Annotated in this window: 102 protein-coding genes and 2 tRNA genes (2 of these 104 running past the window's edge); 39 read left to right on the top strand and 65 right to left on the bottom strand. The window is 67.5% G+C overall.

All coding sequences use genetic code 11. The features are described from left to right. The 9 genes from HNO51_RS20240 to HNO51_RS20280 all read right to left on the bottom strand — a co-directional run. On the bottom strand, positions 1–70 hold the beginning of the coding sequence (locus HNO51_RS20240; RefSeq protein WP_197448922.1) for an amino acid ABC transporter permease. Its footprint begins 1,031 nt before the window's first position; 70 of the gene's 1,101 nt are visible here — the first part of the coding sequence; its start codon is at positions 68–70; the stop codon falls past the left edge of the window. Positions 71–79: 9 nt separating this feature from the next. After that, complete coding sequence (locus HNO51_RS20245) at positions 80–1,270, bottom strand: amino acid ABC transporter permease (protein WP_197448923.1); 1,191 nt, start codon at positions 1,268–1,270, stop codon at positions 80–82. 116 nt (positions 1,271–1,386) lie between these two features. Then, the gene (locus HNO51_RS20250) at positions 1,387–2,415 is read right to left on the bottom strand and encodes an amino acid ABC transporter substrate-binding protein (RefSeq protein WP_197448924.1); all 1,029 of its coding nucleotides are present in this window, start codon (positions 2,413–2,415) and stop codon (positions 1,387–1,389) included. Between the two features lie 310 nt (positions 2,416–2,725). Continuing rightward, on the bottom strand, positions 2,726–4,282 hold the full coding sequence (ahpF, locus tag HNO51_RS20255; protein ID WP_209538165.1) for an alkyl hydroperoxide reductase subunit F: 1,557 nt from the start codon (positions 4,280–4,282) through the stop codon (positions 2,726–2,728). A gap of 175 nt (positions 4,283–4,457) precedes the next feature. After that, entirely contained in the window at positions 4,458–5,021 is a 564-nt protein-coding gene (gene ahpC, locus HNO51_RS20260) for an alkyl hydroperoxide reductase subunit C (RefSeq protein ID WP_197448926.1), read from the bottom strand. Between the two features lie 129 nt (positions 5,022–5,150). Further along, positions 5,151–5,555, bottom strand: a complete 405-nt coding sequence (locus HNO51_RS20265; RefSeq protein WP_197448927.1) for a ribonucleotide reductase subunit alpha — start codon at positions 5,553–5,555, stop codon at positions 5,151–5,153. 111 nt (positions 5,556–5,666) lie between these two features. Further along, positions 5,667–6,827: a ChaN family lipoprotein gene (locus tag HNO51_RS20270; RefSeq protein ID WP_209538166.1), complete on the bottom strand. Its 1,161-nt coding sequence runs from the start codon at positions 6,825–6,827 to the stop codon at positions 5,667–5,669. Between the two features lie 56 nt (positions 6,828–6,883). Next, the gene (locus tag HNO51_RS20275) at positions 6,884–8,188 is read right to left on the bottom strand and encodes an MFS transporter (RefSeq protein ID WP_197448929.1); all 1,305 of its coding nucleotides are present in this window, start codon (positions 8,186–8,188) and stop codon (positions 6,884–6,886) included. 130 nt (positions 8,189–8,318) lie between these two features. After that, positions 8,319–10,523, bottom strand: a complete 2,205-nt coding sequence (locus HNO51_RS20280; protein ID WP_242597163.1) for a S8 family serine peptidase — start codon at positions 10,521–10,523, stop codon at positions 8,319–8,321. A 246-nt stretch (positions 10,524–10,769) separates the two neighbouring features. On the opposite strand from HNO51_RS20280, the gene HNO51_RS20285 reads away from it, so the two are divergent. The 9 genes from HNO51_RS20285 (at position 10,770) to HNO51_RS20325 (ending at position 20,658) form a co-directional block, all read left to right on the top strand. Continuing rightward, on the top strand, positions 10,770–11,195 hold the full coding sequence (locus HNO51_RS20285) for a hypothetical protein (RefSeq protein ID WP_209538168.1): 426 nt from the start codon (positions 10,770–10,772) through the stop codon (positions 11,193–11,195). A 211-nt stretch (positions 11,196–11,406) separates the two neighbouring features. Beyond that, positions 11,407–12,000 carry a molybdopterin-dependent oxidoreductase gene (locus HNO51_RS21330; RefSeq protein ID WP_209538169.1) on the top strand — a complete coding sequence of 198 codons (594 nt, stop codon included), beginning with the start codon at positions 11,407–11,409 and terminating at the stop codon, positions 11,998–12,000. Between the two features lie 12 nt (positions 12,001–12,012). Beyond that, positions 12,013–14,475, top strand: coding sequence for a formate dehydrogenase-N subunit alpha (gene fdnG, locus HNO51_RS20295; protein WP_209538170.1), 2,463 nt, complete (start codon positions 12,013–12,015; stop codon positions 14,473–14,475). 28 nt (positions 14,476–14,503) lie between these two features. Next, the gene (fdxH, locus tag HNO51_RS20300; RefSeq protein ID WP_197448933.1) at positions 14,504–15,433 is read left to right on the top strand and encodes a formate dehydrogenase subunit beta; all 930 of its coding nucleotides are present in this window, start codon (positions 14,504–14,506) and stop codon (positions 15,431–15,433) included. Then, positions 15,430–16,125, top strand: coding sequence for a formate dehydrogenase subunit gamma (locus tag HNO51_RS20305; RefSeq protein ID WP_197448934.1), 696 nt, complete (start codon positions 15,430–15,432; stop codon positions 16,123–16,125). The genes fdxH and HNO51_RS20305 overlap by 4 nt, the downstream gene beginning before the upstream one ends. Further along, positions 16,122–17,048: a formate dehydrogenase accessory protein FdhE gene (gene fdhE, locus HNO51_RS20310; protein WP_209538171.1), complete on the top strand. Its 927-nt coding sequence runs from the start codon at positions 16,122–16,124 to the stop codon at positions 17,046–17,048. Before HNO51_RS20305 ends, fdhE begins: the two co-directional genes overlap by 4 nt. A 100-nt stretch (positions 17,049–17,148) precedes the next feature. Next, the gene (gene selA, locus HNO51_RS20315; protein ID WP_209538172.1) at positions 17,149–18,594 is read left to right on the top strand and encodes an L-seryl-tRNA(Sec) selenium transferase; all 1,446 of its coding nucleotides are present in this window, start codon (positions 17,149–17,151) and stop codon (positions 18,592–18,594) included. Next, entirely contained in the window at positions 18,591–20,531 is a 1,941-nt protein-coding gene (gene selB / locus HNO51_RS20320; RefSeq protein WP_209538173.1) for a selenocysteine-specific translation elongation factor, read from the top strand. Before selA ends, selB begins: the two co-directional genes overlap by 4 nt. A gap of 31 nt (positions 20,532–20,562) precedes the next feature. Further along, positions 20,563–20,658, top strand: a tRNA-Sec gene (locus tag HNO51_RS20325). A gap of 13 nt (positions 20,659–20,671) precedes the next feature. Here HNO51_RS20325 and HNO51_RS20330 read toward each other — a convergent pair. From HNO51_RS20330 to HNO51_RS20355, 6 genes are all read right to left on the bottom strand, one after another. After that, positions 20,672–21,331 carry a L,D-transpeptidase gene (locus tag HNO51_RS20330; RefSeq protein WP_197448938.1) on the bottom strand — a complete coding sequence of 220 codons (660 nt, stop codon included), beginning with the start codon at positions 21,329–21,331 and terminating at the stop codon, positions 20,672–20,674. A gap of 303 nt (positions 21,332–21,634) precedes the next feature. Further along, positions 21,635–21,880, bottom strand: a complete 246-nt coding sequence (locus HNO51_RS20335) for a formate dehydrogenase subunit delta (protein WP_197448939.1) — start codon at positions 21,878–21,880, stop codon at positions 21,635–21,637. A 7-nt stretch (positions 21,881–21,887) separates the two neighbouring features. Beyond that, entirely contained in the window at positions 21,888–22,712 is an 825-nt protein-coding gene (gene fdhD / locus HNO51_RS20340) for a formate dehydrogenase accessory sulfurtransferase FdhD (RefSeq protein WP_197448940.1), read from the bottom strand. Continuing rightward, positions 22,705–25,629 carry a formate dehydrogenase subunit alpha gene (fdhF, locus tag HNO51_RS20345; RefSeq protein ID WP_209538174.1) on the bottom strand — a complete coding sequence of 975 codons (2,925 nt, stop codon included), beginning with the start codon at positions 25,627–25,629 and terminating at the stop codon, positions 22,705–22,707. Before fdhF ends, fdhD begins: the two co-directional genes overlap by 8 nt. Positions 25,630–25,646: 17 nt before the next feature. Next, positions 25,647–27,197 carry a formate dehydrogenase beta subunit gene (locus HNO51_RS20350; protein ID WP_209538175.1) on the bottom strand — a complete coding sequence of 517 codons (1,551 nt, stop codon included), beginning with the start codon at positions 27,195–27,197 and terminating at the stop codon, positions 25,647–25,649. Continuing rightward, positions 27,197–27,694, bottom strand: a complete 498-nt coding sequence (locus HNO51_RS20355; protein WP_197448943.1) for a formate dehydrogenase subunit gamma — start codon at positions 27,692–27,694, stop codon at positions 27,197–27,199. The genes HNO51_RS20350 and HNO51_RS20355 overlap by 1 nt, the downstream gene beginning before the upstream one ends. 192 nt (positions 27,695–27,886) lie before the next feature. On the opposite strand from HNO51_RS20355, the gene HNO51_RS20360 reads away from it, so the two are divergent. Continuing rightward, the gene (locus tag HNO51_RS20360) at positions 27,887–28,960 is read left to right on the top strand and encodes a substrate-binding domain-containing protein (RefSeq protein ID WP_209538176.1); all 1,074 of its coding nucleotides are present in this window, start codon (positions 27,887–27,889) and stop codon (positions 28,958–28,960) included. An 18-nt stretch (positions 28,961–28,978) separates the two neighbouring features. Here HNO51_RS20360 and HNO51_RS20365 read toward each other — a convergent pair whose 3' ends face one another. Continuing rightward, entirely contained in the window at positions 28,979–30,085 is a 1,107-nt protein-coding gene (locus HNO51_RS20365) for an FAD-binding oxidoreductase (protein WP_197448945.1), read from the bottom strand. A 327-nt stretch (positions 30,086–30,412) separates the two neighbouring features. Between HNO51_RS20365 and HNO51_RS20370 the strand changes: the two genes are divergently transcribed. Beyond that, positions 30,413–31,699, top strand: a complete 1,287-nt coding sequence (locus HNO51_RS20370; protein ID WP_197448946.1) for an aromatic ring-hydroxylating oxygenase subunit alpha — start codon at positions 30,413–30,415, stop codon at positions 31,697–31,699. Between the two features lie 108 nt (positions 31,700–31,807). Here the strand turns inward: HNO51_RS20370 and HNO51_RS20375 are convergent, their stop codons facing one another. Continuing rightward, positions 31,808–32,047 (bottom strand): hypothetical protein, encoded by a 240-nt coding sequence (locus HNO51_RS20375; protein ID WP_197448947.1) that lies wholly within the window; start codon positions 32,045–32,047, stop codon positions 31,808–31,810. Positions 32,048–32,197: 150 nt separating this feature from the next. Beyond that, positions 32,198–33,391, bottom strand: a complete 1,194-nt coding sequence (fdhA, locus tag HNO51_RS20380) for a formaldehyde dehydrogenase, glutathione-independent (RefSeq protein WP_197448948.1) — start codon at positions 33,389–33,391, stop codon at positions 32,198–32,200. 279 nt (positions 33,392–33,670) lie between these two features. On the opposite strand from fdhA, the gene HNO51_RS20385 reads away from it, so the two are divergent. After that, positions 33,671–35,245: a BCCT family transporter gene (locus HNO51_RS20385; RefSeq protein ID WP_197448949.1), complete on the top strand. Its 1,575-nt coding sequence runs from the start codon at positions 33,671–33,673 to the stop codon at positions 35,243–35,245. A gap of 269 nt (positions 35,246–35,514) precedes the next feature. Here HNO51_RS20385 and etfB read toward each other — a convergent pair whose 3' ends face one another. The 8 genes from etfB to gbdR all read right to left on the bottom strand — a co-directional run bounded on the left by etfB (position 35,515) and on the right by gbdR (position 45,002). Next, on the bottom strand, positions 35,515–36,333 hold the full coding sequence (etfB, locus tag HNO51_RS20390; RefSeq protein ID WP_197448950.1) for an electron transfer flavoprotein subunit beta: 819 nt from the start codon (positions 36,331–36,333) through the stop codon (positions 35,515–35,517). Further along, the gene (etfA, locus tag HNO51_RS20395; RefSeq protein WP_209538177.1) at positions 36,323–37,606 is read right to left on the bottom strand and encodes an electron transfer flavoprotein subunit alpha; all 1,284 of its coding nucleotides are present in this window, start codon (positions 37,604–37,606) and stop codon (positions 36,323–36,325) included. Before etfA ends, etfB begins: the two co-directional genes overlap by 11 nt. Continuing rightward, entirely contained in the window at positions 37,603–39,594 is a 1,992-nt protein-coding gene (locus HNO51_RS20400; protein WP_209538178.1) for a (Fe-S)-binding protein, read from the bottom strand. The genes etfA and HNO51_RS20400 overlap by 4 nt, the downstream gene beginning before the upstream one ends. A gap of 211 nt (positions 39,595–39,805) precedes the next feature. Then, a complete protein-coding gene (dgcA, locus tag HNO51_RS20405) occupies positions 39,806–41,878 on the bottom strand; it encodes a dimethylglycine demethylation protein DgcA (RefSeq protein WP_197448953.1) in 2,073 nt (690 codons plus the stop codon). Positions 41,879–41,888: 10 nt separating this feature from the next. Continuing rightward, the gene (locus HNO51_RS20410) at positions 41,889–42,434 is read right to left on the bottom strand and encodes a 4-vinyl reductase (RefSeq protein WP_197448954.1); all 546 of its coding nucleotides are present in this window, start codon (positions 42,432–42,434) and stop codon (positions 41,889–41,891) included. A 187-nt stretch (positions 42,435–42,621) separates the two neighbouring features. Next, positions 42,622–43,599, bottom strand: coding sequence for a dipeptidase (locus tag HNO51_RS20415; RefSeq protein ID WP_197448955.1), 978 nt, complete (start codon positions 43,597–43,599; stop codon positions 42,622–42,624). Then, a complete protein-coding gene (locus tag HNO51_RS20420) occupies positions 43,596–43,832 on the bottom strand; it encodes a hypothetical protein (RefSeq protein WP_209538179.1) in 237 nt (78 codons plus the stop codon). Before HNO51_RS20420 ends, HNO51_RS20415 begins: the two co-directional genes overlap by 4 nt. Before the next feature lie 18 nt (positions 43,833–43,850). Beyond that, positions 43,851–45,002: a choline metabolism transcriptional regulator GbdR gene (gene gbdR, locus HNO51_RS20425; protein WP_209539275.1), complete on the bottom strand. Its 1,152-nt coding sequence runs from the start codon at positions 45,000–45,002 to the stop codon at positions 43,851–43,853. Positions 45,003–45,350: 348 nt separating this feature from the next. On the opposite strand from gbdR, the gene HNO51_RS20430 reads away from it, so the two are divergent. The 5 genes from HNO51_RS20430 to HNO51_RS20450 all read left to right on the top strand — a co-directional run bounded on the left by HNO51_RS20430 (position 45,351) and on the right by HNO51_RS20450 (position 50,040). Further along, positions 45,351–46,280, top strand: a complete 930-nt coding sequence (locus HNO51_RS20430) for a LysR family transcriptional regulator (protein WP_209538180.1) — start codon at positions 45,351–45,353, stop codon at positions 46,278–46,280. Between the two features lie 133 nt (positions 46,281–46,413). Further along, complete coding sequence (dctP, locus tag HNO51_RS20435; protein ID WP_209538181.1) at positions 46,414–47,451, top strand: TRAP transporter substrate-binding protein DctP; 1,038 nt, start codon at positions 46,414–46,416, stop codon at positions 47,449–47,451. A gap of 60 nt (positions 47,452–47,511) precedes the next feature. After that, entirely contained in the window at positions 47,512–48,003 is a 492-nt protein-coding gene (locus HNO51_RS20440) for a TRAP transporter small permease (RefSeq protein ID WP_197448959.1), read from the top strand. Further along, positions 48,000–49,277: a TRAP transporter large permease gene (locus tag HNO51_RS20445; protein WP_197448960.1), complete on the top strand. Its 1,278-nt coding sequence runs from the start codon at positions 48,000–48,002 to the stop codon at positions 49,275–49,277. Before HNO51_RS20440 ends, HNO51_RS20445 begins: the two co-directional genes overlap by 4 nt. 4 nt (positions 49,278–49,281) lie before the next feature. Beyond that, positions 49,282–50,040, top strand: a complete 759-nt coding sequence (locus HNO51_RS20450; protein WP_209538182.1) for a M15 family metallopeptidase — start codon at positions 49,282–49,284, stop codon at positions 50,038–50,040. A gap of 48 nt (positions 50,041–50,088) precedes the next feature. On the opposite strand, the gene HNO51_RS20455 is transcribed toward HNO51_RS20450, so the two are convergent. The 4 genes from HNO51_RS20455 to lhgO all read right to left on the bottom strand — a co-directional run bounded on the left by HNO51_RS20455 (position 50,089) and on the right by lhgO (position 53,662). Beyond that, positions 50,089–50,165, bottom strand: a tRNA-Arg gene (locus tag HNO51_RS20455). Positions 50,166–50,470: 305 nt separating this feature from the next. Then, positions 50,471–51,592 (bottom strand): hypothetical protein, encoded by a 1,122-nt coding sequence (locus tag HNO51_RS20460; protein ID WP_197448962.1) that lies wholly within the window; start codon positions 51,590–51,592, stop codon positions 50,471–50,473. Beyond that, positions 51,589–52,416, bottom strand: coding sequence for a hypothetical protein (locus HNO51_RS20465; RefSeq protein WP_209538183.1), 828 nt, complete (start codon positions 52,414–52,416; stop codon positions 51,589–51,591). Before HNO51_RS20465 ends, HNO51_RS20460 begins: the two co-directional genes overlap by 4 nt. A 46-nt stretch (positions 52,417–52,462) precedes the next feature. Then, positions 52,463–53,662 (bottom strand): L-2-hydroxyglutarate oxidase, encoded by a 1,200-nt coding sequence (lhgO, locus tag HNO51_RS20470; RefSeq protein ID WP_197448964.1) that lies wholly within the window; start codon positions 53,660–53,662, stop codon positions 52,463–52,465. Between the two features lie 244 nt (positions 53,663–53,906). Between lhgO and HNO51_RS20475 the strand changes: the two genes are divergently transcribed. Further along, positions 53,907–54,806, top strand: a complete 900-nt coding sequence (locus HNO51_RS20475) for a c-type cytochrome (protein WP_242597164.1) — start codon at positions 53,907–53,909, stop codon at positions 54,804–54,806. A gap of 93 nt (positions 54,807–54,899) precedes the next feature. Here the strand turns inward: HNO51_RS20475 and rep are convergent, their stop codons facing one another. From rep to pyrE, 4 genes are read right to left on the bottom strand one after another with little or no spacing between them, the layout of a single operon-like run. Beyond that, positions 54,900–56,951: a DNA helicase Rep gene (gene rep / locus HNO51_RS20480; protein WP_209538184.1), complete on the bottom strand. Its 2,052-nt coding sequence runs from the start codon at positions 56,949–56,951 to the stop codon at positions 54,900–54,902. Positions 56,952–56,956: 5 nt separating this feature from the next. Next, complete coding sequence (gene trmL / locus HNO51_RS20485) at positions 56,957–57,430, bottom strand: tRNA (uridine(34)/cytosine(34)/5-carboxymethylaminomethyluridine(34)-2'-O)-methyltransferase TrmL (protein WP_209538185.1); 474 nt, start codon at positions 57,428–57,430, stop codon at positions 56,957–56,959. A 58-nt stretch (positions 57,431–57,488) separates the two neighbouring features. After that, on the bottom strand, positions 57,489–58,055 hold the full coding sequence (locus HNO51_RS20490; RefSeq protein WP_197448967.1) for a YfaZ family outer membrane protein: 567 nt from the start codon (positions 58,053–58,055) through the stop codon (positions 57,489–57,491). A 41-nt stretch (positions 58,056–58,096) separates the two neighbouring features. Then, the gene (pyrE, locus tag HNO51_RS20495; protein WP_197451136.1) at positions 58,097–58,768 is read right to left on the bottom strand and encodes an orotate phosphoribosyltransferase; all 672 of its coding nucleotides are present in this window, start codon (positions 58,766–58,768) and stop codon (positions 58,097–58,099) included. Positions 58,769–58,911: 143 nt separating this feature from the next. Here pyrE and HNO51_RS20500 point away from each other — a divergent pair, with 143 nt between their 5' ends. Continuing rightward, the gene (locus tag HNO51_RS20500; RefSeq protein WP_197448968.1) at positions 58,912–59,679 is read left to right on the top strand and encodes an exodeoxyribonuclease III; all 768 of its coding nucleotides are present in this window, start codon (positions 58,912–58,914) and stop codon (positions 59,677–59,679) included. Positions 59,680–59,764: 85 nt separating this feature from the next. On the opposite strand, the gene rph is transcribed toward HNO51_RS20500, so the two are convergent. Then, on the bottom strand, positions 59,765–60,502 hold the full coding sequence (rph, locus tag HNO51_RS20505; RefSeq protein WP_209538186.1) for a ribonuclease PH: 738 nt from the start codon (positions 60,500–60,502) through the stop codon (positions 59,765–59,767). A 167-nt stretch (positions 60,503–60,669) separates the two neighbouring features. Between rph and HNO51_RS20510 the strand changes: the two genes are divergently transcribed. From HNO51_RS20510 to HNO51_RS20560, 11 genes are all read left to right on the top strand, one after another. Next, a complete protein-coding gene (locus HNO51_RS20510) occupies positions 60,670–61,548 on the top strand; it encodes a YicC/YloC family endoribonuclease (protein WP_197448970.1) in 879 nt (292 codons plus the stop codon). 64 nt (positions 61,549–61,612) lie between these two features. Beyond that, positions 61,613–63,340, top strand: coding sequence for a transporter substrate-binding domain-containing protein (locus HNO51_RS20515; RefSeq protein WP_209538187.1), 1,728 nt, complete (start codon positions 61,613–61,615; stop codon positions 63,338–63,340). Next, entirely contained in the window at positions 63,337–64,755 is a 1,419-nt protein-coding gene (locus tag HNO51_RS20520) for a sigma-54-dependent transcriptional regulator (protein WP_197448972.1), read from the top strand. Before HNO51_RS20515 ends, HNO51_RS20520 begins: the two co-directional genes overlap by 4 nt. Before the next feature lie 335 nt (positions 64,756–65,090). Beyond that, complete coding sequence (locus HNO51_RS20525; protein ID WP_197448973.1) at positions 65,091–66,557, top strand: alanine/glycine:cation symporter family protein; 1,467 nt, start codon at positions 65,091–65,093, stop codon at positions 66,555–66,557. An 89-nt stretch (positions 66,558–66,646) separates the two neighbouring features. Continuing rightward, on the top strand, positions 66,647–67,561 hold the full coding sequence (gene glsB, locus HNO51_RS20530; protein ID WP_209539277.1) for a glutaminase B: 915 nt from the start codon (positions 66,647–66,649) through the stop codon (positions 67,559–67,561). A 138-nt stretch (positions 67,562–67,699) separates the two neighbouring features. Next, positions 67,700–68,314, top strand: coding sequence for a guanylate kinase (gene gmk / locus HNO51_RS20535; RefSeq protein WP_197448974.1), 615 nt, complete (start codon positions 67,700–67,702; stop codon positions 68,312–68,314). A gap of 167 nt (positions 68,315–68,481) precedes the next feature. Continuing rightward, entirely contained in the window at positions 68,482–68,742 is a 261-nt protein-coding gene (gene rpoZ, locus HNO51_RS20540; RefSeq protein WP_197448975.1) for a DNA-directed RNA polymerase subunit omega, read from the top strand. 22 nt (positions 68,743–68,764) lie between these two features. Then, a complete protein-coding gene (locus HNO51_RS20545; RefSeq protein WP_209538188.1) occupies positions 68,765–70,900 on the top strand; it encodes a RelA/SpoT family protein in 2,136 nt (711 codons plus the stop codon). Positions 70,901–70,988: 88 nt separating this feature from the next. Further along, positions 70,989–71,378: a RidA family protein gene (locus HNO51_RS20550; protein ID WP_197448977.1), complete on the top strand. Its 390-nt coding sequence runs from the start codon at positions 70,989–70,991 to the stop codon at positions 71,376–71,378. 29 nt (positions 71,379–71,407) lie between these two features. After that, positions 71,408–71,920 carry an RNA 2',3'-cyclic phosphodiesterase gene (gene thpR / locus HNO51_RS20555; protein WP_209538189.1) on the top strand — a complete coding sequence of 171 codons (513 nt, stop codon included), beginning with the start codon at positions 71,408–71,410 and terminating at the stop codon, positions 71,918–71,920. 70 nt (positions 71,921–71,990) lie between these two features. After that, on the top strand, positions 71,991–72,497 hold the full coding sequence (locus HNO51_RS20560; RefSeq protein WP_197448979.1) for an acyloxyacyl hydrolase: 507 nt from the start codon (positions 71,991–71,993) through the stop codon (positions 72,495–72,497). Positions 72,498–72,587: 90 nt separating this feature from the next. On the opposite strand, the gene HNO51_RS20565 is transcribed toward HNO51_RS20560, so the two are convergent. Further along, positions 72,588–73,460 carry an NAD(P)H-binding protein gene (locus HNO51_RS20565; RefSeq protein ID WP_197448980.1) on the bottom strand — a complete coding sequence of 291 codons (873 nt, stop codon included), beginning with the start codon at positions 73,458–73,460 and terminating at the stop codon, positions 72,588–72,590. 77 nt (positions 73,461–73,537) lie between these two features. Between HNO51_RS20565 and HNO51_RS20570 the strand changes: the two genes are divergently transcribed. Further along, a complete protein-coding gene (locus tag HNO51_RS20570; protein ID WP_197448981.1) occupies positions 73,538–74,458 on the top strand; it encodes a hydrogen peroxide-inducible genes activator in 921 nt (306 codons plus the stop codon). Further along, a complete protein-coding gene (gene recG, locus HNO51_RS20575) occupies positions 74,455–76,548 on the top strand; it encodes an ATP-dependent DNA helicase RecG (RefSeq protein WP_197448982.1) in 2,094 nt (697 codons plus the stop codon). Before HNO51_RS20570 ends, recG begins: the two co-directional genes overlap by 4 nt. Positions 76,549–76,554: 6 nt before the next feature. On the opposite strand, the gene yccS is transcribed toward recG, so the two are convergent. The 4 genes from yccS to HNO51_RS20595 all read right to left on the bottom strand — a co-directional run bounded on the left by yccS (position 76,555) and on the right by HNO51_RS20595 (position 80,993). Beyond that, positions 76,555–78,765 carry a YccS family putative transporter gene (gene yccS, locus HNO51_RS20580; protein WP_209538190.1) on the bottom strand — a complete coding sequence of 737 codons (2,211 nt, stop codon included), beginning with the start codon at positions 78,763–78,765 and terminating at the stop codon, positions 76,555–76,557. A gap of 155 nt (positions 78,766–78,920) precedes the next feature. Then, positions 78,921–79,277, bottom strand: a complete 357-nt coding sequence (locus tag HNO51_RS20585) for a hypothetical protein (protein WP_209538191.1) — start codon at positions 79,275–79,277, stop codon at positions 78,921–78,923. An 80-nt stretch (positions 79,278–79,357) separates the two neighbouring features. Continuing rightward, positions 79,358–79,675: an HU family DNA-binding protein gene (locus HNO51_RS20590; protein WP_276571235.1), complete on the bottom strand. Its 318-nt coding sequence runs from the start codon at positions 79,673–79,675 to the stop codon at positions 79,358–79,360. A gap of 157 nt (positions 79,676–79,832) precedes the next feature. Continuing rightward, on the bottom strand, positions 79,833–80,993 hold the full coding sequence (locus HNO51_RS20595) for an FAD-dependent oxidoreductase (RefSeq protein WP_209538192.1): 1,161 nt from the start codon (positions 80,991–80,993) through the stop codon (positions 79,833–79,835). Between the two features lie 111 nt (positions 80,994–81,104). Here HNO51_RS20595 and HNO51_RS20600 point away from each other — a divergent pair, with 111 nt between their 5' ends. The 4 genes from HNO51_RS20600 (at position 81,105) to phoR (ending at position 84,677) form a co-directional block, all read left to right on the top strand. Beyond that, on the top strand, positions 81,105–81,662 hold the full coding sequence (locus HNO51_RS20600) for a chorismate--pyruvate lyase family protein (protein WP_242597165.1): 558 nt from the start codon (positions 81,105–81,107) through the stop codon (positions 81,660–81,662). 29 nt (positions 81,663–81,691) lie between these two features. Continuing rightward, entirely contained in the window at positions 81,692–82,585 is an 894-nt protein-coding gene (gene ubiA, locus HNO51_RS20605; protein ID WP_209538193.1) for a 4-hydroxybenzoate octaprenyltransferase, read from the top strand. A gap of 81 nt (positions 82,586–82,666) precedes the next feature. Next, entirely contained in the window at positions 82,667–83,356 is a 690-nt protein-coding gene (gene phoB, locus HNO51_RS20610) for a phosphate regulon transcriptional regulator PhoB (protein WP_209538194.1), read from the top strand. A gap of 1 nt (position 83,357) precedes the next feature. Beyond that, complete coding sequence (gene phoR, locus HNO51_RS20615) at positions 83,358–84,677, top strand: phosphate regulon sensor histidine kinase PhoR (protein ID WP_209538195.1); 1,320 nt, start codon at positions 83,358–83,360, stop codon at positions 84,675–84,677. 20 nt (positions 84,678–84,697) lie between these two features. Here the strand turns inward: phoR and cysZ are convergent, their stop codons facing one another. From cysZ to HNO51_RS20645, 6 genes are all read right to left on the bottom strand, one after another. After that, positions 84,698–85,429 (bottom strand): sulfate transporter CysZ, encoded by a 732-nt coding sequence (cysZ, locus tag HNO51_RS20620; protein ID WP_197448990.1) that lies wholly within the window; start codon positions 85,427–85,429, stop codon positions 84,698–84,700. A 35-nt stretch (positions 85,430–85,464) separates the two neighbouring features. Continuing rightward, entirely contained in the window at positions 85,465–86,193 is a 729-nt protein-coding gene (gene phoU, locus HNO51_RS20625) for a phosphate signaling complex protein PhoU (RefSeq protein WP_197448991.1), read from the bottom strand. Between the two features lie 32 nt (positions 86,194–86,225). Continuing rightward, positions 86,226–87,038: a phosphate ABC transporter ATP-binding protein PstB gene (pstB, locus tag HNO51_RS20630; protein WP_234283678.1), complete on the bottom strand. Its 813-nt coding sequence runs from the start codon at positions 87,036–87,038 to the stop codon at positions 86,226–86,228. 16 nt (positions 87,039–87,054) lie between these two features. Next, positions 87,055–88,446, bottom strand: coding sequence for a phosphate ABC transporter permease PstA (gene pstA, locus HNO51_RS20635; RefSeq protein WP_422674274.1), 1,392 nt, complete (start codon positions 88,444–88,446; stop codon positions 87,055–87,057). Positions 88,447–88,618: 172 nt separating this feature from the next. Then, positions 88,619–89,752: an ABC transporter permease subunit gene (locus tag HNO51_RS20640; RefSeq protein ID WP_209538197.1), complete on the bottom strand. Its 1,134-nt coding sequence runs from the start codon at positions 89,750–89,752 to the stop codon at positions 88,619–88,621. A 43-nt stretch (positions 89,753–89,795) separates the two neighbouring features. Then, positions 89,796–90,761, bottom strand: coding sequence for a PstS family phosphate ABC transporter substrate-binding protein (locus HNO51_RS20645; protein ID WP_197448994.1), 966 nt, complete (start codon positions 90,759–90,761; stop codon positions 89,796–89,798). Positions 90,762–90,925: 164 nt separating this feature from the next. Here HNO51_RS20645 and HNO51_RS20650 point away from each other — a divergent pair, with 164 nt between their 5' ends. Next, positions 90,926–91,333, top strand: a complete 408-nt coding sequence (locus tag HNO51_RS20650; protein ID WP_209538198.1) for an acyl-CoA thioesterase — start codon at positions 90,926–90,928, stop codon at positions 91,331–91,333. 71 nt (positions 91,334–91,404) lie between these two features. On the opposite strand, the gene HNO51_RS20655 is transcribed toward HNO51_RS20650, so the two are convergent. From HNO51_RS20655 to hexR, 3 genes are all read right to left on the bottom strand, one after another. Beyond that, on the bottom strand, positions 91,405–92,493 hold the full coding sequence (locus HNO51_RS20655) for a TRAP transporter substrate-binding protein (RefSeq protein WP_197448996.1): 1,089 nt from the start codon (positions 92,491–92,493) through the stop codon (positions 91,405–91,407). A 144-nt stretch (positions 92,494–92,637) separates the two neighbouring features. Next, the gene (gene uvrD / locus HNO51_RS20660) at positions 92,638–94,845 is read right to left on the bottom strand and encodes a DNA helicase II (protein WP_197448997.1); all 2,208 of its coding nucleotides are present in this window, start codon (positions 94,843–94,845) and stop codon (positions 92,638–92,640) included. A gap of 168 nt (positions 94,846–95,013) precedes the next feature. Continuing rightward, positions 95,014–95,877 (bottom strand): transcriptional regulator HexR, encoded by an 864-nt coding sequence (hexR, locus tag HNO51_RS20665; RefSeq protein WP_197448998.1) that lies wholly within the window; start codon positions 95,875–95,877, stop codon positions 95,014–95,016. 193 nt (positions 95,878–96,070) lie between these two features. Between hexR and HNO51_RS20670 the strand changes: the two genes are divergently transcribed. Continuing rightward, positions 96,071–96,271, top strand: a complete 201-nt coding sequence (locus tag HNO51_RS20670; protein WP_111415152.1) for a PA3496 family putative envelope integrity protein — start codon at positions 96,071–96,073, stop codon at positions 96,269–96,271. A gap of 69 nt (positions 96,272–96,340) precedes the next feature. On the opposite strand, the gene HNO51_RS20675 is transcribed toward HNO51_RS20670, so the two are convergent. Both HNO51_RS20675 and HNO51_RS20680 read right to left on the bottom strand, forming a co-directional pair. Further along, the gene (locus tag HNO51_RS20675; protein WP_209538199.1) at positions 96,341–97,687 is read right to left on the bottom strand and encodes a sodium-dependent transporter; all 1,347 of its coding nucleotides are present in this window, start codon (positions 97,685–97,687) and stop codon (positions 96,341–96,343) included. A gap of 131 nt (positions 97,688–97,818) precedes the next feature. Beyond that, entirely contained in the window at positions 97,819–98,649 is an 831-nt protein-coding gene (locus HNO51_RS20680; RefSeq protein ID WP_242597166.1) for a DUF72 domain-containing protein, read from the bottom strand. 83 nt (positions 98,650–98,732) lie between these two features. Between HNO51_RS20680 and HNO51_RS20685 the strand changes: the two genes are divergently transcribed. Further along, positions 98,733–99,389, top strand: a complete 657-nt coding sequence (locus HNO51_RS20685; RefSeq protein WP_242597167.1) for a phosphatase PAP2 family protein — start codon at positions 98,733–98,735, stop codon at positions 99,387–99,389. A 36-nt stretch (positions 99,390–99,425) separates the two neighbouring features. Here the strand turns inward: HNO51_RS20685 and HNO51_RS20690 are convergent, their stop codons facing one another. From HNO51_RS20690 to atpB, 14 genes are all read right to left on the bottom strand, one after another. Beyond that, the gene (locus HNO51_RS20690) at positions 99,426–101,132 is read right to left on the bottom strand and encodes a DUF945 family protein (protein ID WP_197449001.1); all 1,707 of its coding nucleotides are present in this window, start codon (positions 101,130–101,132) and stop codon (positions 99,426–99,428) included. 128 nt (positions 101,133–101,260) lie between these two features. Beyond that, positions 101,261–103,096, bottom strand: coding sequence for a glutamine--fructose-6-phosphate transaminase (isomerizing) (gene glmS / locus HNO51_RS20695; protein WP_209538201.1), 1,836 nt, complete (start codon positions 103,094–103,096; stop codon positions 101,261–101,263). Positions 103,097–103,116: 20 nt separating this feature from the next. After that, a complete protein-coding gene (glmU, locus tag HNO51_RS20700) occupies positions 103,117–104,484 on the bottom strand; it encodes a bifunctional UDP-N-acetylglucosamine diphosphorylase/glucosamine-1-phosphate N-acetyltransferase GlmU (RefSeq protein WP_209539279.1) in 1,368 nt (455 codons plus the stop codon). A 101-nt stretch (positions 104,485–104,585) separates the two neighbouring features. After that, entirely contained in the window at positions 104,586–105,653 is a 1,068-nt protein-coding gene (locus tag HNO51_RS20705; protein ID WP_209538202.1) for an FAD:protein FMN transferase, read from the bottom strand. A 32-nt stretch (positions 105,654–105,685) separates the two neighbouring features. Further along, positions 105,686–106,498: an undecaprenyl-diphosphate phosphatase gene (locus HNO51_RS20710; protein WP_209538203.1), complete on the bottom strand. Its 813-nt coding sequence runs from the start codon at positions 106,496–106,498 to the stop codon at positions 105,686–105,688. 172 nt (positions 106,499–106,670) lie between these two features. Continuing rightward, positions 106,671–108,044 (bottom strand): magnesium transporter, encoded by a 1,374-nt coding sequence (mgtE, locus tag HNO51_RS20715; RefSeq protein WP_209538204.1) that lies wholly within the window; start codon positions 108,042–108,044, stop codon positions 106,671–106,673. Between the two features lie 157 nt (positions 108,045–108,201). Further along, positions 108,202–108,630, bottom strand: coding sequence for a F0F1 ATP synthase subunit epsilon (locus tag HNO51_RS20720; RefSeq protein WP_197449006.1), 429 nt, complete (start codon positions 108,628–108,630; stop codon positions 108,202–108,204). Positions 108,631–108,654: 24 nt separating this feature from the next. Then, complete coding sequence (gene atpD / locus HNO51_RS20725) at positions 108,655–110,031, bottom strand: F0F1 ATP synthase subunit beta (RefSeq protein ID WP_197449007.1); 1,377 nt, start codon at positions 110,029–110,031, stop codon at positions 108,655–108,657. A 70-nt stretch (positions 110,032–110,101) separates the two neighbouring features. Further along, the gene (gene atpG / locus HNO51_RS20730) at positions 110,102–110,986 is read right to left on the bottom strand and encodes a F0F1 ATP synthase subunit gamma (RefSeq protein WP_197449008.1); all 885 of its coding nucleotides are present in this window, start codon (positions 110,984–110,986) and stop codon (positions 110,102–110,104) included. Between the two features lie 68 nt (positions 110,987–111,054). Continuing rightward, a complete protein-coding gene (atpA, locus tag HNO51_RS20735; protein WP_209538205.1) occupies positions 111,055–112,599 on the bottom strand; it encodes a F0F1 ATP synthase subunit alpha in 1,545 nt (514 codons plus the stop codon). Between the two features lie 16 nt (positions 112,600–112,615). Next, the gene (locus HNO51_RS20740; protein ID WP_197449010.1) at positions 112,616–113,152 is read right to left on the bottom strand and encodes a F0F1 ATP synthase subunit delta; all 537 of its coding nucleotides are present in this window, start codon (positions 113,150–113,152) and stop codon (positions 112,616–112,618) included. A gap of 11 nt (positions 113,153–113,163) precedes the next feature. Then, positions 113,164–113,634 (bottom strand): F0F1 ATP synthase subunit B, encoded by a 471-nt coding sequence (locus tag HNO51_RS20745; protein ID WP_197449011.1) that lies wholly within the window; start codon positions 113,632–113,634, stop codon positions 113,164–113,166. Positions 113,635–113,707: 73 nt separating this feature from the next. After that, positions 113,708–113,935: a F0F1 ATP synthase subunit C gene (gene atpE / locus HNO51_RS20750; protein ID WP_104203122.1), complete on the bottom strand. Its 228-nt coding sequence runs from the start codon at positions 113,933–113,935 to the stop codon at positions 113,708–113,710. Between the two features lie 68 nt (positions 113,936–114,003). Then, positions 114,004–114,312: the end of a F0F1 ATP synthase subunit A gene (atpB, locus tag HNO51_RS20755; RefSeq protein WP_197449012.1), read on the bottom strand. It continues 519 nt past the right edge of the window; the window shows 309 of its 828 coding nt (coding positions 520–828); the start codon falls outside the window, past its right edge; the stop codon is at positions 114,004–114,006.

A 114,312-nucleotide genomic window follows, 5' to 3' on the forward strand; every position in this document is an offset into this window, starting at 1 on the left:
GCCAGGCCAGCGGCCCCACCGTGTTCCGGGGGGCCGGGCGCGCCGCTATCATCTCGTGTCGTATCGTCATGGCGCTCTCCTAGCGTTCCACCAGCGCCACGCGGGCGTTGAACCAATTCATGAACATCGACACCAGCAGGCTGATGGTGAGGTAGACCGCCATGGTCATGGCGATGACCTCGATCGCCTGTCCCGTCTGGTTGAGGGTGGTGCCGGCGAATACCGAGACCAGGTCCGGATAGCCGATGGCCGTGGCCAGCGAGGAGTTCTTGATCAGGTTGAGGTACTGGCTGGTCAGCGGCGGGATGATCACGCGCAGCGCCTGGGGCACCACCACCAGCCGCAGTACCAGGTTCTGCGGCAGGCTGAGCGCCTGGGCCGCCTCGGTCTGGCCGTGGGGTATCGCCTGGATGCCGGAGCGTACGATCTCGGCGATGAACGAGGCCGTGTAGATGGAGAGCGCCAGCCACAGCGCCAGGAACTCGGGTATCACGGTGAAACCGCCGCGGAAATTGAAGCCGCGCAGCTCCGGCACGTCCCAGGTCACCGGCACGCCGGTCACCAACAGCACCAGCAGCGGTAGGCCGACGATCAGGCCCAGCGAGATCCAGCCCGCCGGCAGGCGCTTGCCGGTGGCCTCGTGGCGGCGCTTGTTCCAGATCATCAGGGCGATGCTGGCCACGATGGCCACGCCGAAGGCCAGCGGAATCAGGCCGAACCCCGACTCGAACAGCGGCTCGGGCAGAAACAGGCCGCGCACGTTGAGGAAGGCCACCTCGCCGAACGTCAAGCTGTCGCGCGGGCTGGGCATGGCGCGCAGCACGGCGAAGTACCAGAAGAAGATCTGCAGCAGCAGCGGGATGTTGCGGAAGATTTCGATATAGCCGCTGGCCAGCCGGGCGATCAGCCAGTTGGGCGACAGCCGGGCGATACCGACGATGAAACCGATGATGGTGGCCGCCAGGATCCCCAGCGCGGAAACCACCAGAGTATTGAGCAGGCCCACCACGAAGGTACGGCCGTAGGTACTCTGGGACGAATAGTCGATCAGGCTCTGGACGATGCCGAAGCCGGCGGTATTGGTCAGGAAGCCGAAGCCGGTGGTGATGCCGCGGGCCGCCAGGTTGGCCTGGGTATTGCCGATGATGTAGAGCAGGAAGACGACGACAGCGGCAACCAGCAGCAGTTGAAAGGCCAGCGCACGCTTGGCGCGATCACGCCAGAAGGGCGGTTTTGGGCCCAGCGAATGGGCCTTGGGTCGAACGGACATGAAGGAACTCTCCGCCTGGATCCGTCAAGCAGGTATCAGCCAGCCGGCCCGGAGAGTGTCCGGGGCCGGGGCAGTACGAGGATCGGGGCATCGCGACGATGCCCCGGGCGGTACGATCAGCGAATCGGCGGTGCGTACTGGATGCCGCCCTCGGTCCACAGCGCGTTGACGCCGCGCTCGATCTCGAGCGGTGAGCTCATGCCCACGTTGCGGTCATAGCTCTCGCCGTAGTTGCCGACCTGCTTGATGATGTTGTAGGCCCAGTCGGCCTCGAGACCCATCGCCTCGCCGTAGTTGCCGTCGCGGCCCAGCAGGCGGGCGACGTCGGGGTTATCGGACTCGAGCATCTCGTCGACGTTGTCGCTGGTGATGCCCATCTCCTCGGCGTTGAGCATGGCGAACAGCGACCACTTGACGATGTTGAACCACTTGTCGTCACCCTGGCGCACCACCGGGCCCAGCGGCTCCTTGGAGATGATCTCGGGCAGTATGACCGACTGGTCCGGGTCGGAGAGCTGAATGCGCAGCGCGGCCAGCTGCGAGGTATCGGAGGTCAGCACGTCGCAGCGGCCGGCCTCGTAGCCGCCCACGGTCTGCTCGGAGGTGTCGAAGACGATGGGGTCGAACTCCATGCCATTGGCACGGAAGTAGTCGGCTACGTTGAGCTCGGTGGTGGTGCCCGACTGCACGCAGATCGCCGCACCGTCGAGCTCCTTGGCGCTGGAGACGCCGAGGTCCTTGTTGATCATGAAGCCGATACCGTCGTAGAAGGTCACGCCGGTGAAGTTCAGGCCCAGGGTGGTGTCGCGGGTGGTGGTCCAGGTGGTGTTGCGCGAGAGCACGTCGACCTCGCCGGACTGCAGCGCGGTGAAGCGCTCCACGGCGTTGAGCGAGATGTAGCGAACCGCCTCGGAGTCGCCAAACACCGCCGCCGCCACGGCACGGCAGATGTCGACGTCCAGGCCCTGCCATTCGCCCTGGTCGTCCGGCGCGGAGAAGCCCGGCAGACCGTCGCTGACGCCGCACTGCACGGCGCCGCGCTCGCGGGTGTCGTCCAGGGTATCGGCGGAGGCGATGGCAGCGGTTCCCAGGGCCAGGGCCGCTGCGGAAGTGAGCAGCAGCCACTTGTTGTTGTTGTCGCGCATTGAAGATCCCTCGTAGGTCTGTTGTGTGTCTTGGACGATGCATGCCGAAGCATGTGCCCAGCACCTTAGCAAGGTTTGTTCCAATGCGGGGATAGCGCAGGCAAAACCCTTATTCAACGCTCGTGCCAGAGAAGATCCCGCCTGAACCACTGCTCCGTTCTGGTGCGCCAAGGCGCGGTTTGCGCCCCGCCTGTACGCCGGACCAGGCGTTCACCCGACCATAGGCGAGACGCCCCCGCAGGCCAAGCCTGCGGGGGCGTCTTGCGAGGGCGCCCGCCACACCGGGGAGCCCGGCCGATGCGAGCCGGCGTCAGTGGCGAATCAGGTAGTCGAAGGCACCCAGGGCGGCCTTCGAGCCCTCGCCCATGGCGATGACGATCTGCTTGTAGGGCACGGTGGTGACGTCGCCGGCGGCGAAGATACCGGGCACCGAGGTCATGCCGCGCTCGTCGACCACGATCTCGCCGCGCGGCGACAGCTCGATCGACGAGTCGGTGAGCCACTCGGTATTGGGCACCAGGCCGATCTGCACGAAGATGCCTTCCAGCTCGAGCCGCTTGATCTCGCCGCTGGCGCGCTCCTCGTACGTCAAGCCGTTGACCCGGGTGCCGTCGCCGTTCACCTCGGTGGTGCGCGCGCCGAGGATGATCTCGACGTTGGGCAGGCTCTTCAGCTTCTTCTGCAGTACCGCGTCGGCGCGCAGCTCGTCCATGAACTCGATCAGCGTCACGTGGCCGACGATGCCGGCCAGGTCGATAGCCGCCTCAACGCCGGAGTTGCCGCCGCCGATCACCGCCACGCGCTTGCCCTTGAACAGCGGGCCGTCGCAGTGGGGGCAGTAGGCCACCCCCTTGTTGCGGTACTCCGCCTCGCCGGGCACGTTCATCTCGCGCCAGCGCGCGCCGGTGGAGAGGATCAGCGTCTTGCTCTTGAGGCGCGCGCCGGAGGCGAATTCCACCTCGTGCTCGCCGCCCTGGTCGGCCGCCGGAATCAGCTTCACGGCGCGCTGCAGGTTCATGATGTCGGCTTCGTACCCCTTGACGTGCTCCTCCAGCGCCGCGGCCAGCTTGGGACCTTCGGTGTAGGGCACGGAGATGAAGTTCTCGATCGCCATGGTATCGAGCACCTGGCCGCCGAAGCGTTCGGCCGCCACGCCGGTGCGGATGCCCTTGCGTGCGGCATAGATGGCCGCCGCGGCACCGGCCGGGCCGCCGCCCACCACCAGTACGTCGAACGGGTCCTTGTCGTTGAGCTTGGCCGCCTCGCGCTGGGCCGCACCGGTGTCGACCTTGGCCAGGATCTGCTCCAGGCTCATGCGCCCCTGGTCGAAGGGCTCGCCGTTGAGGTAGATGCTCGGCACCGACATCACCTGGCGCGCTTCGACCTCGTCCTGGAACAGCGCGCCGTCGATGGCGACGTGGCGCACGTTCGGGTTGAGGATCGCCATCAGGTTGAGCGCCTGCACCACGTCGGGGCAGTTCTGGCACGAGAGCGAATAGTAAGTCTCGAAGTGCAGCTCGCCCTCGAGCGCCTTGATCTGCTCGATGGTGTCGTCGCTAACCTTGGGCGGGTGGCCGCCGACCTGCAGCAGCGCCAGCACCAGCGAGGTGAACTCGTGGCCCATGGGAATGCCGGCGAACACCAGGCCGGTGTCCTCGCCGGGGCGATTCAGCGCGAAGGAGGGCTTGCGCGGGTCCGTGCCGTCGAGGCGCAAGGTGATCTTGTCGCAGAGGCTCTCGATGTCCTTGAGCAGTCCATGGAGCTCCTTGGACTTGGCGCCGTCATCGAGGGAGGCGACGATCTCGAACGGCTGCGTGACCTTCTGCAGGTAGGCTTTAAGCTGACTTTTCAGATTGTCGTCCAACATGACAGCGGGTTCCTTCATGTCTGGCTCATGAACTACGGCAAGACGCCTCCCTGACGCAGACCGGAGTCAGCGCGGGCCAGGGGCTTGCACGTCTGGGAAAGAGTGCCCGGGCAGAGCCTGCCCGGGCGGGGAATGCACGCGAGGTCAGGGGATTGCCTCGCGGATCGACCGATCCTTAGATCTTGCCGACCAGGTCCAGGGACGGGGCGAGCGTCTCTTCGCCTTCCTTCCACTTGGCCGGGCAGACCTCGTTCGGGTTGTTGCGCACGTACTGGGCGGCCTTCAGCTTGCGCAGGGTCTCAGCGACGTCGCGCGCGATCGCGTTGTCGTGGATCTCCTGGGTCTTGATCACACCTTCCGGATCGATCACGAAGGTGCCGCGCAGGGCCAGACCGGCTTCTTCGATGTGCACACCGAAGGCGCGGGTCAGCTGGTGGGTCGGGTCACCGACCAGCGGGAACTTGGCCTTGCCCACCGCCGGCGAAGTCTCGTGCCATACCTTGTGCGAGAAGTGGGTGTCGGTGGTGACGATGTAGACTTCGGCACCGGCCTTCTTGAACTCCTCGTAGTGCTCGGCGGCGTCCTCGACCTCGGTCGGGCAGTTGAAGGTGAACGCGGCCGGCATGAAGATCACCACGGACCACTGGCCCTTCAGGTTCTGTTCGGAGAGTTCGACGAACTCGCCGTTGTGGAAAGCGGTGGCCTTGAACGGCTGGACTTCGGTGTTGATCAGGGACATTCAGCAATGCTCCTTGTCATGGGGGTGGATGGCTCGAATACGGGGCACATCATATCCATCGCAACCGATAGGCGAAAATTGATTACCGCCATGGTTCCGATAAGGCTTGTCTATGGTGGCACCCGCGCCTCATTGCAAGGCCACCGCCTCCCCTTGACGATCCAGCGCCAGGAAGCGCTGGGTATTGCCCATCTGCAGCGATTCGACCATGCGCTGCAGATGGCTCTCGGCCTCGTCGCCGGTGGGCGCCTGCCGCCCCCTGCCCGACAGCGCGCCGACAAAGACGATGTCCCACTCGATTCCGGTGCGCTGCGACTCCGCGACCAGCGAAGCCATGTCGCTGAGTTCATCGGGCGCCTTGTCGACGCACAGCACCGGGGTCAACACGCCGCCCTCGCCCTGCTCGAAGCGCCGGCGCTGCTCCTCGGTGGGGTCGTCGGGCAGCTCGGCGCGGGTGAAGACGAACAGCAGCCGCTGCGGCTCGGGCTGGCGCCGCGCCTCTTCCAGCAGATCGGCGAAACGGGAAATGGCCAAGGCGGTCCTCCAGACGTTGCGGTCCCCGGGCATGGGGCGAAGTGGTCGTGCGCCGAGCGGACGGCGCAGGGGATACGATAGCGCATTCGCCCCTACCGTGCCTGACCTGGGTCAGTGCCCCGTCGCCTCGTGCGACGGGAAGCGCGCCAGCACCTCCCACTCCTCGCCGCGGCGGCGAATTTCCAGCGGCAGCAGGGTGCCGGGCGGCTGGCGGCGCACCTGCCCGACCAGGTCGGCGGGCTGTGATAGCGCTTTACCGGCCGCCCTGAGGATGACGTCACCCGCCACGAGCCCGGCCGCCTCCGCGACCGAGCCCTCGATCACCTCCTGCACCGCGACGCCCTCCCCGGCCGGTGCCAGCAAAATGCCGAGCTGCGGCGGGGCGGCCTCCGGCTCGGCGTGCTCGGCCATGCCGAACACGGCCTGCGCCACGCCTGCCGGCGGCGGCTCGCAATCGGCCTCGCCCGCCGGCCAGGGCAGCAGCGTGGCGTAATCATCGACGCCCAGGTCAACGAGCTGATGCGGCACACCGTGGCCGTACTGCAAGTGGCCCTGGCCGATCAGGCCGACCACCAGCGCGGCCTCGCCGGTCGCCTCCACCAGGCCGGTGGCCATGGCGCGGTCCCACACCAGCTGTGCCGCGATGAAGCGCTCGAGGCCTTCCCCGCCGTCGTCGCCGTTCACGTGTTGGGCGTGAATCTCGGCCAGGCGCTGACGATAGTCGGGCGAGGCCTCGGCCGGGGCGGTAATGCCGAAGCGCTCCGCTTCCGGCACCGCCGCCCAGCCCGCCTCGACCAACCGCCCACGCAGCTCGCGAGAGACGTTGATCGCCCTGAGCGGTACCCGATGCAGGCGGGCGAAGTGCAGGATCGGCAGGTAGAGCTCGGGGTCGAAGCCCCAAGCGTCGTACCAGTCGCTGGCCGCGAGGAAGGCCGCCTCGTCGAGCTCGCCCGCGACCCAGGCGTCCAGCGCCGGCTGCGCCTCTCGGGGCAGCATTTCCAGGCCGATCGCCATGTCCGGGCGCAGCGCATGAAGCCCGGCCAGGGTGTGCAGCTGCCAGCGGTGGTGGTCCATGCGGTCGTGCCGTTCGCCGAGCAGCACCACGTCGCGCCCGGCGAGCTCGGCGAACAGCGCGGCACCATCCAGGCGCTCGTCACCGGGCCGCTGCCATTGGCCGGGGTCGGGGCAGGAACCGGCGTGCAGCGGCAGCGACGCCAAGGCCAGGCAGGCTGCCACGGCCAGCACACGGAACGGGGCGAACGAGTCTCGCATCGGCATCTCCCATCAGGCTGCCGTCATGATGACGCATTGCGCCTCCCCGGGCAGCATCAGGCGGCCTCCTGCGACACCTCGTCGCCATGGCCCTCCTCGAAGTGGAATTCCAGCTGGGTCGGTTCCAGGCGCGGATCGAGCTCGGTGAAGTGCGGCGTCTCCAGCGTCGGCACCGCGACGAAGGGCTCCTGCTCGACCTCCTCCACCGGCACGCCGGGGCGGCGGCGCAGGCGCAGCGCCACGAATAGCGCCAGCACGAGCGAGATACCACCGAGGAAGGCCCACAGCCCGTCGGGGCCGATCGCCTGCATCACCAGCGACGCCGAGAACGGGCCGATGATCGAACCGATGCCGTACCAGATCATCAGCTTGGCGTTGGCGGCGACGATCTCGCCGGGCTCGAGCCAGTCGTTGGTGTGGGCCAGGCTCAGGGCGTAGAGGGTATGCAGCATGGCGGTATGGAAGCAGGCCACCAGCACCAGTAGCCAGAAGTCGATACGCACCAGCATCGACACCAGCGCGCCCGAGATCGTCATCACCACGGCCATGCCGAGGATCACCTTGCGCCGGTCGATACGATCGGAAAGCCGCCCGAGCCCCCACTGGGCGAACAGCGCCACCATGGTGGTGATCGCCATGAAGCGGGCCGTCTCCCCGGTGGAGAGGCCGATCTCCTGGCCGTAGAAGGGCGTCATGGCGAAGAAGGACTGCACCATCAGCCCAGCGGTGAAGGCACCCACCAGCCCTACCGGAGCACGCTTGAACAGCGCCTTGAGGCGGATCTTCCGGGGCTGGATGTCGTGGGTCTGGCGCGGGCCGTGGATGCGCACGATCGACAGCGGCACCAGCGCCAGGGCGAACAGCATGCCAACGATGGAGAACAGCGCCGGCCCGGCCGGGTCGGCCAGGTTGAGCATCCACTGCCCGCCGGCCAGCGACAGGGTCGAGAGAATCATGTAGAGCGCCAGCACCCGGCCACGGTTGTCGTTGGTCGACTCCCCCGAGACCCACGACTCCATCACCATCAGCATGCCCGCCGTGGCCACCCCGCCGAGCAGGCGCCAGGCCAGCCAGGCCCAGGGGTTGACCCACAGGCCGTGGAGCATGGCGGTGACCGCCAGGATCCCCGCGCAGGCGGCGAACACGCGGATATGGCCGACACTGCGGATACGCTTCTCCAGCGCATAACTGCCCAGCACGAAGCCGAGCGAGAAGCTCGACATCAGCAGGCCCGCCATGTGCGAGGGGAAACCCTCGATGGACATGCGTACCCCGAGCAGGGTCATGATCAGGCCATGCCCGAGCAGGAAACTGATTTCGCAGACGAACAGGATCGGAAGGGTCGCCGGTAGACTGCGCAAGGTGCCACTCCATTGACGATGCCGGACACGGCATGACACCGCGTCCGGCAGGGTTCATGCGCGCTTCAGTGTAGAGCGTTCCTGCGGACGGTCGCCAGCCGCAAGCCGGCTTGGGTGCCATGCAGCAGCGTCAGAAGGCAACCTCATAGTTGAGCAGCAGGGTGGTATCGGAGCGGGCATCTCGATCATGCCCGGGCTCCACGGTGTGATTGAGGTTGAACCCGACGGCCCCGCGCCGCTGGGTCTGATAGCGGTAGCCCAGCTCGAACTCCTGCTGGCGACCGCTCGGGGACAGCGAGACGCTACGCTCCTCGGTGATCACCTCCCCGGCCAGGGTCCGGCCCACGGGAACGGAAAGCGTGGCCTCGGCGGCGCCGATACGCATCGGCTGGCGGTAGGCGAACGCCGTAGTGTGCCGTTCACCCCGACGCTGCAGGCCTATGGCCATCTCCTCGACCCGCGCGATGTCGATGTGCTGTATGAAGCCATGACCTTCGGCCTCCCCACGGCCCCGGTCGTAGTGGGCGAAGGCCTGCCAGTGCCGGCCCAGCCGGGCGTCAAGCCCCAGGCTGGCGAAACCGGTGCGATTGCGCTCGCCCAGTGTCAGCATGCCACTACCCTGCCCGCCCAGCAGGCCGTGGCGCTCATCGAGCACGCCAACGGTCGTGCTGACACCCAACTGCGGCGAAAGCTCGAAACGCATTCCCACATCGCTGCGGCTGGCCTGGTACTCCTCGTCCAACGCGGCCCCCCACTCGGCGCCGTCCCCCATCCAGTGACGCGCCTGGAGAGTGGCTCGCTCGGTCAGTGCATAGTCGTTGCGCAACCCATGCACGGTGCCCAGCCCTCGGGTCAAGTCGGAGCCACCCTGGAAGGCGAGCAGCGGCATGATGCCCGACTCGGCGTAGGCGCTGGCGGGGTCCGCCTCGTCGCCGGCAAAACGGGTGAGCATCCAGTCGCTGCGCCCGAAGCGACCATCGAGGCGGCTGGCAAGAGTCTCGCCATGGCCATCTCGCTGCGTGGACCAGCTCAGCGCTCCCGCGCTGCCCCGCAGCTCCTGGCGCTGATCGGGCGATGCGCTGGAGAGTCGCGACATACGGCTGCGCTGTCTTGCCTCGTGCGAGTCCCGGCGAAAGCTGTGCCCGGACAGGTCGATGCGATAGTCGCGGCCCAGCTCATCGAAGGCGGCCACGTCGGCTAGCGCCCCCGAACTGGCGAGGCTGTCACCGTAGGCACCGGAGAGCTGAACCAGGCTCTGCTCCAGAGACTGAGTGCCCTCGTCCAGGTGACTTCCCGACGCCAGCGCCAGCGAGCCCGCGGGCGCCAGCGCAGCGTCCAGGTCCGCCTCGCCCTGGCCAAGATAGTAATAGCCGCAGTTGATGTCCCCGCCCTCGCCACAGCTCTCGTCCTGGTAGAGCGATGAGCTGCGGTCAGCCGTATCCAGGAGAAGCTGGGACACCGTGGCGGCATCCAGGTGAGGCCAGAGTGAGATCATCGCCGCAGCGTAGCCGGCCACCTGGGGCGCGGCGATTGAGGTCCCCGCCCACACTCCGTAAGCGTCGTCCTCGGAGGCATCGGCGGCGGTCTGGCGCCACGGCGCGGTGAGAAAGCGCGCCTGCCAGTCGCTGTCCTCTCCCGGGTGGTTGCTGTTCGTGGCCAACCGGATATCGCCCTCGTCACGCACCGAGCCGCCAACGATGAGCATGCGCGAATAGATGTCGTCGTATTGGTGAATGGGCCGGTCGGCCTGCAGCGCCTTGCCGTCGTTGCCCGCCGCGACCACGTAGACACTGCCCAGTCCGTCGTTGCTGTTCACGATCCTGCCCAATGACTCGAGCGAGTTGACACCCAGGTAAGAGGCGCTCGGAGAAGGCGCATTGGCACGACCGCTCCAGCTATGGTTGATCACCCTGGCGCCTTCGTCGGCCAGATACCCGACGCTGTGGTCGAGTACATTGGTCGCGGCGCGGCCTGGGTCGCTATCGGACGAAACCTTGGCCAGGTAGAGCGCCGGGCTGGCATCCCCCTGCTCTATCAGCGACGCCACGGCGGTGCCATGCCCCTCGTCACCACTGACATCGCCACTTCCATCCACGAGATTGACGGTGGTGCGGAGCAAGGGTGCCAGTGACTCGTGGGTGATTCGAAAACCCGTGTCGGCTACCCCCACCACCACTCCCGCTTTGTCGAAGGAGCGGAGAGTGGGGTTCGGTGCAGACTCATGTATGCCGTCTTGGTTGGTGGGCTTGGTGCCGCCGCCACCGCCGCCGCCGCAGGCAGACAGACCGACGACCAGGGGCAGGAGCCAGGGTGTTGTGATTCGGGAAGTAGGCATGAGTTGCGAGAACAAGCGAAGCGCCCTCTCCTCCTTGCGGAATGCAGCGTGGGTATGGATGCCAGGAAACTGGTCGAGATGCAGGATAAGGCGTCTCCTGTCCGCCCAAGTCGCGATAAACGAAGTTTTAACGTCGCTATTCCTTCACTCGCCGGCGTTCTCTGCCTCGATTCGTTTTCGTCTACGCCGCGAGGGGTCTACGCTGAGATAACCACGCCTGACCCGACCGCGATTAGGAGGTTTTAGATGGCAAGGATGCGCAACCCGGCATGCCGGCGCCTGGGCTGGCTCGTCGCCCTGCCGGCCGCCGTCTGGCTGACCGCCGCCGGCGCGGAGGAGCGTACGGCATCGCCCGGCGGGGGCGCGGCGGGCCTTGACCCCGCCGAGACCATCGAGCCGCCCGACGTCGACACCGGCCAGCACGGCACCAGCAGCGGCATCACCCACTCGGACATGGGCCAGCAGGAAGAGGGCTCCGGCAGCGGCCAGACCCAGGGTGACGATATGCACCAGACCCCTGCGGCGGGCTCCGACGCCGGCCCCGACTACGAAGTCCAGACCCCCGAACGCGAGGCAGAACCCGAGCAGCAGACGCTGCCTGACGACCCGCTGGGTGCCGAGGACGAAGGCCGGCGGGAAGACGGCGAGCCGCAGAGCAGCAACGAACAATAAGGCGGCACTGAACAATGGACGACGTCGCTACGCATCGTAACAAGTCGTTCGGCAGCGCCTGCCGAGAACCGCTACGCTTTGCGTAGAACATGCACACGCCGCCTTGGGCGGAAGGCCCGCAGCGTGCCGAGAACGACAAAGCGGTGACAAGACCGACCGCGATAGCGACCAGGCAGAACAAGAGGGTATAGAAACCAGGCAGGAGGCCTCCATGACCCTTCGGGTGACACGCAGACAATTCTTCAAGCTAGGTGCGGCGGGAATGGCCACGTCCAGCATGGCCATGATGGGCTTCGCCCCGGAACCCGCCGTTGCTTCGATCCGCCATTTCAAGCTGACCGGTGCCAAGGTCACGCGCAGCAACTGCACCTACTGTTCGGTGGGCTGCGGCGTGCTGCTCTACAGCCGCGGCGATGCGGCGATCAACGTCGTCGACGACATCTACCACGTCGAGGGCGATCCGGACCATCCGGTGAGTCGCGGCTCGCTGTGCCCCAAGGGCGCCGGGCTGCTCGACTACATCAAGAGCGACTCCCGGCTGCGCTACCCCCAGGTACGCGAGGCCGGCAGCGACGAGTGGAAGCGGATCTCCTGGGACGAGGCCCTGGAGCGCATCGCACGCCACATGAAGGATGACCGCGACGCCAATTTCGAGACCGACGACGAGGACGGCAACACCGTCAATCGCTGGACCACCACCGGCATGCTGGCGGCCTCGGCCTCGACCAACGAGACCGCCTACCTGACGCACAAGGTGGTTCGCAGCCTCGGCATGGTGGCGTTCGACAACCAGGCGCGTGTCTGACACGGACCGACGGTGGCAGGTCTTGCCCCAACATTCGGTCGCGGTGCCATGACCAACCACTGGGTCGACATTCGCAATGCCGACCTGATCATCGTGATGGGCGGCAACCCTGCCGAAGCGCATCCGGTGGGCTTCCGCTGGGTGATGGAAGCGCGTGAGCACAACGACGCACGGCTGGTGGTGGTGGACCCCCGCTTCAACCGCACGGCGGCGGTAGCGGACGATTACGCCGAGATCCGCACCGGCACCGACATCGCCTTCCTCGGCGGGTTGATCCACTACCTGATCGAGAGCGGCCGGTTCCACCGCGACTACGTGCGCGCCTATACCGACGCCAGCCTGATCGTCAGCCCCGAGTTCGGCTTCGAGGACGGCCTGTTCACCGGCTACGACGCCGATAGCGGCGAATACGACAAATCGAGCTGGCAGTACGAGTACGACGACGATGGCCACGCCCGGCGCGACGAGTCGCTCGAGCATCCACGCTGCGTGTTCCAGCTGATGCGCCGACACTACGGCCGCTACACCCTCGACGTGGTGAACTCGGTGTGCGGCACGCCGCGCGAGAAGATTCAGCGGGTCTGGGACGCGATGGCCGAGACGGCCGCGCCCGACAAGACCATGACCTTCCTCTATGCGCTGGGCTGGACACAGCACTCGATCGGCTCGCAGATCATCCGCACCGCGGCCATCGTCCAGCTGCTGCTGGGCAACATGGGCATGCGCGGCGGCGGGGTCAACGCCCTGCGCGGCCACTCCAACATCCAGGGCCTGACCGACCTCGGCCTGCTCTCCAACCTGCTGCCCGGCTACCTGAGGCTGCCGAGCGCCGACGAGCAGGAGTACGACGAGTACATCCTGGAGCGGGCGCGGCCGCCCCTGGTGGAAGACGAGGTCTCCTACTGGCGCCACTACGAGCGCTTCCACGTCAGCCTGATGAAGGCGTGGTTCGGCGCGGCGGCCCGCGAAGAGAACGACTGGCGCTACGACTGGCTGCCGAAGCTGGGCGTGGATCTCTACGATATCCTGCACACCTTCGAGCGCATGCACCAGGGCGAGGTCAACGGCTATATCTGCCAGGGTTTCAATCCGCTGGCGGCGTTCCCGCACAAGGCCAAGATCACCGAGTCGCTGTCGCGGCTGAAATATCTCGTGGTGATCGACCCCTTGCGCACCGAGACGGCGGAGTTCTGGAAGAACCACGGCGAGTTCCACGACGTCGACCCGGCGGCGATCGACACCGAGGTGTTCCGTCTACCCACCACCTGCTTCGCCGAGGAGGACGGCACCATCGTCAACAGCTCGCGCTGGCTGCAGTGGTTCTGGGCCGCGGCACCGCCGCCGGGCGAGGCGCGCGCCGACACGGCGATCATGGCCGGTATCTTCCTGCGCCTGCAGCGGCTCTACCGGGAGGAGGGCGGCGCCTTCGCCGAGCCGCTGCTCAACCTGCACTGGCCCTACCGCCGCCCCGAGGAGCCGAGCCCCGAGGAGCTGGCCCGCGAGTACAACGGCTGGGCGCTGGAGGACGTCGTCGACGAGGAGCGCAACCTGGTGATCCGCGCCGGCGAGCAGCTCGAGGATTTCGGCATGCTGCGCGCCGACGGCTCCACCGCCTGCGGCTGCTGGCTGTTCGCCGGCTGCTGGACCGAGGGCGGCAACCAGATGGTGCGCCGCGACAACTCCGACCCCTACGGCACCGGCCAGACGCTGGGCTGGGCCTGGTCGTGGCCGGCCAACCGCCGCATCCTCTACAACCGCGCCAGTGCCCGCCCCGACGGCACGCCCTGGGCGCCGCGCAAGGCCGTGGTGTGGTGGAACGGCCAGCGCTGGGTCGGCAACGACGTGCCCGACTTCCCGCCCACCTCCGCCCCCGGCGACGGCCAGGCACCCTTCATCATGAACCAGACCGGCCGCGGCCAGATCTTCGCCCGCGATCGCATGAACGAAGGGCCGTTTCCCGAGCACTACGAGCCCTTCGAGACGCCGATCGCCAACAACCCGCTGCACCCGGACAACCCCCTGGCCAAGCACAACCCGGGAGCCCGGGTATTCGAGCGGGATCGCGAGAACTTCGGTACCTTCGAGGAGTTCCCCCACGCCGCGACCAGCTATCGCCTGACCGAACATTTTCACTACTGGACGATGCACAACCGGCTCAATGCCATCGCCCAACCGGAGAAGTTCGTCGAGATCGGCGCGAGCCTGGCCGAGGAGCTGGGCATCGCCAAGGGCGACCGCGTGCGGGTCAGCTCCAAGCGCGGCCACATCGAGGCCGTGGCGGTGGTGACCAAGCGCATCCGGCCGCTGCAGGTCGCCGGCCGGACCGTGCATCAGGTCGGCATCCCGCTGCACTGGGGCTTTCTCGGCGAGACCAGGAAGTCCTACCTGACCAACACCCTGACGCCATCCGTCGGCGACGCCAACACCCAGACGCCGGAATACAAGTCGTTCCTGGTGCGGGTCGAGAAGCTATAGGGCCAGGGAAAGGACCAAGGAGGCGAGCATGCGAGGAGACCAGATCAACCTGCAGAACGTCATCGCCCGCTCGGCGACCCAGGTGCCCTCCCCTCAGGAGCGCAGCGACGGCGTCGAACGCGTGACCAAGCTGATCGACGTGTCACGCTGCATCGGCTGCAAGGCGTGCCAGGTCGCCTGCGCCGAGTGGAACGACCTGCGCGACGAGGTGGGCCACAACGTGGGGGAGTACGACAACCCGCTCGACCTCACCCCCGACACCTGGCAGGTGATGCGCTTCGACGAGTACGAGGACGAGCAGGGCAACCTCGAGTGGCTGATCCGCAAGGACAACTGCATGCACTGCGCCGAGCCGGGCTGCCTCGAGGCGTGCCCGGCGCCCGGCGCCATCGTGCAATATGCCAACGGCATCGTCGACTTCAACTCGGAGCACTGCATCGGCTGCGGCTACTGCGTGTCGGGGTGCCCCTTCGACGTGCCGCGTATCTCGAAGAAGGACCACAAGGCCTACAAGTGCACGCTCTGCTCCGACCGGGTGTTCCACGGCCTGGAGCCGGCCTGCGTGAAGTCCTGCCCCACCGGCTCGATCATGTTCGGCACCCGCGAGGAGATGCTCGGCCTGGCCGAGACCCGCACGGACTTCCTCAAGGGCCGCGGCTACGACAACGCCGGGGTCTACAACCCCGAGGGGGTCGACGGCACCCACGTGATCTACGTGCTGCAGCACGCCGACCGGCCGGGACTCTACAGCCACTTGCCCGAAGACCCGCGCATCAGCCCGCTGGTCGACGCCTGGAAGGGCGTGACCAAGCCGCTGGCATCAATGGCGATCGGCATCGCCGCCCTGACCGGCTTCTTCCACTACGTTACCGCCGGCCCCAAGGTGCACGGCGAGGAGGACGAGGCGGCGGTGCGCGAGGACGAGGCCCGCGAACGTGAACGGGAGGAGCGCCCATGAGCCTGGCCAAATCAGACCCCCCACTGCAGCGCTACAGCGTCTGGAACCGGCTCAACCACTGGCTCGTCGCGATCAGCTTCGTGCTGCTGGTGTTGAGCGGGCTGCCGTTCTTCCACCCCTTCTTCTGGTCGCTGACGGCGCTGTTCGGCGGGCCGACCATGACCCGCATCCTGCATCCCTACATCGGGCTGTTCATGACGCTGATGTTCCTGTTCATGGCGGTCGCCTTCTTCAAGGAGAGCCTGATCAAGCGCCGCGACCTCCAGTGGCTCAGGCAGATCCGCGACGTACTGGCCAACCGCGACGAGAGGCTGCCGCCGGTGGGCAAGAACAACGCCGGCCAGAAGCTGGTCTACTGGATCATGCTCGGCTGTATCGTCCTGCTGCTGGTCACCGGCCTGCTGATCTGGCAGCCCTACTTCGCCGGGGCCGTACCCATCACCCTGCGTCGGCTGGCGTCGCTGGGGCATGCCGCGGTCGCCTTCGTCGCCATCCTCACCCTGATCATCCATGTCTACTCGGGTATCTGGGTCAAGGGCTCGTTCCAGGCCATGGTGCGCGGCCGGGTGAGCTGGGCCTGGGCGCGCCACCACCACGGCCTGTGGTACGAGGAGGAGCGCGAGAAGGCGCGCAAGCGGCGCGCGATCGACCGCCGCCACGCCACCCCCACGAACCGACAGGAGTCGCCGTGACCCACGCCTTCGGCAATGCCCCCACCGGGATGATGCAGCCCCCCGAGGTGCGCCTGCCCGACCACGATCACTTCGCCCGCCGCGCCCGACGCCTGCGAGAGCTCGCCGACCGCGTCGCCCCGCTCGGCGACTTCCTGCGCTTCATGGCGCAGCTGGCCCAGGCCCAGCAGGTAGCCCTCGAGCGCGCCGCGCCGGCCTGGCAGCCCGAGCCCCAGGCCTTCGCGCTGGCGCTCGCACACGGCATGCCGCCGCTCAACGTGCAGGCGCTGCGCGAAACCATCGACCTCGCGGCCGAGCTCGACGCCCTGCTGGGTGCCCTCGAGCTGCATGTCGGCGAAGCCCAGCGCCCGCTGCTCGACGCCCTGCGCCGGCGGCCGCCGGAGGAGATCGAGCGGCTGGCGGACGACGTGCTCGCCGGCGCGGCCGGCGACGAGCGGACCCGCGGGCTGATGCCGCTGGTGGCCGCCGCGCTGCAGGTCGTCTGGCTGCGTCTGGCGCGCACGCTGCCCGAGGCACCGGCCCGCCCGGCCGGCGAGGCGCGCACCCTGTGCCCCAGCTGCGGCTCGCCGCCGCTGGCCAGCGTGATCGAAGCCGACCCGCGCTACAACGGCGTGCGCTACCTGCAGTGCGGGCTGTGCGCCACCCAGTGGTACCTGGAACGCTCGATCTGCAGCGTCTGCGAACAGAGCGGCAGGCTCGACTACTTCAGCCTGACGCAGGAGAGCGACGAGGCCGCGCCCCTGCCGGCCCAGGCCGAGGCCTGCGGCGACTGCGACAGCTACCTCAAGGTCTTCGTGCGGGAACTCGACGCCGGGGCCGAACCGCTGGCCGACGATCTCGCCAGCCTCGCCCTCGACCTGCTGCTCGGCGAAGAGGGACGCTACCGACGCAGCGGGGCCAACCCGCTGCTCATCGTCGAATAGCCGCGCCTGCATGGACGCCTCCCGGCCCGACATGCTATGCCATAAGGATGACCCACCCCGTCTGGACAAGGACCAGCGACCCGGCATGGACATGACGACAATGGACGTTCGACGCCGCCTGCCCGCGGTGGATGCACTGCTGGGCCATCCCGAGGTGCAACTGGCCCGCCGGCGTCACGGCCGCCGCCTCATCCGGCGCGCCGTTCGCCAGGTGCTGGCCGAGGCCCGGCGCGGCCTGGCGCAACCCGCCGCTGCGGCACCCGATGTGGATGACCTGGCCCGGCGGGTGCTGGAACGCCTGGACGAGCTCGCCCGGCCGGCCAGCCGCGCGGTTTTCAACCTCACCGGCACGGTGATCCACACCAACCTGGGCCGTTCGCCGCTCGCCGAGGCGGCCGTCGTGGCAATGACGGAGGCGGCGCGCCACCCGGTGGCGCTGGAGTACGACCTCGATGGCGGCGGCCGCGGCGATCGCGACCGGCTGGTCGAGGGGCTGCTGTGCGAGCTGACCGGTGCCGAGGCGGCCACCGTGGTCAACAACAATGCCGGTGCCGTGCTGCTGGCCCTGGGCGCGCTGGGCGCCGGCCGCGAGGCGCTGATCTCACGCGGCGAGCTGGTCGAGATCGGCGGCGCCTTCCGCATGCCCGACATCATGGCCGCGGCGGGCTGCCGCCTGCGCGAGGTGGGCGCCACCAACCGTACCCATGCGCGCGACTTCGAAGCCGCCATCGGCGAGCACACCGGGCTGATCGTCAAGGCGCACACCTCCAACTACGCCATCACCGGCTTCACCGCGCGTGTGCCCGAGACCCGCCTGGCGGAGATCGCCCATGCCCACGGCATTCCCTTCCTGATCGACCTGGGCAGCGGCGCGCTGACCGACTTCGCCGCGCTCGACCTGCCCTACGAACCGCAGCCGGGCGACGCCATCGGCGCCGGCGCCGATGTGGTCACCTTCAGCGGCGACAAGCTGCTCGGCGGCCCCCAGGCCGGCATCCTCGTCGGCCGCCGTGACCTCATCGAGAGGATCAGGCGCCACCCGCTCAAGCGTGCCCTGCGCCTGGACAAGCTGACCCTGGCCGCGCTCGAGGCCACCCTGCGCCTCTACCGCGACAGCGACGTCCCCCAGCACGACATTCCCACCCTGGCCCTGCTGACCCGCCCCGAAGCCGACATCGCCGCCACCGGCGAACGGCTGCTGCCCCGGGTCGACGGGCTGCTGGCCGGCTTCGAGGTGACACTCGCGTCCTGCGCCAGCCAGCTCGGCAGCGGTTCGCTGCCGGTGGACCGGCTGCCCAGCCGGGCGCTGGTATGGCGTTCCCTCACCGAGCCACGCCGCCAGCGCGAGCGCGAGATCCGCCGCCTCGAGGCCGCCCTGCGGTGCCTGCCGCGTCCGGTGATCGGGCGGCTCACTGACGGTGCGCTGCTGCTCGACCTGCGCTGCCTGGAAGGGGCGTCGGAGGAAGCCGCCTTCATCGACCAGCTCGCGCAGCTGCCCGGCCTCTACGCGGCCAGCGCTCGGCAGGACGGCGGGGGCCCGCCGTGATCATCGGCACTGCCGGCCACGTCGACCACGGCAAGACCGCCCTGATCCGTTGCCTGACCGGCATCGATACCGACCGGCTCAAGGAGGAAAAGGCGCGCGGGCTGACCATCGAGCCCGGCTTCGCCTACCCCGCGGTGGCCGACGGCATCGAGCTCGGCTTCGTCGATGTGCCCGGCCATGTGCGCTTCCTGCATCACATGGTAGCGGGCAGCGCCGGCGTCGACACGGTACTGCTGGTGGTGGCCGCCGATGACGGCGTGATGCCGCAGACCCTCGAGCACCTGCAGATCCTCACCCTGCTGGGGCTCGGTCACGGACTGGTGGCACTGACCAAGGTCGACCGGGTCGACACCGCGCGACGCCGCCAGGTGCACGAGCAGATCGCCGCCCTGCTGGCCGGCACACCGCTGGCCGGAGCGCCCATCGTCGAGGTCTCCAGCCACAGCGGCGAGGGCGTGGAGGCGCTGCGCGAGCGGCTGTGGACGCTGGCCGCCAGGCAGCCCGAGGCCCCTGCCCGTGGCCACTTCCGCCTCGCCGTCGACCGGGTCTTCACCAAGGCCGGTGCCGGCCTGGTGGTGACCGGCACCGCGTTCGCCGGCCAGGTGACCCAGGGCGACGCAGTGCGCCTGGTGCCGAACGGGCTGACGGCACGGGTGCGCGGGCTGCGCCGCCAGCATCGCGAGGGCGAGTGGGCGCAGCAGGGCGATCGCGTGGCGCTCAACCTCGCCGGCCCCCACATCGATCGCGACGCGATTCGGCGCGGCGACTGGGTCGTGGCCGAGGCGCTGGAAACGCCGCCGCTGCGACGCCTCGACGTCCAGCTGCAGCTGCTCGACGACGCACCGCCGCTCAAGCACTGGGCGCCGGTGCATGCGCACCTGGGCGTGGGCCGAATCAGCGGTCGCGTGGCGCTGCTCGAGGGCCAGCGGCTCGCCCCCGGCGAGCATATGCTGGGTCAGCTGGTATTGGATGAACCGGTACACGCCTGCCTGGGCGATCGCTTCGTGATTCGCGACCCGGCGGCAAGAATCACCTTGGGCGGCGGCACGGTGCTCGATGGCGACCCGCCCCGGCGCGGCCAGCGCCGCCCCGAACGGCTGGCCTGGCTCGCCGCGCTGGCCGAGTGCGCCGCCACCGCCCCACTCGACCTGACCCCGGCGCTGCGGGAGGGGCTGAGCCGCCGCCCAGGCGGCATCGATCTGCACGCCCTGGCGCACAACGCCAACGTCGAGGTGTCGGCACTGGCCGAGGCCGTATCGGCGCTGGGAGGGGAAACGCTGACGTCGGCGCAGACCACCCGCAGCTTTTCCGCCGAGGCCATCAAGGCGCTTCAGGCCCGACTGCTCGACACCGTCGCCGCCAATCACGAGCGCGAGCCCTCGATGCTCGGCACCGAGCGCGCCCGCCTGACCCGCCAGGCCATGCCCGAGCTGCCCGAAGCCACGGGCCGGCAGCTGCTGGAGCGCCTGATCGCGGGCGGCAAGCTGGAGGCCCACGGCCCCTTCGTCGCCCTGCCCGGGCATCGCGCCGTCTTGAGCGAGGCCGACGAGGCGCTATGGCGACGGCTCGAGCCGCTCATCGCCTCAGCGCGCTTCCAGCCGCCGCGGGTACGCGACCTGGTCGCCATCGGGGAATTCGAAAAAGAGCGACTCGACGAGGCGCGCGTCCGCGAAGTGCTCACCGCCTGCGCTCGCCTCGGCCGGCTCTACCAGGTGCGTCGCGACCACTTCTACCCGGCCGGAACAGTGGCCGAGATGGCCGCCATCGCGCAGTCGCTCGAGCGCGAGCACGGCCGGATCCGCGCGGCCGCCTTCCGCGACCGCCTCGGCACCGGCCGCAAGCTGGCCATTCACATCCTCGAATTCTTTGATAAGGTAGGGTTCACGCGCCGCATCGGCGACGAGCGCGTGCTACGCCACACCGAGATGTGGCCGTAGGGCAACGGCCCTGTCACGAGAAGCCGCTCAAGGAAGAGGATCGACCCCCGGTGGGGCGGCCAGACTTCAAATCTGGCAGGGGCTGCCAGCGGTCCCTGGTGGGTTCGACTCCCACGCTCTTCCGCCAATCTGCCCGGCGTCTAGCCCGTGATCACCACCCGCGTACCGATGCGCAGCCACGGATCCAGCGCGCGGATCTCCTCGTTACTGACCGCCACACAGCCCTCGGTCCAGTCGAAGCTGCGGTGCACCTCGGGGTCGCCGCGGCCCAGGCCGTGGATGCCGATCAGCCCGCCCAGCGAGGTGGTATGCGGCGCCAGGCCGTGCTGCGCCCGGTAGTTCTCGATGTACCAGTACTCCTGCAGGGTGATGCGGCCGCTCTGCAGCGCCTCCTCGGCGACCTGGGCGTTGGGATAGTCGAAGCCGAAGAACAGCCCGAAGCGCGAGGCGCGGTTGATACGGTCGACGCGGAATTCGCCCAGCGGCGTCATCGAACTGCCCTTGGCCCGCAGCGGCGCCGCGCCGCCGGCGCCGAAGGCCAGGTGCTCGATGCGCTCGATCACGGTCTCGCCGCGCAGCACCCGCACCTGGCGGTGGCGCAGGTCGATGCTGAGCCATACCTCGTCGGCCGTCAGCCCCTCGGGCATGGCCGTTGCATCCAGCGCTTGCCACAGCATCGGCTGGCCGACCGGCAAGCTACCGGCGGCGGTTGAGGAATCGGGAATGTTGGCCTGTGTCGCCGGCCCGAACGCGAAGCAGCCTGCCGTCAAGGCGGCAGCCTGGAAGAATGCCCTGTTCATGAGCCCCTGCCCCGTGCGTAGTCATCTTATGCGTCGGCTTGTCACCGATCGGTTATTGAGGCCAGCCGTGGCCCGCGCCATCACGATCGTGACGCGATTTCCTTCGACGGATGCTTCGCATGGCAAGGACGCGGGGAGCGCACCGCGGCGCTCCCGGAGTTGGCCTTCGCTTGGGCCCCAGGGCCCGCCCGACGCGGCCACCGGCCGGGCCATGAGACGCATGAGGCAAATATAGCACAGGGCGGTTAAGGCGAAAGAGGGAGAACGCCTGGCACCGTGAAAAGACGTGATCTCACCCGCCGGTCAGGCGCTCGCCTGGCGAGCTTCCGCCTGATCCCGCGCCAGCAGCGCGACCGCCTCCCTGGCGAGCGGCGAGAGCCGGCTGCCATCCTCATGCAGGTAGTCGACGATCTGGCGCTTCATGCTGCGTGCCCAGAACTTCTTCAGGTGAATATGCACGCGCTCGACCGTGGCATCGCCGTAGTGAGCGTTGTTGGCGGCGATCTGGTTCGCCATGTGGATCAGGGAATCGAGCTGGCTGCGGCTCATGGCGACATCAACCTCCGCTGGCTTGAACGGCCGGCATACTTTCGCTTGCCGGCTGATGATAGATGACGTGGCGCCCCGTGCGGGCGAAGCCGACCAGCATCAGGCCCGCCTGGCGGGCCTGCTCGATGGCAAGCGAGGTGGGCGCCGACACCGCGACCAGGCAGCCGATGCCGGCGGCAACGCACTTCTGCACCATCTCGTAGCTGGCGCGGCTGGAGACCAGAGCAAAGCCGCTTCGCATGGCGCAGTCGCGCACCGCCAGCGCCCCGATCAGCTTGTCCAGGGCGTTGTGGCGGCCGACGTCCTCGCGGGCCAGCTGCACCTGCCCGTCGAGGTCGCACCAGGCGGCGCCGTGGGTGGCCCCGGTCTCGCGCTGCAGCGGCTGGTGCCAGCGCAGCGCCTCCAGGGCATGCTGGATGGTGTCGTCGCCAACGGCGGGAGCCGTCACCCGGCCGATCGGGCGAATCGCCTGCTCCAGCGACTCGGTGCCGCACAGCCCGCAGCCGGTACGCCCGGCCAGGCTGCGACGACGCTGCTTCAACTCCATGAAGCGCTGGGTGGCGACCTCCAGGTGCACGCTGACGCCGGCGGCCTCCTCGCGCACCTCGATGGCGTAGAGTTCATCCGGCGTCTGCAGAATGCCCTCGGTGAGGCTGAAGCCGAGGGCGAAGTCCTCGAGGTCGGCCGGCGTGGCCATCATCACGGCATGCGAGATGCCGTTGTAGACCAGTGCCACCGCCGTCTCCACGGCGATACTGTCCTCCAGCCGCTCGGCGCTGCCGGCCCGGCGCACGTCCACCGGGGCCCGGCAGCGGCTGTGGTCGTCACTCATTGGCGCGCTCCGCGGAGGGCCTGCCTGCGCCCGCTTCGTCCTTGTCACCACCGCGCAGCAGCTCGAGCTGCAGCCGGTCGAAGGTCTGGAACTGGCGCTGCCAGGCGGACGGCTGGCTGACCTTCTCGACCTGTACGGCGGTCACCTTGTATTCCGGACAGTTGGTCGCCCAGTCGGAGCTGTCGGTGGTGATCACGTTGGCCCCGCTGCCCGGATGGTGGAAGGTAGTGTAGACCACCCCCGGCGGCATGCGGTCGCTGATCCGTGCGCGCAGCACCGTCTGGCCCGCGCGGCTGGTGATACCGACCCAGTCGCCGTCGCGCACGCCACGCAGCTCGGCATCGGACGGGTGCAGCTCGAGCACGTCCTCGTCGTGCCAGGCCTGGTTGTGGGTCCGCCGGGTCTGGGCGCCGACGTTGTACTGGGAGAGGATGCGCCCGGTGGTCAGCAGCAGCGGGAAGCGCCGGTTGCTGAGCTCGTCGCTCGCCACATAGTCGGTGATGGCGAACTGGCCGAGGCCGATGGGGAAATCCTCGATGTGCATGGTCGGGGTGCCCTTGGGGTGCGCCTCGTTGCACGGCCACTGGATGCTGCCCAGCTCGTCGAGCCGCGCGTAGCTGACCCCGGTGAAGCTCGGCGTGAGGCCGGCGATCTCGTCCATGATCTGCGACGGATGGTCATAGTGCATGGGATAGCCCAGCGCATTGGCCAGGTCCACCGTCACTTCCCAATCCTGCTTGCCGGCCAACGGCGGCATCACCTTGCGCACGCGGTTGATGCGGCGCTCGGCGTTGGTGAAGGTGCCGTCCTTCTCCAGGAACGAGGAGCCCGGCAGCAGCACGTGGGCGAACTTGGCCGTCTCGTTGAGGAAGATATCCTGCACGATCAGGCACTCCAGCGAGCGCAGCGCCTCCTCCACGTGCTGGGTGTTGGGGTCGGATTGGGCGATGTCCTCGCCCTGCACGTAGAGCGCCTTGAAGTCGCCGGCCACGGCGGCATCGAACATGTTGGGGATGCGCAGGCCCGGCTCATCGTCGATGGGCACGCCCCAGGCCGCCTCGAAGCGCTCGCGCACGGCGGGGTCGCCGACGTGCTGGTAGCCCGGCAGCTCGTGGGGGAAGGAACCCATGTCGCAGGAGCCCTGGACATTGTTCTGCCCGCGCAGCGGGTTGACGCCCACCCCTTCGCGGCCGATGTTGCCGGTGGCCATGGCCAGGTTGGCGATGCCCATCACCATGCTCGAGCCCTGGCTGTGTTCGGTGACGCCGAGACCGTAGTAGATCGCGCCGTTGGGCGCCTGGGCATAGGTACGCGCGGCACGGCGTACCTGCTCGGCGGACACGCCGGTGATCGCCTCGACGTTCTCCGGCGCATGGCGCGGATCGAGGATGAACTCACGCCAGGCCTGGTAGCCCGCGGCATCGCAGCGCTTGGCGATGAACTCGCGATCCTCGAGTCCTTCGCTGATCACCACGTGGGCCAGGGCGTTGATCATCGCCACGTTGGTGCCGGGGCGCAGGGCAAGGTGCTGAGCGCCGCGATGGTGCGGGGTCTTGAGCAGGTCGATACGGCGCGGGTCGACGACGATCAGCTCGGCGCCCTGGCGCAGGCGTTTGCGCATCTGCGAGGCGAACACCGGGTGGGCGTCGGTGGGGTTGGCGCCGATGACCACGATCACGTCGGCCTGCATCACCGAATCGAAGGTCTGGGTGCCGGCGGATTCGCCCAGCGTCGTCTTGAGGCCGTAGCCGGTGGGCGAATGACACACCCGCGCACAGGTGTCGGTATTGTTGTTGTGGAAGGCCGCGCGCACCAGCTTCTGCACCAGGTAGGTCTCCTCGTTGGTGCAGCGCGACGAGGTGATGCCGCCGATGCTCTCGCGACCGTACTTGGCCTGGATCGCCTTGAGCCGCTCGGCGGCGAAGGCGATCGCCTCCTCCCAGCCCACCTCGCGCCAGGGCTGGTCGATCGACTCGCGAATCATCGGCGTCTTCAGGCGGTCGGGATGGGTGGCGTAGCCGAAGGCGAAGCGGCCCTTGACGCAGGAGTGGCCGTGGTTGGCGTCGCCGCCCTTGTACGGCACCATGCGCACCACCCGGTCGCCCTGCATCTCGGCCTTGAACGAGCAGCCCACGCCGCAGTAGGCGCAGGTGGTGACCACGCTGTGCTCCGGTTGCCCCTGCTCGATCACCGCCTTCTCCATCAGCGTCGAGGTCGGGCAGGCCTGCACGCAGGCGCCGCAGGAGACGCACTCGGAATCCATGAACGCCTCGCTCTGTCCGGCGGCGACCTTGGACTCGAAGCCGCGCCCCTCGATGGTCAGGGCGAAGGTGCCCTGCACCTCCTCACAGGCGCGCACACAGCGCGAGCAGACGATGCACTTGCTGGGGTCGAAACTGAAATAAGGGTTGGAGTCGTCGGTCTCGGCGTCCAGGTGATTGTCGCCATCGAACCCGTAGCGCACCTCGCGCAGCCCCACCGCACCGGCCATGTCCTGCAGCTCGCAGTCGCCGTTGGCCGGACAGGTCAGGCAGTCCAGCGGGTGGTCGGAGATGTAGAGCTCCATCACGTTGCGCCGCAGCTTGGCCAGCCGCGCATTCTGGGTGGTGACCTTCATGCCGGGCTCGACCGGCGTGGTGCAGGAGGCCGGCAGGCCGCGCTTGCCGTCGATCTGCACCGCGCACAGACGGCAGGAGCCGAACGCCTCGAGATTGTCCGAGGCACACAGCTTGGGAATGTTGATGTCGGCGAGTGCCGCGGCGCGCAGCACCGAGGTGCCCTCGGGCACGGCGATCTCGACGCCATCGATCTCGAGGCTGACCAGCGTCTCGGAGAGTCGCGCCGGGGTACCGTAGTCGCGCTCCGGCGAAAGGTGCTGGGGGGCGAATGCCTGCTTGGGGTCGTAATGGTGCAACATGTCGTACCTCCTCCCGCTCAACGCGGCTGCGCGTCGCGCTGCAGGTCGTCGGGAAAGTGTTTCATCACGCTCTGCACGGGGAAGGGTGTCATGCCACCCATGGCGCAAAGCGAGCCATCCACCATGGTCTCGCACAGGTCGGCGAGCAGCGCGAGGTTGGCCTCGCGGCGCTCGCCGGCGCGGATGCGGTCGATCACCTCGACGCCGCGCACCGATCCGATGCGGCAGGGGGTGCACTTGCCGCATGATTCCACCGTGCAGAACTCCATGGCGAAGCGCGCCTGCTCGGCCATGTCCACCGTGTCATCGAACATCACCACGCCGCCGTGACCGAGCACCGCGCCGACCTCGGCGAAGGCCTCGTAGTCGAGCGGCAGGTCCCACTGGCTCTCGGGCAGATAGGCGCCCAGCGGGCCGCCCACCTGCACCGCGCGCAGCGGCCGTCCGGTAAAAGTACCGCCGCCGAACTCCTCCATCAGCTGGCGCAGGGTGGTGCCGAACGCCAGCTCCACCAGCCCGCCGCGCTGGACGTTACCGGCCAGCTGCAACGCCAGGGTGCCCCGCGAACGGCCCATGCCGTAGTCGGCGTAGGCCTGTCCGCCGTCGCCGAGAATGAAGGGCACCGCCGCCAGCGACAGCACGTTGTTGACCACGGTGGGCTGGCCGAACAGGCCTTCGATGGCCGGCAGCGGCGGCTTGAAGCGCACCATGCCGCGCTTGCCTTCGAGACTCTCGAGCAGCGAGGTCTCCTCGCCGCAGATGTAGGCGCCGGCACCCAGGCGCACCTCGAGGTGAAACGCCTGGCCGCTGCCGAGGATGTCGCCACCGAGATAGCCGGCGGCCTCGGCGCGGGCGATGGCCTCGTTGAAGATCTCCTGGGCCAGCGGATACTCCGAACGCAGGTAGACGTAGCCCTGGGTGGCGCCCACGGCGAGGCCGGCAATGGCCATGCCCTCGATCAGCAGATAGGGGTCGCACTCCATCACTAGGCGGTCGGCGAAGGTACCGGAGTCGCCCTCGTCGGCGTTGCAGACGATGTATTTCTGCGCGGCGGGGGCATCGAGCACGGTCTGCCACTTGATGCCGGTGGGAAACGCCGCCCCGCCGCGGCCGCGCAGGCCGGAAGCCTTGACCTCGTCGATGATGGCCTGGGAATCAAGGCCGAGGGCCCGGCGCAGGCCGCGGAAGCCGTCGTGGGCGCAGTAGTCCTCCAGCGACAGCGGGTCGGTGACGCCGATGCGCGAAAAGGTCAGGCGCTGCTGGGCCTGCAGATAGGGAATCTCCTCGGTCGGCCCCTGGCACAGGGGTGACGTGGCACTGCCCTCGAGCAGGCCGGCGTCGAGCAGGCCGGCCACGTCCTCGGGCGCCACCGGGCCGTAGGCGATGCGCCCGGCCGGCGTCTCGACCTCCACCAGCGGCTCCAGCCAGAACAGCCCACGCGAGCCGTTGCGCACCAGCTCGACCTCGACGCCACGCGCCTCGGCCTCGGCCTCGATGCGCTCGGCGACCTCATCGGCGCCCAGCGCCAGCGCCGTGGTTTCGCGGGGGACAAAGAGTCTCGTGGTCATCAGCTCACCTTCAGCACTTGGGTGGTCAGCTCGTCGACCAGCCGATCGAAACGCTCGGGGGTGACCCGGGCGAGGATGCGGTCATCAACGCGCAGCGACGGGCCGCAGGCGCAGTTGCCCAGGCAGTAGACCGGCTCCAGGGTGATCTCGCGGTCGGCGGTGGTCTGGTGGTAGTCGATGCCGAGGGTTTCCCGCGCATGGCTCTCCAGCGCACGGGCGCCCCGCGCCTGGCATGCCTCGGCACGGCAGATCTGCACCACGTGCCGCCCCGGAGGGCTGGTGCGGAAGTGGTGATAGAAGCTGATCACACCGTGCACCTCGGCACGGGTGAGCTGCAGCGATTCGGCAATGAGCGGCACCGCCTCGCGGGGAATATGGCCGAAGCGATCCTGGATCGCGTGCAGGATGGGTAGCAGGGCCCCGGGCTCGTGCTTCAGGGCGTCGATCTCGTCCTGAACCAGTTGGGGGGTCCATGGTGGGAAAGGGCTGTTGTACATGGCCTGGCCTCGAAGCGAACGTGCGGCGCGGCACCCGCGCGCGACGTTCGGCGCTGCTGATTATGGTCTAGTTATGTACTACAGTGCATATATGAATTAGCATGCCTGTCGTCGCGATTGCTCGTGCCTTCTGGTACGTACCTGTGAAAGTAGCAGCACCGTCTCCGTTTCGAAATATGAAAAACACAGCATATGAAGCGCATTCGTATCGAGCCCGCCTGGTCCTTCACCGACGAGGCGGGTAACCGCCTGGATCCACAGCTTTTCGGGCTGCTGCAGGGCATCCATCGCAGCGGCAAGCTGACCGCGGCCGCCGCCGAGGCCGGCATCTCCTACCGCCACGCATGGAACCTGCTCAACAAGTGGGCGGAGTTCTTCGGCGTCGCCCTGGTGGAAATGCACAAGGGCCGCGGCGCGCGGCTCACGCCGCTCGGCGACAAGCTGCTGTGGGCCCGTCAGCGGGTGGCTGCCCGGCTGGGCCCGCAGCTCGAGAGCCTCGGCTCGGAGCTCAATCTCGAGCTGCAACAGCTGTTCGAGGGCGTCGAGCCGGTGCTGCGCGTTCACGCCAGCCACGGCTACGCGGTGGCGCTGCTGCCGCGGTTCGCCAGTGACTTCCAGCTCGACCTGCAGTACTGCAGCCCCGCGGAGGCGCTGGCCGCACTCAACCGTGGCGCCTGCGACGTGGCCGGCTACCACATGCCGACCTCGGCCACCCGCGGCCCGCTGATGCAGGGCTATCGCCGCCAGCTGCGGCCGCGCAGCCACTGCATCATCCGCTTCATCACCCGCCGCCAGGGGCTCATGCTGAGGCCGGGCAACCCCAAGGGCATCGTCGGCCTGGCCGACCTGACCCGCGGCGACGTGCGCTTCATCAATCGCCAGAAGGCGTCGGGCACCCGGGCGCTGCTCGACATCCTGCTGCGCGACGCCGGGCTCGCCTCGCAACGCATCCTCGGTTTCGAGCTCGAGGAGTACACCCATTCTGCGGTGGCCGCCTACATCGCCGCCGGCATGGCCGACGTCGGCTTCGGCGTCGAGGCCGCCGCGCATCAGTTCGGCCTGGCTTTCCTGCCCCTGGCCGACGAGCACTACCTGCTGGTGTGCCAGCGCCGGAGTCTCGCCGACCCCAGCGTCAGGCGCCTGCTGGAGATGATCCGTGGCGAATCGTTCCGGCAGGCCGTCAGCGAGCTGCCGGGCTATACGCCGGACCGCTGCGGCGAGGTGTGCAGCGTCGACGAGCTGTTCGACGAGACCCAGCGCTCCTGAGCCTCGCCGGGTCCGGCCTCAGTAATCGACCACCACGTCGCCTCGCGGCTTGCTGCAGCAGGAGAGGATGTAGCCCTCTTCGATGTCCTCGTCGGTGATGCCGCCGTTGTGCTCCATGTCCACTTCACCGGACTTGAGTCCCACCCGGCAGGTGCCGCAGATGCCCATGCCGCAGGCCTTGGGAATGTGCAGGCCCAGCTTGGCGGCAGCGGAGTGCACCGTCTCTCCCGGCTGAATGCGCACGCTCTTGCCCGAGCCGACGAACTCGACGCTGAGCATGTCGGCGTAGTCGATCTCCTCGGCCTCGGCCTCGGCTTGCTCGGCCAGCTCCAGCACCTCCTCGCGCACATCCAGCGGCGTGGCACCGAAGGATTCCTCGTGGTAATGGCTCATGTCGAAGCCGTTATCCCTCAGGATGCGCTTGACCGCGTTCATGTAGGGCGTGGGACCGCAGCAGAAGATCTCGCGCTCGAGGAAATCGGGCACCATCAGCTCGAGCATTGGTTGGGTCAAATACCCGCGATAGCCGGCCCAGGCCTCGCCGATGTCGTCCTTTTTCTCGCAGACGATATGCAACTTGAACTCGGGGATCCGCGAGAACATGTGCACCAGCTCACGATGGTAGATGACATCGCGCGGGGCACGTGCACTGTGGATGAACTCGACGTCGACGTTGGCGTTGGTGTCGAAGAACCAGCGTGTCATCGACATCAGCGGCGTGATACCCACGCCGCCGGAGAGGAACAGCACCTTGTCGGCAGGAAAATCGATCGAATTGAAATTGCCCACCGGGCCATGCACCGCCAGTTCGTCGCCGATCTTCAGGTTATCGTGTAGCCAGTTCGACACCTTGCCCCCGGGCACCCGCTTGACGGTGATCGAGAAGCTGTAGGGAATCGATGGCGAACTGGAGATCGTATAGGAGCGCATGATCGGCTCGCCGTCGATCTCCAGTTCCAGGGTCACGAACTGCCCCGGCTTGAAGAAGAACAGCACCGGCTGCTCGGCCATGAAGCAGAAAGTGCGGACGTCCCAAGTTTCCTGGATGACCTTGACGCAACGCACCAAATGGCGGCCGTTGGTCCAGGTCTGGGTCGTGACGGGGTTGAGAAAGTTCATGGTCATGTCGCGTCGCCTGGCATTGATCAGCGTGGAAGGCTCCGACTGCGGAACACCGCCTGCCGTTGAACGAATTTTGCGCCAGGCGGCAAGGCCACGACTTGCCTGACTACGACACGGGCATGCCCATGAGTCCCACTCGGTGTCTCTTTTCCTTCCACGCGCGTCGCGCCTGCATTCATGCTTGTCGCCGGCAGACAACTGGGCGCCCCGCGGCTGATCCACACTCGCCGTATTCGCAACCCGGCCCCAAGACAATCACAACGCCGACTTTCCGACGACACCAACAATCCGACCGATGCCGCCGACGCGGCCAGCAATGAGGAAGCTTGCATGGACACACCCTCCCCGACACCCCTCGACGACCCCTTGGATCCCGCGCGCCAGGCTACCGCCAGGATGCTGGCCGAGCGCGCGCGCAACGTCTCGCTGCCCCAGCCCTTCTACAACGATGCCCGGCTGTTCGCCCTGGACATGCAGGAGATCTTCGGCAAGGAGTGGCTGTTCGCCGGCATGACCTGCGAGATCCCCGCCAAGGGCAACTACATGACCCTGCAGGTCGGCGACAACCCGGTGATCCTGGTGCGCGGCGACGGCGGCGCCATCCATGCCTTTCACAACGTCTGCCGCCACCGCGGCTCGCGGCTGTGCGTCAGCGACAAGGGCAAGGTCGCCAAGCTGGTCTGCCCCTACCACCAGTGGACCTATGAGCTCGACGGCCGCCTGCTGTTCGCCGGCAGCGACATGGGCGAGAACTTCGACCTTTCCGCCTATGGCCTGAAGCCGGTCCACGTTCGCACCGGCGGCGGCTTCATCTTCATCAGCCTGGCCGAGCAGCCGCCCGCCATCGACGACTTCCTGGTCACCCTGGAGCACTACCTCGAGCCTTACGACATGACCAACGTCAAGGTCGCCGTGGAGTCGAGCATCGTCGAGCAGGCCAACTGGAAGCTGGTGATCGAGAACAACCGCGAGTGCTACCACTGCAACGGCGCCCACCCGGAGCTGCTCAACTCGCTGCAGGAGTTCGACGACACCGACGACCCCCGCGCCACGCCCGCCTACAAGGCGCTGGTGGCGAAGAAGCAGTCCGACTGGGACGAGCAGCAGATACCCTGGCAGCTCAAGCGCTTCGGCAAGCGCAACCGGCTGACCCGCACACCGCTGCTGGATGGCGTGGTCTCGATGACCATGGACGGCAAGCCGGCCTGCCGCAAGCTGATGGGCCGCCTGACCAGCCCCGACATGGGCTCGCTGCGCATCCTGCACCTGCCCAACTCCTGGAATCACTTCATGGGCGACCACGCCATCGTGTTCCGCGTGCTGCCGCTGGGCCCGCAGGAGACCCTGGTGACCACCAAGTGGCTGGTGCACAAGGATGCGGTGGAGGGCGTCGACTACCAGCCCGAGGAGATGCGTCGGGTGTGGGACGCCACCAACGCCCAGGACAAGCGCCTGGCCGAGGAGAACCAGCGCGGCATCAACTCCAAGGCGTACGAGCCGGGCCCCTACTCCGAGACCTACGAGTTCGGCGTGATCGACTTCATCGACTGGTACAGCGAGCGGATGCAGGAGAACCTGGGTCACAGCGCGCCCCACCTGCAGCTGGTGAGAGGCTAGACGCCCCCTCTCCTCGGGACGAAAGAGATCGCCCCCGGCCTTGGCCGGGGGCGATTCGTTTCCCTCGGGTTCGTTCGGACGTCATGGCGCTGGTTCTGGCCGGCGACCCTAGTCGACGGCCGGCCGCAGATGCTTCACCAGCGCCTCACGCACCTCGGGCAGCATGACGCCGGCCTGGGCCTCCAGTTCGGTGACCAGCGCCGCCAGGCCAGGCACTTCCGCCTCGGCCTGCCGCTGAGCGGCAAGCCGGGCGCAGGTATCAGGGTCGGCGTCGGCAGGCAGCTCGATGCCCAGCGCCACCAGGCGCTGACGAAAATCCTCCGCATCGATCAAGTCGGCGAACATCATTTCTCTCACCTCATCGCTGCCATTGCCGTCGTCTGTTCCCTAGATTACCCGCAAGCGCGTCAGGCGGCCACGCTGCCATGGGGTCGATATCCCGAAATGGCTGGCGGCGCCGCCTTTCGGCGCTCGCCGTCGACCGGTTCAGTGCATTCCTCAGGCGGCCACGCTGCCATGGGGGTCGATGACGAATTTCTTCGCTGCCCCGCCATCGAAGTCGGCATAGCCCTGCGGCGCCTGATCCAGCGAAATCATCTGTACGTTGACCGCATCGGCGATCTTGACCTTGCCGAACAGGATCGCCTGCATCAGCGGGCGGTGGTACTTCATCACCGGACACTGCCCAGTATGGAAGGAGTGGGACTTGGCCCAGCCCAGGCCGAAGCGCATGCTCAGCGCTCCCTGCTTGGCGGCATCGTCGACGGCGCCGGGATCTTCGGTCACGTAAAGGCCCGGAATGCCGATCTGGCCGCCGGCGCGGGTCAGCTGCATCGCCGAGTTGAGTACGGTCGCCGGCGCTTCCTTGCCGTGGTTGCAGCCGCAGGCATGGGCCTCGAAACCGACGCAGTCGACGAAGGCGTCGACTTCACGCTCGCCGAGGATCGCCTCGATCTTGTCGGCCATGTCGCCGTCCTGGGTCAGGTCGATGGTTTCGCAGCCGAAGCTGCGGGCCTGGGCCAGGCGCTCCTCGATCATGTCGCCGACGATCACGCAGGCCGCTCCCAGCAGTTGGGCGGACACCGCCGCTGCCAGGCCCACCGGACCGGCGCCGGCGATGTAGACGGTGCTGCCCGGCCCGACACCGGCCGTCACGCAGCCGTGGAAGCCGGTGGGGAAGATGTCGGAGAGCAGGGTCAGGTCGCGGATCTTCTCCATCGCCTGATCGGCGTCGGGGAACTTCAGCAGGTTGAAGTCGGCGTAGGGCACCATGACGTATTCCGTCTGGCCGCCGACCCAGCCGCCCATGTCGACGTAGCCGTAAGCGGCACCGGGGCGAGCCGGGTTGACATTGAGACAGATGCCGGTTCGACCTTCCTTGCAGTTGCGGCAGCGCCCGCAGGCAATGTTGAAGGGCACCGAGACCAGGTCACCCGGCTTGATGAACTCGACGTCGCGCCCGCACTCGATCACCAGGCCGGTGATCTCGTGGCCCAGCACCAGGCCGGACGGCGCGGTGGTGCGCCCGCGCACCATGTGCTGGTCGCTGCCGCAGATATTGGTGGTGACCACCTTCAGGATCACGCCGTGGTCGCATTTGCGATTGCCGAGGGCGAGCTCCGGGTAGGGGATGGCTTCGACGTCGACCTTACCCGGGCCCTTGTAGACGACGCCGCGGTTGGCTTGGCTCATGGCTGGCTCCTTACGTTGTTATGCGGCTGACCGGGCCAGGGCCCGACGCCGAGGGGATGGCGAGACGCCACCGAGCCAGCCTACGCCACACCCTGCACGCCACGTATTCGCACAGGCGACGCCGCCATGCGTGATATCGCCATGCCAGGGGCCCCTCGAGACAACCGTAGGTCGCTTTCACGACACTGCCCACGCCCCAGGCGCCCAACAATGGCAGACCGGGTGCGCCCTGCATCCGGCACCAAGCGCAACACGAAAAACAATCATCGAGGAATCCCCATGAAGCATGACGATGCGCCACTCCTCAAACCTGGGCAGGACAATGCGCAGGTACTGGGGATGGACTTCCATCATCCCGTGTTCCCGCTCTCGGCCCTGGCCATCCTGGGCTTCATCCTCTACGCACTCATCTATCCCGACGCCGCCAACGCCCATCTCACCGCGGCCCGCGGCTGGTCGATCGAATACTTCGACTGGCTGTTCATGATCGCCGGCAACCTGTTCGTGCTGCTGTGCGTGGCGCTGATTGCCTTGCCGGTGGGGCGCATCCGCCTGGGCGGCAGCCAGGCCCGGCCGGAGTACTCGACCACCTCCTGGTTCGCCATGCTGTTCGCCGCGGGCATGGGCATCGGCCTGATGTTCTGGAGCGTGGCCGAGCCGGTGGCCTACTACACCGACTGGTACGGCACCCCGCTCAACGCCGCGGCGCACACCCCGGGCGGGGCCAGCGCGGCGATCGGCGCCACCATGTTCCACTGGGGCCTGCACCCTTGGGCGATCTACGGCGTGGTGGGTCTGTCGCTGGCGTTCTTCGCCTACAACCGCGGGCTGCCGCTGACCCTGCGCTCGGCCTTCACGCCGATCCTCGGTGAGCGGGTACGCGGCTGGTTCGGCCACGTCATCGACATCGTCGCGGTGCTGGCGACGATCTTCGGCCTGGCCACCTCGCTGGGCTTCGGCGCCTCCCAGGCGGCGGGCGGCCTCAACTACCTGTTCGACGTGCCCAACACCATCGGCACCCAGCTGGCGATCATCGTGGTGGTCACCGCCGTGGCGCTGTTCTCGGTGTGGCGCGGCATCGACGGCGGCGTGAAGCTGTTCTCCAACATCAACATGGTGATCGCCCTGGGGCTGCTCGCCTTCGTGCTGGTGACCGGCGGCGTGCTGCTGTTCGTCAACAACCTGTGGCACACCGCCCTGGCCTACGCCAACCACATCGTGCCGCTCTCCAACTGGATCGGTCGCGACGACACCACCTGGTACCACGGCTGGACGGTGTTCTACTGGGCCTGGTGGATCTCCTGGTCGCCCTTCGTCGGCATGTTCATCGCGCGGGTCTCCCGCGGGCGCACGGTGCGTGAATTCCTGACCGCCGTGCTGGTGGTGCCGACCCTGGTCACCCTGGTGTGGATGAGCGTCTTCGGCGGCACCGCCCTGGACCAGTCGGCCGCCGGCGTCGGCGCCCTGGCCGACGGCATCAGCGACGTCTCGCTGGCGATGTTCCAGATGCTCGAGCACCTGCCGTTGACCACCCTGACCTCCAGCCTGGCGATCCTGCTGGTGCTGATCTTCTTCATCACCTCGTCGGACTCCGGCTCGCTGGTGATCGACAACATCACCGCCGGCGGCAAGACCGACGCGCCCCGCGGCCAGCGCGTGTTCTGGGCGGTGCTGGAGGGCGTGATCGCCGGCATCCTGCTCTACGGCGGCGGCAGCACCGCGCTGGGCGCACTACAGGCCGGCGCCGTGGCCACCGGCCTGCCCTTCACCCTGGTGCTGCTGGGCATGGCGTTCTGCCTGGTCAAGGGGCTGCGCGAGGAGCAGCGCGGGCTGGTGGGCGCCAGGCTGGCCTGATACCGAGCCCTGCTTCCAGGAACCCGTCCCAACGCATAGACCCCGGCCAAGGCTGGGGTCTTCTTTTGCCTGCTGCGTGCGGCATCATGCTCACGCGCGTGCCGATTGTCCCAGGGTCGTGAATGCTCTCGCTCAGGCCGCGAGCGATGAGAGGCTGGCCGCCACGGAACCGAGCTACCTACGTTCGCACTGGCCGGGTAGGTTGGCCAGATGCAAAGACCCCGGCCATGGCCGGGGTCGTCGCGTTGGGTTGGGCACTCCAGGCAGAGCTATCGGAGGACGCCCTCCTCCTTGAGCAGCTTGTAGATCGCCTCGGCGCCCTGCTCCGGGGTCACGTCGGTCAACACCTGGCCACCGGCACCTTCGGCCTTGGCCGCGGCGGCCTTGAAGCGGTCCCGGGCCGAGGCCGCCTTGACGATCTTGAGGCGCTTGGGCCGCTTGCGGGCCGGCGTCACGTTCCATTCCGGCAGGGCCTCGTCCCACGTCACCGCCGCGGTTTCGGTCTCGACCTCCCCGCGCCGGGCCGGGCCGAAGGCGCTCTGGCGCGCCGCCGACGCGGCAGCGTCGACGGTGACGATGGCCGGCAGCCGCACCTGCAGCCGACGGCGCTGGCCACGGGGCAGAGCCTGGAGCAGCGTCGCCACGCCACCTTCGACCTTCTCCACCGCCGCCAGGCCGCTGACCAGCGGCCAGCCCAGCCGCTCGGCCAGCAGGTAGGGCAGCATACCGGATCCCTCTCCCCGCTCGGCGCGCTCGCCGGCGATCACCAGCTGCGGCCGTGCGTCATTCAGCCTGGCGGCCAGGGCGGGAACCACGTCGGCGCCCGGCGGCTGCTCGACCAGGGTCATGGCGGGAAAGCCCATGCCCAGATAGCCGCGCAGGGCACTCTCGCTCTCCTCGTCGAGCGTTCCGGCGTGCAGCAAGGTGATGCCTGCCTTGTCGAGCGACAGGGCCAGTTCCACGCCACGGGCATCCTGGTCGGCGCGTCGGGCGCGACCGGTCACGGGGTGGCGACCAACCGATACCAGCACGGCCACCTCGAGTGCCGCGTCTCGCGTGTTCTCTTCTCGATTGACCTCAGGCCGCATCACGCTTCTCCTCACGTTGCCGCTGCACCATCTCGACCAGCGCCGCGAGTATGCTCGCCGAGTCGCCAATCACCGCCAGGTCGGCGCGCTTGATCATGTCGCATCCCGGATCGAGATTGATGGCCACCACCTTCTCGCAGCTCTGGATGCCCTGCAGGTGCTGGATGGCACCGCTGATGCCCACCGCCACGTAGACCCGCGCGGTGACCCAGGTGCCGGTGGCGCCTACCTGGCGGTCGCGCGGCATGAAGCCGTCGTCCACCGCCACGCGCGAGGCGCCCTCGGTCGCCCCCAGCACCTTGGCGGCCTGATGGAAACCCTCCCACTCCTTGACTCCGTTGCCGGCGGAGAGGATGAACTCGGCCTCGGCCAGGGCCACGCCGGCCGGATCGACGGCCACCTGGCCCAGATCCTCGATGCGCCCCAACAGCGGAGGCAGCGGCTGCGCCAAGGCCAGCGGACGGGCCGCATGGCGGGTCTCGGATACGGGCTCGGCGCACTCGGCCAGCGCCAGCACGACGCGCGGCAGGGCGCGCTGGATGTCGCTGGTGCCGGCGGCCCCTCGCGCGGTACAGCGCCAGCCCAGGGCGCTGGCGCCGTCCTGCTCGAGCTGCCAGACACCGGTGGCGGGCCGCTCCCGCAGGCGAGCCGCCAGGCGCCGCCCCAGTTCGGCGCCGCCCAGCTTGGAGTCGGGCAACAGCCAGTGACGCGGGGCCAGCTCGTCCTCGACGGCAGCGAGCGCGGCGAGGCGCGCCTCCGGTGCATAGCCATCGAATGCGGCATCATCGAAGGCGAGCAGGCGGTCGATGCCGGCGTCGCCAAGCGTATCCTCCTTGTGGCCGCCGAAGATCACGGCCAGCACGGCACCGGGCCGCTCGCCGTCGGCGTCGGCCAGCTGCCGGGCCAGGCCCAGCAGGTCGCGGTCGTGGCTCGAGAGGCGCCCGCCGGGCATGTCCGGCACCACCGCGACTACGAAGGCCGGCTCCTCGATGATGACCTGCCGGCGATCGTCGGAGGCGGCCTTGTGACCGGCGCCGGCCGCGCGTCCCGAGGCAGCCGCCTGCTGGACACCGCTGCGGTCGATGCGCTTGAGCCCGTTGGGGCCGATGAAGCCCACCGCATGGGGATTCCGGCGGATCACCCCGTTGGGGCCCATCCACTCGGTCGCTGCGGTGCCTTCGCCAAGCTCCGCCAGCACGCTCAGGTGGTCGGGATGCAGGCGATTGCGGGCGATCCACTCCTTGCGCGGATCGCGGCGGATGATCTCGCTCATGGTGTCACCTCCTTCACCACCGGACGAGTCTCGGCGACAGGCTGCGAGGTACGGGTGCTATCGTGGCCGGAGTGAGCGGGGCGCTCCATCAGGGCGTCGGCCACCAGCTCGGCGATGTCGCGCACCTCGGCGCTGGCATCGACCACCCCTTCGAGCATGGCGGTGCACTGCGGGCAGCCCACCGCCACCAGCTCGGCGCCGGTCTCCTTGACGTCATTCATGCGCATGTCGGGAATCCGCTGCTTGCCGGGGATGTCGGTGATCGGCGCACCGCCGCCGCCGCCGCAACAGCGCGAACGGAACCCCGAACGCTGCATCTCGGCCACCTCGATGCCCAACGCCTTGAGCACGTTGCGCGGTGCCTCGTACTCACCGTTGTAGCGGCCGAGATAGCAGGGGTCGTGATAGGTGACCGAGCCCCCCTTCCAGGGCGCGAAGTGCAGCCGGCCCGCCTCGAACAGTTCGGCCAGGTAGGTGCTGTGGTGGCGCACCTCATACACGCCGCCCAGCTCGCCGTACTCGTTCTTCAGCACATGGAAGCTGTGCGGGTCGCAGGTGACGATGCGCCGGAAGCGATACTGTGACAGGGTCGCGATATTGCGCTTGGCCAGCGACTGGAAGGTCGCCTCGTCGCCCAGGCGGCGCGCCACGTCGCCGCTGTCGCGCTCCTCGTTGCCGAGCACGGCGAAGTCGACCTCGGCCGCGCGCAGCACCTTCACCAAGGCTCTCAGGGTGCGCTGGTTGCGCATGTCGAAGACCCCGTCGCCCAGCCACAGCAACACCTCGGCCTCCCCCACGTCGCGCATCAGCGGCAGGTTGAGGTCCGCCGCCCAGTGCATGCGCGAGCCGGGGTCGAAGCCACCGGGGTTGTCGGTGGCGATCAGATTGTCGAGCACCTCGGCTCCCTTGCCCGGCGTATTGCCATGCTCCAGGGTCAGGAAGCGGCGCATGTCGACGATGGCATCGACGTGCTCGATCATCATCGGGCACTCCTCGACGCAGGCACGACAGGTGGTGCACGACCACAGCGTCTCGGCATCGACCAGGGCAGTGCCCTGGCGAGCCACGATGGGGCCGTGGGGGGTCCCGACGTGCTCTCCCACCGGCTTGCCCGGGTAGGGCGAACCGGCATAGTGGGCATCGCTGCCGCCGGCCATGCCGACGACCATGTCCTGGATCAGCTTCTTGGGGTTGAGCGGTTGGCCGGCGGCGAACGCCGGGCATACCGCCTCGCAGCGACCGCACTGGACGCAGGCATCGAAGCCGAGCAGTTGGTTCCAGGTGAAGTCGCTGGGCGTCTCGACGCCGAGCGGCGCCCAGGGGTCGTCCAGCTTCAGTGCCTTGAGCCCGGTGGAGCGGTTGCCCTCACCGAAGCGTTCGGGGCGGCGATGGAAGGCCAGATGCAGGGCGCCGGCGAAGGCGTGCTTCATCGGCCCGCCCCAGGTCATGCCGAAGAACATCTCGCCCAGGCCCCACACCAGCACCGCGGCCAGCGCCAGGGCGAGGATCCCGCTGCCCGTTCCTTCGGGAAGGACCCCTAGCGTCGGCAGGGTGAGCAGGAACACGCTCAGCGAGAACGCCATCAGGCTCTTCGGCAGGCGCATCCATGGCCCCTTGGAGAGCCGCGCCGGCGGGTTGCGCCGTCGTTTGGCGACGAACAGGCTGCCGGCGAACATGGCGGCGCTGGCCAGCAGCAGCAGCCCGCCGAGGATGGGGTTGGCCAGCCCCAGGCCATGCACCAGGATCATCAGCACGGCCGCCGCGACGAAGCCGCCGGCGGTGGCCACATGGGTATGGGACATCACCTTGTCGCGCGCCACCACGTGGTGCAGGTCCACCAGGTAGCGCCGCGGCATGGCGGCGAGCCCGCGCAGCAGGTCGACCCGGGCGGGCCGCCCCTGGCGCCACAGGCGAATGCGCCGCACGGCGCCGATCACGGCCAGCGCCAGGGCGGAGAAGATCAGTATCGGCAGGAGGGTGTCGAGCATGGTGCTCACCTCGTCTCATAAGCCGTTGGCTTTGGCGTTGTCGTTGTCGTTGGCTTCGGGGCTGTACCGGCGACAACAGAGGCCGGCACCGTGAAAGCGTCATGAGCGACGGCCAGGCTAGGCGAAGTTCGGCGAGTCAGCGGAATGGACTGCTTGCTCCATGAGCATGACGAGCCGAACTTCAACAACGCCTGGCCGAGCGCAATAGCTTTCAGAGGTCCTTGCACAGCCGCAGGGCGTCATAGATGGCCGCATGCGTATTGCGCGGCGCCGTGCAGTCGCCCAGGCGGAACAGCAGGTAGCCGTCACCCTCCTCGGCGAGGCAGGGCTGCGCCTTGGCCGCGTAGAGCGCCTCGAGATCCACCTGGCCGCGGTTACGCGAGCGCTCTTTGAGCGCGTAGTAGAGCGCCTCGTCCGGGCGTACGCCGTTCTCCACCACCACCTGGTCGACCACCCGCTCCTCCAGGGCGCCGGTGTACTCGTTCTCGAGCACCGCCACCAGGCTGCCGCCCTCGCGGTAGACCTTGTGCAGCATCAGGTCGGAGGTCATGATCACCTCCTTCTCGTAGAGGCTGCGGTAATAGGTCGGGAAGGTCGTACCGCCCACCGCCGCGCCCGGCTTGATGTCGTCGGTGACGATCTCGACCTTGGCGCCCTTGTCGGCCAGATAGTCCGCCGCCGAGACGCCCGAGAACTCGCAGATGGCGTCGTAGATCAGCACGTTCTTGCCCGGCTCTACCTTGCCCGAGAGCACGTCCCAGGTGCTCACCACCAGGCTCTCCTCGGGGTTCTCCGAGTAGCCCCACTCGGGGAACTGGCTGAGGAAGGGCTGGCCGCCGGTGGCGAGAATCACGACGTCGGGACGCAGGTCCTCGAGGGTCGCCTCGTCGGCGCGGGTGCCGAGGCGCAGGTCGACGTTCAGGCGCGCCAGCTCCAGCTGGTACCAGCGGGTGATGCCGGCGATCTGGTCGCGCTGCGGCGCCTGGGCGGCGATGGTGATCTGGCCGCCGAGCTGCTCCGCGGCCTCGAACAGGGTGACGTCATGGCCACGCTCGGCGGCGACGCGGGCCGCCTCCATGCCGCCGGGGCCGCCACCGACCACCACCACCTTGCGCTTGGGTCCCTCGGACTTCTCGATGATGTGCGGCAGGCCCATGTACTCACGGGAGGTCGCGGCGTTCTGGATGCACAGCACGTCGAGGCCCTGGTACTGGCGGTCGATGCAATAGTTGGCGCCCACGCACTGCTTGATCTGGTCGACCTGGCCCATCTTGATCTTGGCGATCAGGTGCGGGTCGGCGATGTGCGCACGGGTCATGCCCACCAGGTCGACGTAGCCTCCCTCGAGGATACGCTGGGCCTGGTTGGGATCCTTGATGTTCTGGGCGTGGATCACCGGCACGCTGACCACTTCCTTGATGCCCGCCGCCAGGTGCAGGAACGGCTCCGGCGGGTAGGACATGTTGGGAATCACGTTGGCCAGGGTGTTGTGCGTGTCGCAGCCGGAACCGATCACGCCGAAGAAGTCGACCTGGCCGGTGGCATCGTAGTAAGCCGCGATCTGCTTCATGTCCTCGTGGGTCAGGCCGTCGGGATGGAATTCGTCGCCACAGATGCGCATGCCGACGACGAAGTCGTCGCCGACCTCGGCGCGTACTGCCTTGAGTACCTCCATGCCGAAGCGCATGCGGTTCTCGAAGCTGCCGCCCCACTGGTCGGTGCGCTTGTTGACCCGCGGGCTCCAGAACTGGTCGATCAGGTGCTGGTGCACGGCGGAGAGCTCGACTCCGTCGAGGCCCCCCTCCTTGGCCCGCCGCGCCGCCTGGGCGAAATCGCCGACGATGCGCCAGATCTCCTCCTCCTCGATGGTCTTGCAGGTGGAGCGATGCACCGGCTCGCGAATGCCCGAGGGCGACACCAGGGTCGGCCAGTCGAAGCCGTCCCAGCGCGAGCGCCGCCCCATGTGGGTGATCTGGATCATGATCTTGCCGCCGTGCTTGTGCACGGCATCGGCGAGATTCTGGAAGTGAGGAATGATCCGGTCGGTGGAGAGATTGACCGAGCTCCACCAGCCCTGGGGGCTGTCGATGGAAACGACGGAGGAGCCGCCGCAGATGCACAGGCCGCAGCCGCCCTTGGCCTTCTCCTCGTAGTACCTGACGTAACGCTCGGTGGTCATGCCGCCGTCGGTGGCATGCACCTCGGCATGGGCGGTGCTGACCACGCGGTTGCGGATGGTCAGCTTGCCGATCTGGATCGGCTCGAAGATCGCGTCGAATGCCATGGAAACCTCCTCAACCCCGGGCGTCGGGCAACGGCTTGACGATGAAGATACCCACGTCGCAGCCGGGTTCGGCGGCGCTCTGGGTCTGCTCGGCGACGGTGCGCAGGGCACTGCCGCGGGCGGCGAGGATCTGGTCCATGGCGCCGGCGAACCAGCCGGTGAACATGTACTCCTCCTTGTGCCCCGTCTTGCCGAGCTGATAGACGAAGGCGCTGTGCTCCAGGCGTACCCGGGCGGTGCCGGCATCGAGATCGATCTCTTCGGTCACGAACTTGCCCCAGCCGCGCTGGGAGAGGCGCAGCATGTAGTGTTCGAACACCTCGACGCCTGCCAGGCCGTGCAGTTCGGCCTCCTTCTCGCACCAGTGCCAGGCGCTCTTGTAGCCGGCGCGGTAGAGAATCTCGGCATACTTGTCCACACCCAGCGCCTCGGCGACGGCGGTGTGGTTGTTGATAAAGAAGTGCCGCGGCACGTAGAGCATCGGCAGGGCGTCGGTGGTCCACACGCCGGTTTCGCTATCCACTTCGATGGGCAGTTCAGGGGCCATCTTGGTCACGGTCTTAATTCCTCGAAAATCGTTGTTCTTGGCGCTGGTGATCTGGCTCACGAATGAATCCGGGCCGTCATGAACGCAGCGAGAACAAGGCGCGAAGTCGAGAGAAAGCGGAGTGGACTGTTGTCCATGAGCATTTCGAACGACTTCGCAACGCAGTAATCGCAAGCGCAATAGGCCCGAAGGCCGGTTAAGAACCCCAAACGTCTTTCAAGATTCGCACCCAGTTCTCGCCCATGATCTTGCGTGTCTGAGTCTCGCTGAACCCACGGCGCAGCAGCGCCTCGGTCAGGTTGGGGAACTCGCCGATGGTGCGGATGCCCTCGGGATTGATGATCTTGCCGAAGCTGGTCAGGCGACGGGCGTAGCCCTTGTCGTGGGTCAGCCACTCGAAGAAGTCCTTGCCGTGGCCCTGGGTGAAATCGGTGCCGATGCCGATGGCGTCCTCACCGACGATGTTCATCACGTACTCGATGGCCTCGACGTAGTCGTCGACGGTGGCGTCGACGCCGGCACGCAGGAAGGGGGTGAACATGGTCACGCCGACGAAGCCGCCGTGCTCGGCGATGAAGCGCAGCTCCTCGTCGGACTTGTTGCGCGGATGCTCCTTGAGGCCGGACGGCAGGCAGTGGGAGTAGCAGACCGGCTTCTTCGATTCGAGGATCACCTCCTCGGAGGTCTTGGAACCGACATGGGAGAGGTCGCACATGATGCCGACGCGGTTCATTTCGGCGACGATCTCGCGACCGAAGCCGGACAGGCCGCCGTCGCGCTCGTAGCAGCCGGTCCCCACCAGGTTCTGGGTGTTGTAGCACATCTGCACGATGCCGACGCCGAGCTGCTTGAAGACCTCGACGTAGCCGATCTGGTCCTCGAAGGCGTGGGCGTTCTGGAACCCGTAGATGATGCCGGTCTTGCCCTCCTCCTTGGCCCGGGTGATGTCGGCGGTGGTGCGCACCGGACGCACCAGGTCGCTGCACTCGGCCATCAGCTGGTTCGACTTGACGATGTTGTCGACGGTGGCCTGGAAGCCCTCCCACACCGAGACGGTGCAGTTGGCAGCGGTGAGGCCACCGCGGCGCATGTCCTCGAACAGCTCGCGGTTCCACTTGGCGATGATCAGGCCGTCGATGACGATGGCATCGTCGTGCAGGTCTTGGGGCGTCATGGGGCGTGCTCCGGATCGGGGTTGACTGATGGCAGCATAGCGCCGGCCAGGCACGCCTCGACTTCTGGAAGCGACGGCGAGAATTCCAAAAACGTCATCTCTGTCGTGACTGCGACGAGCGGCACAGTCTCGCCGGTGGCGACACGGGAAAGCGCAAGCACGAACATGCTTCTTCCGCTGGTGCGGAATGAGGGCGACATCACGGGAAAGAGGAGCAGCGACTCGCGGCGCATGGCCGCGAGTCGTGGGCATCAATGGTCCAGGCGTACGCTGGCGTAGGTCGGCTCACCGCGAGCGTTGTCGAGCGCCATCAGCGCCGCCGAGATCGGCTGCTCCGCCACGGGCTGGAAGGCGACCGGCTGCAGCAGCAGGCTGCCCGACGGCTGCTCGGCCAGCACCGGCGGCCGCAGCGGGCTCATGCCCAGGCGCTCCTCTCGCGGCGGCAGGCCGAAGAACTCGCGATAGCACTTGGAGAAGTGCGGCGTGGAGACGAAGCCGCAGGCCGAGGCGACCTCGATGATCGACATCGAGGTCTGCTTGAGCAGCTGGCGCGCCCGGGTCAGGCGCAGCTTGAGGTAGTAGCGCGACGGCGAGCAGTTGAGGTACTTCTGGAACAGCCGCTCGAGCTGCCGGCGCGAGACGTCGACGTAGGTAGCCAGTTCCTCGAGCGCGATGGGCTCCTCCAGGTTGGCCTCCATCAGCGCGACGATCTCGAGCAGCTTGGGCTGGGTGGTACCGAGCACGTGCTTGAGCGGTATCCGCTGATGGTCGTGCTCGCCGCGCATACGTTCGCAGATGAACATCTCGGAGATGCCCGCCGAAAGTTCGCGACCGTGCTCGCGACCGATCAGGGTCAGCATCATGTCCAGCGGCGCGGTGCCGCCGGAGGCGGTGGCCCGGTCGCGATCGATGGAGAACAGCCGGGTGGTGAGCACGGCGCGGGGGAACGACTCGCGCATCGCCGCCAGACACTCCCAGTGCACGCTGGTCTCGTAGCCGTCCAGCAGCCCCGCCTTGGCCAGCGCCCAGCTGCCGGTGCAGATGCCGCCCAGCCGCCGCGACAGGCGCGCCTGGGACTGCAGCCAGGAGACGTGCTCGCGCTGCACGGCCCGCGCCGGCCCCACGCCGCCGCAGACGATGACCATGTCCAGCGCCAGCGGCATGCTGATGGCGCCGTCGGGCGTGACCCGCAGCCCGTCGCTGGCCGAGATCGGGCCGCCGTCGATGCTCAGCGTGAACCAGCGATACAGTTCGCGCCCGGCCAGCTGATTGGCCATGCGCAGCGGTTCGATGGCCGAGGCCAGCGAGAACAGGGTGAAATTGTCCAGCAGCAGGAAACCCAGCGTCTGGGGCGCCGGCTCCTTGCTCGGGGCGTGGGAAGCGGATGAAGCCTGGGAAGACATGGCCATAGTCATACTCCGATGCCGCGTGTCGTTATGGTTGTCGGCATGTTTACCCGTCAGGGTGCTGTGTCAGGGTCATGAGTCGGGGATCGGGTCAGCGGATCGGTGCCTCGAGGTGTCGCGATCAGGCAAGCCCGACCTTCAAGATAATCCAAGATGTCGCTCTCGGATACGTTAAAAATCGGTCATACGCAAGAAGGCCGCCAGGCAGGCGGCCTTTCGGTGTCGCATGTGAACGCAGCACACGTCGCTTTTGGGCAAATCGCGATGCCGCCCCCTGCCATTGCGTAGCGCTAGCCTTCCGGGCTCATCGGGTATCATGTCGTCACCATCCCGACCGGAGCCCCCATGCTCAATCAGCGTGCCCTTGCCTATCTCAACGAAGTGATCCGCCAAGGCTCGCTGCGCCGCGCCGCCGCCAGGCTCGACGTGGATGCCTCGGCGATCAGCCGTCAGCTCAGGGCGCTGGAGGAAGACCTCGGCATCAAGCTGTGCGAGCGGCACGGCGGCGGCATGCGCCCCACCGAGGCGGGACGCCTGCTGGTCCGCCACTTCCACTCTCAGCGCGCCGCCGAGGAGGCCGTGCTGTCGCAGCTGATGGCGATCCAGGGACTGGCCCGCGGCGAGGTACGCATCGCCGTGGGCGAGGGCTTCATCGCCGACCTGATCGCTGCGCCGCTGGGCGCGTTCATGTCCGCCTTCGCCGGCATCAACGTAGAGATCCGCATGGCGGGGGTCAACGAGGCGATGTCGCTGCTCAAGGACATGGAGGTCGACCTGGCGCTGCTCTACGTACCGCCGGTCGACCCGTTGATTCGCTGCCACGTGGAGACCCGCCAGCCGCTGGACCTGATCGTGCCACCGAGGCATTGCCTGGCCGAACTGGCACGGCCGGTACGGCTGCGTGACCTGCAGGGCGCGCCCTTGGCACTGATGGACAATCCCTTCGGCATGCGCCAGATGGTCAACATGGTGGCCCACCAGGAGCGAGTGCACCTCGACGCCCGCCTGCATACCAACTCCGTGGCGGTACTGAAAAACTTCGTGCGCTCCGGCATCGGCGTGACCTTCATGCCCGAGCTGACCGTGAGCGACGAGATCCAGCGCGGCGAGATCCTCGCCCTGCCCATGGCCTACCCGGTCATGAACGGCGCCCGTGCACAGATCGTCAGCCTGGAGGGGCGCGAGCTCACCATGGCGGCCAAAGCCTGCGTCGCGCATCTACGCCAAGGCATGCGCTTCTTCCGAGGCGACGCCCCCAGACTGGGCGAGTCGTAGCAAGCGTTGCTGCAAGAGCAACGCTTGCGGTCTTGCATAGTCAACGCATCAATTTCTAGTCTGCTAATGGAATGCCGTGCCAGGCGCACGACATCGGCCCTTTGCCGTCAACAACAACACAAGGAGAACCCTCATGATCCGCGACCTGCCCTCCGTGCTGAAGGGACTCGCCGTTGCCGGCCTGCTGGCCGGCGCCCTGGCGGCCGGCACCGCTCAGGCGGCCACCACCATCAACCTGAGCTACAACGGCGCCCCCGACCCGGACAAGAACGCCGTGCATGTCTTTGCCACCAACCTCAAGGAACTGGTCGAGGAGAAGACGGGCGGCGAACTTCAACTCGAGCTTTATCCCAACAGCATGCTCGGCGAGGAAGAGGATCGCATGGAGCAGACCATGAACACGTCGAGCCTCAACGTGGCCTCGTTCGCCGGCGTGTCACCCCTGGTCGAGGAGATCTTCGTCAGCGCCATTCCGTTCCTGTTCGAGGACTTCGAGGCGGCACGCAGCTTCTTCGACGAAGGCGAGTACTGGAACGAGATCGAGAGCACCCTGCACGAACGTGCCGGCATCGAGATGCTCGCCGTGGTGGAAGAGGGCGGCTTCCTCGCCTTCACCAACAACAAGAAGCCGATCACCCACCCCGACGACTTCGAGGGCCTGCGCTTCCGCGCCATGGACCCGAGCCAGGTGGCGCTCTATGAGTCCTTCGGCGCCTCGGGCACACCGATTCCCTGGACCGAGGTCTACATGGCCCTGCGTACCGGGGTCGCCGATGGGCAGATGAACCCCCCGATGTACATCATCCTCGGCAGCCTCTACGAGGTGCAGGATTATCTCACCCTGGCCAACATCCAGTACTCCAACCAGTTCCTGGTCGGCAACGCCGAGATGATCGAGGGCTGGGACGAGGCCACCCGCGAGGCCTTCCTCGACGCCGTGGCCGAGGCCAACCGCAACGCCCGTGAGCACAACGAGGCGAAGGTGGAAGAGCGCATCGCCTTCCTCGAGGAGCAGGGCATGGAAGTGATCCGCCCTTCCGAGGATGACATCGCCGCCTTCCGCGAGGTGGGCCAGCCGGCCTATCTGGAATGGCTGCGCGAGCGCGGCATCGACCAGCGCTGGATCGATCTGGCGCTGGAGGATGCCGGCATGACCGAGCTGCTCGACTGAACCCACCCCGCAATGTCGCGAGGGCCACCCGGCCCTCGCCCGTGACGGCCGGAGTTTTCCATGCCTTCGCTTCGCCAACGGGTGCTGGCCGTGAGCCGGACACTCATCCTGACGCTTGCGGCCACGCTGCTGCTGATCAACCTGGCGGCCATCCTCTACGGCGTCTTCATGCGCTACCTGGCCGGCGGGGCCCCGATCTGGACCGATGAACTGGCACGCTTCCTGATCATCGCCACCGTGATGCTCGCCGCCGGTGCCGTGTGGATCGAGGGAGGCCATATGCGCGTGGCGCTGATCGAGCGGCTGCTGCCGCGCGGCCTGGCGCGGGTGCTCAACCTCTACCAGTGGTTGCTCACTCTGGTTCTGGCCCTGGGCGGCGCCTGGTTCAGCTACCGCTACGCCCTGTCGGTGGGCATGTTCACCACCTCCGGGCTCGGCATCAGTCGCACGATACCGCTGATGTCGCTGCCGCTGGGCTTCGCCCTGCTCGCCTGGCACGCGCTGTGGTACGGCCCGGCACCGCTGCCGACGATCACCGAGGAGGTCGCATGATCCTCACCATGCTGGCGGTGTTCCTCGCCCATGTGCTGCTCGGCCTGCCGCTGTTCCTTGCCCTGCTCGTTACCGCCGTGGTCGGCTTCCTGTTCGTCGACCCTGCGATGATTGCGCGCATGCTGCCGCAGCAGTTCTTCGGCGGTATCAATGTCTTTTCGCTGATGGCCATTCCGCTGTTCATCCTGGCCGGCAACCTGATGAACGCCAGCGGGCTGACCGAGCGCCTGATGGGCCTGGCGCGCCTGCTGGTCGGCCACCTGCGCGGCGGCCTGGGCCATGTCAACGTGGTCTCCAGCGTGTTCTTCGCCGGGGTCAACGGCTCCGCCGTGGCCGACACCTCGGCGCTGGGTTCGCTGCTGGTACCGGCCATGCAGAAGGAGGGCTACTCGCGCGCCTTCGCCGCCGGCCTCACCGCCGGCAGCTCGCTGATCGGGCCGATCATCCCGCCCAGCATCTTCATGATCCTCTACGCCTCGCTGACCAACACCTCGGTGGGCGACCTGTTCCTCGCCGGCGTGATCCCGGGGCTGCTGCTGGGGGTCGCCTTCATGGGCATGAACGCCTGGCATGCCTGGCGCCACGGGCTGCCCAAGCGCGGCGGCTTGCCGCGCCTCGGCGAACTCGGGCTCGCCGCGCTGGCCGCACTGCCGGCACTGATCGCTCCGTTCATCATCGTGGCGGGGATCGTGCTCGGCTTCGTCACGCCGACCGAATCCGGCGCGCTGACGGCACTCTACGTGGCGCTCTGCGGCATCCTGCTCGGCGGCCTGCGTCTCGGCGACTTCTGGCGCGCCCTGCTGGACACGGCCCGCCTCACCTCGGCGATCTTCCTGATCATGGCGGCCTCGGCCACCATCAGTTGGCTGCTCTCCTACGCCCAGGTGCCGGCCCAGTTCGTCTCGCTGCTCGCTCCGTACATCGACAATGCCGTGCTGATCCTGCTGCTGCTCAGTGCCATCACCTTCGTCACCGGCATGTTCATGGAGGAGGTGTCGGCGCTGATGCTGCTCACGCCGATCTTCGCCCCGGTGGCGATGATGGCGGGCATCGACCCGGTGCACCTGGGCATCGTCATCACGCTCAACATCACCATCGCCCTGATCACGCCGCCCATGGGCGCCTGCGTGTTCGTCGCCGCCGCCGTCAGCCGCATCGAGATCGTCGCGCTGTTCCGCACCATCTGGCCCTTCGTGCTGACGGCCATCGGCGTGCTGCTCCTGCTGATTCTCTTTCCGCAGCTGACACTCTGGCTGCCCGCTGCCATTGGATAGACCCATGCCCCGTCATACCCTGCCTGATTCCGAGGCCGTACCCAGCCAGCCGTTTCCCGGCTGGGAGTCGGTCAGCCGCCTGCCGATTCGCGACAACGGCGAACGCCTGGTGCCGATGAGCCTGGCGCCGCCGCCGATCAAGGTGTTTCCCGCCTATGCCCGGCTGGGCATTCCCGGGGCCGTGCCGGAGTGCTTCGTACGCGAGGGAGTCTACCGGGCGCTGCTGGCGGCAGCTCGGGCGCTGCCCGAGGGCTTCGGCCTGGCGGTACTGGACGGCTGGCGCCCTTGGCGGGTCCAGCAGTACCTGTTCGATACGCTGCACGAGGCGATCCACCTGCGCCATCCCGAACTCGGCGAGGAGGAGCTGCTGGAGCGCACCCGCGAATTCGTCTCGCTGCCGAGCCGCGACCCGGCAGCGCCGAGCCCGCATCTGACCGGCGGCGCCGTGGACGTCACCCTGTGCGATGCCGACGGCCTGCCGCTGGACATGGGCACGCTGTTCGACGAGGCGCTGCCCGCCTCGCACAGCGACCATTTCGAGCGCCTGGAGACGCTGAGCCCGGCGCAGCGCGGCGCCCGCGACAACCGCCGCCTGCTGTACCGGGTAATGACCGGGCAGGGCTTCACCAACCTGCCGAGCGAATGGTGGCACTACGACCTCGGCGACCAGCTGTGGGCGCACTACGGCGGCCACGCCGAAGCCCGCTACGGTCCCGCCGAGCTCGACACCATCGAGAACCGCTGGCGCCGGCAGCTGAGCTGAGCGCCAACGAAAGAAGCCCCACGGCAGAACCGTGGGGCTTCGAATTCGTGGCGCGCCCGGCAGGATTTGAACCTGCGACCTTTGGCTTCGGAGGCCAACACTCTATCCAACTGAGCTACGGGCGCTTATGCAAGGTGGCGCTGGAAGCCTTGTCGACTCCGCACGCCGGCAGCGCGTTGCGCTGCACAACACTCCCCTCCGGCTTCGCCTTCGGGTCCGGCCCGGTGCGCTGCATCGCACCGGTCGCTTCGCCGGGCAGAAGCTGCGCTTCTACAGATCCGGCTACGCCCAACTGAGCTACGGGCGCTTATGCAAGGTGGCGCTGGAAGCCTTGTCGACTCCGCACGCCGGCAGCGCGTTGCGCTGCGAGAAGCGGCCAACATCGTAACCGCCGGGGCCAAAACTGTCCAGCCTGGTGGTTTCCATCGAGTCAGCGACCGGGAACGAGGATACGGTACTCCTGCGGCACCCCCGCGCCCGCCTCGACATCGTGGGCCGCCTGCGTCAGGTAGCGTTCGAGCGCCTCGGCGCGGCGGGCGGCATCGGCTTCGAGCGCACGGCGCACTTCGACCCGGGTACGCGCCACCTCGCCGGCCAGCTCGGCTTCCATGGCGTCGCGAAAGCGAAGCTCTTCGGCCTTGAGCAGGGTGTACTCGGTGCCGACGAAGCCGGCCAGGGCCACCGCCGTGGCGGTGGCGCCGGCCAGCAGCGCCGCGGGGCCGGTCGGGGAGGCGGCCGCCGCGGCCGTCGCTCCGCTGCCGAGCGAACGCGTTGCATGGCCGCCAAGGCGCGCCACGACCCGAGCGGCCATGGCTCGCGAGCCCTGCATGGCGGTGCCCGCCACCAGTCGCTGGGCCAGCGTCCGACCGACAGCGACGCCAAAGGCGCCACCGGCGGCCGCCGTCCCCCAGCGCATCTCGTCCAAGCGGTGCCGGAAGGCTTGTCGCAGCGCCAGGTCGAGATCGACCTCGCGTATCTCCCGCGACGAGGTGGCGACCGCCTGGCGCTCTCCGTAGCGTGCATGAAGGGTCAGGGCGACTTCGCGCTCCAGCCGCCGCTGGGCCAGTTCGAGACGCGTGGCGTAATCGGTCTCGAGCTCTACCAGCGCGGCCTCGAACCCGCTGCGCTCGATCAGTCTCTCGGCCAGCTGTGCCTCCAGCCAGGCATCGAGTTCACCCGTCAGCGCCATGGCCAGGCGCAGATAGCTGCCCTGCAGCGAGAAGTGCCAGTCGAGGTATTCCGGCACCGCGGCCTCGAGCGGCACGAAGGCGGCGTTCATGTGCACCTCGAGCCAGGGGCGCATCTCGTCGCGCAGCCGCAGGTCGAGGCCGGAAGCGAGTTGATCCAGTTCCCGCCCCAGGTCGGCATGGGTCTCGGCATCGAGGAGCAGGGTCTCGCCATCGACCACGACGCGGAACAGCGGTGCCTCGCTGCGCGCCTGCATCAGGTGGTAGGCCGGGACGAGGCCCAGCATCAGCAGCGCGGCCAGCAGCAGGCCCAGGACCCAGGCCGCTGCCGGCAGGCGCCGAACGGTCTCGAGGCGTGTCGTCATGCGGATTCCTCCCGTCCGCTCTCGGGTCGCCGCGACAGCCGGCTGCGCAGGGCGTCGGCACCCACCAGCAGCCTGACGAATGCCCAGGCGAACGCGCTCTGCGTCAGCAACAGCAGCAGCCAGCCGACCAGCGCTAGGCCTTCGCCGATCCCGCTGCGGGTCACGGCATTCTGCATGGCCCAGTACTGGGTCAACTCCAGGGCTTGGGCGAGACGCTCGAAGAAGCCGAGCAGCGTGCCGCCCGCCGCGGTGGAGACGTGCCGCACCAGGGCCTCTTCCCAGGCTAGCCCGATCAGGTAGGGTTGTGGCAGCCAGAGCGCCAGCAACGTCAGCAGCAGCGCCAGCAGGACAGCGACGGGCCAGACCAGCAGGCGACGGACCAACGCGGGCGCATAGGCGGCGACCACGTGGCGTGCCGCACGCCGATGCAGGAAGGTCTGCAACGCGCCCTGCATCAGCGCCGCCATCACCAGTACCGCCCAGGTGGCCGACGGCAGCAGGCGGAGCTGCACCAGCAGCAGCAGCGCCAGCAGCAGGCCGAGCAGCTGATGGCGCAGTACCATGAGCGGCCCGCCCCGCAGCCGGCGGTGCCAGGGCGACGACGCCAGCAGGTACTGGCCCAGCCAGGCACGCCGGCGCAGGCGCGCGGCCTCGAAGCTGCCGGCGAAGATCAGCTGGCCGGCAACCGCCCAGGCAGGCAGCAGCAGCACGTTGGCCGTTCCCGGCTGCAGCCGGGCCCATGTCAGCAGCCCGGCCACCGTCAGCACGAGATACCCTTGCCGATACAGGGTGTGACGCCAGGCAGCGAGATGCCGCTCGCTCATGGTTCCCTCGTGCGCTTGAGGTGGAGCAAGTGCCAGGGGCCGCGGTTCACGACGCCTGGATCATCTCGCCGACCTTCTCCAGGATGTGGCGTCCGATGGGCAGCGCCGAGGTGGCCGCCGGCGACGGGGCGTTGCAGACGTTGACCGTACGCCGGGTGTTGACGAACAGGAAGTCGTCGATCAACCGGCCGTCGCGGGAGACGGCCTGGGCGCGCACGCCGGCGGGCCACGGCTCGAGGTCGTCCAGCGTCAGGCTGGGGCAGTACTTGCGCACCTCCTCCAGGTAGCCGCGCCGCCACAGCGAGTTCTTCATCTCGTGCAGGCCCGGCTGCAGGTTGCGCCCCAGCACCTTGAGGATACCCGGGTTGCTGAACATGCGCGCCATGTCGAGCAGCGAGACGTCGCCCTTGCGATACCCCTCTCGCTTGAACGCCAGCACCGCATTGGGTCCCACGGTCACCGAGCCATCGATCATGCGCGTGAGGTGTACCCCGAGGAAGGGCATGGAGGGATCGGGAATGGGATAGATGAGGTGGCTGACGATGTCGCTGAGGCGGTCGGGCAGGCGATAGTACTCACCGCGGAACGGGCAGATGGTGAAGCCGGGGTTGCGCCCCAGCAGGCGCACGATGCGATCGGCCATCAGCCCGGCGCAGGTCACCAGGTAGCGACTGGTGAACTCCCCTCGCGAGGTGCCGACGATCACCTCCCCGGTACGCTCGGCGATCGCGGTGACCTCGTGGTCGTAGCGGATCTGCCCGCCACGGCGCTGGAATTCGTCGGCCATGGCCTCGGCCACCCGGGCATAGCTGACGATACCGCTGGAAGGCACGAAGATGGCGCCGAGCCCGGTGATGTGGGGTTCGCGCTCCTTCAGCGCCTCGCCCGAGAGCCACTCCCGCTCCAGCCCGTTGGCGGCGGTGCGCTCCCACAGCGCCCCCATGCGCTGCATCTCCTGCTCGTTGGTGGCCACCAGCAGCTTGCCGCAGATCTCGAAGGGAATCGCATGGCGTTCGCAGAACTCCCGGGTGGCGCGGTTGCCCTCGAGGCAGAAGCGCGCCTTGAGGCTGCCCGGCGTGTAGTAGACGCCGGCATGGATCACGCCGCTGTTGTGGCCGCTCTGGTGCCGTGCGGGGCCGCTCTCCTTCTCCAGCAGCAGCATTTTCTTGTCGGGATAGCGCTCGCTGAGCTGCATCGCCGTGGAGAGGCCGAGAATGCCGCCACCGAGAATGATGAAATCGTACACGCAGGCCTCGCGTCGCCAGTGGAACACACCGAAGGGTCGCTATCACGATACTCGCCGGCCGCGGCGCTGACCAGCCATCCCGGAGCGCGCCGAGGGCTCATGCCAAAGGCGTGGGCAACGGCGTTTTCCAGCGGTTTGCGATATCGGTATACTATCGCCCATTGTGTGCATCACGGCGCTCCGGCTGTCGCGTGCCGTCGTCGCCATTAGATTACGATTACAGGACCGTCGAGAGGTGGTGAGAGTGAAATCCAGCAAGCTGATCATGGGGTGTCTGGCCACCCTGGGCCTGGCCGCGGGCGCCGCGTCCGTTCAGGCCGAAGTGGACCGCGATGCCATTGCCGAACGCCTGAAGCCGGTGGGTGAGCTCTGCCTGCAGGGCGAGGAGTGCGGCACGGCCACTGCCGCCGCGAGCGATTCGGGTGGCGACGGTGCCGTGGATGGCGAAGCCATCTACGGCCAGGTCTGCATGGCGTGTCACGACAGCGGTGCCGCCGGGGCGCCGGTGCGCGGCGAAGAGGATGCCTGGGCCGAGCGCGTCGACAAAGGCTGGGACACGCTGCTGGATCACGCCATCAACGGCTTCAATGCCATGCCGGCGCGTGGCGGCAATCCCAACCTCTCCGACGAGGAAGTCGCCGCCGCGACCGCCCACCTGGTCGACCCGGTGATGGATGTGCCGGAACTGGGTGGCAGTGAAGACGAAGGCGCTGCCGATGAAGAAGCTGCTTCCGACGACGCAGCGGCAGCAGCCGAAGGGGAAGCCGTGACCGAAGAAGGTCCCGTCGAGGAGGACGCCGAAGCCGCCGCCGTGGCGACCGAAGACGCCCCCGCGGACGAAGAGGCCGTCGAGGAAGCGTCTACCGACGAAGAGGCCGCGGGCGACGAGCCCGCCCACGCCGGCATCGACGGCGAGGCGATCTACAACCAGGCCTGCATGGCCTGCCATATGACCGGTGCCGCCGGTGCGCCGCGCCGTGGCGAAGCCGGCGAATGGGAAGGGCGTATCGACCAGGACATCGAGACGCTGTACGACCACGCCATCAACGGCGTCGGCGCCATGCCGCCCAAGGGTGGCAACATGGGACTTTCCGACGACGAGGTGCGTGCCGCCGTGGACTTCCTGGTCGAGCCCGTTAAGTAAGCCGCACTTGCAGGCAAATGAAGTGACGACGGGGCGCCAGATGGCGCCCCGTTTACGTCGGTGGGCAAGAGCCTTCAGCTGTGTAGAGAGCCCTCAGCCCAGCAAAGAGCGCAGCCCGGCGATGGCGTCCTGGCCCCGCGCCTGTTTCTTGTCCGGGTCCTCCTTGTCGGCACGGCCTTCCCACTCCAAGTCGTCCGGCGGCAGCTCGTCGAGGAAGCGACTCGGCGTGCAATCCATCAGTTCGCCGAAGGCCTTGCGCTGGCGCGCGAGCGTCAGCGTCAGCGTACGCCGCGCCCGGGTGATGCCCACGTAGGCCAGGCGGCGCTCCTCCTCCACCGTTCCCGCCTCGATGGCATTGCGGTGGGGCAAGAGCTCCTCCTCGAGTCCCATCAGGTAGACGTGGGGGAACTCGAGCCCCTTGGAGGCGTGCATGGTCAGCAGCTGTACCTTGTCGGTGTCGTCCTCCTCGGCCTGCTGCTCGAGGATATCGCGCAGCACCAGCCGCGAGATGGCCGCCTCGACGTCGTCGGTCTCGGCGCTCTCTTCCGCCTCGATCTCCTCCGGGTCGCGCTTCATCGACTTCTCGAGCTGGTCGATCAGCGTCCAGACGTTGGCCATGCGCCGCTCGGCGATGGTGGGTGCGCTGGCGTTCTGGTAGAGCCACGCCTCGTAGTCCATCTCGTGCAGCATGCCGCGGATCGCCGCCAGGGCGTCGCCCTCGTCCATGCGCCGGCGCACGCCATCGATGAAGTGGGTGAAGCGCCCCAGGCGTTCCACCGCTCGCGCCGGCAGCTGCTGCTCCAGGCCCAGCTCATGGCAGGCGTCGAACAGCGAGGCGCCGCGCTCGGTGGCGTAGTTGGCCAGCTTCTCCAGGGTGCCGGGGCCGATCTCGCGGCGCGGCACGTTGACGATGCGCAGGAAGGCGTTGTCGTCGGCCGGGTTGATCAGCAGGCGCAGGTAGGCCATGGCGTCCTTGATCTCGTTGCGCGAGAAGAACGAGGTGCCGCCGGAGAGCTTGTAGGGAATCTGGTAGTGCTGCAGCTTGAGCTCGAGCAGCCGGGCCTGGAAGTTGCCGCGATAGAGCACCGCGAAGTCGCGCCAGGAGGCTGACTCCTTGATGCGCCGGGTGAGGATCTCGCTGGCCACCCGCTCGGCCTCGGCCTCCTCGTGGCGGTTGACCACCACGCGGATCGGCGTCCCCTGGCCCATCTCCGACCACAGGGTCTTCTCGTAGACGTGGGGGTTGTTGGCGATCAGGGTGTTGGCGGCGCGCAGGATGGTGCCGGTGGAACGGTAGTTCTGCTCCAGCTTGATCACGTTGAGCCGCGGGAAGTCCTCGCCCAGGGTCACCAGGTTCTCGGGCCGCGCCCCGCGCCAGGCATAGATCGACTGGTCGTCGTCGCCCACCACGGTGAAGGTTTTGCGCTCCTCCATCAGCAGCTTGACCAACAGGTACTGCGAGACGTTGGTGTCCTGGTACTCGTCCACCAGCATGTAGTGAATCTTGCGCCGCCAGCGCGCCAGCACCTCGGGATTGTCCTTGAGCAGTACCACCGGCAGCAGGATCAGGTCGTCGAAGTCCACCGCGTTGTAGGCCTTGAGGTGGCGCACGTAGGCCTCGTAGACCCGCGCGGCGTACTGTTCGTCCTCATCCACGGCGTGGGACAGCGCCTGGCCCGGCAGCACCAGGTCGTTCTTCCACGCCGAGATCTGGTGCTGCACGGCGTTGATCTGCTCGGCATCGACCTGGGCGTCCTTGTTCATCAGGTCGCGCAGCAGCGCCTTGGCGTCCTCCGGGTCGAACAGCGAGAAGCCCGGCTTGTAGCCCAGCGCCTTGAGCTCGCCGCGAATGATATTGAGTCCCAGGGTGTGGAAGGTCGAGACGGTCAGCCCATGGCCCTCCTTGCCCTTGAGCATCTGCCCCACCCGCTCCTTCATCTCGCGAGCGGCCTTGTTGGTGAAGGTGACGGCGGCGATGCGCCGTGCGCTCATGCCGCACACCTGGACCAGGTAGGCGATCTTGGTGGTGATCACGCTGGTCTTGCCCGAACCGGCGCCGGCCAGCACCAGGCAGGGGCCGTCGATGTAGCGCACGGCCTCCTGCTGGCGCGGATTGAGCTTGGCGAGACGCTGCTGAATGCTCATGGTCGTCACTCGGGTGTCGCCGCGCCGGCGAAGCCCAGCTGGCGCCAGGCCTCGAACACCAGGATGGCGCAGGCGTTGGAGAGATTGAGGCTGCGGCTGTTCGCCAGCATGGGAATGCGCAGGCGTTGCGCAGGCGGCAGGGCATCGAGCATCGCCTGTGGCAGGCCGCGGGTCTCGGGGCCGAACAGCAGGGTATCGCCGGGACGGTAGCTCGGTTCATGGTAGCCGGTGCGACCGCGGGTCGAGACGGCGAAGACGCGCGCGGGCGTCACCGCCTCGACGAAGGCCGCCCAGTCACGATGCACGCGGACGGCGGCCCACTCGTGATAGTCGAGCCCGGCGCGGCGCAGACGCTTGTCGTCGAGCACGAAGCCCAGTGGCTCGATCAGGTGCAGGCGAAAACCGCTGTTAGCACACAGCCGGATCAGGTTGCCGGTGTTGGGCGGGATCTCGGGTTCAAACAGCACGACGTCGAGCATGGCGGCCTGCCTGGGAGCGCTGGCGGGCCCGCCGGGGCCCGCCGGTACGGCGAGTCGATCAGAAGCTCAGGCGGACCCCGACCTGGGCGCCACGGTCCAGCGTACGGCTGCCGTGGCGGTTGTCGAAGTCGGCCGCCGCCTGGCGCAGGCCGACGTAGCCGTCGACGTTGGGGGTAAAGGCGTAGCGCGCACGCACGCCCACCTCGTAGCCGTCGTCCAGATCTCCGCTGGTCACCGCGCCGGGGGTATAGAAACCGTAGCCGCCCAGCGAAACGTCCGGCGCCTGCGGCAGGTAGACATAGCCGTAGCCACCCAGGCCCACACCGCCGCCGTTGCCGTAGTCGGTATCGAACTGGGTCCAGCGCGCGCCGATGCCCACGTCGCGATCGCGGTTGCGCTGAACGCCCAGCAACTGGGCATGGTAGATGGTGGCGTCCTCGCGATACTCGCTGTTGATCACGCCGCCCCCCAGGGCCACGCCCTGGGTGATCTCGCCGGCGGCTTCGAACTGCATGGCATCGGCGCCGAGGTTGAGATCCAGGCTGCCGGCGGCGTGGGCGCCGCTGGCGGCAAATACGATACCCGAGACCAGGGCGGCCCTGGCGAACTGTCCGAGCGTATTCATCGATGACTCCTTGCTCACTGCGCGCATAACGTGACTGAACATCAACCGGTTGCGACGCCATAGCGCGCGCGATAGTCGCGAATGGCGGCCGCATGTCCGCGAAACTCTTCGCTGGCCTGCTGCTCGAGATAGGCCAGCACCATGTCCAGCGTGACGATGCTGATGACGGGCATGCCGTAGCGCGATTCGACCTCCTGAATGGCGCTCTGGCTCTTGATTTTGCCCCCTTCCTGGCCGCGTTCCTGGCGATCGAGCGCAATCACCACGCCTGCCGCCTCGGCCCCGGCGGCCTCGATCAGCGCCATCACCTCGCGAATGGCGGTACCCGCGGTGATCACGTCGTCGATGATCAGGATGCGCCCGGCCAGCTCGGCACCGACGATGTTGCCGCCCTCGCCGTGGTCCTTCGCCTCCTTGCGATTGAAGGCGAACGGCAGGTCGCGGCCGTACTGTTCGGCCAGCGCCACCGCCGTCGTGGCCGCCAGCGGGATGCCCTTGTAGGCGGGGCCGAACAGCACGTCGAAGCCCACGCCGCTGGCCTGGATGGCATTGGCGTAGAAGCGCCCCAGCCGCGCCAGGGCGCCGCCGCTGCGGAACAGGCCGGCATTGAAGAAATAGGGGCTGACACGACCCGACTTGAGGGTGAACTCGCCGAACTTCAGCACGCCTTGTTCGATGGCGAACTCGATGAACTCACGCTGATAGGCATGCATGCTGGCCGACACGGCGCTCCCCCTGCTATTCATAGGCTCCAAGGAAGGAAATTGCGTGTATTACCACGAATATCCATGCGGGCCATTTACCCAAACGTCGAAACGTCGGGTATCATACACGCGCGACGTCAAAGGGACCATGTATGAAAATTGCCACCATCAATGTCAACGGAATCCGCGAGGCCGTCGGGCGAGGCTTCCTCGACTGGCTGGCTGGGCAGGACGCCGATGTCATCTGCGTCCAGAACCTCAAGGCCAAGAGCTTCGAGCTGGATGACAGCATCCTCTACCCGGAGGGCTACGAGGGCTATTTCCTGGATGCCGAGGAAGACGGCTTCTCCGGCGTGGGGCTCTACTGCCGCAAGATTCCCAAGGCGATCATGTACGGGCTGGGCTTCCCCCAGTGCGACCACGAGGCGCGCTTCCTGCAGGCCGACTACGACCGCTTCAGCATCGCCAGTTTCCTGATGCCCGACGGCAGCGACTACGCCGCCAAGCAGGCGTTCATGGCTCAGTACCAGGAATACCTGAACAAGATGGCGCGCAAGCGTCGCGAGTACATCATCTGCGGCACCTGGCACATCGCCCACAAGACCGTCGACCTGGAGAACTGGGCCGACAACCAGGCCACGCCGGGCTTCAAGCCCGAGGAGCGCGCCTGGATGGACCAGGTGTTCGGCCCCACCGGCTTCATCGACACCTTCCGCGAGGTCAACCGCGACGCCGGCGAGTACACCTGGTGGCCCAAGCTCGACCAGGAAGTGCCGCGCTCGCGCCAGGAAGGCTGGCGGATCGACTACCAGATCGTCGGCCCCAACCTGCGCCGCCACGTGGTCGACGCCTGGATCGACTACGACGCCACCTTCAGCGAGTTCGCCCCGCTGTTCGTCGAGTACGACCTGACGCTGTAAGCGCCACCCTTTCGTCGCGGCCCGGCTCGGGCTGCATTGCGCCGGCCTTTGAGCCGGCGCTATGCGTTTCACCCTGGGAATGATCTCAGCGGCGAATGCCCAGTGCCTCGCGCTGGTGCTCGAAGAGCTCGGCCCCGGCATTTTCGGCCAGCTCCAGCATGGCGTTGAGCTGCTCGCGGGAGAACACCCCCGCCTCGGCGGTACCCTGCACCTCGATCAGCCCGCCCGATTCGGCCATGACCACGTTCATGTCGGTCTCGGCGCCGCTGTCCTCGGGGTAGTCGAGGTCGACCACCGCCACGCCCTTGTAGAGTCCCACCGAGACCGAGCTGACCAGTTGCTGGAAGGGATCGCCCTTGATCAGCTTCTTGCGCTGCAGGTAGCGGATGGCATCCACCAGCGCCACGCAGCCGCCGGTGATCGAGGCGGTGCGCGTGCCGCCGTCGGCCTGGATCACGTCGCAGTCCACGGTGACGGTGAATTCGCCCAGCTTCTTCAGGTTCACCGCGGCACGCAGCGAACGGCCGATCAGGCGCTGAATCTCCAGCGTGCGCCCGCCCTGCTTGCCGCGGGTCGCCTCGCGGCCGCCGCGGGTATGGGTGGCACGCGGCAGCATGCCGTACTCGGCGGTGACCCAGCCCTGCCCCTTGCCACGCAGCCAGCGCGGCACGCCGGCCTCGACGCTGGCGTTGCACAGCACCTTGGTGTCGCCGAACTCCACCAGCACGGAGCCTTCGGCGTGGCGCGTGTAGTCGCGGGTCAGGCGGATCTCGCGGGACTGGTCGGGGCGCCGCCCGCTCGGGCGTGAGGGTTGGGAAGCCATGGTACCTCTCGAAAGACGAAGAACGATCGGGACGATGTCGCGGCATCGGCGAGGCATCGAATGGCTGGCCATTCTACACGGTCGGGCCGGGGAATCGGTTACACTCCTTGTCCGAGATGTCGCCGGGCTGGCCGGCAACGGCGCAGCCGATCGAACGAGGAGTCGCCATGGTCGCCCATAGCAAGGTACACAGCATGACCGCCTTTGCCCGTCAGAGCCGCGAAGGCGACTGGGGCAGCCTGCAACTGGAGCTGCGTTCGGTGAACCAGCGCTACCTGGAGCCCTTCTTCCGGCTGCCCGAGGCGCTGCGCGACCTCGAGCCCGCCTTTCGCGAGGCGCTGCGCACGCGCCTGGCGCGCGGCAAGGTGGAGTGCCACCTGCGCTTCGAACCCACCGATATCAGCGAGACCCTGGCCGTCAACCACACCCGGCTGGTCGCGCTGGCCGCAGCGCTGGGCGAGATTCGCGAGGCGCTGCCCCAGGTCGCCATGCCCGATGCCCTCTCGCTGCTCGACCACCCCGGCGTGCTCGACGCCCAGGGGGTCGACCTGGACGCGGTGAAGGCGGAGGCCACGGCACTGTTCGAGACCGCCCTCGACGAACTGATCGAGGCCCGCGCGCGCGAAGGCGACAAGCTCGCCGCGCTGATTCGCGAGCGCCTGGCCGGCGTGGGCGAGCAGGTCGCCGAGGTGCGCCGGCTGATGCCCGAGATCCTCGAGCGCCAGCGCGCCCTGCTGCTGGAGCGGCTCGAGGCGGTCAAGGCCGAGCTCGAACCCCAGCGCCTGGAGGCCGAGCTGGTCTTGCTCGCCCAGAAGGCCGACGTCGACGAGGAGCTCGACCGGCTCGAGACCCATGTCGGCGAGGTGGCGCGCCAGCTCGACCAGAAGGGCCCCAAGGGGCGCCGCCTCGACTTCCTGATGCAGGAGCTCAACCGCGAGGCCAACACCCTCTCCTCCAAGTCGGCGGTGGCCAGCACCACCCGCTGCGCGGTGGAGCTCAAGGTGCTGATCGAGCAGATGAGAGAACAGATCCAGAATATCGAGTAACACGACCATGAAGGCGAGCCGTTCGCGGCCCTGTCGAAGGCTATCTTCCAGCGCCACGCGGTGGATGTGGCGGCTGGCACTGGCCGCCTGCCTCGTCGTGCCCGTGTCGGGCTGGGGGCAGGCCGAGACGGACGCTGCCGACGCCGACGGGGAAGTGATCGTCGTCGGCGGCGATCACTACCACCCGCCCTACGAGTTCCTCGACGAGGATGGCGAGCCGGCCGGCTACAACGTGGAGCTGACCCGGGCCATCGCCGAGGTGATGGGCATCGAGGTGCGCATCGAGCTGAAGCCGTGGAGCGAGGTGCGCCGCGGGCTGGAGCAGGGCGAGATCGACATCCTGCAGGGCATGTCCTACTCCGAGGCGCGTTCCGCGCAGTTCGACTTCGCGCCCCCTCACGCCATCGTCCACCAGTCGATCTTCGCCCGCCGTGGCGACCCGGTGGTGGAGGTCGAGGCGCTGCGCGGCAAGGAGGTGATCGTCCAGCGCGGCGACATCATGCACGACTACCTGATCGAGCATGACATCGACGCCAAGGTGATCCCCGTCGATACCCATGCCGATGCGCTCAGGGCCCTGGCCGCCGGCCAGCACGACTACGCCCTGGTCGCCAACCTGCCGGCGCTCTACCTCAGCCGCGAGCTGGGGCTGACCAACCTGGTGCCGGTGGCGCGACCCTTCGCGCTGCGCTACGGCTACGCGGTGCGCCAGGGCGACGCCAACCTGCTGGCCAAGTTCAGCGAGGGGCTGGCCATCCTCAAGAACACCGGCCGTCACCAGGCGATCTACGACAAGTGGCTGGGGCCGCTGGAGGGCCGCGAGGGCATTCCGTGGCAGAAGGTCGGTCAGGTCGGCGCGGCGCTCTCCGCGCTGCTGCTGCTGATCCTGGGGGCCATCGTGGTGTGGAACCGCATGCTCAAGCGCGAGGTGGCGGCGCGCACCGCGGAGCTGCGCCAGCACCAGCAGCAGCTGATCCAGGCCGACAAGATGGCCTCGCTCGGCGTGCTCGTCTCGGGCGTGGCCCACGAGATCAACAACCCCAGCAGCCTGCTGCTGCTCAACCTGCCGGTGCTGCGCGAGGCCTGGGACGACGCCGAGCCGATCCTCGAGGCACACTACCGTGCCCATGGCGACTTCCCGTTCGGCGGGCTGCCCTACTCGCGCATGCGCGAGGAGATCCCCGGCATGCTCGACGACATGCAGGAGGGCACGCGGCGCATCAAGCGCATCGTCGGCGACCTCAAGGACTTCGCCCGCCAGGGCGGCGACGAGCCGGCCGACACCGTCGACCTCAATGCGGTGGTGGCCACCGCCGTGCGCCTGGTCGACAACTCGATCCGCCAGGCGACCGGCCGCTTCGAGGTCCAGTATGCCGACGACCTGCCGCCCCTCGTGGGCAACGCCCAGCGCATCGAGCAGGTGGTGATCAACCTGGTGCTCAACGCCTGCCAGGCGCTGGAGCGGCCCACCCAGGGCATTCGCCTCACCACCCGCCACGCTCGCGCCGAGGGGCGGGTGCTGCTGGAGGTGTGCGACGAGGGCCGCGGCATCGCCCCCGAGGCCATGCACCGGCTGACCGACCCCTTCTTCACCACCCGTCGCGAGTGTGGCGGCACCGGCCTGGGCCTGTCCGTCTCCGCCGGCATCGTCAGCGAGCACCAGGGGGGTCTGACCTTCGACTCCCAGCCCGGCCGCGGCACCCGGGTGATCCTGTCGCTGCCGGCCGCGAAGCCCGGCGCGGCGACGCCCGATGCTACGCCGCTTCGACAGCAGGAGCCAGACACGCCATGACGCAGAGCCTCTACCCCGCCTTCGGTGTGCTGCTCGTCGACGACGAGCCCTCCTTCCTGCGCAGCCTGGGCATCGCCCTGGAGCGCAGCGGGGGGATCAACCATATCCACCGCTGCCATGACAGTCGCGAGGTCATGGAGATCCTGGCGCGGGAGAACATCGGCCTGGTGACCCTCGACCTGACCATGCCCCACCTGTCGGGGGAGGAGCTGCTGGCGCGCATCGTCGAGGAGTACCCCGACGTCGGCGTCATCGTGGTGAGCGGTCTCAACCAGGTGGAAAGCGCCGTCAGCTGCATCAAGCTCGGCGCCTTCGACTACTTCGTCAAGACCGACGAGGAGAGCCGCCTGGTCGAGGGCATCCGCCGCGCCATCCGTCTGCAGGAGCTGCGCCAGGAGAACCAGGCGCTGCGCCGACGCGTGCTCGACGACACCCTGGAGCGGCCCGAGGCCTTCGCCCACATCGTCACCGCCGACAAGGGCATGCGCGCGGTCTTCCAGTACCTGGAGTCGGTGGCGCTGACCCAGCAGCCGATCCTGATCTCCGGCGAGAGCGGCGTGGGCAAGGAGCTGATCGCCAAGGCGGCGCATACCCTGAGCGGTCGTCGGGGGCCGCTGGTCTGCGTCAACGTGGCGGGGCTCGACGACAACGTCTTTGCCGATACCCTGTTCGGCCATCAGCGCGGCGCCTTCACCGGCGCCGAGCAGCCGCGCGCCGGGATGATCGAGCAGGCCGCGGGCGGCACGCTGCTGCTCGACGAGATCGGCGATCTCAGCCTGGCCTCCCAGGTCAAGCTGCTGCGCCTGCTCCAGGAGGGCGAGTACTACCCGCTGGGCAGCGACCGGCCCAAGCGCCTCCAGGCCCGCGTGGTGGTGGCCACGCACCACGACCTGGCCGAAAAGCAGCGCGCGGGCACCTTCCGCAAGGATCTCTACTACCGCCTGCGCACGCATCAGGTGCATATCCCCCCGCTGCGCCAGCGCAAGCAGGACATTGCCCTGCTGCTGGACCACTTCCTCGCCGAGGCGGCCGCGGAGCTTGGCAAGGGCAAGCCGAGCTATCCGCCGGAGCTTGCCGTGCTGCTGGGCAACTACGCCTTCCCCGGCAACGTGCGCGAACTGCGCGCCATGGCCTACGATGCCATGAGCCAGCACCGCAGCCGCACGCTGTCCATGGCGGCCTTCAAGCGCGCCATCGACCAGGCACGCGGGGACGAGGCCCCTCTCCACCACCGTCAGCGGGCCGTGTTCGCACCCGACGAACCGCTGCCGACGCTGGACGAGGTGGCCGACCTGCTGGTGGAGGAGGCGATGCAGCGCGCCGAAGGCAACCAGACCATGGCCTCGCGCTGGCTGGGCATCTCGCAGCCGGCGCTGAGCAAGCGGCTGAAGAAACGGCGCGACGAAGGGGCATAACCTCTTTCATGTCGATAACCAAGGTTATGGTCGCGACAACTTATTGAATCCTTTGTCTTTTTCACGACTTTCAGGGCTATTCGGCGCGCTGGAGGTTATACCGCTTTAGCGACACCCGCCCGACCATCCCTCTGCTTTTTCCTTTTTCGACAGCCAGTTAAGCAAACCGCAAAGCTGGCATGGGTCTTGCCTTGAATAGCCCCGCCTGCCCCCGGCGGGCCATGTCGACAAACGCAAGCAAGAGGTTCTCCCATGCCAAGAACAACGACTCACGCGGCCCTCGAACGGCCGGCATCGCTTATTGCCCCGCTCGCCACCAACCGGGGGAGCGCGTCATGCTCGATCTGATCAACGACCTCCTCTGGGGCAAGGTACTCATCACCCTGCTCCTCGCCGTCGGCATCGGCTTCACGCTCGCTTCACGCTTCGTGCAGTTTCGCCATTTCGGCCGCATGTTCCGCATTCTCGGCGCCGGCCATGCCTTCAAGCGCGACAAGCACGGTCACCTGAGTTCCTTCCAGGCCCTGCTGCTCTCGGTGGCGGGGCGTGTCGGTGGCGGCAACATCGCCGGTGTCGCGGTCGCCATCACCCTGGGCGGCCCGGGTGCGATCTTCTGGATGTGGGTGGTTGGCCTGATGGGCATGGCCACCAGCTACCTGGAGTGCACCCTGGCACAGGCCTACAAGACCGCCCAGCCCGACGGCACCTATCGCGGCGGTCCGGCCTACTACATCGTTCACGGCCTCGGCCAGCGCTGGCACTGGTTGGCAGCGCTCTACTCGGTGCTGCTGCTGGTTACCTTCGGCTTCGGCTTTACCGCCCTGCAGTCCTATGCGGTGGCTACCTCCTTCAACGATGCCTTCGGTGTACCGGTCGTCTACTCCGGCATCGGCATGGCCCTGGTCGTGGGACTCATCGTCTTCGGCGGGATCAAGCGCATCGCCCGGGTGACGGAAGTGCTGGTTCCCGTCATGGCGCTCGGCTACATCCTGATCGCCCTCGTCGTTCTGGGCCTCAATTTTGCCCGGATACCCGAGGCCATCCTGCTGATCGTCAACAGCGCCTTCGGCCTCGAGCAAGCCGTCGGTGGCGGCATCGGCGCGGCCATCATGATGGGGGTCAAGCGTGGCCTGTTCTCCAACGAGGCGGGACTCGGCAGCGCCCCCAACGTCGCCGCCGTGGCCTACGTCCCGCACCCGGCCAACCAGGGCATCGTGCAGGCCTTCTCGGTGTTCATCGACACCCTGATCATCTGCTCGGCCACGGCCTTGATCATCCTGCTCAGCGGCGCCTACGATCCCGCCGCCGGCGTCGATATCGGCGGCGTGGCGCTGACCCAGACGGCCCTGGCCGACCATGTGGGCGAATGGGGGCGAAGCTTCGTCAGCGTGGCGCTGCTGCTGTTCGGCTTCAGCACCATTCTCTACAACTACTATTTGGGCGAGAACAGCCTCAACTTCTTCAGCGAGGGTAACGTCACGCTGTTCAATGCGTTCCGTGTCGCGATCATCGGCCTGTGCACCTGGGGCGCGCTCACCGACCTGGGCACGGTGTTCGCCTTCGCCGACGTGACCATGGGCCTGCTCGCCGTGGCTAACCTGGTGGGCCTGATCATGCTGTTCAAGCCGGGACTGCGCATCATGCGCGACTACGACGAGCAACTGCGTGCCGGCATTCCCCACCCGGTCTTCGATGCCGCACGGTTCAGCGATCTCAATATCGATCCGGCGGCCTGGGACATCGAACCCGAGGATCGTCAGCGTCTCGAACAGGAGCGGGCGGCCTCTCTCGCCACCAACTGAGGCTCAGCGACCCGCTCCCGCTATCGGCCCGGTCGCGCCTGTCGTCGCCGGGCCGGTTCGCTGGAGGGCACCCATTGAGTAAAGCGACTATGCAGCAGTGGCTAGAGGAGATCGCCGCTAGCGCCCGCCAGCGCCTTGACGAGGGTCGCGTCGCCGATTACATACCGGCGTTGGCGCAGCGCAACCCCAACCGGTTCGGTATCGCCGTCTGCACGACCAGCGGCGAAACCTACGCTGCGGGGGATGCCCGCGAGCCGTTCTCGATCCAGAGCATCGCCAAGGTGCTGCTGCTCACCCTCGCCCTGCGCACCCACGGCGAGGCGCTGTGGCAGCGGGTCGGGCTCAACCCGTCGGGCATGCCGTTCAACTCCCTGGCCCAGCTCGAGGCGGAGCGGGGCAAGCCGCGCAACCCGTTCATCAACGCCGGCGCCATTGCGGTGACGGATCGCCTGGTCAGCGCCTTCGCCACACCGGACAAGCATCTGCAGGACGTCGCCCGGCGGCTGGCGGGCAACGCTTCGATCCTGATCGACGACGAGGTGCTGGAGTCGGAGTGGCAGCACCGTTCGCGCAACGCCGCCATGGCCTACCTGATGAAGGCGTTCGGCAACCTCGACAACGACGTCGACGCGGTGCTGCGCTGCTATTTCTCCAGCTGCGCGCTGGCCATGAGCTGCGTGGACCTAGCCGTCGCCCTGAACTTTCTGGCGGCCGAAGGCGAGGCCCGCGCCATCGGTCAACGCTTCGTCTCGCCGGGGCTGGCACGGCGGGTCAACGCGATCATGACCACCTGTGGCATGTACGACGCCGCCGGCGACTTCGCCTACCGCGTCGGGCTGCCGGCCAAGAGCGGTGTCGGCGGCGGCATCGTCGCGGTCGTGCCGGGCAGGATGACGGTCTGCGTCTGGGCGCCGGCGCTCGACGACAGCGGCAACTCGGTGGCCGCCCAGCACGCCCTGGAGCTGTTCGCCGAGCAGCTCGACGCCCGGCTGTCGACGGCATGAGACGCCGGCACGGTTTGCACCTCGCCCCATGACGCGCCCTCGGCCGGGCGGGTATACTGTCCCGCTCGAATGCGCAGCCATGGCGCTCGCCCCCCTTTGCCTCGTGCGAACGGGGGCATTTGCGATCCGGAGCCCGATATGTCCCAAGGTACGCTTTTCATCGTTTCCGCGCCCTCCGGCGCCGGCAAGACCACCCTGGTGCGCGAACTGATCGAGAGCCTCGACGGCATCCAGGTCTCGGTGTCGCATACCACCCGCCCCCGTCGTCGCGGCGAGGTGGACGGCGTCAACTACCACTTCGTGGAGGTCGACGAATTCCAGGCGATGATCGCGCGCGGCGAGTTCTTCGAGTACGCCCGGGTATTCGACAACTTCTACGGCACCTCGCGGCCAGCGGTGGAAGCGCTGCTCGAGGCCGGCCAGGACGTGATCCTCGAGATCGACTGGCAAGGCGCGCGCCAGGTCCGCGAACAGCTGCCCGAGGCGGTGTCGATCTTCATCCTGCCGCCGTCGCGGGACGAGCTCGAGCGGCGCCTGGCCAGCCGCGGCACCGACGAGCACGCCACCATCGCCCGGCGCATGCGCGACGCCGTCAGCGAGATGTCGCACTACGACGAGTACGACTACCTGGTGATCAACGACGACTTCACCACCGCCCTGCGCGAGCTGCAGTCGCTGGTGATCGGCCGGCGCCTGAGCCTGGCCCGGGTGCAGGAGAGCCATGGCCCACTGCTGGCGGCGCTATTGTCGTAGTCAGCCGCGGGCGCTCGTCATGGCCCCGGCCGACACCGCCAGGCCAGGCCCTTCCCGCTGCGGGCGCTTGTCACGGCAGCCGAACGTCGAGTAATCTAGTCTGTCCTGTTCCACCCGGATTGCCGCCGCTCGGCGGGAGTCCCCAAACGCTTTCGGGAAGACCCCATATGGCGCGTGTCACCGTCGAAGATTGTCTGGAAAACGTCGAAAACCGCTTCAAGCTGGTGATGATCTCCACCCAGCGCGCTCGTCAGCTGTCGCGCGGTTCCCGTGACGCCCAGCTGCCGTGGGAGAACGACAAGCCCACCGTGATGGCGCTGCGCGAGATCGCCGCCGGGCTGGTCGACCACACCGTGCTGGACGAGCCGATCGAGGCGCCGGTCAGGATTCGCCGCGAAGGCGAGCCGGGCATCGCCTTCGAGGAGTAAGGCTGTCACTCAAGGCGCGCCAATGTTCACCATCGACGACCTGGCCGATAGACTCGGCGGCTACCTTCCTCCCGACGAGATCCAGCAGGTCAAGCGCGCCTTCTACTATGCCGAGCAGGCCCACGACGGCCAGCGCCGGCGCTCCGGCGAACCCTATGTGACCCACCCCCTCGCCGTGGCCAACATCCTGGCCAACATGCACATGGACCATCAGAGCCTGATGTCGGCCATGCTGCACGACGTGATCGAGGATACCGGGGTGTCCAAGGAGGCACTGGCCGAGCAGTTCGGCAAGCCGGTGGCGGAGCTGGTCGACGGCGTCTCGAAGCTGACCCAGATCACCTTCGAGGACAAGGCCGTCGCCCAGGCCGAGAACTTCCAGAAGATGGTGCTGGCGATGTCGCGCGACATCCGCGTGATCATCGTCAAACTCGCCGACCGCCTGCACAACATGCGCACCCTGGGTGCCCTGCGCCCGGAGAAGAAGCGCCGCATCGCCCGCGAGACGCTGGAGATCTATGCCCGCATCGCCAGCCGCCTGGGCATCAATACCATTCGCGTGGAACTCGAGGACCTCTCCTTCCAGGCGCTGCACCCGATGCGCGCCGAGCGGATCAAGCGTGCCGTCTCCAGCGCCCGTGGCCACCGCCGCTCGGCGATCCGCCAGATCCAGACCGCCCTGCAGAAGAGCCTCGACGACGAGGGCCTGGCCGGCACCGTGGTGGGCCGCCAGAAGCACCTGCTGTCGATCTACAAGAAGATGCGCGACCAGCGCAAGCCGTTCGCCGAGATCATGGACGTGTTCGGCTTCCGCATCATCACCGAGGACGTCGACAGCTGCTACCGCATCCTCGGCGTGGTGCACAATCTCTACAAGCCGGTGCCGGGTCGCTTCAAGGATTACATCGCCATCCCCAAGGCCAACGGCTACCAGAGCCTGCATACCACGCTGTTCGGCAGCGGCGGCATGCCCATCGAGGTGCAGATCCGCACCCGCGAGATGGAAGCCATGGCCAACAACGGCATCGCCGCCCACTGGCTCTACAAGGCGGGCCAGACCGACCATCCCATCGCCGAGGGCAGCCACGCCCGGGCGCGGGAGTGGGTCAAGGGGCTGCTCGAGATGCAGCGCCACGCCGGCGACTCGCTGGAGTTCATCGAGCACGTCAAGAACGACCTGTTCCCCGACGACATCTACGTGTTCACGCCGCGCGGCGACATCATGGAGCTGCCCCAGGGCGCCACGGTGATCGACTTCGCCTACGCCGTGCACACCGACATCGGCAACAGCTGCATCGCCTGTCGCATCGACCGCCACCTGGCGCCGCTCTCGACCCGCCTGGAGAGCGGCCAGACGCTGGAGATCATCACCGCCCCCGGGGCGCGTCCCAACCTGGCCTGGCTCAACTTCGTGGTCACCGCCAAGGCGCGCTCGGCGATCCGTCACGCGCTCAAGCACCAGCAGCAGACCGAAGCGGTCCAGCTCGGCCGGCGCCTGCTCAACAAGGCCCTGGCCGACTTCGAGACCAGCCTGGAAGAGCTACCCGAACACGTGCTGCCGGAGCTACTCGACGAACTCACGCTGAATAACGAGGAGAGCCTGCTGGAATCGATCGGTCTCGGCACCCGGGTGGCCCACGTGGTGGCGCGGCGCCTGGTCGACCTGCTGCACGGCGATGCGACCGAGGCCGGCGAGCGCACGCTCGTCTCCCAGGGGCCGATCGTGATCAGCGGCGCCGAGGGCATGGTGATCAAGTTCGCCCGCTGCTGCCACCCGCTGCCCGGCGACCCGGTGGTCGGACACCTGTCGGTGGGCAAGGGCATCGTGGTGCACCGCACCGAATGCCGCAACCTCGACGAACTCAAGGGCGACCCCGACAAGCTGTTCGCCCTGGAGTGGTCCAACGAGATCAGCGAGGACTTCCCGGTGGCGCTGCGCATCGAGATCGAGAGCCGCCGCGGGCTGGTGGCCGAGCTCGCCAGCCTGGTCACCGACGCCGACGCCAACATCGAGCGCATCGGCATCGAGGAGCGCGACGCCCGGCTCTCCATCGTGCACCTGACCCTGGCGGTGCGCGATCGCGTGCACCTGGCGCGCCTCATCAAGCGCATCCGCAACCTGTCCCACGTCGGTAAGATCACCCGCGTCGGCAATTGACCCCGTTTCGGCCCGTTCGCCGCCGAGCGCGGCGAACGGGCCTTTCATTGACCTTTCACGACAACGCGAACATCACGAGGAGAGCGACATGAGCAACAAGGCCGTCATCAACACCGAAAAGGCGCCCGCCGCCATCGGCCCCTACTCCCAGGCCATCAAGGCCGGCAACACCGTCTATCTTTCCGGCCAGATCCCCCTCGACCCGGCCACCATGGAGCTCGTCTCCGACGACTTCGAGGCCCAGGCCCGCCAGGTCTTCACCAACCTCAAGGCGGTGTGCGAGGAGGCCGCCGGCTCGCTGGGCGAGATCGTCAAGCTCAACCTCTACCTAGTGGACCTGGACAACTTCGCGGTGGTCAACAAGGTCATGGAGGAGTTCTTCGCCAAGCCCTACCCGGCCCGCGCCGCGGTGGGCGTCAAGGCGCTGCCCAAGGGAGCGCAGTTCGAGGCGGAAGCGGTAATGGTCATCGGCGACTAGGAAAACCCACCTCTTTCCGAAACAGGACCATGAGACTTTTTGTCGCCCTGACCCCACCGCCCGAGCTGCGAGCGCGGCTCGGCGAGTTGGCGGATATCGCCCATGCCCGCTGCGGCGGACGACGCATGCCCGACGCGAGCCTGCATGTCACGCTGGCCTTTCTCGGTGAAGTCACGGAGGCGCAGGCGGCCGAGCTGGTCGCGTGGGTACAGGGCCTGTCCATCACACCCGGCGAGTGGCACATCAACCGCTGGGGCAGCTTCCGGCGACCCGGCATCGTCTGGCTGGGTGGCGACGAGGGTGCACCGGCGCTGCAGCGCCTGCAGGGGCGGCTCTGGGGCACCCTCGAGCCGCTGGGCGTCGGCGTGCGTCCCGCCCGATACATTCCACACGTCACCCTGCTGCGGCGGGCCACCGTCCTTGACCTGGATCCCTTTCCCCCCATCGCCCTGACGTGGTCCTATAATCAGTTGGAGCTGATCCAATCGACTATCGACGAGCGGGGTGCCCGCTACCGGAGCCTGGCCGTATCGCAGGGTTGAACTTCAGGGAAGGAAGCCCACCATCTTTTGGTGAGCCAATCATTGGCATACAAGAAAAGGGAGACAATCGGTGTTTCGGAAACCGTTCCTCGCGGCCAGCCTCTGTGCCGGCCTGGCCATGGCGATCAGTCCGATCGGCCTGGCCGATCTCTACGTGGCGGGTGGCATCACCAGCGAATCGGCCGCCGCCGCCCGCATCGAACTGGATACCCTGATCGGCCTCGAGCGCCTGCATCCGCAGCTTGACCTGCGCCTGGCGACCGGTCTGCTGCTGCTCGATGGGGATGAGAACGACGAGAACGCGGCCTGGCTGCTCACCCCGATGCTGCGCTACACCTTCGCCGGAAAGCGGGAAGTCTATCTCGAGGGCGGCATCGGTGCCGCGGTGTTTCTCGACGCGCGAATCGGCTCACGCGATCTGTCGACCGCGTTCCAGTTCCAGGATCGCCTGGCGCTGGGGGGAACGCTGGGGCCCGGGGAGCTCACGTTGAGCGTCGCACACTACTCCAACGCCGGTATCAAGGATCCCAACGAGGGCATCGAGGTGCTGGCCCTGGGCTATCGTTTGCCGCTGTGAGCGTCGGCGGAGGGAATCCGCCGACGGCAGGAGCAGCCCGAACGGACAGGCGAGGCGGTCTCCCCCTTCGTCCGTCGCGTCGGGTCCGGATCAGACCGGCTCGGCCAGGAAGCCACCCTCCTTCATGACATGGGCATAGCCCTCGCGATAGCTGGGATAGCGGAAGGCATAGCCCGTCTCGCGCAGGCGCGAGTTGTCGCAGCGCTTGCTCGCGCGCTTGCGCAGCGGCGCCTGGATCACCTCGGTGGGCTCGACCTTGAGCTGGCCGGCAAGCCAAAGCATGACATCGTGGAGCGGCTCCGGCGCGCAGTCGCTGGCCAGGTAGAGGTCGTCGAGCGGCTTGCCCGCCGCATCGAGACCGATCAGGTGGGCCAGCACGCCGGCACAGTCGTCGCGGTGGATGCGGTTGGAGTACATGGGCGGGGATTTCGGTGCGATGCGCCCCTCCTGCACCTGGCGGATCAGGCGATCCCGACCCGGCCCGTAGATGCCGGAGAAGCGTACCGTGGTCCCGGCCAGGGCGCTCTCGAGCAGCGCCTGCTCGGCCTCGCGCATCACCGTCCCGGAGAAGCCGGCCGCCTCCGCGGGGCTCTCCTCGTCGACCCGCTCCCCCTCCTTCTGCGCATAGACGCTGGTGGAAGAGACGAAGAACAGCCGCTGCGGCAGCGTCTCGCGCCCCTCGTAGGTGCGCAGCACCGCCTTGAGGCCATCGCAGTAGGCCGCCCGATAGGCCGCCTCGTCGAAGCGATCGGCGCTGAGGATGTAGACTACGTAATCGGCGTCGGGCAGCGCGGCCAGGGCCGCTTCGTCGCTCAGATCGAGCGGCAGCGGCTCGATGCCGCTACCTTCCAGCGCCACGGCGCTGCGGCGTGCGCCGATCACGTGGTGGCCGGCCTCCAGCAGCTCCCTGCCGAGCACCATCCCGATGTCGCCACAGCCCAGAATCAGTGTCGTTTTCTTCACCTTTCTCTCGCCCCCTGATAAAAAGTCCCTATTGAAAGTCATCTATCGTCCGAGAGGATGCCCCAAGGGCACCAGACATGACTCTAACAGAACTTCGGTACATCGTAACCTTGGCGCAGGAGCGCCACTTCGGAAGAGCGGCCGAGCGCTGCTTCGTCTCCCAGCCCACGCTGTCGGTGGCGGTCAAGAAGCTCGAGGAGGAGCTCGGCGTGGCGCTCTTCGAGCGCTCCAAGTCGACCGTGCAGGTCACCCCGTTGGGCGAGAAGATCGTCGAGCAGGCCCAGCGCGTGCTGGAGCAGAGCAGCGTGATCAAGGAGCTGGCCAACGCCGGCAAGGATCAGTTGGCCAGCCCCCTGCGCATCGGCGCCATCTACACCATCGGCCCCTACCTGTTCCCCCACCTGGTGCCCGCACTGACGCGCAGCGCCCCGCAGATGCCGCTCTACATCGAGGAGGGATTCACCGCCAACCTGCGACGCAAGCTGCGCAGCGGCGAGCTCGACGCGATCATCATCGCGCTGCCGTTCACCGAGACCGACGTGGTTACCAAGCCGCTCTACGAGGAGGAGTTCGAGGTGCTGATCCCGGCCGACCACGCCTGGGCCCGGCGCGAGTACATCGACAAGGAGGACCTGCTCAAGGAGCGTCTGCTGCTGCTCGGCGAGGGCCACTGCTTCCGCGACCAGATCCTCGAGGCCTGCCCCGCCATCAGCCACCAGCTCAATAGCCCGAGCAACACCCTGACCGCCGAGGGCGGCTCGCTGGAGACGATCCGCCACATGGTCGCCTCCAAGCTCGGCATCACCGTGCTGCCGCGATCGGCCATCGGCACCGGGCACTACGAGAGCGGGCTGCTCGCCAGCCGGCCGTTCAGGTCGCCGGCGCCGGCGCGCACCGTGGCGATCGCCTGGCGCGCCAGCTTCCCGCGCCCCAAGGCGATCGACGCCGTCACCGACGCCATCCAGCGGTGTCACGAGGCGCTTCCCGAATCGGCATGAGCGCTGACACGAAGGCGCTCGACGCGCCGGTCTCCTCGCTCAAGGGCGTCGGCGAAGCGCTCGCCGTGAAGCTGGCGCGACTGCGCGTGGAGAGCGTGGCCGACCTGCTGTTCCACCTGCCGCTGCGCTACCAGGACCGCACCCGCATCACGCCGATCGGCACCCTGCGCGCCGGTCACGAGGCGGTGGTGGAGGGCGAGGTCTCGGCCAGCGACGTGGTCAAGGGTCGCCGACGCAGCCTGCTGGTGCGGCTGCGCGACGGCTCGGGCATTCTCAGCCTGCGCTTCTTCCACTTCTCCCCGGCCCAGCAGCAGCAGTTCCGCCCCGGCACCCGGGTGCGCTGCTTCGGCGAGGCCCGCGCCGGCGCCACCGGGCTCGAGATCTATCACCCCGAGTACCGCCTGCTCAGCGCCGATGCGCCGCCGGTGGAGGATCACCTGACGCCGATCTACCCCACCACCGAGGGGCTGCACCAGGCGCGCCTGCGCGCGCTGATCGAGCAGGCGCTGGCCCGCCTCGACGAGGCGCCCGAGGCGCTGCCCGACTGGATCGGCGAAGCGCTGCGCTCGCGCTTCGGCCTGCCCGAGCTGCACCACTGCCTGCACGTGCTGCATCAGCCGCCTCCCGACGCCGACCCCGAGCGCCTGGCCAGCGGCAAGCACCCGGCCACCCGCCGCCTGGCGCTGGAGGAGCTGCTGGCCCACCGCCTGAGCCTGCAGCAGGTCCGCCTGAAGATTCAGCAGGACGGCGCCCCCGCGCTGCCCAGCGGGCGCAGCCTGCAGGCGCGCTTCCTCACCCAGCTGCCGTTCTCGCTGACCGCCGCCCAGCGCCGCGTGCTCGACGAGATCGGCGCCGACCTGGCCCGCGAGGTGCCGATGCTGCGCCTGGTGCAGGGCGACGTGGGGTCGGGCAAGACGGTGGTGGCCGCCATGGCAGCCCTCTCGGCCATCGCTGGCGACTGCCAGGCGGCGATGATGGCGCCCACCGAGATCCTCGCCGAGCAGCACTACCGCACGCTCAGAGCGTGGTTCGCCCCGCTCGGCATCGAGGTGACCTGGCTGGCCGGCAAGCTCAAGGGCAAGGCGCGGCTCGACACCAAGGCCGCCATCCTCGACGGCCGTGCGCGCATGGTGGTCGGTACCCATGCCCTGTTCCAGGGCGATGTGCACTTCCAGCGCCTGGGGCTCGCCATCGTCGACGAGCAGCACCGCTTCGGCGTGCACCAGCGCCTGGCGCTGCGCGAGAAGGGCGAAGCCGGCGGGCTGACGCCCCACCAGCTGGTGATGACCGCCACACCGATCCCACGCACCCTGGCGATGAGTGCCTATGCCGACCTCGACGTCTCGGTCATCGACGAGCTGCCCCCCGGGCGTACCCCGGTGAAGACGGTGGTGGTGCCCGACGAACGCCGCCCCGAGGTGGTCGCGCGCATACGCCACGCCTGCGCCGAGGGGCGCCAGGCCTACTGGGTCTGCACCCTGATCGAGGAATCCGATGCGCTGCAGTGCCAAGCCGCCGAGGCGACCCGCGACGAACTCACCGAGGCGCTGCCGGAGCTCGCCATCGGCCTGGTCCACGGGCGCATGAAACCCGCAGAGAAGGCCGCGGTGATGGACGCCTTCAAGGCCGGCGAACTCGACCTGCTGGTGGCCACCACGGTGATCGAGGTAGGGGTCGACGTGCCCAACGCCAGCCTGATGATCATCGAGAACCCCGAGCGGCTGGGGCTCTCCCAACTGCATCAGCTGCGCGGCCGGGTCGGCCGCGGTTCCAGCGAGAGCTTCTGCGTGCTGCTTTACCACGGGCCGCTGTCGGCCCACTCCCGTGAACGGCTGGCGGTGATGCGCGAGACCACCGATGGCTTTCGCATCGCCGAGAAGGACCTCGAACTGCGCGGGCCCGGCGAGGTGCTCGGCACCCGCCAGACCGGCCTTGCCCAGATGAAGATCGCCGACCTGGAGCGCGACGCCGATCTGCTCGAGCGCGTCGCGCCGCTGGCCGAGGCGCTGCTGGCCCGCCACCCCGAGGCCGAGCGCCCGCTGATCCGCCGCTGGCTGGGCGAGGAGGCGGGCCGCTACGGCCAGGTGTAGCGGGGCTCAGCCGGCCGCCGGGGCGGCGGTGTCGTCGCGCTCGTCCCGCGCCGCGATCAGCCGCTCGGCGGCGTCGGTCAGCGGTCCGAGCTGCTGGGCGATCAGCAGCAACTGCGTCTGCATCGGCCGATAGCCCTCCTCTTCCCAGGCCGGCGGCCTGCCTTCGAGCCGCGCCAGCAAGGCCTCCCGTGCCGCTTCGAACCCGGCAGCCGGTTCGCGCCGGGCCAAGTGATCCGCCAGCGTCTTCAGGTAGTCGGCGATGCGCCGCCCCTCGGGCAGCAGCCGGGTGTCGCGAGCCTCCTCGCCGAGCCGCTGGCGGTGGGCTCCCAGCGCCGACAGGTAGCTCAGCAGGGTGTGTGACAGCACCAGGAAGCGGAAGCCGTCGTCGGCGATACGCCTGCGATAGGCCTCGGGCTCCTGCAGCACGTTGGCCAGCAGGGTCGACAGCGCCGCATCGGCGTTGTGCGCGTTGCGCCGCGCCAGGCGGTAGGCGAGGTCATCCCGCTTGCCGCTGGCGTACTGGTGCAGGATCTCCTCCAGGTAGCGGCGGTTGGCCTCGAGCGCATTGGCCGCCTCGCGGTGCAGGCGCCGCCCGTGCCAGTCGGGCAGGATGAAGAACACCGCCGCCCCGGCGATCAGCGCGCCGAGCAGGGTATCGAAGAGTCGCGGCCAGATCAGGTCGAAGCCGTCGCCGACCTGGTTGAAGCTGCACAGCACCAGCAGGGTGATGGCGGCAGTGGCGATCACGTAATGCCTCTCGCGGGTGGCGAAGAAGGTCACCCCGGCGATCACCGCGATCCCGGTCTGCAGCAGGGCGGAAGGGAACAACGTGATCGACGCCCAGCCGGCCACCAGCCCCAGCAGCGTGCCGGCAATGCGCTGGGTCAGGAAGCGCCGGGTAGCGGCGAAGTTGGGGCGGCAGACGAACAGCGTGGTCAGCAGGATCCAGAAGCCTTGGGCGGGGTGGATCCACTGCAGCAGGCCGTATCCCGTCAGCAGGGCGACGGGCAGACGAATGGCATGGCGGAAGGTGGGCGAGCCCACCGTCAGGTTGAGGCGCACTCGCTCCCAGGCCTCCTTCACGCTTTCCGGCGAACGGTTGAACAGTGCCGCATCGCCCGGCTCGTCGCCGGCATCGGGGTTGTATCCCGTGGCCAGCCGCTCCTCAAGGGTGGCGAGGTTGTCGGCCAGGGCGTTGAGCGGATGCATCAGGTCACGCCATGCCGGGTTGTCCATGGCGCGCAGATGATCGATGGAAGCGCGCAGGTCGGCGAGCGCCTGTTCGCTCTGGTCGTGCTCGAAGGGGCGGTTAAGTAGCAGCGCCTTGCCCAACCGCTTGCAAGCTTGCCCCTGCTGGTCGAGCAGGCGCTGGCAGCGAAACAGCACATCGTGATGGAAGAAGGCCTCGGTCAGCCGTGCGTAAGGATAATGCGTGGAGCTGGCGCGCTCGTGGATCTCCTGGGCAATGAAATAGATGCGCAGGTAACGGTTGAGCTTGCCTTCGCCGCGCTGACCCTCGAGCCGGCGGAAGATCATCTCCTTGGCCTGGTTGAGCGCCGTCACCACCCTGCCGTTCTGTCGCGCCAGCGCCAGCCGACGCGCCTCGATATCGATGCCGCGCAGGGGCTCGAACAGCGTCGACTTGAGGATCAGGTAGTTGCCTAGCTCGCGATAGAGCTGGGCCATGCTCTGCTTGACCGGCTGGCGCGAAAAGAGCGCACACCAGATCACCGAGATCGCGCCGTACCAGGCCGCTCCCGAGAGGATCAGCAGCGTCTGCCCCCAGTCGCCCGCCTGCGGCACGCCGCCGTGGTGCTCGATCGTGATCATGATGTAGATCGACAGGATCAGCGTGCCCGAGGCGATGGTGGCATAGCGCTGTCCCACGGCGCCGAGCATGATCAGCACGAAGGTCGCCACGCCCAGCCCCAGGGCGAACAGCCATGGCCAGGGAAACAGCCAACGCACGACGAGCGCCGCCGCGGCGAAGCAGAGCAGCGTGACCGCAAGCGCCTGCAGGCGGCCCTGCCAGCTGTCGTCGGTTTCCGACAGCGCGCTGGCGATGATGCCCAGGAACAGCGGGATCACCAGGCTGATGTCGGCCAGGGTCCAGCTCAGCAGCAGCGCCCCGCTGAAGGCGAGGAAGACCCGCAGGCTGTAGGCGAACTTGTCCAGCGTCCACAGACGCCTTAGGGAGAGCGATAGCGTGGTCGACATGGGGCTCGTGGGCGTTATCGTGGAAGACCATGCGGATCATTCTACCCGACACTAGACTTTCGTATAACTCATCAATCAGGCTTAGCGGATAGAGTCAGGATGTACAGAGAGCGCAGAAGCAGAACGGCACGCTGGAATAAAGCGGCTAGCTGTAATCAAAGCTGCTTGAGCAGTTTTTGGAGCTTCTTCAGGTCACTCGAATCACCGACCAGGCGCACCTTGCCGGCCATCATGCCGTCGAGAAAGGCCTGCTGGGTCGGCTTGCGCAGCACACGAACGGCGGTGGCTTCATCGTCGAAGCGCAGTTCCAGGTCGAGGTCCACCGGCAGCCCCGCGCCGGCCTCGATGCCCTCGGGCGACATGCGGAAGTGGCGCGCGATGGAAAGATCCTCGGTGGCGATGCCCCAATCGAGGCGGCGCGCCTCGGAGAGTGCCTGGCGGAACCCCGGCTTGCGGCGCAGGGCACGCTTGAGCATCAAACCCAGCAGCCACAGCATCAGTCGCAGCTTCATGTCGAGTCCGATTCGAGCGAAGTGGAGAGGATCGCGGCCTGACGGACAGGCCGCGCCACGAGAGGATCCGATGTTCCGAATCAGCCCTTGCCGACGGCGTCCTTGAGTCCCTTGCCTGGCTTGAAGGCAACGGTCTTGCTGGCCGGAATGGCCAACGGCTGGCCGGTCTGGGGATTTTTGCCGGTGCGGGCGGCGCGCTCGCGCACGGTGAAGGTACCAAACCCGATCAGTGACACATCCTGCCCTTGGGCCACGCTGCCGGTGATCTCGTCGAGGATGACGTTGAGCACTTGGCTGGCCTTGTCTTTCGAAAGTTCCGCACGCTCGGCAATTGCCGCAGCAAGTTCTGGCTTACGCATATGACAGCCCTCCTGGTATTGGCTATGTCCGGCGACGATGCCGGTAAGTTGTTATTCATCAATGGTCAAGCTCGAGCAGCCTGTCACTTCCCCGGGAGAGCCCGTTCCCCTTGAGTGGGTTCGTCCCTTGCTCTTGAAGCGTCAAGCAATGACCTCCGAAACCGCGCCGATAAAACCGGCCGGAACGGTGACGTCACTAGCCTAGCAACGGCGGCGCCGCTCGCGCCAGCTCAACTTTCCGCTTCACGCAGGCTCCTGTCAACGCAAAGCCGATCAAACGTTCGTCTTGATCTTCGGCGAAAGCGACCAGATCGGAACCTTCGCCCTCGATTCGCCAGCGGGCCGGCACCGACAGTGGCGGTAGCGCTACCACCGGCAGCAGCGGCGTCTTCACCAGTACCGGCCAGGCGCCGTAGCTCACCTCGGTGGGCGTCCCGTTGAGCGTTCGTGCCAGCGCCTTGGCGCTGGCCTGCAGTGGCTGGACGTACATGGCATTGACCCCGGCCACGCAGGCCACGTCGCCCAAGGCATGAATGCGGGGCGCCGATGTCGCCAGGTAACGGTCGACCTGGATGCCCGCCTCCCCTACCACCAGCCCGGCCGACCGGGCCAGTTCACATCGCGGGCGCAGGCCCGTGGCTACCAATACCAGATCGGCCTCGAGCCGTTCGCCGTCATCGAGCGTCACGCCGACATCGCTGCCGGCCGCCTCCAGCCGCGCCAGGCCACGCCCCAGGTAAAGGACCATGCCCGCTTCGCCGAACGCCTCGCCCAGCGCCCGCCCCAGTGGCTCCGGCAACAGCCGCGGCAAGGGCGCATGCTCCGGCGCCACCAGGCTTACTGCGTGGCCGCCCGCTATCAGGTCATTGGCGAATTCGCAGCCCACCAGGCCGGCGCCGACGATCGCCACGCGGGCCCGGCGGCCGATTGCTGTCAGGGCAGCATGGAAGGCGCGATAGTCGTCGAGATCGTTGATGGTGAAGACGCGGCCGGCGAGTCCCTCGGGAATGGCAAAGGGCACGCTCGGGGCGGCACCGGTAGCCAGCACCAGTTCACCGTAGGCCAGGCGCTCCTCGCCGATGTGCAGGCAGCGCCCGGCCGGGTCGATGGCATCCACCTGGGTACGGGTTCTCACCACCACCCCCAACTGGTCGGCCACTTCCAGCGCCGAGCGTGCCGCCAGCCGCTCCGGAGGCAGTCGCTTGGCGAAGCCGGTGGAGAGCAGCGGCTTGGCGTAATCGTCGCCGGCGTCGGCGGTGATCAGGGTGACGGGGCGCTCGGCATCCAGCATGCGCAACTGCTTGAGCAGGCCGATGCCCGCCATGCCGGAGCCGATGATAGTGAGGGGTGCGGTCATGAAGCTCCTCGCCGATGGCTGGGCCGTGACCTTATGGCGCGGCCAGCACGGGGAATCGTGTCACAGCCGCATGGTACACTATGCGCCCCTGATTCGACCCGGAGAGTACCGGTGGCCCGGAACCACGCGGAGCGCCATGCCAATTCCTGCCTTGCTGCCACCTGGCGCCCCCTGGCCGCGGGCCGACCGGCGATGAGCCCGGCCTGGTGGGCCTGGGTTGCCACGCAGGATTCGCTCACAGCACGACTGATCGAGGCCGGTAACGGCCGCCCCTTCCGCGTGCACCTGCTCGATCAGCGCCTGGGCAAGCCGCGCCTCGACGAAGCCCGGGCCTTGGGGCTGCCCCTCGATCGCCTCGCCTGGCTGCGGGAAGTGGCGCTGTGCCTCGACGAGAGGCCCTGGGTGGTGGCCCGCTCGGTGGCACCGCTGGCCCAGATGCGCGGCCAGCGGCTCGAGCGGCTCGGCGAACGCTCACTAGGCAGCTGGCTGTTCCGTCAGCCCGACCTGGTACGCAGCCCCATTGAGGTCACGGCCGCTCCGGCACCCTTCCATCGCCTGACCGGCCCGTGGGGGCGACGTTCCGTGTTCCGCCACGGCCGCTTCGCCGTGCTGGTGCAGGAGTTCTTCCTGGATCAGATGGCGGATGAATTGGCCTTGCCATCGCGCTAGGATGATCGCCATCGAATGAGGAGACACCGATGGATCGCTCTCTGATGCGCCCCAAGGGGCTTGCCCGACTGCCCGACTTCCTGCACCTGATGCGGCTGGACCGCCCCATCGGTACCTGGCTGCTGATGTGGCCGACGCTATGGGCGCTGTGGGTGGCCTCGGCGGGGATTCCCGAACGGCACCTGCTGCTGATCTTCGTTGCCGGGGTCTACCTGATGCGCGCGGCGGGTTGCGTGATCAACGATTACGCCGACCGCCACTTCGATGGCCACGTGGAACGAACCAAGAATCGACCATTGGCGACCGGGCGCATCAGCGAGCAAGAGGCCAAGTTCCTGTTCGCCAGCCTGGTCGCAGCAGCCTTCGTGCTAGTGCTGTTCACTAACCTGTTCACCATCCTGCTCTCCCTGGTGGGCGTGGCGCTGGCCTTCATCTATCCGTTCATGAAGCGCTACACCCATCTGCCGCAAGCCTTCCTCGGCGCGGCCTTCTCCTGGGCGATCCCGATGGCCTTCGGCGCCGTGCTCGGTCATGTGCCGCTGGAGGCCTGGCTGCTGTTCGCCGCCAACGTGGCCTGGACGGTGGCCTACGATACCGAGTACGCCATGGTCGACCGCGACGACGATCTCAAGATCGGCATCAAGTCCACTGCGGTGCTGCTGGGTCGCGCCGATCGCGCCGCCATCGGTCTGCTGCAACTGGTCACGCTAGTGCTGCTGGGCTGGGTCGGGCTGCGCCTGGAACTTGGCGTGTTCTTCTGGCTGGGCCTGGCGGGCATGGCCGCCACCTTCGTTCACCAACAGTTCCTGATACGGGAGCGCAAGCGTGAACGTTGCTTCCAGGCATTCCTCAACAATCATTGGTCGGGGCTGCTGGTGTTCGCTGGCATCGCCCTGAGCCTGTGGCCCATCACCGGCGCCTGAAGCCTGGCGACGGTGTCATCCAACTGTCATGATGTCGTGGTGAGATCGTCACCGACCCGTCACTGACCGCGAGGCTTCGGGATGACCGCCAAGACCGTTCTGATCGTCGATGACGAAGCGCCGATCCGCGAGATGATCGCGGTGGCGCTGGAGATGGCCGACTATCGCGTGCTGGAGGCCGCCAACGCGCAGAGCGCCCACAGCATGATCGTCGATAACCAGCCCGACCTGCTGCTGCTCGACTGGATGATGCCCGGCACCAGCGGCATCGAACTGGCGCGTCGGCTGAAGCGCGAGGAAGCCACCCGCGAGCTGCCGATCATCATGCTCACCGCCAAGAGCGAGGAAGACAACAAGATCCAGGGCCTCGAGGCCGGCGCCGACGACTACATCACCAAGCCCTTCTCTCCGCGCGAGCTGGTGGCCCGGCTCAAGGCGGTGCTGCGCCGCACCACGCCCAAGGGTGTCGAGGAGCCGGTGGAAGTGGACGGCCTGCTGCTCGACCCGGTCAGCCATCGCGTCAGCGCCGATGGCAAGGCTCTGGAAATGGGCCCCACCGAGTACCGCCTGCTGCAATTCTTCATGACCCACCAGGAGCGCGCCTACACGCGTAGCCAGTTGCTCGACCAGGTATGGGGCGGCAACGTCTACGTCGAGGAGCGCACCGTGGACGTGCATATCCGCCGCCTGCGCAAGGCGCTGGGCGATGCCCACCAGCATCTGGTCCAGACCGTGCGCGGCACCGGCTACCGCTTCTCCAACAAGGGCTGACGTGCGTCCCTGGAGCCATGAACTCTGGCGCCTCGGCCTGCTCGCCGTTGCCGGCAGCCTGGTCGGTTGGCTGTTTTCCGCCCCCGGCCTGGGGCTCGCCGCGGGGCTCGCCCTGCGCCTGGTCTATCACCTGCGCCAACTGCACGCCCTGCGCCGCTGGCTGACCCGCAACCCGCACAGCGAGCCCCCCGCGGCGACCGGCCTGTGGGGCGAGTTGTTCGATCGCCTGTACCGTTACCAGAAGGGCCAGCGCCATACCCAGCACCGCCTGCAGGCGACCCTCAAGCGCATCCAGGAGTCTTCCGAGGCGATGCGCGACAGCGTGGTCATGCTCGACCAGCATGGCGACCTGGAGTGGTGGAACAGCGCCGCCGAGCGCATGCTGGGGCTCAAGGCCGCCCACGATCGCGGCCAGCACATCACCAACCTGGTGCGCGACCCGCGCTTCGTCGCCTACTTCAAAGCCCGCGACTACCGCGAGCCGCTGACGTTGACCTCACCGGTCGACGAACGCAAGGTGCTGCAGTTCCAGATCACCCTCTACGGCGACGACGAGCGCCTGGTGATGGCCCGCGACATCACCCGCCTGCATCGCCTGGAGGAGATGCGCCGCGACTTCGTTGCCAACGTCTCCCACGAGCTGCGAACACCGCTGACCGTACTGGCGGGCTATCTCGAGACCTATGCCGACGCCGCCGACCGCCTGCCGCCGCGCCTGGCCCAGGGGCTGACCCGTATGCAGGAACAGACCACCCGCATGCAGAACCTGGTCAACGACCTGTTGCTGCTGTCACGCCTGGAGATCGACCAGGGCGGTGAGGATCACCTGCCACTGGCCATGCCGGCGCTGCTTGAGGAGGTGCGCCAGGATGCCGAGGCGCTGTCGGCGGGGCGCCAGCAGATCCGCGTGGAGCTGAAGGAGGAGCGCTGCCTGCTCGGCAGCGACAGCGAGATCCACAGCGCGCTGTCCAACCTGGCCGCCAACGCGGTGCGCTACACCCCCGAGGGCAGCCATGTCGTGCTGCGCTGGACCTCGCACCCCAAGGGCGCCTGCCTCGAGGTGGAGGACGACGGCGAGGGCATCGACCCGGTGCACATCCCCCGGCTCACCGAGCGCTTCTACCGGGTCGACAAGGGCCGCAGCAGCGAGAGCGGCGGCACCGGCCTGGGGCTCGCCATCGTCAAGCACGTGCTGCTGCGCCACGACGCCCATCTCGAGATCGAATCCCGCCCCGGCCAGGGCGCGCTGTTCCGCTGCGTCTTCCCTGCCGTGCGCCTGGTGGCGGCCGAAACCGCAGCCGATCACGTCTCCGACCGGTAAGCGCGCGAGGGCATCACGACTCAGGTCGTGGCGAGGTCACGCTCGCCGCGATAGTGGCGGTCCCACATCAGCACGGCGCCGGCCACGGCGCCGGGCAGCAGGAACAGGTTGGCCAGCGGGATCCAGGTGATCAGCGTCACCCAGCCGCCGAAGGTGAGGGTCTGCCAGGAGCGCGAGGCGAGCCGGCGACGCATGTCGGAAAAGCTCACCTTGTTGTTGTCCATGGGGTAGTCGAGGTAGGTGATCGCCATCATCCAGGCCGAGAACAGCGCCCACAGGAAGGGCGCGGCGACGTTGAGCGCCGGCACCCAGCTGAGCACGAACAGCGCCAGCGCCCGCGGCAGGATATAGCCCAGCTTGACCAGCTCGCGGCCCAGCGCGTCCACTGCAGTGCGCCCCAGGCCGCGGTCGTCGAGCGGTGGACGGCCGGTGGCCTCGACCTCCACCTTGGCCGCCAGGAAGCCGTAGAAGGGCGCGGCGATCAGGTGGGTGACCAGGGTGAAGGTGAAGAACACGATCAGTACCAGGCTGGCCACGAACAGCGGCCAGATCAGCCACTCCAGCCAGCCGAGCCAGGCCGGCACCAGGGCCATCCAGCCCTCCAGCCAGCCGCCGAAGTGGCTGACCACGTAATAGAGCATGGCCGAATAGACCATCAGGTTGATGGCGATCGGGGCATAGACGTAGCGGCGCAGGCCGCGGCCGTAGACCAGCCGCGTCCCGCGGGTCAGTGCCGTGAAGGCGTCCAGCATCAGGATCCTCTCTCGGGAAGCTCGCTCGGGGACCCTCACTCCTTGCGGGTCAGGGCATCCTCGTCGAGCTGGGCCGGGTCCATGTGGCGGATGTCGAGCCCCTTGACCAGGTAGATGACGTACTCGGCGAGGTTGTCGGCATGATCGCCGACCCGCTCCAGCGCACGCAAGATCCACATCACGTTGAGCACCGGGCCGATGGCACGGCTGTCCTCCATCATGAAGGTCATCAGCGAGCGCATGGCGCTGCCGTACTCGTCGTCGACCGACTCGTCCTCGTGCACCACCTGCAGGGCCAGCTCGGTGTCGAAGCGGGCGAAGGCGGTCAGCGCATCACGCAGCATGCGCCGCACGTGCTCGCTGATGTGGCGCACCTCGACCAGCCCGCGCACGTTGTTGCCGGCGTCGATCAGGGTCAGGGCATTGCGCGCGATCTTGCTCGCCTCGTCGCCGATCCGCTCCAGGTCGGCGGTGGCGCGAATCACCGCCAGCACCAGGCGCAGGTCGGAGGCCGCCGGCTGGCGCCGTGCCAGCACCCTGGTGCACTCGTCGTCGATCTTGAGCTGCATGGCGTTGACGTCGCGGTCGCGGTCGCGCACCTTCTCGGCCAGGCGGCTGTCGCTGTCGAGCAGCGCCTGGATCGCCTCCTGGACCTGCTGCTCGACCAGTCCGCCCATGGTCATCAGGTGGGTCTTGAGCGCCTCCAGCTCCTGGTTGAACTGGCGCGAGATATGCTGACTGTGGGTATCGCTGGTGATGTCCATGGTTCTCTCCTCGGGCTGGCGTGCCGGCCTCGTCAGGCCATGCGGCCGGTGATGTAGTTCTCGGTGCGGCGCAGGCTGGGGTTGGTGAACAGGGTGTCGGTGGGGGCGTACTCCACCAGTTCGCCGTCCTGCAGGAAAGCGGTGTAGTCGGAGACCCGCGCCGCCTGCTGCATGTTGTGGGTCACGAGGATCAGCGTCAGCTGCGACTTCAGGCCGCGAATCAGCTCCTCGATCTTGAGCGTCGAGATCGGATCCAGCGCCGAGGCCGGCTCGTCGAGCAGCAGCACCTCGGGGCGTACCGCCAGCGAGCGGGCGATCACCAGGCGCTGCTGCTGGCCGCCGGAGAGCGACCAGGCCGAGGCGCGCAGGCGATCCTTGACCTCGCCCCACAGCGCCGCGGCATTCAGCGCCCACTCGACGATGTCGTCCATGCGTCGGCGCGTCAGACCGCCCTGCAGGCGCAGGCCGAAGGCCACGTTGTCGTAGATCGACATGGGAAAGGGGTTGGGTACCTGGAACACCATGCCGACGCGGCGACGCAGCTCAGCCACCGCCACCTCTGGGGCGTGGATGTCCTCGCCTTCGAGCAGGACCCTGCCCTCGTGGCTCACCTCCTCGTTGAGGTCGTGCAGCCGGTTGAGCGCGCGCAGCAGGGTCGACTTGCCGCAGCCCGACGGGCCGATGAACGCCGTGACCCGGTGCCGGGGGACCCGCAGCGAGATATCGCGCAGCGCCGCCTTGCCGCCATAGGCCAGGCTCAGGCCCTCGATCCGGAAGCAGCTGGCCTCGGGGGGAAAGTCGATGATCGACCCCGAGCTGGGCAGGGGGCGGGACGGCAGGGTCATCGCTGGGTGTCTCTCCTCATGAACGCGGCTGCACGCCGTGGCGCACGCGAAAATGGTGGCGCAGAAAGATGGCAGTCAAATTAAGCACCAGGATCACCAGCACCAGCAGCAGCGCCGTGGCGTAGACCAGCGGCATGGCAGCCTGCACGTCGTTGCTGTGAAAGGCGGTATCATAGATGTGATAGCCCAGGTGCATGAACTTGCGCTCCAGATGGAGGAACGGGAACTCGGCGTCCACCGGCACCTGGGGCGCCAGCTTGGCCACGCCGACCAGCAGCAGCGGAGCCACCTCGCCGGCGGCTCGGGCCACCGCCAGGATCACCCCGGTGAGCATGGCCGGTATCGCCATCGGCAGCACCACCCGGGCCAGGGTTTCCAGCCGCGTGGCCCCCAGCGCCAGCGCGCCCTCGCGCTGCTCGACGGGGATCCGCGCCAGCCCCTCCTCGGTGGCCACGATCACCACCGGCAGCGTCAGCAGCGCCAGGGTCAGCGACGCCCACAACAGCCCGCCGGTGCCGAAGGTGGGGGATGGCAGGGCATCGCTGAAGAACCACTCGTCCAGCGAGCTACCGATACCATAGACGAACACTCCCAGGCCGAACACGCCGTAGACGATCGAGGGCACCCCCGCCAGGTTGCGTACCGCAATTCGCACCAGTTGGGTCCACCGCCCCTGATGCGCCACCTCGTTGAGATAGACCGCCGCCAGCACGCCGAAGGGTGTCACCAGCAGCGACATCAGCAGCACCATCAGCACGGTACCAAAGATCGCCGGCCACACGCCGCCGGCCGCGTTGCCGTCACGCGGCCCCTCGGCCAGGAAACGCCATACGCCGCCGGCCCAGGCGGCCAGCTTCTGCGACAGCGACATGGCGTTGGGCCGCCAGGCACGCAGCACCTCATCCAGCGGCTGTACCAGGCGCCGCCCATCGACGCTCTCGAGCAGCGCCACCTCGCCACGCATCGCCTGCTGCAGGTCGTACACCCGGGCGTTGGCCTCGGCCAGCGCACGCCGGGCGTCGCTGTCACCCTGGTTGGCGTCGAGCTGGCGGATCAGCGGCCTGAGCACCTCGCGGCGCAACCGCTCGCGCTCGCCGCGCAGCTGATCCAGCGCCGCCAGGCGCGCCTCGAGCCTGGCCCAGGCAGCCTGCTGAGGCGTCCCGCCGCGTATCGCTTCAACCGTGCCCACCGCCACCAGGCGGCCGATGAACTGGCCGTGACGGCGGCGCTCCAGCACGATCAGCTCCGGCGGAGTCCCGCTCGCGACGATGTCGTTCACCGGCAGCCAGTGCCAGGCGTGGCCGTCGAGGTCGCGGTTGGCGGTGAAATAGAGCCGCTCACGCCCTGCGCCCTCCTCCAGCGGCAGCTCGCGCACCGCGCGTCCGGCCAGCAGCCGGCCATCCTCCATCTCGACCTGCACCACTGTCGCCGGCCAGAAGTGGCCCAGCCCGCGGCCGGCGATGAGCAGCAGCAGCCCGCCCAGCATCAGCAGCGACAGTGCCACGCTACCGGCGGCGAGCCAGGCCCAGGGCCCTTCCGGGCGCGGCAGGCGACGCTTGCCGAGCTTCACCTGCGTCTCCTCACGGCGAACCCCCGAGCCAGCGGTAGCGACGCCGCAGTCGGCTCCTCACCACCTCGGCCAGGGTGTTGACCAGGAAGGTGAACCCGAACAGCAGCAGGGCCGCCAGCAGCAGCAGCCGATAGGCCTCGCTGCCGGGAACGGCTTCGGGCAGCTCGACGGCGATGCCCGCCGCCATGGTGCGCATGCCCTCGAAGGGGCTGAGGCTGATCAGCGCAGTGTTGCCGCTGGCCATCAGCACGATCATGGTCTCGCCCACGGCGCGGCCGGCGCCGATCATCACCGCGGCAAAGATGCCGGGGGCGGCGGCCGGCAGCACGACCCGCCACAGGGTCTGCCAGCGCGTCGCGCCCAGCGCATGGGCCCCCTCGCCGAGCCGGCCCGGCACGCCCGAGAGGGCATCCTCGGCCAGCGCATAGACGCTCGGCATCACCGCGAAGCCCATCGCCAGCCCCACGATCATGGCGTTGCGCGTGGCGTAGTCGAGCCCCAGCTCGGCATCCAGCCAGACGCGCAGGTCGCCACCGAACAGCAGCGCCTCGACCCCGGGCGAGAGGGTCAGGCCGAGCGCTGCCAGCAGGGCCAGCCACGGCACCAGCCACACGCCGGCCCAGGCCAGCGGCAGCCGGCGACGCCCCGCCGAAGGCAAGCGTCGCCACACCGCCGCGGCCAGCAGCACGCCCAGCGGCAATATCAGCAGCAGCGCCAGCGAGCCCGCCAGGTGGCGCTCCACCCAAGGCGCCAGCACCAGTCCGGCAACGAAGCCGATGACCACACCGGGAAGCGCTTCCATCATCTCCAGGGTGGGCTTCATGCGGCTGCGCAGCCGCTGCGACATGAACATCGCCGAGTGGATCGCCGCACCCAGCGCCAGGGGAATGGCGAAGGCCATCGCCCAGAAGGCCGCCTTCAGCGTACCCCAGGCCATCGGCGTGAGGGTCAGGCGGATTCGTGCCGAGTCGAGGCTTCCTCCCAGCAGGGCCGGCAGAACCTCCATCAGCAGGAACACGCCAATGGCCAGCACGGCCACGATCACCCCGATCCCTCCGGCCATGATCAGGACGGTGGCCAGCCGATCGCGCTGCCGGCGCCACCCGGATCGCGAGGAAGGGGAAGCGGGAAGGGGTTCTATCATGATCGGCAGCCTATAACGACTCGATGACAGTTGGATGACAGCGTCACGGCGGCGGAGCGTCCAGTCCCAACCGCTCACGCTGGGACGCCAACGCCGCCTCCGAGAGCGCCACGAACCCCAGCTCGGAGACCGTCTGCTGGCCCTCGGGCGAGAGGATGAGTTCCAGCAGTGCCCGCTCCGGCCCCGACAACGCCTCCCCAGGGGGGAGGTTGGCGTAGAGGTAGAGCGAACGGCTCAACGGATAGCCGCCCCGGCGCACCTGCTCGGCATCGGGTAAGCGCCGCGTGCCCTCGTGATCCTCCAGGGCCAGGGCCTTGACCCCCGGAGTCAGATGGTTGAGCCCGACATAGCCGATCGCCCGGCGACTCTCCGTCACCGCCGCCGCCACGGCGGCCGATCCGGGATGCTCATTGAGTCGCTGCCGGTACTGGCCAGCACACAGGGCATGCTGGCGAAAGAACCCATGGCTGCCCGATGCCGGGTTGCGCCCGTGCAGCTCGATACGCCCGGCCCGGTCATCGATGCCCAGCTGCTGCCAACGGGTGATGTCGCGTTCACCGCCGCAGCGGCGGGTGCGGGAGAAGATGGCATCGACCTCGGTCAGGCGCAGCGATTCCAGCGCATGGTGGCGATGGACGATGATCGCCAGCGCATCGCGGGCCACCTCGACTTCCACCGGGGCATAGCCGTGGCGCTGGACGAAGGCGCGGCGCTCCTCCTCGTCCATCGGCCGCGACATGGGGCCGAGCCGGGTGGTACCGGCCGCCAGGGCCGGCGGGGCACTGGCCGAACCGCTGGCCTGCAGCTGCAGGCGAATGCCGGGGTGTCGCTCGCCGAGCTGCTCGCCCCAGCGCAGCATCAGTCCGGCCATGGTGTCGGAACCCACGACGCCCAGGGTACCGACCGGCGGCTCGTCAGCCTGGGCCATCGCGGCCAGCAGCGCCAGCAGAACGGTAAGGCAGCCGTGGCGTAGCTTGCAGCGGCCAGGCCGCCTGCCGATGGGAATCATGCCGGCCTCCTCATGGCTGTCGAAGGATTGTCGGAGTCATGCATCGACTGGGGCGGCTTGTCGCAGCGCTGGTGAGCGCAGGCCACGGCGTATAAGATGGCCCACTGCAATCGCTGCGATGCAATATCAGCGCCCACAACAACAAGCCGAGCTTACGACATTCCATGACCGACCTCGACGATATCCCCGCTCCCCAAGGGCAACTGACCCTCAAGTTACTGGCCAACCGCCAGGATACCAACCTCTACGGCGACATTCCCGGAGGCTGGCTGGTGCGCCACATGGACCAGGCCGCCGAGCTGGCGGCGGGTCGCGAAGCGCATGGCCGCACCGCCACCGTGGCCATCGAGACCATGGATTTCCTGTGCCCGGTACGCGTCGGCTCGATGGTCAACATCTACACCGCCGTACGCGAGATCGGCCACAGCTCGATCAAGATCGACGTGGAGGTGTGGATCCGCCAGCCCCACGAGCGCGAGGCCAGCGAACTGCACAAGGTCACCGAGGCCCGCTTCGTGATGGTGGCGCTCGACGACAAGGGGCGCATCCGCGCGGTGCATCAGCCCGGCTGAGCGACGCCGGGATCTGAACGAGACGAGGGCGCCTGATGGCGCCCTCGTGGCTCGATCCGGTCGGACAGCGTTCACTCGACGAGGCTGTCGCGGGCCTTGAGGTAGGCAAATTCGCCGGCATCGTTGGAGGGGCGGACCAGCTTCTGGAAGGCCTGGTAGGACTCGTAGACCTTGGCCGAGTCGGGGTCGCTTTCCACCTGCTCCTGGATCACCGCCCGCGAGGCCTCGTAGAGGGCCTCCATGACGTCCTGCGGGAAGCTGCGCAGCTGCACGCCGTGCTCCTCCACCAGCGTATCCAGCGCCTGCGCGTTGCGATAGGTGAACTCGCTGTACATCGCCAGGTTGGAGGCCCGCGCCGCCTCGGTCACCACCGCCTTGAGATCGTCGGGCAGCTCGTTCCAGGCATCCAGGTTGACCGTGCCCTCGAGCACCGCCGACGGCTCGTTCCAGGACGAGGTGTAGTAGTAGTCCGCCACCTGGTGCAGGCCGAAGGCCAGGTCGTTGTAGGGGCTGACCCAGTCGGCGGCATCGAGCACGCCGGTCTGCATCGAGGTGAAGATCTCACCGCCCGGCATGTTCACGGTGGTCACGCCGATACGGTTCATGGCCTCGCCGGCCAGGCCCGGCAGGCGCAGCTTGATGCCCTGGAGGTCGTCGAGCGAATTGATCTCCTTCTTGAACCAGCCGCCGGGCTGGGTACCGGTATTGCCCACCGGGAACGGCTTGAGATTGTGCTTGGCGTAGATCTCGTCCCACAGCTCCTGGCCACCGCCGTGGTAGAGCCAGGCGTTGGTCTCGGTGGTGTTCATGCCGAACGGCACGGCGGTGAAGAACTGCGAAGCGGCGACCTTGCCGCGCCAGTAGTAGGCGGCGGAGTGGCCCATCTCAGCGGTACCGGCGGCGACGGCATCGAACACCTCCAGCGGCGGCACCAGCTCGCCGGCGCCGTGGACGCGAACCCGCATGCGGCCGTTGGAGAGCTGCTCGATACGCTTGGCGAAATCGTTGGCCCCGGTACCCAGGGCCGGGAAGTTGGTCGGCCAGGAGGTGACCATGTCCCAGGTGATGGTTTCCTGCGCCTTGGCGGTGGAAACGAAGGGGGCGGCGACGACACCGGCGGCACCCAGGCCGGCGGTCTTGAGGAATTTACGGCGTTGCATGGCGAGCCTGACTCCAGTGATTATTCTGAGTCGCGTCTAATCAAGCGCGATGTGTCCGCCTGTGAGTATGCTGAATGCCCATTTGGGCAGCAAGGCCGCCTTTTGACGTAGACGTCAACGTACCCAGGGATACGCGGCGTATTCCTACAGGGGGGTGAGCTTGGCGAACCCAAGCACCAGCCACTTGTCGCCCTCGCCCTCGAAGCTGACCTGGACCCGCGCGCGAGCGCCTTCGCCCTCGGCGTTGAGGATCACGCCCTCGCCGAACACCGGGTGCTGCACCCGCTGGCCCAGGCTCAGACTGGGCAGGTCGCCGCCGGGATCGACCGAGGTCTGACGCGAGAGGCCCACCGCCGGGCGCGTGGCCGTCACCGGCCGCGAGATCTGGCCGCGCAGGCGCACCTCTTCCAGATACTCGGCGGGGATTTCGCGTAAAAAGCGCGACGGCCGCTGGAAGGTCTCCTTGCCGTGCAGACGGCGGATCTCCGAGTGGGTGAGGTAGAGCTTGCGCATGGCGCGGGTCAGGCCGACGTAGCAGAGGCGGCGCTCCTCCTCCAGGCGGCCCGGCTCCTCCAGCGACATCTTGTGCGGGAACAGCCCCTCCTCGACCCCGGCGATGAACACCACCGGGAACTCCAGACCCTTGGCCGAGTGCAGCGTCATCAGCTGCACGCTGTCCTCGAACTCGTCGGCCTCGTGCTCGCCGGCGTTGAGCGCCGCCTCGGCGAGAAAGGCCTCCAGCGCCACGACACCCTCGCCGGCCTCGGGCGGGTCGAAGGATTCGCCCTGGGTGAAGGCGCGGGCGGCATTGATCAGTTCCTCGAGGTTCTCGACCCGGGCCTGCCCCTTCTCGCCCTTCTCGTTGCGATGATGCTCCACCAGCCCGGAGCGCTCGTTCACGTGATCGATGATCTCGTGCAGTGACATGCCGGCGGTGTCGTTGTCGAGCCCTTCGATGAGGTCGGCAAACGCCTGCAGCGACGCGCCCGCGCGCCCCTTCAGCGCGCCGTCCATGAGACCGTCGTGCAGTGCCTGCCACAGCGACACGCCGGCCAGGCGGGCGCGTTCGCGCACCTGCTCCACGGTACGGGTGCCGATGCCCCGCGGCGGCACGTTGATGATGCGCTCGAGAGAGGCGTCGTCGTCACGGTTCAGCAGCAGGCGCAGGTAGGCCAGGGCGTTCTTGATCTCGAGGCGCTCGTAGAAGCGCTGGCCGCCGTAGATGCGATAGGGCATGCCCTGACGGATCAGGGTCTCCTCGAGCACCCGCGACTGGGCGTTGGAGCGGTAGAGGATGGCCACGTCGCGGCGTCGGTAGCCCTCGTCGACCTTCTCCTTGATGGTGTCGACGATGAAGCGCGCCTCGTCCAGGTCGTTGAAGCCGGCATACACCGAAATCGGCTCGCCGCGGGCGCCGGCCGTCCACAGCTCCTTGCCCATACGCTCGGCGTTGTGGCTGATCAGGGCGTTGGCGGCATCGAGGATGGCGCTGGTGGAGCGGTAGTTCTGCTCCAGGCGCACGGTATGGGTGGCCGGAAACTCCTGCTCGAAGCGGCGGATGTTCTCGATCCGTGCCCCGCGCCAGCCGTAGATCGACTGGTCGTCGTCGCCCACCACGGTCATCGGTGTCTTCATGCCGGTGAGCAGCTTGAGCCAGGCGTACTGCAGGGTGTTGGTGTCCTGGAACTCGTCGACCAGCACATGGGCGAAGCGCTCCTGGTAATGCGCCAGCAGCGCCGGCGTATCGCGCAGCAGCTCGAGGCTTCTGAGCAGCAGCTCGCCGAAGTCGACCAGGCCGCCGCGTTCGCAGGTGAGCTGATAGCGCTCGTAGAGCTCGACCATCTGGGCCATGTAGGCATCGCCGTGCACGTCGACCTGATGCGGGCGCAGCCCCTCCTCCTTGCAGCCGGAGATGAAGTACTGCACCTGACGCGGCGGGTAGCGCTCGTCGTCGATCTGGTGATCCTTGAGCAGGCGCTTGATCAGGCGCAGCTGGTCGTCGGTATCGATGATCTGGAAGTGCTGCGGCAGCCGCGCATCCTGCCAGTGGGTGCGCAGCAGGCGATGAGCGATGGAGTGAAAGGTACCGACCCAGACGTTGCGCAGCGACAGCCCGAGCAGCGCCTCGAGGCGCGTACGCATCTCGCGCGCCGCCTTGTTGGTGAAGGTCACGGCCAGCACGGCATAGGGAGACAAGCCCTCAGCCTGCATCAGCCAGGCGATGCGATGCACCAGTACCCGGGTCTTGCCGGAGCCGGCCCCGGCCAGCACCAGCATGTTGCCCTGGGGCGCGCTCACCGCCTCGCGCTGGGCCGGGTTCAACTGATCGAGGATCGCCGTGACGTCGTCCATGGGGAGGGCATCGCTGCTTGAAAAATGGATCGTCAGCTTAACATATCCGCCCGCAGGGGCGCGGGAGGGAAGAGGGAAGCCAATTGTTTCCCCTTCCCTCTTCAAGCGGCATAGCCGCGCTCTTAGGCGCGAAGCGCCGATCTTTCATCTATGAGCGGCGAAGCCGGGTCAAGGCTTGCCTTCCTGTTCCGGAAACCTCAGCGGCGTCAAGCTCTTCTTGACTGCCTTGAGCTGCTCGGCGAGCTTCGGCCCGCGGGTCTTGGCCACGCCCACGGCGAGCACATCGACCAGCACCAGGTGGGCGATGCGCGAACTCATCGGCGTGTAGATCTCGGTGTCCTCGTGCACGTCGATGTAGAGCGGCAGGGTCACCTCCTCGGCCAGCGGCGAGCCGCTGGGGCACAGGCCGATCACCGTGGCCCCGGCCTCACGGGCCAGGCGCACGCTGGCCACCAGGGCACGGGTGCGGCCGGTCTGGGAGATCGCCACCACCACGTCGCCCTCCTTGAGGGTCACCGCCGACATGTTCTGCATGTGCGGGTCGGCGTAGGCGGCGGTGGAGATCTGCAGGCGGAAGAACTTGTGCTGGGCGTCGAAGGCCACCGCGCCGGAGGCGCCGAAGCCGTAGAACTCGACCCGGTTGGCCATCGCCAGGGCCTGGATCGCCCGGCTCATGGCGTCGTTGTCGAGCCGGTCGCGCACCGACAGCAGGGTGCCCACGGTGGAGTCGAAGATGCTCTGCGAGAACTCGGCGACGGAATCGTCGTCGTTCATCGAGAACTGGGCGAACTGGCTGCCCGAGGCCAGCATCTGCGCCAGCTTGAGCTTGAAGTCCTGGAAGCCGTTGCAGCCGAGGGCCCGGCAGAAGCGCACCACGGTCGGCTCGCTGACCTTGGCCTCGGTGGCCAGGTCGACGATGCGCATGTGGATCACTTCGTCGGGGTTGCGCAGCACGAAGCGCGCCACTTTCTGCTCGGAGCGGCGAAAATGCTCCATGCGGCGTCTCATTTCATCGAACAGGGCGCGGCTCACGCGGAACTCCTTGGTTGACGAACGCAGGGGTCAGTATGCCTGATCCCGCCCCGCTTGGGGGAGTTTCCCGGCGGGGAGCGTGGAATGGCCCACTTCGTCACGAAACTGTCAAGTAGGGTATAGTAAAGATGCTGTGATTTGATCTTGCTGGACGAGAGAAGATAAGGCACAGAAGAAGAAGGGAGAGTCGATCATGAGTAAGGTCGAACGGGTCACTTCCGTCAAGAACGAACTTCTCGACATCTTCATGAGCATCAACGTCGCCGAGCACGAAAAGCGCTCCCGCAGCGCCGCCCAGCGCAACCTGCGCGCCCGACGCGGCATCGAGCTACACCAGGAGTTCAAGCAGCTGGAGCGCGACATCGCCGACCTGGCCGACGAGGAGAAACACTGAAGCGGCCGCCCACCGGCGGCCGTTCGCTACCCACGCCAGGCCCCGCAGCCCGGGGCCTGGAGGGAGGCCTTAGCCCAGCAGCGAGTGCAGGAACACCGCGACCACGCCCAGCGGCGCCACGTAGCGCGCCACCACCACCCACAGCGACTGACCGGCACCGGAGAGATTGAGCTCGGCGGCCACGCTCTGGCGATCCAGGCACCAGGCGACGAACAGGATCGCGCCGAGCCCCGTCAGCGGCAGCAGGATCTTGCTGGTGAAGGTGTCCAGCAGATCGAACACGTTGAGCCCCAGGATCAGGAACTCGCCCAGCAGGTTGAACGAGAGCAGGGCGAGGATGCCCAGGGCCCAGACCGCGACGCCGCTGACCAGAGTGGCCACGACGCGCGACAGCGGCGTGCGCTCCTCGACGAACTCCACCACCGGTTCCAGCAGCGAGATGGCCGAGGTCAGGGCGGCGAACGTCAGCAGCAGGAAGAACATCAGCCCCAGCAGGGTACCGCCGGTCATATTGCCGAAGGCCAGCGGCAGCGTGACGAAGATCAGCCCCGGTCCCGAGTTGAGGTCCAGCCCGTTGGCGAACACGATGGGAAAGATCGCCAGCCCCGCCAGCAGGGCGATGCCGGTATCGAGGAGGATCACCGTGCGGGCGGTACCCAGCAGGTTGACCTCCTCGCCCAGGTAGGAGCCGTAGGCCATCATGATGCCCATGCCCAGCGACAGGGTGAAGAAGGCCTGACCCATGGCGGCCAGCACCACCTCACCGCTGATGGCGCCCCAGTCGGGCCGGAACATGAAAGAGAGTGCCTCGCCGAAATGCCCCGTCGTCATGCCGTAGCCCAACAGGACCAGCATCAGGATCACCAGCGCCGGCATCATGGTGCGCACGGCCCCCTCGAGCCCCTTGGTCACGCCGCGGGCGACGATGCCGATGACCAGCAGCATGAACACGGTATGCCACAAGAGCAGGGTAACGGGGCTGCCCAGCATACCGGTGAAGACGCCGCCGACGCCCTCGGCATCCTGGCCGCTGAAGGTGCCGGTGATCGAACCCAGCGTGTAGGAGAGCGACCAACCGCCGATCACGCTGTAGAAGGAGAGAATCAGGAAGGCGCCGAGCACGCCGCTCACGCCCACCAGCACCCAGGCCGGCAGGTGTCCGCCACGGCGGGCGAGTTCGGCCATGGCATTGATCGGGTTCTCCTGGCCACGCCGGCCGATGAGCCACTCCGCGACCAGGATCGGCAGGCCGATGACGGCGATGCAGAGCAGGTAGACCAGGACGAAAGCCGCCCCGCCGCTCTCGCCCACCATGTAGGGAAACTTCCAGATATTGCCCAGCCCCACCGCCGAGCCAGCGGCGGCGAGCACGAAGGTCATCTTCGACGACCATTGCGCATGTACGAGTTTAGACATGACTCACCTGTTGTTGTGTATCTGGTTGTTGATCTTTCTCAAGCGCAAAAACTCAGTAGATCGGAAGGTTTCTGGCTCGAATGTCGGCAAATTTATCCGATCATACGCTCGAACGCCAGTTGCGATGGCGGTCAGAACAGGCGCGCTTGCCGCTCCCCGGCGAAATCGCTCAAAGGCGACAGGCCGAGGGCGCCGGAAAGCGCCTGGAAAAGCCGTCTCGCCAGCTGCGGAGCCTGTCGGTTATCGGCGGTATGCACAAACAGAAAAGGGGTTTTCCCCTGATTTATCCACAACCTGATCTGGCCGATCCAGGGCTGGAAGTAGCGAAGATTGATGGTCTCGTCCACATGACCGATGAAGCGAATCAGCGGCTGGCCTCCCGTGGAAAGCACGTGTAATGGGCATCTTGGTTTTTCATTCTGAGCGTGGGCCAGTGCCGGATCGCCCCTTGCCGGGGTCGAGAAAAGCGCACGAACGTCGAGCATCGCGCGGTTGGCGCCGTGAGTTATCAACAGGCGGTTCAAGGCGACTTCTGCTGTCCCCTTGTGGAAAAACTCGGGGTGGCGGACCTCCACGGCGCAGGGGATCCCGGTCGGCCAGCGCGCGAGCAGCGCCTCGAGGCGGGCCAGTTCGGCGAAGCCGAAGTCGCGCGGCAACTGAACGAGCAGCGGCCCCAGGCGCTCGTGCAGCGGGGCGAGCGAATCGACGAAGGCGTCGAAGTCCGCTTCGATGTTGTGAAGGCGCCGCTCGTGGGTCAGTGCCGCCGGCAGCTTGAAGCAGAAGCGAAAGTGCGGAGGGACCAGGCGCGACCAGGCGGCCGCCGTCTCCGCCCGGGGTGCGCCACTGTAGAAGGTGGTGTTGCCCTCCACCGCGGAGAAGACCCGGGCGTAGTCCGCCAGCCAGCCTGACTGGCCCGCGTAGGGCGGATAAAGGGAGCCACACCACTCGGGGTTGGCCCACATGGGCAAACCCAGATACAGTCCGGACAACCTTGTCATGCTCCTGTAACAAAAATAATCGGAAGCGACGCGCCGCGAGTGGCAGCATGAGCTGCCCCGCCGCACAAGGAAGACGCGCCCACCGCCGCGCTACAACGCCCATGGAAACGACGCTCAATCTTGCCCTGTTCACCCGCCTGAACGCTGCACCCGACAGCGATCCTCGCCTGCTGCTGCTGGCGGAGGTGTTCGCCGTCTATCTGATCTGGATGGTGCCGGCCCTGCTGGTCATCGGCTGGCTACGCGGCAGCGACCGTTTGAAGCGTCCGCTGCTCGAGGCCTTCGTCGCCACCCTGCTCGCCCTGGCGGCGAGCTGGCTGCTCGGTTTCCTCTGGCCCAGCCCGCGGCCCTTCATGGTCCCGGTCGGACAAACCTTCCTGGAGCACGCCCCGACCCCCGGCTTTCCCAGCAACCACGCAACGATCATGCTGACCATGGCCTTCAGCCTGCTGCTGCATGCCGGCACCCGGCGTATCGGTCGCTATCTGCTGCTGCTGGCACTCCCGGTGGCCTGGGCGCGGATCTTCCTCGGTGTGCATTTCCCGCAGGACATGCTCGGCGCCCTGCTGCTGGCGGCGGTCACGGCCACGCTGGTCGGCGCCAGCCGCACCTGGCTGATCCTGCCGTTCTATCACCACGTGGCCATGCGGCTCTATCGCCTGCTGTTCGCCCCGCTGATCCGGCGTGGCTGGGTGGCGCGCTGAGCGCGCCAGCCAGCCATCAACGCGCCGCAGATCGGTTCAGAACTGGCCCAGCAGCCACTCGCCGGGTTCGCCGTTCATCCGCAGTTGGCCATCCTCGAGCTGCAGGTGCAAGGAGTAGCGGTCCCCTTCCTCGCGACGCACCACGCCGAGCTCCAGCATCGGCTGCAGGCCTTGGGCGACCATCTCCTTGGCCATCGCATCGAGTTCGTTGTCCGAGATCATCACCCCGTACTGCTGTCGCAGCGACTCGCGGGCGACCTTGTGCAACAGCAGCGCGGAGGCGTTCACGCTCAGGTCCAGGCGATTGTCCGGCGCCAGCAGCTTGTGCTGATCGAAGGCGTCGAGATCCTCGAGGGCCAGGTCGGCGTCCAGTGACAGGTCGGCATCCGCATCGCCGATGCTGAACGACACCGGCTTGAAGGTGAAGGCGGAGCGACCGGCCATCAGCGTCTCGCTCGCCTGCTCGATACGTTCGAACACCGGGAGCACGGCGTCGGGGTCGTCCAGGCTGAAGACGTCGATCGCTTCGTAGACCAGTTGCCACAGCGTGTCGTACGCCTCTCGCGGAAGCTGGCCATAGCTCGACTCGAGGTGGAACGCGATCGGCTCTTCCATGCCTTGGATGCGTAGATCCCGGGACGCGACCAGCTGCGCCACCCGGAACTGCGAATCGGACTCCGGCTCAACGTCCAGGCGATAGTTCACGCTCTGCGCTTCAAAGCCCGGCGACTGCTGCTGGCGTACCGTCATGCCGTCGAGGTTCAGCCCAAGCTGGCCGTACCAGCTGGTCTCGCCCTGGCGTGTCGCCTTGAAATCGGCCTCGATGCCTTGCAGGGTCAGGAACAGCTCAGGCTCCTCGGCCTCGAAGCCCCGCATGGCAAAACGGCTGTCGACGCTCGCGAAGCGCCCCTGCTCGTCGAAGTCGAGCTGGACCTCGACGTTCTGCCCATCGATTCGCGAATCGCCCGTCTGCGCCGGGTCACGGCTCTGGCTCAGCATCGGGCCATCGTCGGAGGTGAAGGTGACCTCACGCAGCACGCCCTGGGGGAAGGAGACCACGAGGTTGGAGGTGGCACCTTCGAAGGTATGCACGGCACCAGGCTCCTCCAGCCGGGCCTGCCCCAGGCGGTTGCTGCTGCGGTACTCGCCCATGGTCGGGTCGTAGCGGAAATCGCCACCCAGGTAATCGGCGACGTAGCGCATGTCGAATCCCGCCTCGCTGAGCAGCGGACCTGCGACCAGCGTCATCTCCTGGGGGGCCCATTCGCCCTTCACCACGCGATCGAAGCCCACGCTTGCCTCGTAGCGCGAAAGAGCGCCGGCCTCCTCCCACTGGACCAGCTGATCGAACAGCCAGCCCGACGCCTCGATCCGCCCCTCGAGGCGGGCCAGAGCGCCCATGAAGGGACCGTGGACGATGCGGTCGCTGATGGCGATCCGCAGCGGCTCGCCCTCGAGCTCCAGCGCCATGTCCTCAGCGAGCAGCCGTTGGTAGGCCTGGGCGAACTCCGGCTCGAGAACGAGTTCATAGCTGGCTCGCGCTTCGAACCAGCCCCTCTCGTAACTCGGGTTCTCGATCTGGATATATTCGAGGCTGCCGAACTGGTGAAGGTAATCGGCATACTGTCGCTCTATCTGGCGCCCCATCCAATGGGGGGCCCCCAGGCCGGCGATGAGCGCTAACCCGACGACGGCCGCCAGCGGTTTCTTCAGGGAGTTTCCCTGCTGCTTTCCTTTCCCCACGTCGATATCCTTTTCTCGTTCTTGGTTTAATTGAAATTAGGCGGCAATGAGGCACGCTTATTGCTGCCCGACTTCATAACGGAGTGTAACGACAAGACACGAGAAAGGTAAGTCGACTCACAGCGGCATCATTCCACCGTCACTGACTTGGCCAGGTTGCGCGGCTGGTCGACGTCGGTGCCCTTGAGTACCGCCACGTGGTAGCTCAGCAGCTGCAGCGGCACGGTGTAGAGGATCGGGGCCAGGGCATCGTGAACGTGGGGCAGCCGCAACACCCTGACGCCCTCCTCCTCCGCGAGGCCGACCCCCTCGTCGGCAAAGACGAAGAGTTCGCCGCCGCGTGCCTTCACCTCCTGGAGGTTGGACTTCAGCTTGTCGAGCAGCTCGTCGTTGGGGGCGACGGAAATCACCGGCATCTCGCTGTCGACCAGCGCCAGCGGTCCGTGCTTGAGCTCGCCGGCAGGGTAAGCCTCGGCGTGGATGTAGGAGATCTCCTTGAGCTTGAGCGCTCCCTCCAGCGCAATCGGGAAGTGCGCGCCGCGACCGAGGAACAGCGCATGCTGCTTCTCGGCGAAGGCCGTGGACAGCGCCTCGATGGCGTCGTCGAGCTCGAGCACGCGGCTCACCAGCCGCGGCAGGCCGCGCAGGCCGGCTACCACCTCGGCCTGGGTCTCGGCCGCGAGCCCCTTGACCCGTCCCATGGCCAGGGTCAGCAGCATCAGGGCGGTGAGCTGGGTGGTGAAGGCCTTGGTGGAGGCGACGCCGATCTCGGGGCCGGCCTGGGTCATCAGCGTCAGGTCCGATTCGCGCACCAGCGAACTGCCCGGTACGTTGCAGATCGCCAGGCTGCCGAGGTAGCCCTGCTCGCGCGCGAAGCGCAGCGCCGCCAGGGTGTCGGCGGTCTCGCCGGACTGCGACAGGGTGACGAACAGGGTGTTGTCGGGCACCACCACGGTACGATAGCGGTACTCGGAAGCCACCTCCACCTGCACGGGTATCCCGGCATAGCGCTCGAGCCAGTAGCGCGCCACCAGACCGGCGTGGTAGCTGGTGCCGCAGGCCACGATATGCAGCTGCTCGACCCGCGCGAACAGCGCCTCGGCGTCGGGGCCGAAGCACTCGGCCGGCACCGAGCGCTCGCCCAGCCGCCCTTCGAGGGCCGCCGCGATCACCGCCGGCTGTTCGAAGATCTCCTTCTGCATGAAGTGACGGTACTCGCCCTTGCTGGCCGCGCCGTCGCCGTGCTCGAAAGTCTGGATCGGGCGCTGAGCGGCCTGGCCCTCGGCATCGAAGATCTCGATACTGCCGCCGGCCGAGAGGCGCACCACATCGCCTTCCTGTAGGTAGATGAAACGATCGGTGACCTGCAGCAGCGCCAGCGGGTCGGAGCCGAGGAAGGCCTCATCGATGCCCACCCCCACCACCAGCGGGCTGCCCTTGCGTGCGCCGACGATGACATCGGGCTCGTCGGTGTGGACCACCGCCAGCGCATAGGCACCCTCGAGTTGCGCGAGCCCGCGCTGCACGGCGGCCAGCAGACCGTCGCCATGACGGTATTCACGCTCCAGCAGATGAGCCACCACCTCGGTGTCGGTCTGCGAGGAGAAGGCGTAGCCGGCCGCCTGCAGCTCACGCCGCAGCGGCTCATGATTCTCGATGATGCCGTTGTGCACCAGCGCCAGCCGATCGCCCGATTGATGCGGGTGGGCATTCTCCTCGCTGGGCCTGCCATGGGTGGCCCAGCGGGTGTGGGCGATACCGCAGCGGCCCGGCAGGGCGGTCTCCGTGAGCAGGGCCTCGAGGGCGGCCACCTTGCCCAGCGCCCGGCGACGCTGCAGCTCGCCGGCAGCGCCGAGCACGGCCATGCCGGCCGAGTCGTAGCCGCGATACTCCAGCCGCTTGAGCCCTTCGAGCAGGATCCCTTCCACGTTGCGCTCGGCAACGGCACCGACGATTCCACACATGACGATTCCTCGCGCTTGCCTCAGTCTCGAGTGTTCTTGGTCGGCCGTGCCCAGCCGGCCTTGGCGATCTGGCGTCCGCGGGAGACGGCCAGGGCGTCGTCGGGCACGTCCTTGCTGATGGTCGAACCGGCACCGACCGTGGCGCCACGCCCGACGCTGACCGGGGCGACCAGGGCGGTATTGGAGCCGATGAAGGCGTCGTCGCCGATCTCGGTGCGATGCTTGTTGGCGCCGTCGTAGTTGCAGGTGATGGTACCGGCGCCGACGTTGACGTCACGCCCCAGCCGCGCGTCGCCCACGTAGCTCAAGTGGTTGATCTTGCTGCCCTCGCCCACCTCGACGTTCTTGGTCTCGACGAAATTGCCCACCTTGGCGCCCACCGCCAGGCGAGTGCCGGGACGCAGCCGGGCGAAGGGTCCGATGCGGTTGTGCCCGGCCGCCACGGCGCCCTCGATCACGCTATGCGGCTCGATCACGCACTCGGCACCGATATGGCTGTCGCGAATCACGCAGTGCGCGCCGATCCGCACGCCCTCGCCCAGCTCCACCTCGCCCTCGAACACGCAGCCGACGTCGATCTCGACGTCGTGCCCGCAGCTCAGGCGACCGCGCACGTCGAGACGCGACGGATCGAGCAGCGCCACCCCTTGAACCATGAGCTCGTCGGCGATGCGCGCCTGATGCGCCCGCTCCAGGCGTGCCATCTGCAGGCGGTTGTTGACCCCCTCCACCTCCAGCGGGTCGGCCGGCTGGGCGGTGGCGATGGCGACCCCCTCGGCGGCCGCCATGGCGATGATGTCGGTGAGGTAGTACTCGCCCTGGGCGTTGTCGGCGGAGAGCCGCGGCAGCCAGCGCCTGAGCTGGGAGGCGGTCATGGCCATGATGCCGGTGTTGCACTCGCGGATCGCCAGCTCGTTCTCGCTGGCATCCTTCTGCTCGACGATGGCCACCGCCCGCCCGTCTGCGTCGCGCAGGATGCGGCCGTAGCCGCTCGGGTCGTCCAGCGTCACGGTGAGCAGCGCCATGCGCGACTCGCCCACTTCGTCCAGCAGCTTGGCCAGGGTCTCGCGCCGGATCAGCGGCACGTCGCCGTACAGTACCAGCACCCTGCCGTCGCCCAGATCATCCAGTGCCTGCGTCACCGCATGTCCGGTGCCCTTCTGTTCGGCCTGCAGCGCAAAGCGCACCGGATAGTCGGCGAGTGCCTCGCGCACCCGTTCGGCACCGTGGCCGACCACCACGTGCAGGCGTTCCGCCTCCAGCTCGCGTGCGGTATCGAGCACGTGGCGCACCATCGGCTTGCCGGCCAGGCGATGCAGCACCTTGGGCAGAGTCGAACGCATCCGCGTGCCCTGCCCGGCCGCCAGTATCACCACATCCAGGGTCATCGAAGACTCCTTGTCCATTCGATTGGCTCCAGTTCATCGGGGGCCCGGCGGCCCGCCCTCGGCTATCGACGGGGCGGTCGCGCCGTTCTCAAGGCGGCGGCTCAGCGCACTTCCAGGCCCATCTCGTCACTCAGTTCCCCGCCCAGGTAATCGGCGAAGGCGGGGCTCGCGACACTGCTCCAGCCTTCGTCCTCGCGCACCAGCAAGAGCACCTTGAGGCCCTGCTCGCGCGCCAGCTCCAAGCCCTCTTCGCCCAGCACCATCATCGCCGTGGCCCAGGCATCGGCCCAGGCGTTGGAGGGGTGGGCCACCGTCACCGACGCCACGCGATGCTCGATGGGGCGCCCACTGCGCGGGTCGATGGTGTGCGAGAAGCGTTGCCCATTCTCTTCGAAATAGTTGCGGTAATCGCCTGAGGTCGCCACTGAAATATCGTGCAGCGGCACGATATGCGTGGCCTCCTGGCGATCGTCGAGCGGCGCCTCGATGCCGATGCGCCAGGGCTCGGCCTGCCTGTCGCGGTAGCCGCGCGTGATCAGATCGCCGCCCAGGTTGACCAGGTAGTGCTCGATGCCTTCGGCGTCGAGGTAGGCGGCAACCCGATCGGTGGCGTGCCCCTTGGCCACGCCGCCGAGGTTGACGAACACGTCGCGCAGCCGGCGTGCCTGCAGGGCGTTCTCATCGACCTCGATGCTGTCGGGACCGACCTCGGCCAGGCGCGCCTCGAGGGTCTCGTCGTCGGGCACCTCGCTAGGGCGTGCCTCGGAGCCAAAGCTCCACAGGTTGACCAGGCCGCCGAGGGTGACGTCGAAGGCGCCGTCGCTCGCCTCGGCCACCGATTGGCTGATCGCCAGCACCTCGATCAGCTCGTTGGAGAGTGGCTGCCACTCCCCGAGCGGCGCCTGGTTGAAGGCCATCAGCTCCGAGTCGTCGCGATAGATCGACATGGCGGCATCCACCTGTTCGAGCACCTCGAGCAGCCCTTCCTCCAGCTCGCGCGCCTGGCCCTGGGTCAGGCTGTCGGCGATGGTCACCTGGTAGAAAGTGCCGAAGATGCTTCCCTCCAGGCGCACCGGCGATTCCAGCGGTCGATCGCTCTCGGAGCAGCCGGCCAGCAGCAGCCCCAGGAACAGCACAGAGATCACCACAGGACGCAGGACGGGATTCATGGTAACAGGACTCCTCGACGAGTGTGGCATGGCTACCCGAAGATCCACAGCAGCCATAGTCCGAGCACGATGCGATAGATGACGAACGGCTGCATGCCGATCCGCTTGATGAAGGCGATGAAGTAATGGATGCAGAGGTAGGCGCTCACCCCCGACAGGATCACGCCAACGCCCATCGCCGGCCAGTCGATGCCGCGCGGCATCTGCACCAGCCCGACGATCTCCAGGCCCGCAGCCAGGGCCGTCACCGGGATCGACAGCAGGAACGAGAAGCGCGCCGCCCCCTCGCGGCTCATGCCGAGCAGCAGCGCCGCGGTGATGGTGATGCCGGAACGCGAGGTGCCGGGAATCAGCGCCAGCGCCTGGGCCAGGCCGATCAGCATCGCATCGCGCAGGGTCAACTGATACTCGCTGCGCCCCCCGCGCTTGTGCCAGTCGGCATAGCCCAGCAGTAGACCGAAGCCGATCAGGGTGATCCCGATCAGGATCGGCGAGCGCATTCCCACCTCGATGACGTCGTGGAAGGCAAAGCCGACGACACAGACCGGGATCGTGGCCAGCAGCACCCACCAGGCCAGCCGGGCATCGGGATCGACGCTGCCCCCGCGCAGGCTTCGTCCGCGCAGGGACAGGGCCCAGCTCGCCCCCATGCGCTTCAGATCGTGGCGGAAGTAGAGCACCACCGCCGCCAGGCTGCCCAGGTGCATCGCCACGTCGAACACCAGCCCCTGATCGTTCCACTCGGTCAGCACCGGCACCAGTATCAAGTGGGCCGAGCTCGAGATGGGCAGGAATTCGGTCAGGCCCTGAACCACTGACAGCACGACGACCTGAAGCCAATCCATATGGCGCTCTCCTGTTGGCAAGGACGTGCGCAGCCTGACAGCCGACGCACGGCAGGACGCGAAGAGGATACACGTCCCCCTGCCGCTTGTCCGCCGTGTCTCGTTACAATTCTGTTCGCCCCCGGCCGGCAGCAGCGAGGGGCCACGCCGGGGTGCCGTTCGCGCCCGCCCGCTAGAGTCCCGTCAGCACCGCCGTGGCGATGCTGAAGTAGATCAGGACACCGCTGGCGTCGATCAGCGTGGTCACCAGCGGCGCCGAGGCGGTGGCCGGGTCCCAGCCCACTCGGTTGAGAATGAACGGCAGGCACATGCCGAGCAGGCTGCCGAACAGCACGATGGTCACCATGCTGGCGGCCACCACCATGGCCACCGCCTCGCCGCCGCGCATCACGCCGATCGGCGCCACCGCCAGCGCCATGGTCAGCCCCAGCGAGCCGGCCACCAGCAGTTCGCGCCCGAGCAGCTTGCTCCAGTCCTTGACGCCGACATCGCCGGTGGCCATGCCGCGCACCGTGAGCGTGGCAGCCTGGGCGCCGGCGTTGCCGCCGCTGCCGATCAGCAGCGGCAGGAAGAATACCAGGGCCACCTGGGCGGCAATGGTGTCCTCGAAGTAGGCGATGCCCGCCCCGGAGAAGAGGTTGGCGAACACCAGCAGTACCAGCCAGGTCACCCGCTTGCGATAGAGGCTCCACAGCGGTACCCGGCTGACGCCGTCCTCGAGCTGGCCGATGGACATGCCCTTGTGGAAGTCCTCGGTGGCCTCCTCCTCGGCGACGTCCATGGCGTCGTCGTGGGTCACGATACCGACCAGGCGCTCGTCGTGGTCGGTGACCGGCACCGCCAGCATGTCGTAGCGCGCCACCAGGCGCGCGACCTCTTCCTGCGCCTCGTCCACCGGCACGCTGATGACGTCCTTGATCATCAGGTCGTCGACCTGAGCGCCGGGCCGCGCCACCATCAGCTGGCGCAGCGACAGCGTGCCGGCCAGCTTACCCTCCGGGTCAATGATGTAGAGCTGATAGACCGTCTCGGCGTCGGGAGCCGTCTGGCGCACCCGCATCATCGCCTGGGACACGGTCATGCCGCTGGGGATGGCGACGTAGTCCGAGGTCATGATCGCCCCGGCGGTGCCCTCCTCGTAGCTGGCGAGGCGCTTGAGGTCTTCGCGCTCCTGGCGCGCCATACGCCGTAGCAGCACCTCCTGGCGGTCCTCGCCGAGCAGGTTGAACAGGTCGGCGCGCTCATCCGATCCCATCTCCTCCAGCACCGAGAGCAGCAGCTCATCGGTCATGGCCTCGGCCACCTCGAGCTGGACTTCGTCGGGGAGATACCCCAGGACGTTGGCGCGGCGCTCGAGCGGCAGGAAGTCGAGCAGCTTCAGGACACTGGGAAGATCGTCGTCCTCCTCGGCCATCTCCTCGAGTATCTCGGAGAGGTCCGCGGCGCGCAGCTCGGGAAGCCACTGGTCGAGGCGTTCGCGATCCTCCTGCTCGAGGGCAAGGATCAGGGTTTCCTTGTGTTCCTGCAGCTGTTCGCTCAACGACATGGCGCTCTCCTGGAGCCACGCCGTGGGAAGCGTCACCACGGCATGGCGGATGCATATGGGCCCGGACGACTCCCGAAACCCGCTCGCTCATGATAACAGAGACGAAAACGCCCCCCGAACGGTGTTCGGGGGGCGCTTCGTGGCAGCCGGGCGGAAATCAGCCCTTGCCGCCCTTCTTGCGCAGTTGCTGGATCGTGCGCAGCTGGGCCACGGCTTCCGCGAGCTCGGCGGCGGCACGGGTGTAGTCCATCTCCGCCGACTTCTCGTTGAAGGCACGCAGCGCATGCTGGCGGGCCTCCTCGGCAGCGGCCTCGTCGAGGTCGCTGGCCCGTGCGGCCGAGTCGGCCAGCACGGTCACCACGTCCGGTTGCACTTCGAGGAAGCCACCCGACACGTAGTAGTTCTCCTCCTGGCCCCCGTCGTGGATCACACGGATGGGGCCCGGCTGCAGCTCGGTCAGCAGCGGCGCGTGCCCGGGCAGGATGCCCAGGTCGCCCATGATGCCCGAAGCCACGATCTGCTCGATCTCACCGGAGAAGATCGAGGCCTCGGCGCTGACGATGTTGCATGTGAAGCTTTTCGCCATAGCGAAGTCCCCCAGTGGACGGGATTACTTCATCTGGTTGGCTTTCTCGACGGCTTCGTCGATGCTGCCCACCATGTAGAAGGCCTGCTCCGGCAGATTGTCGTACTCGCCGTCGAGGATGCCCTGGAAACCGCGAATGGTCTCCTTCAACGGCACGTACTTGCCCGGCGAGCCGGTAAAGACTTCGGCGACGAAGAACGGCTGCGACAGGAAGCGCTGGATCTTGCGCGCGCGGGCCACGGTCTGCTTGTCCTCGTCGGACAGTTCGTCCATGCCCAGGATCGCGATGATGTCCTTGAGCTCCTTGTAGCGCTGCAGCACGCCCTGCACGCGGCGGGCGGTGTCGTAGTGCTCCTCGCCGACGACCAGCGGGTCGAGCTGGCGCGAGGTGGAATCCAGCGGATCGATGGCCGGGTAGATACCCAGTTCGGCGATCGAACGCGCCAGTACCACGGTGGCGTCCAGGTGGGCGAAGGTGGTGGCCGGCGACGGGTCGGTCAGGTCGTCCGCAGGAACGTAGACCGCCTGCACCGAGGTGATCGAGCCCACCTTGGTGGAGGTGATACGCTCCTGCAGAACACCCATCTCCTCGGCCAGGGTCGGCTGGTAGCCCACCGCGGAGGGCATACGGCCCAGCAGGGCGGATACCTCGGTACCGGCCAGGGTGTAGCGATAGATGTTGTCGACGAACAGCAGCACGTCACGGCCTTCATCGCGGAACTTCTCGGCGATGGTGAGGCCGGTCAGGGCCACGCGCAAACGGTTGCCCGGCGGCTCGTTCATCTGACCGTAGACCAGCGATACCTTGTCGATAACGTTCGACTCGGTCATCTCGTGGTAGAAGTCGTTACCTTCGCGGGTCCGCTCACCCACGCCGGCGAACACGGAGTAACCGCTGTGCTCGATGGCGATGTTGCGGATCAGCTCCATCATGTTGACGGTCTTGCCCACGCCGGCGCCGCCGAACAGGCCGACCTTGCCGCCCTTGGCGAACGGGCAGACCAGGTCGATGACCTTGATGCCGGTCTCGAGCAGCTCGTTGGACGCCGCCTGCTCGGCATAGGTGGGGGCGGGACGGTGAATGGGCATGCGCTCCTGCTCACCGATGTCGCCGGCCTCGTCGATCGGGCGGCCCAGCACGTCCATGATGCGGCCCAGGGTCTCCTTGCCTACCGGCACGGAGATCGGAGCGCCGGTGCTGGAGACTTCCAGGCCACGCTTCAGACCCTCGGTGGAGCCCATGGCGATGGTGCGCACCACGCCGTCGCCCAGCTGCTGCTGGACTTCGAGCACGGTCTCGGAGTTGGCGACGTTGAGCGCGTCGTAGACCTTGGGCACGCTGTCCCGCGGAAACTCGACGTCAATCACCGCGCCGATGATTTGTACGATACGTCCGCTCATCTTGCGATCCTCTCAAAAACCTGCAAATGAAACCTGTGTGCCGGGAAGCGCCCGCAGCGCTTCCGAGGCGCTATACGGCAGCGGCGCCGCCGACGATCTCGGAAATCTCCTGGGTGATGGCGGCCTGACGGGCCTTGTTGTAGACCATCTCCAGATCGTCGATGAGGCTGCCGGCGTTGTCGGTGGCGTTCTTCATGGCGATCATCCGGGCCGCCTGCTCGCAGGCCCCGTTCTCGACCACCGCCTGATACACCTGGGATTCGATGAAACGAACCAGCAGGCTATCCAACAGCGCCTTGGCATCCGGCTCATACAGGTAGTCCCAGCTACCGGGACGCTTGTTGTCCTCGTCGTCCGCATCGGTTCCCATGTCGGGAGCGAGCGGCAGCAACTGACGAACCACCGGCCTTTGCGTCATGGTGTTGACGAACTCGTTGTACACCACGAAGAGGCGGTCGATACGCCCCTCGTCGTAGGCGTCCAACATCACCTTGACGCTGCCGATCAGGTCCCTCATCTCGGGCGATTCGCCTAGGCCGCTCTTGGCCGCGACCAGGTTGCCGCCGTAGTTGCGGAAGAAGCCGCCGGCCTTGCTGCCCAAGGCGCAGAAGTCGAGCTCCGCGCCCTCCTTGCGCCACGCCACGGCGCTCTTCACCACGGCCTTGAACAGGTTGACGTTCAAGCCGCCGCACAGGCCGCGATCGGTGGATACCACGATGTAGCCGACCCGCTTCACCTCGTCGCGCTCGACCAGGTAGTCGTGCTTGTACTCGGGGTTGGCGTCGGCCAGATGGCTGGCCACGTTGCGGATCTGCCGGGCATAAGGCTGGCTGGCCTTCATCAGATCTTGCGCTTTACGCATCTTCGACGCAGCGACCATTTCCATGGCGCTGGTGATCTTCTGCGTATTCTTGATGCTCCCGATCTGGGTGCGTATCTCTTTTGCAGCTGCCATAGCGATCTACCTCGTTCGTGGCCCTCAGAAGATGTCCATGGCCCGCCCTCGCGGGCGGGCCGGCGGATTTACCAGCTCTGAGTGGCCTTGAACTGCTCGAGACCCTGCTTCAGCCCTTGCTGGATCTCGTCGTTGTAGTCGCCGGTCTGGTTGATCTTGTCGAGCAGATCGGCGTGCTCGGACCTCATGTAGTCGTGCAGCGCACGCTCGAAGTCCAGCACCTTGCTGACGTCGACGTCATCCAGGAAGCCTTCGTTGGCGGCGTACAGCGACACCCCCATCTCGGCCACCGACAGCGGCGAATACTGCTTCTGCTTCATCAGCTCGGTGACGCGCTGACCGTGCTCCAGCTGCTTGCGGGTGGCTTCGTCCAGGTCGGAGGCGAACTGGGAGAAGGCCGCCAGCTCGCGGTACTGGGCGAGTGCCAGACGCACGCCGCCGCCGAGCTTCTTGATGATCTTGGTCTGCGCCGCACCACCCACGCGGGATACCGACAGACCGGCGTTGATGGCCGGACGGATGCCTGCGTTGAACTGGTCGGTCTCGAGGAAGATCTGGCCGTCGGTGATCGAGATCACGTTGGTCGGAACGAACGCGGAGACGTCACCGCCCTGGGTCTCGATGATCGGCAGCGCGGTCAGCGAGCCGGTCTTGCCGGTCACTTCGCCGTTGGTGAACTTCTCGACGTAGTCGGCGTTGACGCGAGCGGCACGCTCGAGCAGACGCGAGTGGAGATAGAAGACGTCGCCCGGATAGGCTTCACGGCCCGGCGGACGGCGCAGCAGCAGCGACACCTGGCGGTAGGCCCAGGCCTGCTTGGTCAGGTCGTCGTAGACGATCAGGGCGTCCTGGCCGCGGTCGCGGAAGTACTCGCCCATGGTGCAGCCGGCGTAGGGTGCCAGGAACTGCATCGGGGCCGGGTCGGCGGCGCCGGAGGCGACCACGATGGTGTGCTCCATCGCGCCGTGCTCCTCGAGCTTGCGCACCACGTTGGCGATGGTCGACTGCTTCTGACCGATGGCCACGTAGACGCAGATGACGCCCTTGCCCTTCTGGTTGATGATGGTGTCGACGGCGATCGCCGACTTGCCGATCTGGCGGTCGCCGATGATCAGCTCGCGCTGGCCGCGGCCGATCGGCACCATGGCGTCGATCGCCTTGAGGCCGGTCTGGATCGGCTGGTCCACCGACTGGCGGGTGATGACGCCCGGGGCGACCTTTTCCACCGCGTCGGTCAGCTTGGCGCCCACTTCGCCCTTGCCGTCGATGGGGTTGCCCAGCGGGTCGACCACGCGGCCGACCAGCTCGGGGCCCACCGGCACCTCGAGGATGCGACCGGTACAGCTGGCGGTCATGCCCTCTTCGAGCTGGAGGTAGTCGCCCAGCACCACCGCGCCCACGGAGTCGCGCTCGAGGTTGAGCACCATGCCGTAGATGCCGCCGGGGAATTCGATCATCTCGCCGAACATCGCGTCTTCGAGGCCGTGAATACGCACGATGCCGTCGGAGACACTGACGATGGTGCCCTGGTTACGGGCTTCGGATGCGACATCCAGCTTTTCGATACGCTGCTTGATGATGTCGCTGATCTCGGAAGGATTCAGTTGCTGCATGCCATGTCCCTCGGACTCAAGCGGTAAGAGCTTCGGAGAGGCGGTTCAATCGACCGCGCACCGACCCGTCGATGACGGTGTCGCCGGCGCGCAGGATGACGCCCCCGATAAGCTTCGGATCCACCTGAGTGGTAATGGAGATTTCGCGATTCAGCCGCTTCTTGAGCGCGCCGGCGAGCTTGTTCTGCTGTTTGTCGTCGAGCGCGTAGGCCGAGACGACGGTGACCTCGACGCGCTGATCATGCTCGGCGCGCAGATACGCGAAGCGCTCGGCGATCGCGGGAAGCGCCGCCAGCCGGCCCTTCTCGCCCAGCACGTCGAGGAAGGCCTTGGCCGAGTCGTCGAGCGTGACCTCGGTCAGCTCGATGAGCATGGCCACCTTGCGCTCGGGCGCGAGGCGCGGGCTGGACAACAGCTTCTGCACGTCGCGTACGGCGACGGCCTGGCCCAGCTTGCCGAGCCACTCGGACCAGTCGTCCAGCGCCTGGTGATCGCGTGCGTGCTCGAACGCCGCTCTGGCGTAGGGTCGCGCGACGGTGGAAAGTTCCGCCATGGATCACCTCCTCACAGTTCGGCGGCAAGCTTGTCGAGCAGCTTGCGATGCGCCTTCTCGTCGACGGAGGCTTCCAGGACACGCTCGGCACCCACCACGGCGAGGCTGGAGACCTGGGCCCGCAGCTCGTCCTTGGCCCGCTGGACTTCCTGGTCGATCTCGGCACGCGCGCTGGCGATCAGACGCTCGCCTTCGGCACGGGCCTGCTCGCGGGCTTCCTCGACCATCTGCGCCGAACGCTTGTTGGCCTGCTCGAGAATCTGCGAAGCCTGCTCCTTGCTCTCGCGCAGCGTCTGAGATGCCTGCTCCTGGGCGAGCTCGAGGTCACGTGACGCCCGGCTGGCCGCATCGAGACCCTCGGCAATCCGCTTCTGGCGCTCGTGAAGCGCGGTGCTGATCGGCGGCCACACATACTTGATACAGAACCAGACAAAAATCGCGAAGGCGATCGTTTGTCCGATAAGCGTCATGTTGATATTCACGGGTATGTACCTCTGACGGGTTCGTGGCGACCGGAAACGAGCAAACCGAGCGCTTCAGCGCTCGGCAGCGTCGTTAACCGGCGACGACGAAGATCAGGTACATCGCGATACCCACGCCGATCATCGGCACGGCGTCGAGCAGGCCGGCCATCAGGAAGGTCTTGGTCTGCAGCTGGTCGCCAAGCTCAGGCTGGCGAGCGGTGGACTCGAGCAGCTTGCCGCCCAGCAGGGCGAAGCCGATACCGGTACCCAGAGCGCCCAGACCGATCATGAGGGAGGCGGCGAGGTAGATGTAATCCATGATGTGCTCCTAGTTTTCAAGTTGACTTTCAAGGGGTTGAGGGTTGGTGAACTGCAAGTTGCTCGTTCTCAGTGGTGCTCGTGCGCGGCGCTGAGGTAGACCACGGTGAGCATGGTGAAGATGAAGGCCTGAAGGGTGACCACCAGGATGTGGAAGATGGCCCACGGCACGTCGAGCAGCCAGATGGCCCAGAACGGCAGCAGGGCGATCAGGATGAAGATGACCTCGCCGGCGAACATGTTGCCGAACAGTCGCATCGCCAGGCTGAAGGGCTTGACGACCAGGCTCACCACCTCGAGGACCAGGTTGAACGGGATCAGCAGCCAGTGGTTGAACGGCGTCAGCGAGAGTTCGCGGGCGAAGCCGCCGGCGCCCTT

This window comes from Billgrantia sulfidoxydans, assembly GCF_017868775.1.
In the GTDB taxonomy this organism is placed as follows: Bacteria; Pseudomonadota; Gammaproteobacteria; order Pseudomonadales; family Halomonadaceae; genus Halomonas; species Halomonas sulfidoxydans.

Excerpts from the sequence above, each read along its gene's own strand:
- rpoZ (WP_197448975.1), top strand. The coding sequence starts at position 68,482 with ATGGCGCGTGTCACCGTCGAAGATTGTCTGGAAAACGTCGAAAACCGC.
- HNO51_RS20360 (WP_209538176.1), top strand. The coding sequence starts at position 27,887 with ATGAAGCGCATTCGTATCGAGCCCGCCTGGTCCTTCACCGACGAGGCG.
- HNO51_RS20430 (WP_209538180.1), top strand. The coding sequence starts at position 45,351 with ATGCTCAATCAGCGTGCCCTTGCCTATCTCAACGAAGTGATCCGCCAA.
- HNO51_RS20595 (WP_209538192.1), bottom strand. The coding sequence starts at position 80,993 with ATGACCGCACCCCTCACTATCATCGGCTCCGGCATGGCGGGCATCGGC.
- HNO51_RS20520 (WP_197448972.1), top strand. The coding sequence starts at position 63,337 with ATGACGCAGAGCCTCTACCCCGCCTTCGGTGTGCTGCTCGTCGACGAC.
- atpD (WP_197449007.1), bottom strand. The coding sequence starts at position 110,031 with ATGAGCGGACGTATCGTACAAATCATCGGCGCGGTGATTGACGTCGAG.
- glmU (WP_209539279.1), bottom strand. The coding sequence starts at position 104,484 with ATGACCCTGGATGTGGTGATACTGGCGGCCGGGCAGGGCACGCGGATG.
- recG (WP_197448982.1), top strand. The coding sequence starts at position 74,455 with ATGAGCGCTGACACGAAGGCGCTCGACGCGCCGGTCTCCTCGCTCAAG.
- HNO51_RS20245 (WP_197448923.1), bottom strand. The coding sequence starts at position 1,270 with ATGTCCGTTCGACCCAAGGCCCATTCGCTGGGCCCAAAACCGCCCTTC.
- dctP (WP_209538181.1), top strand. The coding sequence starts at position 46,414 with ATGATCCGCGACCTGCCCTCCGTGCTGAAGGGACTCGCCGTTGCCGGC.
- HNO51_RS20460 (WP_197448962.1), bottom strand. The coding sequence starts at position 51,592 with ATGACGACACGCCTCGAGACCGTTCGGCGCCTGCCGGCAGCGGCCTGG.
- HNO51_RS20365 (WP_197448945.1), bottom strand. The coding sequence starts at position 30,085 with ATGACCATGAACTTTCTCAACCCCGTCACGACCCAGACCTGGACCAAC.
- fdhF (WP_209538174.1), bottom strand. The coding sequence starts at position 25,629 with ATGTTGCACCATTACGACCCCAAGCAGGCATTCGCCCCCCAGCACCTT.
- HNO51_RS20685 (WP_242597167.1), top strand. The coding sequence starts at position 98,733 with ATGAGCTGCCCCGCCGCACAAGGAAGACGCGCCCACCGCCGCGCTACA.
- HNO51_RS20705 (WP_209538202.1), bottom strand. The coding sequence starts at position 105,653 with ATGAATCCCGTCCTGCGTCCTGTGGTGATCTCTGTGCTGTTCCTGGGG.
- dgcA (WP_197448953.1), bottom strand. The coding sequence starts at position 41,878 with ATGGCATTCGACGCGATCTTCGAGCCGATCCAGATCGGCAAGCTGACC.
- etfB (WP_197448950.1), bottom strand. The coding sequence starts at position 36,333 with ATGCGGCCTGAGGTCAATCGAGAAGAGAACACGCGAGACGCGGCACTC.
- atpG (WP_197449008.1), bottom strand. The coding sequence starts at position 110,986 with ATGGCAGCTGCAAAAGAGATACGCACCCAGATCGGGAGCATCAAGAAT.
- HNO51_RS20500 (WP_197448968.1), top strand. The coding sequence starts at position 58,912 with ATGAAAATTGCCACCATCAATGTCAACGGAATCCGCGAGGCCGTCGGG.
- HNO51_RS20585 (WP_209538191.1), bottom strand. The coding sequence starts at position 79,277 with ATGAAGCTGCGACTGATGCTGTGGCTGCTGGGTTTGATGCTCAAGCGT.
- yccS (WP_209538190.1), bottom strand. The coding sequence starts at position 78,765 with ATGTCGACCACGCTATCGCTCTCCCTAAGGCGTCTGTGGACGCTGGAC.
- HNO51_RS20280 (WP_242597163.1), bottom strand. The coding sequence starts at position 10,523 with ATGCCTACTTCCCGAATCACAACACCCTGGCTCCTGCCCCTGGTCGTC.
- thpR (WP_209538189.1), top strand. The coding sequence starts at position 71,408 with ATGAGACTTTTTGTCGCCCTGACCCCACCGCCCGAGCTGCGAGCGCGG.
- phoB (WP_209538194.1), top strand. The coding sequence starts at position 82,667 with ATGACCGCCAAGACCGTTCTGATCGTCGATGACGAAGCGCCGATCCGC.
- HNO51_RS20655 (WP_197448996.1), bottom strand. The coding sequence starts at position 92,493 with ATGCAACGCCGTAAATTCCTCAAGACCGCCGGCCTGGGTGCCGCCGGT.
- cysZ (WP_197448990.1), bottom strand. The coding sequence starts at position 85,429 with ATGCTGGACGCCTTCACGGCACTGACCCGCGGGACGCGGCTGGTCTAC.
- atpE (WP_104203122.1), bottom strand. The coding sequence starts at position 113,935 with ATGGATTACATCTACCTCGCCGCCTCCCTCATGATCGGTCTGGGCGCT.
- HNO51_RS20740 (WP_197449010.1), bottom strand. The coding sequence starts at position 113,152 with ATGGCGGAACTTTCCACCGTCGCGCGACCCTACGCCAGAGCGGCGTTC.
- atpA (WP_209538205.1), bottom strand. The coding sequence starts at position 112,599 with ATGCAGCAACTGAATCCTTCCGAGATCAGCGACATCATCAAGCAGCGT.
- pstA (WP_422674274.1), bottom strand. The coding sequence starts at position 88,446 with ATGGAGGATGGCCGGCTGCTGGCCGGACGCGCGGTGCGCGAGCTGCCG.
- mgtE (WP_209538204.1), bottom strand. The coding sequence starts at position 108,044 with ATGTCGTTGAGCGAACAGCTGCAGGAACACAAGGAAACCCTGATCCTT.
- fdhD (WP_197448940.1), bottom strand. The coding sequence starts at position 22,712 with ATGAGTGACGACCACAGCCGCTGCCGGGCCCCGGTGGACGTGCGCCGG.
- HNO51_RS20465 (WP_209538183.1), bottom strand. The coding sequence starts at position 52,416 with ATGAGCGAGCGGCATCTCGCTGCCTGGCGTCACACCCTGTATCGGCAA.
- HNO51_RS20330 (WP_197448938.1), bottom strand. The coding sequence starts at position 21,331 with ATGAACAGGGCATTCTTCCAGGCTGCCGCCTTGACGGCAGGCTGCTTC.
- uvrD (WP_197448997.1), bottom strand. The coding sequence starts at position 94,845 with ATGGACGACGTCACGGCGATCCTCGATCAGTTGAACCCGGCCCAGCGC.
- HNO51_RS20680 (WP_242597166.1), bottom strand. The coding sequence starts at position 98,649 with ATGTGGGCCAACCCCGAGTGGTGTGGCTCCCTTTATCCGCCCTACGCG.
- HNO51_RS20415 (WP_197448955.1), bottom strand. The coding sequence starts at position 43,599 with ATGACGCCCCAAGACCTGCACGACGATGCCATCGTCATCGACGGCCTG.
- ubiA (WP_209538193.1), top strand. The coding sequence starts at position 81,692 with ATGGATCGCTCTCTGATGCGCCCCAAGGGGCTTGCCCGACTGCCCGAC.
- HNO51_RS20525 (WP_197448973.1), top strand. The coding sequence starts at position 65,091 with ATGCTCGATCTGATCAACGACCTCCTCTGGGGCAAGGTACTCATCACC.
- glsB (WP_209539277.1), top strand. The coding sequence starts at position 66,647 with ATGCAGCAGTGGCTAGAGGAGATCGCCGCTAGCGCCCGCCAGCGCCTT.
- HNO51_RS20355 (WP_197448943.1), bottom strand. The coding sequence starts at position 27,694 with ATGTACAACAGCCCTTTCCCACCATGGACCCCCCAACTGGTTCAGGAC.
- HNO51_RS20400 (WP_209538178.1), bottom strand. The coding sequence starts at position 39,594 with ATGCTCGACACCCTCCTGCCGATACTGATCTTCTCCGCCCTGGCGCTG.
- HNO51_RS20250 (WP_197448924.1), bottom strand. The coding sequence starts at position 2,415 with ATGCGCGACAACAACAACAAGTGGCTGCTGCTCACTTCCGCAGCGGCC.
- HNO51_RS20270 (WP_209538166.1), bottom strand. The coding sequence starts at position 6,827 with ATGCGAGACTCGTTCGCCCCGTTCCGTGTGCTGGCCGTGGCAGCCTGC.
- HNO51_RS20335 (WP_197448939.1), bottom strand. The coding sequence starts at position 21,880 with ATGAGCCGCAGCCAGCTCGATTCCCTGATCCACATGGCGAACCAGATC.
- rep (WP_209538184.1), bottom strand. The coding sequence starts at position 56,951 with ATGAGCATTCAGCAGCGTCTCGCCAAGCTCAATCCGCGCCAGCAGGAG.
- fdhA (WP_197448948.1), bottom strand. The coding sequence starts at position 33,391 with ATGAGCCAAGCCAACCGCGGCGTCGTCTACAAGGGCCCGGGTAAGGTC.
- HNO51_RS20450 (WP_209538182.1), top strand. The coding sequence starts at position 49,282 with ATGCCCCGTCATACCCTGCCTGATTCCGAGGCCGTACCCAGCCAGCCG.
- HNO51_RS20510 (WP_197448970.1), top strand. The coding sequence starts at position 60,670 with ATGGTCGCCCATAGCAAGGTACACAGCATGACCGCCTTTGCCCGTCAG.
- HNO51_RS20675 (WP_209538199.1), bottom strand. The coding sequence starts at position 97,687 with ATGTCTAAACTCGTACATGCGCAATGGTCGTCGAAGATGACCTTCGTG.
- rph (WP_209538186.1), bottom strand. The coding sequence starts at position 60,502 with ATGGCTTCCCAACCCTCACGCCCGAGCGGGCGGCGCCCCGACCAGTCC.
- HNO51_RS20490 (WP_197448967.1), bottom strand. The coding sequence starts at position 58,055 with ATGAATACGCTCGGACAGTTCGCCAGGGCCGCCCTGGTCTCGGGTATC.
- HNO51_RS20370 (WP_197448946.1), top strand. The coding sequence starts at position 30,413 with ATGGACACACCCTCCCCGACACCCCTCGACGACCCCTTGGATCCCGCG.
- HNO51_RS20720 (WP_197449006.1), bottom strand. The coding sequence starts at position 108,630 with ATGGCGAAAAGCTTCACATGCAACATCGTCAGCGCCGAGGCCTCGATC.
- HNO51_RS20645 (WP_197448994.1), bottom strand. The coding sequence starts at position 90,761 with ATGATTCCCATCGGCAGGCGGCCTGGCCGCTGCAAGCTACGCCACGGC.
- gmk (WP_197448974.1), top strand. The coding sequence starts at position 67,700 with ATGTCCCAAGGTACGCTTTTCATCGTTTCCGCGCCCTCCGGCGCCGGC.
- HNO51_RS20515 (WP_209538187.1), top strand. The coding sequence starts at position 61,613 with ATGTGGCGGCTGGCACTGGCCGCCTGCCTCGTCGTGCCCGTGTCGGGC.
- HNO51_RS20570 (WP_197448981.1), top strand. The coding sequence starts at position 73,538 with ATGACTCTAACAGAACTTCGGTACATCGTAACCTTGGCGCAGGAGCGC.
- glmS (WP_209538201.1), bottom strand. The coding sequence starts at position 103,096 with ATGTGTGGAATCGTCGGTGCCGTTGCCGAGCGCAACGTGGAAGGGATC.
- HNO51_RS20445 (WP_197448960.1), top strand. The coding sequence starts at position 48,000 with ATGATCCTCACCATGCTGGCGGTGTTCCTCGCCCATGTGCTGCTCGGC.
- HNO51_RS20420 (WP_209538179.1), bottom strand. The coding sequence starts at position 43,832 with ATGCGCCGCGAGTCGCTGCTCCTCTTTCCCGTGATGTCGCCCTCATTC.
- HNO51_RS20285 (WP_209538168.1), top strand. The coding sequence starts at position 10,770 with ATGGCAAGGATGCGCAACCCGGCATGCCGGCGCCTGGGCTGGCTCGTC.
- phoU (WP_197448991.1), bottom strand. The coding sequence starts at position 86,193 with ATGGACATCACCAGCGATACCCACAGTCAGCATATCTCGCGCCAGTTC.
- ahpF (WP_209538165.1), bottom strand. The coding sequence starts at position 4,282 with ATGTTGGACGACAATCTGAAAAGTCAGCTTAAAGCCTACCTGCAGAAG.
- selA (WP_209538172.1), top strand. The coding sequence starts at position 17,149 with ATGGACGTTCGACGCCGCCTGCCCGCGGTGGATGCACTGCTGGGCCAT.
- etfA (WP_209538177.1), bottom strand. The coding sequence starts at position 37,606 with ATGAGCGAGATCATCCGCCGCGATCCGCGCAAGGAGTGGATCGCCCGC.
- pstB (WP_234283678.1), bottom strand. The coding sequence starts at position 87,038 with ATGACCCTGCCGTCCCGCCCCCTGCCCAGCTCGGGGTCGATCATCGAC.
- HNO51_RS20710 (WP_209538203.1), bottom strand. The coding sequence starts at position 106,498 with ATGGATTGGCTTCAGGTCGTCGTGCTGTCAGTGGTTCAGGGCCTGACC.
- ahpC (WP_197448926.1), bottom strand. The coding sequence starts at position 5,021 with ATGTCCCTGATCAACACCGAAGTCCAGCCGTTCAAGGCCACCGCTTTC.
- pyrE (WP_197451136.1), bottom strand. The coding sequence starts at position 58,768 with ATGCATGCCTATCAGCGTGAGTTCATCGAGTTCGCCATCGAACAAGGC.
- fdxH (WP_197448933.1), top strand. The coding sequence starts at position 14,504 with ATGCGAGGAGACCAGATCAACCTGCAGAACGTCATCGCCCGCTCGGCG.
- HNO51_RS20305 (WP_197448934.1), top strand. The coding sequence starts at position 15,430 with ATGAGCCTGGCCAAATCAGACCCCCCACTGCAGCGCTACAGCGTCTGG.
- HNO51_RS20440 (WP_197448959.1), top strand. The coding sequence starts at position 47,512 with ATGCCTTCGCTTCGCCAACGGGTGCTGGCCGTGAGCCGGACACTCATC.
- HNO51_RS20350 (WP_209538175.1), bottom strand. The coding sequence starts at position 27,197 with ATGACCACGAGACTCTTTGTCCCCCGCGAAACCACGGCGCTGGCGCTG.
- trmL (WP_209538185.1), bottom strand. The coding sequence starts at position 57,430 with ATGCTCGACGTCGTGCTGTTTGAACCCGAGATCCCGCCCAACACCGGC.
- HNO51_RS20375 (WP_197448947.1), bottom strand. The coding sequence starts at position 32,047 with ATGATGTTCGCCGACTTGATCGATGCGGAGGATTTTCGTCAGCGCCTG.
- HNO51_RS20640 (WP_209538197.1), bottom strand. The coding sequence starts at position 89,752 with ATGATAGAACCCCTTCCCGCTTCCCCTTCCTCGCGATCCGGGTGGCGC.
- HNO51_RS20650 (WP_209538198.1), top strand. The coding sequence starts at position 90,926 with ATGACCGACCTCGACGATATCCCCGCTCCCCAAGGGCAACTGACCCTC.
- HNO51_RS21330 (WP_209538169.1), top strand. The coding sequence starts at position 11,407 with ATGACCCTTCGGGTGACACGCAGACAATTCTTCAAGCTAGGTGCGGCG.
- HNO51_RS20545 (WP_209538188.1), top strand. The coding sequence starts at position 68,765 with ATGTTCACCATCGACGACCTGGCCGATAGACTCGGCGGCTACCTTCCT.
- gbdR (WP_209539275.1), bottom strand. The coding sequence starts at position 45,002 with ATGTCTTCCCAGGCTTCATCCGCTTCCCACGCCCCGAGCAAGGAGCCG.
- HNO51_RS20670 (WP_111415152.1), top strand. The coding sequence starts at position 96,071 with ATGAGTAAGGTCGAACGGGTCACTTCCGTCAAGAACGAACTTCTCGAC.
- HNO51_RS20385 (WP_197448949.1), top strand. The coding sequence starts at position 33,671 with ATGAAGCATGACGATGCGCCACTCCTCAAACCTGGGCAGGACAATGCG.
- HNO51_RS20550 (WP_197448977.1), top strand. The coding sequence starts at position 70,989 with ATGAGCAACAAGGCCGTCATCAACACCGAAAAGGCGCCCGCCGCCATC.